Annotated in this window: 99 protein-coding genes and 3 rRNA genes (2 of these 102 running past the window's edge); 35 read left to right on the plus strand and 67 right to left on the minus strand. The window is 71.6% G+C overall.

What is annotated here, in order from left to right; genetic code table 11:
* From BX283_RS11985 to BX283_RS12005, 5 genes are all read right to left on the minus strand, one after another.
* Positions 1-816 carry the 5' portion of an NtaA/DmoA family FMN-dependent monooxygenase gene (locus tag BX283_RS11985; protein WP_101387608.1) on the minus strand. The gene continues 477 nt to the left of window position 1, outside the view, so only the first 816 of its 1293 coding nucleotides appear in the window; its start codon is at positions 814-816; its stop codon lies off the left edge, out of view.
* A complete protein-coding gene (locus BX283_RS11990) occupies positions 813-1814 on the minus strand; it encodes an LLM class flavin-dependent oxidoreductase (RefSeq protein ID WP_101387609.1) in 1002 nt (333 codons plus the stop codon). Before BX283_RS11990 ends, BX283_RS11985 begins: the two co-directional genes overlap by 4 nt.
* A 77-nt stretch (positions 1815-1891) precedes the next feature.
* Positions 1892-2644, minus strand: coding sequence for an amino acid ABC transporter ATP-binding protein (locus tag BX283_RS11995; protein ID WP_101392289.1), 753 nt, complete (start codon positions 2642-2644; stop codon positions 1892-1894).
* 67 nt (positions 2645-2711) lie between these two features.
* Positions 2712-4484: an FAD/NAD(P)-binding domain-containing protein gene (locus BX283_RS12000; protein WP_101387610.1), complete on the minus strand. Its 1773-nt coding sequence runs from the start codon at positions 4482-4484 to the stop codon at positions 2712-2714.
* Entirely contained in the window at positions 4481-5335 is an 855-nt protein-coding gene (locus BX283_RS12005) for an amino acid ABC transporter permease (protein WP_101387611.1), read from the minus strand. Before BX283_RS12005 ends, BX283_RS12000 begins: the two co-directional genes overlap by 4 nt.
* A gap of 467 nt (positions 5336-5802) precedes the next feature.
* Here BX283_RS12005 and BX283_RS12010 point away from each other — a divergent pair, with 467 nt between their 5' ends.
* A complete protein-coding gene (locus tag BX283_RS12010; RefSeq protein WP_101387612.1) occupies positions 5803-6750 on the plus strand; it encodes an ABC transporter substrate-binding protein in 948 nt (315 codons plus the stop codon).
* A 28-nt stretch (positions 6751-6778) separates the two neighbouring features.
* On the opposite strand, the gene BX283_RS12015 is transcribed toward BX283_RS12010, so the two are convergent.
* Positions 6779-7990, minus strand: a complete 1212-nt coding sequence (locus BX283_RS12015; protein WP_180357439.1) for a DUF5685 family protein — start codon at positions 7988-7990, stop codon at positions 6779-6781.
* A 312-nt stretch (positions 7991-8302) separates the two neighbouring features.
* On the opposite strand from BX283_RS12015, the gene BX283_RS12020 reads away from it, so the two are divergent.
* Positions 8303-8737 carry a cell division protein SepF gene (locus BX283_RS12020; protein WP_101387613.1) on the plus strand — a complete coding sequence of 145 codons (435 nt, stop codon included), beginning with the start codon at positions 8303-8305 and terminating at the stop codon, positions 8735-8737.
* A 92-nt stretch (positions 8738-8829) separates the two neighbouring features.
* Here BX283_RS12020 and BX283_RS12025 read toward each other — a convergent pair whose 3' ends face one another.
* Together BX283_RS12025 and BX283_RS12030 are read right to left on the minus strand one after the other, a co-directional pair.
* Positions 8830-10017 (minus strand): acyl-CoA dehydrogenase family protein, encoded by a 1188-nt coding sequence (locus BX283_RS12025; RefSeq protein ID WP_101387614.1) that lies wholly within the window; start codon positions 10015-10017, stop codon positions 8830-8832.
* 134 nt (positions 10018-10151) lie between these two features.
* Entirely contained in the window at positions 10152-11810 is a 1659-nt protein-coding gene (locus tag BX283_RS12030; protein WP_101387615.1) for an MFS transporter, read from the minus strand.
* A 526-nt stretch (positions 11811-12336) separates the two neighbouring features.
* Between BX283_RS12030 and BX283_RS12035 the strand changes: the two genes are divergently transcribed.
* Positions 12337-13335 (plus strand): phosphatase PAP2 family protein, encoded by a 999-nt coding sequence (locus BX283_RS12035; protein ID WP_101387616.1) that lies wholly within the window; start codon positions 12337-12339, stop codon positions 13333-13335.
* A gap of 109 nt (positions 13336-13444) precedes the next feature.
* Here BX283_RS12035 and BX283_RS12040 read toward each other — a convergent pair whose 3' ends face one another.
* Entirely contained in the window at positions 13445-13660 is a 216-nt protein-coding gene (locus BX283_RS12040) for an I78 family peptidase inhibitor (protein ID WP_101387617.1), read from the minus strand.
* A 463-nt stretch (positions 13661-14123) separates the two neighbouring features.
* Between BX283_RS12040 and ctaD the strand changes: the two genes are divergently transcribed.
* On the plus strand, positions 14124-15830 hold the full coding sequence (gene ctaD, locus BX283_RS12045) for a cytochrome c oxidase subunit I (RefSeq protein WP_257582611.1): 1707 nt from the start codon (positions 14124-14126) through the stop codon (positions 15828-15830).
* On the opposite strand, the gene BX283_RS12050 is transcribed toward ctaD, so the two are convergent.
* Together BX283_RS12050 and BX283_RS12055 are read right to left on the minus strand one after the other, a co-directional pair.
* Complete coding sequence (locus tag BX283_RS12050) at positions 15818-17089, minus strand: ABC transporter substrate-binding protein (RefSeq protein WP_101387618.1); 1272 nt, start codon at positions 17087-17089, stop codon at positions 15818-15820. The two genes, ctaD and BX283_RS12050, sit on opposite strands and share 13 nt — an antisense overlap.
* On the minus strand, positions 17067-17585 hold the full coding sequence (locus BX283_RS12055) for a hypothetical protein (RefSeq protein ID WP_101392291.1): 519 nt from the start codon (positions 17583-17585) through the stop codon (positions 17067-17069). Before BX283_RS12055 ends, BX283_RS12050 begins: the two co-directional genes overlap by 23 nt.
* Before the next feature lie 107 nt (positions 17586-17692).
* On the opposite strand from BX283_RS12055, the gene BX283_RS12060 reads away from it, so the two are divergent.
* Genes BX283_RS12060 through BX283_RS12070 form a run of 3 tightly spaced genes read left to right on the plus strand, consistent with a single transcriptional unit; the run spans position 17693 to position 21238 of the window.
* Positions 17693-18085, plus strand: a complete 393-nt coding sequence (locus BX283_RS12060; protein ID WP_101387619.1) for a hypothetical protein — start codon at positions 17693-17695, stop codon at positions 18083-18085.
* Between the two features lie 2 nt (positions 18086-18087).
* On the plus strand, positions 18088-20556 hold the full coding sequence (locus tag BX283_RS12065; RefSeq protein ID WP_101392292.1) for an ATP-binding cassette domain-containing protein: 2469 nt from the start codon (positions 18088-18090) through the stop codon (positions 20554-20556).
* A 22-nt stretch (positions 20557-20578) separates the two neighbouring features.
* Positions 20579-21238 carry an ABC transporter ATP-binding protein gene (locus BX283_RS12070; protein ID WP_101387620.1) on the plus strand — a complete coding sequence of 220 codons (660 nt, stop codon included), beginning with the start codon at positions 20579-20581 and terminating at the stop codon, positions 21236-21238.
* Between the two features lie 70 nt (positions 21239-21308).
* Here BX283_RS12070 and BX283_RS12075 read toward each other — a convergent pair whose 3' ends face one another.
* The gene (locus BX283_RS12075) at positions 21309-22034 is read right to left on the minus strand and encodes a transglycosylase family protein (RefSeq protein ID WP_101387621.1); all 726 of its coding nucleotides are present in this window, start codon (positions 22032-22034) and stop codon (positions 21309-21311) included.
* A 529-nt stretch (positions 22035-22563) separates the two neighbouring features.
* Here BX283_RS12075 and BX283_RS12080 point away from each other — a divergent pair.
* Together BX283_RS12080 and BX283_RS12085 are read left to right on the plus strand one after the other, a co-directional pair.
* On the plus strand, positions 22564-23337 hold the full coding sequence (locus BX283_RS12080; RefSeq protein WP_101387622.1) for a hypothetical protein: 774 nt from the start codon (positions 22564-22566) through the stop codon (positions 23335-23337).
* A gap of 552 nt (positions 23338-23889) precedes the next feature.
* A complete protein-coding gene (locus tag BX283_RS12085) occupies positions 23890-24273 on the plus strand; it encodes a hypothetical protein (RefSeq protein ID WP_306822799.1) in 384 nt (127 codons plus the stop codon).
* A 42-nt stretch (positions 24274-24315) separates the two neighbouring features.
* Here BX283_RS12085 and der read toward each other — a convergent pair whose 3' ends face one another.
* The 4 genes from der to BX283_RS12105 all read right to left on the minus strand — a co-directional run bounded on the left by der (position 24316) and on the right by BX283_RS12105 (position 28432).
* Positions 24316-25767, minus strand: a complete 1452-nt coding sequence (gene der / locus BX283_RS12090; RefSeq protein ID WP_101387624.1) for a ribosome biogenesis GTPase Der — start codon at positions 25765-25767, stop codon at positions 24316-24318.
* A gap of 71 nt (positions 25768-25838) precedes the next feature.
* Complete coding sequence (locus tag BX283_RS12095) at positions 25839-26576, minus strand: lysophospholipid acyltransferase family protein (protein ID WP_373979163.1); 738 nt, start codon at positions 26574-26576, stop codon at positions 25839-25841.
* Positions 26534-27241 carry a (d)CMP kinase gene (gene cmk / locus BX283_RS12100; RefSeq protein ID WP_101387625.1) on the minus strand — a complete coding sequence of 236 codons (708 nt, stop codon included), beginning with the start codon at positions 27239-27241 and terminating at the stop codon, positions 26534-26536. The genes BX283_RS12095 and cmk overlap by 43 nt, the downstream gene beginning before the upstream one ends.
* Positions 27242-27346: 105 nt before the next feature.
* Positions 27347-28432, minus strand: coding sequence for a prephenate dehydrogenase (locus BX283_RS12105; RefSeq protein WP_101387626.1), 1086 nt, complete (start codon positions 28430-28432; stop codon positions 27347-27349).
* Positions 28433-28546: 114 nt separating this feature from the next.
* Here BX283_RS12105 and BX283_RS12110 point away from each other — a divergent pair, with 114 nt between their 5' ends.
* Genes BX283_RS12110 through BX283_RS12120 form a run of 3 tightly spaced genes read left to right on the plus strand, consistent with a single transcriptional unit; the run spans position 28547 to position 30124 of the window.
* Positions 28547-28864 (plus strand): DUF952 domain-containing protein, encoded by a 318-nt coding sequence (locus BX283_RS12110; protein ID WP_101387627.1) that lies wholly within the window; start codon positions 28547-28549, stop codon positions 28862-28864.
* Positions 28865-28922: 58 nt separating this feature from the next.
* Entirely contained in the window at positions 28923-29414 is a 492-nt protein-coding gene (locus BX283_RS12115; RefSeq protein WP_101387628.1) for a Rieske (2Fe-2S) protein, read from the plus strand.
* A gap of 17 nt (positions 29415-29431) precedes the next feature.
* Positions 29432-30124, plus strand: a complete 693-nt coding sequence (locus BX283_RS12120; protein ID WP_101387629.1) for a DNA polymerase beta superfamily protein — start codon at positions 29432-29434, stop codon at positions 30122-30124.
* 4 nt (positions 30125-30128) lie between these two features.
* Here the strand turns inward: BX283_RS12120 and BX283_RS12125 are convergent, their stop codons facing one another.
* From BX283_RS12125 to BX283_RS12180, 12 genes are all read right to left on the minus strand, one after another.
* On the minus strand, positions 30129-31154 hold the full coding sequence (locus BX283_RS12125) for an ADP-ribosylglycohydrolase family protein (protein WP_101387630.1): 1026 nt from the start codon (positions 31152-31154) through the stop codon (positions 30129-30131).
* On the minus strand, positions 31151-31894 hold the full coding sequence (locus BX283_RS12130) for an NUDIX domain-containing protein (RefSeq protein WP_101387631.1): 744 nt from the start codon (positions 31892-31894) through the stop codon (positions 31151-31153). Before BX283_RS12130 ends, BX283_RS12125 begins: the two co-directional genes overlap by 4 nt.
* On the minus strand, positions 31891-32664 hold the full coding sequence (locus tag BX283_RS12135) for an adenylyltransferase/cytidyltransferase family protein (protein ID WP_101387632.1): 774 nt from the start codon (positions 32662-32664) through the stop codon (positions 31891-31893). Before BX283_RS12135 ends, BX283_RS12130 begins: the two co-directional genes overlap by 4 nt.
* A 175-nt stretch (positions 32665-32839) precedes the next feature.
* Positions 32840-34090: a pseudouridine synthase gene (locus tag BX283_RS12140; protein ID WP_101387633.1), complete on the minus strand. Its 1251-nt coding sequence runs from the start codon at positions 34088-34090 to the stop codon at positions 32840-32842.
* Complete coding sequence (scpB, locus tag BX283_RS12145; RefSeq protein ID WP_101387634.1) at positions 34003-34632, minus strand: SMC-Scp complex subunit ScpB; 630 nt, start codon at positions 34630-34632, stop codon at positions 34003-34005. Before scpB ends, BX283_RS12140 begins: the two co-directional genes overlap by 88 nt.
* Positions 34629-35927, minus strand: coding sequence for a segregation/condensation protein A (locus BX283_RS12150; protein WP_257582624.1), 1299 nt, complete (start codon positions 35925-35927; stop codon positions 34629-34631). The genes scpB and BX283_RS12150 overlap by 4 nt, the downstream gene beginning before the upstream one ends.
* A 74-nt stretch (positions 35928-36001) precedes the next feature.
* Entirely contained in the window at positions 36002-36529 is a 528-nt protein-coding gene (locus tag BX283_RS12155; protein WP_101387636.1) for a hypothetical protein, read from the minus strand.
* A complete protein-coding gene (locus tag BX283_RS12160; protein ID WP_067157312.1) occupies positions 36514-37635 on the minus strand; it encodes a ParA family protein in 1122 nt (373 codons plus the stop codon). Before BX283_RS12160 ends, BX283_RS12155 begins: the two co-directional genes overlap by 16 nt.
* A gap of 415 nt (positions 37636-38050) precedes the next feature.
* Positions 38051-39166: an alanine dehydrogenase gene (gene ald, locus BX283_RS12165; protein WP_101392294.1), complete on the minus strand. Its 1116-nt coding sequence runs from the start codon at positions 39164-39166 to the stop codon at positions 38051-38053.
* A 145-nt stretch (positions 39167-39311) separates the two neighbouring features.
* Positions 39312-41414 (minus strand): tetratricopeptide repeat protein, encoded by a 2103-nt coding sequence (locus BX283_RS12170; RefSeq protein ID WP_101387637.1) that lies wholly within the window; start codon positions 41412-41414, stop codon positions 39312-39314.
* Between the two features lie 217 nt (positions 41415-41631).
* Positions 41632-42258, minus strand: a complete 627-nt coding sequence (locus tag BX283_RS12175; protein WP_101387638.1) for an NUDIX hydrolase — start codon at positions 42256-42258, stop codon at positions 41632-41634.
* A gap of 75 nt (positions 42259-42333) precedes the next feature.
* Positions 42334-44010 (minus strand): CTP synthase, encoded by a 1677-nt coding sequence (locus tag BX283_RS12180; protein ID WP_101387639.1) that lies wholly within the window; start codon positions 44008-44010, stop codon positions 42334-42336.
* 429 nt (positions 44011-44439) lie between these two features.
* On the opposite strand from BX283_RS12180, the gene BX283_RS12185 reads away from it, so the two are divergent.
* From BX283_RS12185 to BX283_RS12195, 3 genes are all read left to right on the plus strand, one after another.
* On the plus strand, positions 44440-46242 hold the full coding sequence (locus tag BX283_RS12185; protein WP_180357137.1) for a glycoside hydrolase family 15 protein: 1803 nt from the start codon (positions 44440-44442) through the stop codon (positions 46240-46242).
* Positions 46243-46313: 71 nt separating this feature from the next.
* On the plus strand, positions 46314-47696 hold the full coding sequence (locus BX283_RS12190) for an FAD-binding oxidoreductase (RefSeq protein ID WP_101387641.1): 1383 nt from the start codon (positions 46314-46316) through the stop codon (positions 47694-47696).
* A 72-nt stretch (positions 47697-47768) separates the two neighbouring features.
* Positions 47769-49391 carry a PucR family transcriptional regulator gene (locus BX283_RS12195; protein WP_101387642.1) on the plus strand — a complete coding sequence of 541 codons (1623 nt, stop codon included), beginning with the start codon at positions 47769-47771 and terminating at the stop codon, positions 49389-49391.
* A gap of 4 nt (positions 49392-49395) precedes the next feature.
* On the opposite strand, the gene BX283_RS12200 is transcribed toward BX283_RS12195, so the two are convergent.
* From BX283_RS12200 to BX283_RS12220, 5 genes are all read right to left on the minus strand, one after another.
* Entirely contained in the window at positions 49396-50514 is a 1119-nt protein-coding gene (locus BX283_RS12200; protein ID WP_101387643.1) for a glycosyltransferase family 4 protein, read from the minus strand.
* 155 nt (positions 50515-50669) lie between these two features.
* Positions 50670-52388 (minus strand): DNA repair protein RecN, encoded by a 1719-nt coding sequence (recN, locus tag BX283_RS12205; RefSeq protein ID WP_101387644.1) that lies wholly within the window; start codon positions 52386-52388, stop codon positions 50670-50672.
* Positions 52389-52684: 296 nt separating this feature from the next.
* On the minus strand, positions 52685-53584 hold the full coding sequence (locus BX283_RS12210) for an NAD kinase (protein WP_101387645.1): 900 nt from the start codon (positions 53582-53584) through the stop codon (positions 52685-52687).
* Between the two features lie 55 nt (positions 53585-53639).
* Positions 53640-54455, minus strand: coding sequence for a TlyA family RNA methyltransferase (locus tag BX283_RS12215; protein ID WP_101387646.1), 816 nt, complete (start codon positions 54453-54455; stop codon positions 53640-53642).
* 7 nt (positions 54456-54462) lie between these two features.
* Positions 54463-54741 (minus strand): hypothetical protein, encoded by a 279-nt coding sequence (locus BX283_RS12220; protein ID WP_101387647.1) that lies wholly within the window; start codon positions 54739-54741, stop codon positions 54463-54465.
* Positions 54742-54783: 42 nt separating this feature from the next.
* Between BX283_RS12220 and BX283_RS12225 the strand changes: the two genes are divergently transcribed.
* The gene (locus BX283_RS12225) at positions 54784-55131 is read left to right on the plus strand and encodes an SCP2 sterol-binding domain-containing protein (RefSeq protein WP_101387648.1); all 348 of its coding nucleotides are present in this window, start codon (positions 54784-54786) and stop codon (positions 55129-55131) included.
* Between the two features lie 13 nt (positions 55132-55144).
* On the opposite strand, the gene BX283_RS12230 is transcribed toward BX283_RS12225, so the two are convergent.
* The 4 genes from BX283_RS12230 to BX283_RS12245 all read right to left on the minus strand — a co-directional run bounded on the left by BX283_RS12230 (position 55145) and on the right by BX283_RS12245 (position 59203).
* Entirely contained in the window at positions 55145-55948 is an 804-nt protein-coding gene (locus BX283_RS12230) for an ABC transporter ATP-binding protein (protein ID WP_101387649.1), read from the minus strand.
* 59 nt (positions 55949-56007) lie between these two features.
* Positions 56008-57036, minus strand: a complete 1029-nt coding sequence (locus tag BX283_RS12235) for an iron chelate uptake ABC transporter family permease subunit (RefSeq protein ID WP_101387650.1) — start codon at positions 57034-57036, stop codon at positions 56008-56010.
* Complete coding sequence (locus tag BX283_RS12240) at positions 57033-58031, minus strand: iron ABC transporter permease (protein ID WP_257584283.1); 999 nt, start codon at positions 58029-58031, stop codon at positions 57033-57035. Before BX283_RS12240 ends, BX283_RS12235 begins: the two co-directional genes overlap by 4 nt.
* Positions 58032-58174: 143 nt before the next feature.
* Positions 58175-59203 carry an HAD hydrolase-like protein gene (locus tag BX283_RS12245; RefSeq protein WP_101387651.1) on the minus strand — a complete coding sequence of 343 codons (1029 nt, stop codon included), beginning with the start codon at positions 59201-59203 and terminating at the stop codon, positions 58175-58177.
* A 71-nt stretch (positions 59204-59274) separates the two neighbouring features.
* Between BX283_RS12245 and BX283_RS12250 the strand changes: the two genes are divergently transcribed.
* Positions 59275-60585 carry a DUF1015 family protein gene (locus tag BX283_RS12250; RefSeq protein WP_101387652.1) on the plus strand — a complete coding sequence of 437 codons (1311 nt, stop codon included), beginning with the start codon at positions 59275-59277 and terminating at the stop codon, positions 60583-60585.
* A gap of 93 nt (positions 60586-60678) precedes the next feature.
* On the opposite strand, the gene BX283_RS12255 is transcribed toward BX283_RS12250, so the two are convergent.
* The 6 genes from BX283_RS12255 to BX283_RS12280 form a co-directional block, all read right to left on the minus strand.
* Entirely contained in the window at positions 60679-61497 is an 819-nt protein-coding gene (locus BX283_RS12255) for a tetratricopeptide repeat protein (protein ID WP_180357139.1), read from the minus strand.
* On the minus strand, positions 61482-62939 hold the full coding sequence (locus BX283_RS42430; protein WP_143676420.1) for a hypothetical protein: 1458 nt from the start codon (positions 62937-62939) through the stop codon (positions 61482-61484). Before BX283_RS42430 ends, BX283_RS12255 begins: the two co-directional genes overlap by 16 nt.
* 224 nt (positions 62940-63163) lie before the next feature.
* Positions 63164-63280: ribosomal RNA gene (gene rrf, locus BX283_RS12265) — 5S ribosomal RNA — on the minus strand.
* A 104-nt stretch (positions 63281-63384) separates the two neighbouring features.
* A 23S ribosomal RNA gene (locus BX283_RS12270) occupies positions 63385-66507 on the minus strand.
* A gap of 281 nt (positions 66508-66788) precedes the next feature.
* Positions 66789-68314 (minus strand): 16S ribosomal RNA (locus tag BX283_RS12275).
* The 16S, 23S and 5S rRNA genes sit together here, the layout of an rRNA operon.
* Before the next feature lie 535 nt (positions 68315-68849).
* Positions 68850-69491: a DNA-3-methyladenine glycosylase gene (locus tag BX283_RS12280; RefSeq protein ID WP_101387654.1), complete on the minus strand. Its 642-nt coding sequence runs from the start codon at positions 69489-69491 to the stop codon at positions 68850-68852.
* Between the two features lie 85 nt (positions 69492-69576).
* Here BX283_RS12280 and BX283_RS12285 point away from each other — a divergent pair, with 85 nt between their 5' ends.
* The 3 genes from BX283_RS12285 (at position 69577) to BX283_RS12295 (ending at position 71600) form a co-directional block, all read left to right on the plus strand.
* Positions 69577-70359: a sporulation protein gene (locus tag BX283_RS12285; RefSeq protein ID WP_101387655.1), complete on the plus strand. Its 783-nt coding sequence runs from the start codon at positions 69577-69579 to the stop codon at positions 70357-70359.
* Between the two features lie 40 nt (positions 70360-70399).
* The gene (locus BX283_RS12290; RefSeq protein WP_101387656.1) at positions 70400-70936 is read left to right on the plus strand and encodes a YbhB/YbcL family Raf kinase inhibitor-like protein; all 537 of its coding nucleotides are present in this window, start codon (positions 70400-70402) and stop codon (positions 70934-70936) included.
* A gap of 157 nt (positions 70937-71093) precedes the next feature.
* On the plus strand, positions 71094-71600 hold the full coding sequence (locus BX283_RS12295; protein ID WP_101392297.1) for an HNH endonuclease: 507 nt from the start codon (positions 71094-71096) through the stop codon (positions 71598-71600).
* Positions 71601-71737: 137 nt separating this feature from the next.
* Here the strand turns inward: BX283_RS12295 and BX283_RS12300 are convergent, their stop codons facing one another.
* The 4 genes from BX283_RS12300 to BX283_RS12315 all read right to left on the minus strand — a co-directional run bounded on the left by BX283_RS12300 (position 71738) and on the right by BX283_RS12315 (position 74887).
* On the minus strand, positions 71738-72511 hold the full coding sequence (locus BX283_RS12300; RefSeq protein WP_180357140.1) for a sulfite exporter TauE/SafE family protein: 774 nt from the start codon (positions 72509-72511) through the stop codon (positions 71738-71740).
* A 93-nt stretch (positions 72512-72604) separates the two neighbouring features.
* Positions 72605-73534, minus strand: a complete 930-nt coding sequence (locus BX283_RS12305) for an SPFH domain-containing protein (protein WP_101387658.1) — start codon at positions 73532-73534, stop codon at positions 72605-72607.
* A 79-nt stretch (positions 73535-73613) separates the two neighbouring features.
* Positions 73614-74036, minus strand: coding sequence for an NfeD family protein (locus BX283_RS12310; RefSeq protein WP_101387659.1), 423 nt, complete (start codon positions 74034-74036; stop codon positions 73614-73616).
* A gap of 59 nt (positions 74037-74095) precedes the next feature.
* Positions 74096-74887 (minus strand): ABC transporter ATP-binding protein, encoded by a 792-nt coding sequence (locus tag BX283_RS12315; RefSeq protein ID WP_101387660.1) that lies wholly within the window; start codon positions 74885-74887, stop codon positions 74096-74098.
* Positions 74888-75025: 138 nt separating this feature from the next.
* On the opposite strand from BX283_RS12315, the gene BX283_RS12320 reads away from it, so the two are divergent.
* Positions 75026-75823: a hypothetical protein gene (locus BX283_RS12320; protein ID WP_101387661.1), complete on the plus strand. Its 798-nt coding sequence runs from the start codon at positions 75026-75028 to the stop codon at positions 75821-75823.
* Positions 75824-76169: 346 nt separating this feature from the next.
* On the opposite strand, the gene BX283_RS12325 is transcribed toward BX283_RS12320, so the two are convergent.
* The 3 genes from BX283_RS12325 to BX283_RS12335 form a co-directional block, all read right to left on the minus strand.
* Positions 76170-76415, minus strand: coding sequence for a chaplin (locus BX283_RS12325; RefSeq protein WP_101387662.1), 246 nt, complete (start codon positions 76413-76415; stop codon positions 76170-76172).
* A 156-nt stretch (positions 76416-76571) separates the two neighbouring features.
* Entirely contained in the window at positions 76572-77213 is a 642-nt protein-coding gene (locus tag BX283_RS12330) for a response regulator transcription factor (RefSeq protein WP_101387663.1), read from the minus strand.
* Positions 77206-78351: a GAF domain-containing sensor histidine kinase gene (locus BX283_RS12335; protein WP_101387664.1), complete on the minus strand. Its 1146-nt coding sequence runs from the start codon at positions 78349-78351 to the stop codon at positions 77206-77208. Before BX283_RS12335 ends, BX283_RS12330 begins: the two co-directional genes overlap by 8 nt.
* 229 nt (positions 78352-78580) lie before the next feature.
* Here BX283_RS12335 and BX283_RS12340 point away from each other — a divergent pair, with 229 nt between their 5' ends.
* The 3 genes from BX283_RS12340 to BX283_RS12350 all read left to right on the plus strand — a co-directional run bounded on the left by BX283_RS12340 (position 78581) and on the right by BX283_RS12350 (position 81505).
* Entirely contained in the window at positions 78581-79279 is a 699-nt protein-coding gene (locus BX283_RS12340) for an SDR family oxidoreductase (protein ID WP_101387665.1), read from the plus strand.
* Between the two features lie 206 nt (positions 79280-79485).
* Positions 79486-80571: an S-adenosylmethionine:tRNA ribosyltransferase-isomerase gene (locus tag BX283_RS12345; protein ID WP_101387666.1), complete on the plus strand. Its 1086-nt coding sequence runs from the start codon at positions 79486-79488 to the stop codon at positions 80569-80571.
* A gap of 268 nt (positions 80572-80839) precedes the next feature.
* Positions 80840-81505, plus strand: coding sequence for a transglycosylase SLT domain-containing protein (locus BX283_RS12350; protein WP_101387667.1), 666 nt, complete (start codon positions 80840-80842; stop codon positions 81503-81505).
* A 76-nt stretch (positions 81506-81581) separates the two neighbouring features.
* On the opposite strand, the gene BX283_RS12355 is transcribed toward BX283_RS12350, so the two are convergent.
* Positions 81582-84164 carry an FHA domain-containing protein gene (locus BX283_RS12355; protein ID WP_101387668.1) on the minus strand — a complete coding sequence of 861 codons (2583 nt, stop codon included), beginning with the start codon at positions 84162-84164 and terminating at the stop codon, positions 81582-81584.
* Positions 84165-84504: 340 nt separating this feature from the next.
* On the opposite strand from BX283_RS12355, the gene BX283_RS12360 reads away from it, so the two are divergent.
* Together BX283_RS12360 and serB are read left to right on the plus strand one after the other, a co-directional pair.
* A complete protein-coding gene (locus BX283_RS12360; protein WP_373979164.1) occupies positions 84505-86016 on the plus strand; it encodes a streptophobe family protein in 1512 nt (503 codons plus the stop codon).
* Between the two features lie 466 nt (positions 86017-86482).
* Entirely contained in the window at positions 86483-87739 is a 1257-nt protein-coding gene (serB, locus tag BX283_RS12365; RefSeq protein ID WP_101387669.1) for a phosphoserine phosphatase SerB, read from the plus strand.
* A gap of 84 nt (positions 87740-87823) precedes the next feature.
* On the opposite strand, the gene BX283_RS12370 is transcribed toward serB, so the two are convergent.
* The 4 genes from BX283_RS12370 to BX283_RS12380 all read right to left on the minus strand — a co-directional run bounded on the left by BX283_RS12370 (position 87824) and on the right by BX283_RS12380 (position 90214).
* Complete coding sequence (locus tag BX283_RS12370) at positions 87824-88342, minus strand: histidine phosphatase family protein (protein ID WP_101387670.1); 519 nt, start codon at positions 88340-88342, stop codon at positions 87824-87826.
* A gap of 77 nt (positions 88343-88419) precedes the next feature.
* The gene (locus BX283_RS12375; protein ID WP_101387671.1) at positions 88420-88626 is read right to left on the minus strand and encodes a hypothetical protein; all 207 of its coding nucleotides are present in this window, start codon (positions 88624-88626) and stop codon (positions 88420-88422) included.
* Positions 88627-88794: 168 nt separating this feature from the next.
* Positions 88795-88911, minus strand: coding sequence for an SGM_5486 family transporter-associated protein (locus BX283_RS41550; protein WP_257582640.1), 117 nt, complete (start codon positions 88909-88911; stop codon positions 88795-88797).
* A 4-nt stretch (positions 88912-88915) separates the two neighbouring features.
* A complete protein-coding gene (locus BX283_RS12380) occupies positions 88916-90214 on the minus strand; it encodes an MFS transporter (RefSeq protein ID WP_101392298.1) in 1299 nt (432 codons plus the stop codon).
* A gap of 99 nt (positions 90215-90313) precedes the next feature.
* Here BX283_RS12380 and BX283_RS12385 point away from each other — a divergent pair, with 99 nt between their 5' ends.
* Positions 90314-90988, plus strand: a complete 675-nt coding sequence (locus BX283_RS12385; RefSeq protein WP_101387672.1) for a FadR/GntR family transcriptional regulator — start codon at positions 90314-90316, stop codon at positions 90986-90988.
* Positions 90989-91057: 69 nt separating this feature from the next.
* Here the strand turns inward: BX283_RS12385 and BX283_RS12390 are convergent, their stop codons facing one another.
* From BX283_RS12390 to fabG, 3 genes are all read right to left on the minus strand, one after another.
* Entirely contained in the window at positions 91058-91468 is a 411-nt protein-coding gene (locus tag BX283_RS12390; protein ID WP_306822863.1) for a hypothetical protein, read from the minus strand.
* 165 nt (positions 91469-91633) lie between these two features.
* On the minus strand, positions 91634-92401 hold the full coding sequence (fabI, locus tag BX283_RS12395) for an enoyl-ACP reductase FabI (protein WP_101387673.1): 768 nt from the start codon (positions 92399-92401) through the stop codon (positions 91634-91636).
* 4 nt (positions 92402-92405) lie between these two features.
* A complete protein-coding gene (fabG, locus tag BX283_RS12400) occupies positions 92406-93122 on the minus strand; it encodes a 3-oxoacyl-[acyl-carrier-protein] reductase (RefSeq protein ID WP_101387674.1) in 717 nt (238 codons plus the stop codon).
* 146 nt (positions 93123-93268) lie between these two features.
* Between fabG and BX283_RS12405 the strand changes: the two genes are divergently transcribed.
* From BX283_RS12405 to tyrS, 3 genes are read left to right on the plus strand one after another with little or no spacing between them, the layout of a single operon-like run.
* Complete coding sequence (locus tag BX283_RS12405; protein ID WP_373979165.1) at positions 93269-94831, plus strand: TldD/PmbA family protein; 1563 nt, start codon at positions 93269-93271, stop codon at positions 94829-94831.
* On the plus strand, positions 94828-96225 hold the full coding sequence (locus BX283_RS12410; protein ID WP_101387676.1) for a metallopeptidase TldD-related protein: 1398 nt from the start codon (positions 94828-94830) through the stop codon (positions 96223-96225). The genes BX283_RS12405 and BX283_RS12410 overlap by 4 nt, the downstream gene beginning before the upstream one ends.
* Positions 96226-96279: 54 nt before the next feature.
* Positions 96280-97548 carry a tyrosine--tRNA ligase gene (tyrS, locus tag BX283_RS12415; RefSeq protein WP_101387677.1) on the plus strand — a complete coding sequence of 423 codons (1269 nt, stop codon included), beginning with the start codon at positions 96280-96282 and terminating at the stop codon, positions 97546-97548.
* 63 nt (positions 97549-97611) lie between these two features.
* Here the strand turns inward: tyrS and BX283_RS12420 are convergent, their stop codons facing one another.
* Positions 97612-97887, minus strand: a complete 276-nt coding sequence (locus tag BX283_RS12420) for a GlsB/YeaQ/YmgE family stress response membrane protein (RefSeq protein WP_101387678.1) — start codon at positions 97885-97887, stop codon at positions 97612-97614.
* A gap of 242 nt (positions 97888-98129) precedes the next feature.
* Here BX283_RS12420 and BX283_RS12425 point away from each other — a divergent pair, with 242 nt between their 5' ends.
* Both BX283_RS12425 and BX283_RS12430 read left to right on the plus strand, forming a co-directional pair.
* Positions 98130-98516 carry a DUF3099 domain-containing protein gene (locus tag BX283_RS12425; RefSeq protein ID WP_101387679.1) on the plus strand — a complete coding sequence of 129 codons (387 nt, stop codon included), beginning with the start codon at positions 98130-98132 and terminating at the stop codon, positions 98514-98516.
* A 177-nt stretch (positions 98517-98693) separates the two neighbouring features.
* Positions 98694-98942 (plus strand): hypothetical protein, encoded by a 249-nt coding sequence (locus tag BX283_RS12430; protein ID WP_101387680.1) that lies wholly within the window; start codon positions 98694-98696, stop codon positions 98940-98942.
* Here the strand turns inward: BX283_RS12430 and moaA are convergent.
* The 3 genes from moaA to BX283_RS12445 form a co-directional block, all read right to left on the minus strand.
* Positions 98925-99914 carry a GTP 3',8-cyclase MoaA gene (gene moaA / locus BX283_RS12435; protein WP_101387681.1) on the minus strand — a complete coding sequence of 330 codons (990 nt, stop codon included), beginning with the start codon at positions 99912-99914 and terminating at the stop codon, positions 98925-98927. The two genes, BX283_RS12430 and moaA, sit on opposite strands and share 18 nt — an antisense overlap.
* Before the next feature lie 151 nt (positions 99915-100065).
* Positions 100066-101700, minus strand: a complete 1635-nt coding sequence (locus tag BX283_RS12440; RefSeq protein WP_101387682.1) for a cation acetate symporter — start codon at positions 101698-101700, stop codon at positions 100066-100068.
* Positions 101697-102062, minus strand: a complete 366-nt coding sequence (locus BX283_RS12445) for a DUF485 domain-containing protein (RefSeq protein ID WP_101387683.1) — start codon at positions 102060-102062, stop codon at positions 101697-101699. Before BX283_RS12445 ends, BX283_RS12440 begins: the two co-directional genes overlap by 4 nt.
* 286 nt (positions 102063-102348) lie before the next feature.
* On the opposite strand from BX283_RS12445, the gene BX283_RS12450 reads away from it, so the two are divergent.
* Positions 102349-103869, plus strand: coding sequence for a S8 family serine peptidase (locus BX283_RS12450; RefSeq protein ID WP_101387684.1), 1521 nt, complete (start codon positions 102349-102351; stop codon positions 103867-103869).
* 137 nt (positions 103870-104006) lie between these two features.
* Positions 104007-105545 (plus strand): S8 family serine peptidase, encoded by a 1539-nt coding sequence (locus tag BX283_RS12455; protein WP_101387685.1) that lies wholly within the window; start codon positions 104007-104009, stop codon positions 105543-105545.
* A gap of 45 nt (positions 105546-105590) precedes the next feature.
* Here BX283_RS12455 and BX283_RS12460 read toward each other — a convergent pair whose 3' ends face one another.
* Positions 105591-106634: a zinc-dependent alcohol dehydrogenase family protein gene (locus tag BX283_RS12460; protein WP_101387686.1), complete on the minus strand. Its 1044-nt coding sequence runs from the start codon at positions 106632-106634 to the stop codon at positions 105591-105593.
* Positions 106635-106825: 191 nt separating this feature from the next.
* Between BX283_RS12460 and BX283_RS12465 the strand changes: the two genes are divergently transcribed.
* Positions 106826-109906, plus strand: a complete 3081-nt coding sequence (locus tag BX283_RS12465) for an NACHT domain-containing NTPase (RefSeq protein WP_180357441.1) — start codon at positions 106826-106828, stop codon at positions 109904-109906.
* A gap of 3 nt (positions 109907-109909) precedes the next feature.
* Here BX283_RS12465 and BX283_RS12470 read toward each other — a convergent pair whose 3' ends face one another.
* The 4 genes in view from BX283_RS12470 to BX283_RS12485 are tightly spaced (at most 25 nt apart) and all read right to left on the minus strand, a layout consistent with a single transcriptional unit that may run on beyond the window.
* Positions 109910-110632, minus strand: a complete 723-nt coding sequence (locus tag BX283_RS12470; protein ID WP_101387687.1) for a VIT family protein — start codon at positions 110630-110632, stop codon at positions 109910-109912.
* 25 nt (positions 110633-110657) lie between these two features.
* Positions 110658-111887, minus strand: coding sequence for an amidohydrolase family protein (locus BX283_RS12475; RefSeq protein ID WP_101387688.1), 1230 nt, complete (start codon positions 111885-111887; stop codon positions 110658-110660).
* Positions 111884-113197 carry an amidohydrolase family protein gene (locus BX283_RS12480; protein WP_101387689.1) on the minus strand — a complete coding sequence of 438 codons (1314 nt, stop codon included), beginning with the start codon at positions 113195-113197 and terminating at the stop codon, positions 111884-111886. Before BX283_RS12480 ends, BX283_RS12475 begins: the two co-directional genes overlap by 4 nt.
* 10 nt (positions 113198-113207) lie before the next feature.
* Positions 113208-113876 carry the 3' portion of an SDR family NAD(P)-dependent oxidoreductase gene (locus tag BX283_RS12485; protein WP_101387690.1) on the minus strand. It continues 216 nt past the right edge of the window, so the window shows 669 of its 885 coding nt (coding positions 217-885); its start codon lies beyond the right edge, outside the window — the gene reads right to left on this strand; the stop codon is at positions 113208-113210.

Genomic DNA, 113876 nt, shown 5'->3' on the forward strand with positions numbered 1-113876 from the left:
GGCGGCCTTCTCCTGCGCCTCGGCGTCGGTGTCGCCGAGGACGACGGTCACCCCGGGCATGATCTTCAGGTCCTCGGGGCGCCTGCCGTACCGGGCGAGCCGGGACTTCACGTCGGCGTAGAACTCCTGCCCGGCCTCCAGGGTGCCGTGCCGGGTGAAGACGATGTCGGCGGTGGAGGCGGCGAACTCGCGGCCCTCGCCGGAGTCCCCGGCCTGGATGACGACCGGGTGGCCCTGCGGGGAGCGGGGGACGGTGAACTCCCCGGATATGGAGAAGTGCTGCCCGTGGTGGGCGAACGGGCGCGGGGTGCCGTCGGGCGTCCAGGAGTCCCACAGCTCGCGGGCGGTCGCGACGAACTCGGCGGCCCTCGTATAGCGGTCGGCGCGGTCCAGATAGCCGCCGCGCCGGAAGTTCTCGCCGGTGAACGCGTCGAACGAGGTGACCACGTTCCAGGCGGCGCGGCCGCCGGAGAGGTGGTCGAGGGAGGCGAGGCGCCGGGCGAGCTCGTAGGGCTCGTTGAAGGTGGCGTTGACGGTGGCGGCCAGGCCCAGGTGCTCGGTGACGGCCGCGAGCGCGCTGAGCACGGTGAGGGATTCGGGGCGGCCGACCACGTCGAGGTCGTGGATGCGCCCCTTGTGCTCGCGCAGCCGCAGCCCCTCGGCGAGGAAGAAGAAGTCGAACAGGCCGCGCTCGGCGGTGCGGGCCAGATGCACGAAGGAGGAGAAGTCGATCTGACTCTTGGAGCGCGGGTCGGCCCATACAGTCGTGTTGTTGACGCCCGGGAAGTGGGCGGCGAGGTGCAGTTGCTTGGTCATGACGGGCTCCCGGCGTGCGCGTACTGGTTGACGGGTCGGGCCAGGCCCAGGTGTTCGCGGAGGGTGGCGCCGGGATAGAACCGGCGCAGTAAGCCCCGGTGCTGGAGCACCGGTACGGTCCCGTCGACGAGCAGCGCCAGATCGCGCTCGGGCTCGGCCGGGCGGAGCTGGAAGCCCTCGGCGGCGCCCTGTTCGTACCAGTCGCCGATGAGCCCGGCGAGGGCGACCGCGTCGGCGGTGGTGTGCAGTTCGACCGGGAGCGAGACGAGCACCCGCAGCCGCTCGGGGTCGCGGCCGTGGGCCCGGGCCCGGTCGCGCAGCTCCTCGCGCAGGGCGCGGGCGGCGGCCGGGTCCTCGGCACGCACCAGGGCGACGTCGGCGTGCCGGACGGCGGCCGCGCGCGGCTCGGGGGCGCTCGCGTCGATCACCGTGACGGGGTGGCCCTGCGGCGGCCGGGGCACGATGGCCGGGCCGCGCACCGAGAACGTACGGCCTTCGAAGTCGACGTAGTGCAGTTTGTCGCGGTCGATGAAGCGGCCGGTCGGCTCGTCGCGGATCTCGGCGCCGTCCTCCCAGCTGTCCCACAACTTGGCCGCCACGTCGGCGACTTCGCGGGCCTCGTGCCACAGGTCGGCGAGGGGCGCCGCGGGGCGGCGGCCGAAGAGCGCGGCCTCCGCCTCGGTGGTGGACACCTCGGGGCTCCAGCCGGCCCGGCCCCGGCTCACCCAGTCGAGGGTGGCGACGGCCGAGGAGACGTGGAAGGGCTCGGTGTGGGTGGTGGTCACGGTGGGCACGAGCCCGATCCGCTCGGTGGCGGGCGCGACCCGGGCGAGGACGGCGAGCGCGTCGAGGCCGGGCCGGGCGAAGGAGTCCCCGAGCGTGACGAAGTCCAGGGTGCCCCGCTCGGCGAGCCGGGCGAGGGCGGTGTAGTGGCGGGCCTCGTAGTGCGGCGGGCCGCCGATGTCGGCGGCGAGGTGGAGTGGACGGGTGGCGGGCATGGCGGTGACTTCTTTCTTCGGGGGCTGGGCCTTCGGGGGCTGGGCTTTCGGAGGGGCTGGGCCTTCGGCGTCGGCTGTCAGAGGACCTTGGCGAGGAAGGCGCGGATGCGTTCGTGGCGCGGGTGGTCGAGCACCTCGGCGGGCGGGCCCTGCTCGACGATCAGGCCGCCGTCCATGAAGACGACCGTGTCGGCGACCTCGCGTGCGAAGCCGATCTCATGGGTGACGACGATCATCGTGGTGCCCTGGAGCGCCAAGTCCCTGATGACGTCGAGGACTTCGCCGACCAGCTCGGGGTCGAGCGCGGAGGTCGGCTCGTCGAACAGGAGCAGCTTCGGCTCCAGGGCGAGCGCGCGGGCGATCGCGACCCGCTGCTGCTGCCCGCCGGAGAGCCGTCCCGGATAGGCGCCCGCCTTGTCGGCGAGGCCGACCCGGGCGAGCAGCTTCTGCGCCGCGGCCACCGCCTCCTCGCGGGGGCGGCCGAGCGCGGCGACGGGCGCCTCGGTGATGTTCTCCAGGACGGTGAGGTGCGGGAAGAGGTTGAAGTTCTGGAAGACGAAGCCGATCCCGGTGCGCTGCTTCAGGACCTCCCGCTCGCGCAGCTCGTACAGCTTGTCGCCGGAGCGGCGGTAGCCGATCAGATTGCCGTCGACGCGGATCGAGCCGCGGTCCACCTTCTCCAGGTGGTTGATGGTCCGCAGCAGGGTGGACTTGCCCGAGCCGGAGGGGCCGAGGACGACGGTGACCTCGCCCGCGCGGACGTCGAGGTCGATGCCACGCAGCACTTCGAGGCCGCCGAAGCTCTTGTGTACGGAACGGACTTCGACCATGGCGGTGGCGGTCATGGGGGTTCCTTCATGAGGGAGGGGGGTACGGAACGGAGGCCGCGGCGCCGGATCAGGCGCTGAGCGGGCGACACGCGAGGTCGCGCAGGAAGCTCAGCGCGGCGCGCGCACAGGCGTCGTTCTGGGCGAACGCGGGCCCGCCGGTACGGGGCCGGGTGAAGGCGCCGGACGCCCGCGCGGTGGTGTGTGGGCCGAGCGCGAAGCGGCGCGGGTGCGGGCGCCCCGCGCGGTCCAGGACCCGCCCGTCGGCGGGGTCCACGCTCAGCAGCCCGCTCGCGGAGACGTCCGCGCCGTCCCGGTGGAGCGCGCGCAGCAGCGGGCTGCGGGTGCGCTCCAGGGACGGCTCGGGCAGCCGCGCCTCGACCAGGGCGCGCGCCTCGGTCCACTCCCCCGGCACGCTGGCGCCGCCCGCCCGGAAGACACCCTTGGCCTCGTCGCGCTCCACGGTGATGCCCGCCCCGAGGAAGCGGACGACCCCCGCGTCGGAGAGCGCGAGCAGCTGGCGCAGCCGGGGGCCGGGCGGCCCGGAGGCGAGGTAGCTGAAGAACCCGTGCCACCAGCCGCCCACGTCACCGAGTCGCAGAAGCTGCCCGTAGACGGAGAGCAGCCCCAGGAAAACCGCCAGATCGGGGCTGTACGAACGGTCATGACGGCGTATCAGGTCCTGGGTGATGTAGGCGCGCAGCCCGTCCTGGAGGGCGTCCGAGGACGCGAAGCGCACGCCGTCCAGCGGGTGGTCGAGCGCCTGAAGGTCGAGGCGGTCGGCCGGATCGGGGACGGCGGCCGCGACCAGGGCGGCCAGCTCGGGGCTGCCCGCCGCGGCCGCCGCGTACTTCTCCTCGAAGCCGGGCCAGTCGACGGCCGTGCGCCCGGGGTGGGCGGTAAAGAGCCGGTGGTAGTGCGCGAAGCCGAGCTCCTTGTCGATGAGCGGCCACACGTCCCGCCGGAAGTCGGGGCGGCCCGGCCGCTTCAGCAGCGCGTCGACGGTGTCCGGCCCGAAGAAGCGGGGCAGCGGCGGCCGTTCGCCCTGCCAGGTGTAGCCGATCTTGGAGTGGTACGGGACACCGCGCCGCGAGCCGACGTGGAGGACGGGTTCGCGCCCGGAGGGGTGGTAGGTCCCGCTCTCGTCGTAGCGCCCGCCGCGCCCCTCGGTGAGCAGCACCATCAGGTCGACGAAGGCGAGCCCGAAGCCGCGCACGATCACCGGTTCGCCGGGCGGCAGGGCGGACAGGTCCGCGTCGGCGGTGAAGTCGGGCGGCAGGTGGACGAGCCCGTGGCGGAGGGCGAAGTCCGCCAACTGCCGTTGTTCGTCGTCGGGTTCGGCGTCCAGATGGCCGAGCGTGAGCACCACCAGATCGGCGGCCAGCGGCTCGGCGCGCCCTTCGAGCCACACCCGCTGGCGGCCCTCGCGCGGTCCGCCGACCCGCAGCGCCCGGGTGCGGTGTTCGTGGACGGTGACGGCGGGGCCGAGCGCGGCCACCGCCTCCTCGTACACCCAGCGCAGATACGCGCCCTGCGCCCGCCGGCCGGGGAAGGTCTGGCCGTCGATCCCGGCCCACTCGGCGAGGGTGGGGCCGGGGCGCACCGGGCCCTCCTGGGCGACCGTCTCGTCGGTGAACATGGTGACGTCCTCGGCCATGGAGTTCATCCACAGCAGCGGCGACTGCTCCTCGCGCCAGATCCGGCCGCCGCCCGGCGGATGGGGGTCCACCAGATGGACGTCCAGCGGCTGGTCCCCGTACAGGGCTGGGAGGTTGGCGGCGAGCCGCTCCAGGAAACCGGTCCCCCGCGGACCCGCTCCCACGACGACCACGGACGCGGTCACCGGGCGTCCGCCGAGCCGCGCGCGTAGTGACGCTCCACGTAGTACTGCCCGATCGAGAGCAGCGAGGTCACCACGATGTACCAGAGGGTCGCGACCAGGAGCAGCGGCACCACCTGGTAGGTGCGGTGGTAGACGAGCTGGACCGAGTAGAGCAGGTCCTGCACGGCGATGATGGAGACGATCGAGGTGCCCTTGAGGGTGCCGATCAGCATGTTCCCGGCGGGCGGCACGATGGAGCGCATCGCCTGCGGCAGCACGATGCGGCGCAGTCTGCGCCGGCGGCCGAGACCGAGGGACTGGGCGGCCTCGATCTGGCCGCGCTCGACGGAGAGGATGCCGCCGCGCACCACCTCGGCGGCGTACGCGGCCTCGTGCAGGGTGAGGCCGACGACGGCGACGGTGACCGGCCCCATCAGGTCGACCGTGCGCACGCCCAGGACCTCCGGGTAGAGCGCCCCGATGTTGAACCAGAAGAGCAGCTGCACCAGGATCGGCGTCGAGCGGAACAGCCACACGTATCCCCAACTGACCGCTCTCAGCACAGGGTTGTCGGACAGGCGCATCACCGCGAGCACGGTGCCGAGGGCGAAGCCGAGTGCCATGACGGCGGCGGTCAGCCAGAGGGTGAGCCACAGTCCGCGCAGCACGGCGGCCGTGGCGAAGTAGTCGCCGACTACGCCCCACTGGAAGGCGTCGTTGCGGACGACCGAGACGAACGCCAGGGCGAGCAGCACGAGGACGGCAACTGCCGCCGCCCACTGGCCCGTTCGGCGGACGGGGACGATGCGGAGCTGGGGGCCGGGGCCGTCGTCGGGCCGGACGGGCGGCTGTTTCGAGAGGGTCAGGGACATGCGAAGGCTCCGTGGATGCCGGGATCGAACACGGTGATGCCTTCACGAACACTGCGCGGACCAGCCCCTCAGCACGGTCCGTTCCCGAGGCTATGCGGTGCGTACGGCCGGTTGTCAAGGCTGTCCGCACTGTGGGCGGTACGTCTCACGGCAGTTGACGCGGATACGGATGCCTGTTCCACTTGGGCCATGCATCCGCAGCAGTGGCTGGTCACGCGCTCCCACATCGACTTCGGTCGAGTGTGGTCCTCCTCCTGTTGAGCCGACCTCCCGCACGGATTTCCCACGGCGCCCGCGCGCGCCGTTCTCCCGCGCCTTCACACAGCTGACACCGCGCACCCCTCCCCTCGTACCACCGCACTCCTTCTGACGCTTCGGCGTGCCCCCGCCCACCCCCGACACGTCCGCGTGCCGCCGCGCAGCCCCGGCACTTCCGCCTGCCCGAAATCCCTGGAGCGCACCGCATCATGAGCAGGTATCGCCATCTCACCGCTTTCGCCCTGATCACCGTCGCCGCCCTCGGCCTCACCGCGTGCGGCTCCGGCGACCCGGCCGACGCGGGGCCCGCCGCACAGGCCGAGCCCGCCGGGGCCAAGGGGAGGATCCCCACCACCGACGTGGTGTCCGCCGTCAAGAAGGACGAGGCCGCGGCCGCGCTGCTGCCCAAGGGCGTACGCGAGTCGGGCACCCTCACCCTCGCCAGCAGCGTGGGCAACCCGCCCGGCGCCGTCTACCTGGCGGACGGCCGGACAGTCGCCGGGCAGGACATCGACTTCGCGGACGCGGTCGCCAAGGTGCTCGGGCTGAGGCTGAAGCGCCAGGTCGCGGCCTTCGAGGTGATCCTGCCCGCGCTCGACAGCGGCAAGTACGACGTCGGCACCGGCAACTTCGGGGTGACCGACGAGCGACGCAAGACCATCGACTTCGTCACCTACATCAACGACGGCCAGGGCTTCGCCGTGCGCGAGGACAGCAAGCTCCGCAAGGTCACCGAGCTGACCCAGCTGTGCGGCCTCAAGGTGGCCACCGGCGCGGGCACCACCTTCGAGGCGACCCTGGAGAAGAACAAGGGCCGCTGCGCCGAGGACGGCAAGAAGCCGTACTCGGTGCAGACCTACAGCGAGCAGGGCGCGCTGTGGATCTCGCTCCAGCAGGGCCGCAGCGATGTCGTGATGTCGACGATCAATGGCCTTCGCTACGCCGTGGCGCAGCAGCCGGGGCTGCGCTTCCTCAACGAGTTCCACCGGCTCGACGTGGGCTTCGCCTTCAAGAAGGGCACCCCGCTCGCCCCGGCTTTCCAGGCCGCGGTGAACGACCTCAAGAAGGACGGGACGTACGACAGGATCCTGGCGAAGTGGGGCACGGGCGAGTCCGCGATCGCGTCGTCACAGATCTCACCCCCCGAACACAAGTGACCCTGCGAATACGGTTGGTGACTGTACGTCAGCAGTCGCAGCCGCAGTCACAGCAGTCGCACCCGTCACAGCACTGGCAGGCGTCGCAGCAATCGCAGCAGTCACAGTCGCAGTCGCGGCAGAAGCCTTCGTGCTTCTTCCGCGACCACGGGCCCTCGTACTCCTTGGCGCAGCACATCTGGCAGGTGCAGCAGAGCCCGGTGAAGACACCGCACCCCGCGAGGAATCCGCGCGGGGCGGGCGGCCTGGGGCCTTCGCCCTGCGGGGGCGAGCCGTACGGGTTGCCGGGCACGGGGGCGTACGGGCCGCCGGGCGGCGGCGACCCGTAGGGACCGGGCTGGTGGGAGCCGTGGGCAGCGGCATCGGCGTGGCCGTGGGCGCAGCCCGCCGTCCCGAAGGACCGGTCCACGGACTGCTTCAGCTCGTGGGCGAGCAGGACGTGCGCCAGCCTGCCGTCGACGAAGTCGGCCTCGCGCAGCGCGAGCCGGATGCCGTGCACCGCGTCGTCGGCCAGCCGCCGGGCCTCGGTCAGATCGGTGCCGGTCGCCGTGAGCGGGTTCCAGGCGCCCGAGGCGGCGTCGGACGCCTGGTCCTCCACGGCGTCCAGGAGGTGCGCGAGCCGCCCGAAGAGGCGGCCCGCCTCGGCCAGCGGCTCGGCGTTGTGCGGCCGCCCGGCGAGTACGGCCGTGTGCGCGAAGGCCGCCGCGGTGGCCGTCTCGGTCGGCTCGGTGACCGTGAGCAGGGAGGTGCCGGGTCCCGCGAGCGCCTCGATCGCGGTCTGCCGGTCGACCGCGTCGACCAGGACCGCCGTGTCGAACCCGAGGGAGGCGCCGGTGCGGGCGCCCGCCCGGTCCCAGCTCGCGGCGACCTTGCGGGCCGCGAGCGCCACCGGCCTGCGCTTCAACAGGCCGTCCCGGTCGGCCACGTGGTCGCGGACCTTCGCCGAGGCCAGGACCAGCGAGACGGCCGCGGCGAGCCGGGCGCCCTCGCCCTGTGCGACCGGAGCCGTCCGCATCGCGCGCAGCGGGCAGGGCCCGGCGGTGCGCCTGCGTCCCGTACGGCTCTCGACCTGAGCCTCCGTCAGAACCGAGACGATCAGCCCGTCGTAGTTGGTCACGACCCGGGCGAGCTGCCCGTGGTCGGAGCGAAGTGCCAGGCAGAGGCCGCAGAGATGGGCCATCCACTCGGTCCGCAGGCCCTCGGTGAGCCGATGCGAGCAGGGCCTGACGATTCCGAACACGACGCTCCCCCGGGTGCCGTGGGGCACTCCGCCCCACGCCTCGATCAACAGTGCGGCAGGCATCGTATCGATCGATCCGTTCACCCGTACGCCTGCTCCATCACCCGCCTGGACGGAAGTTCATATTTTGTATCCGTTACCCGTCATACAGCGGAAGAAAGCTGACGATTCGCCACATCTTCTGCACCAGTCCCGTCACGAATCCCCTGCACGGCGGCTATCCACTTGGCGCGGTATCCGCATCATGGACGACCATAGGGGTGCGGAACGCGAGAAGTAGCTAGAAGAAGTCCGCTGTGAGAGGAGGCGTCCATGGGATCGGTGCGCAAGGCGAGTGCCTGGCTGGGACTTGTCGAGGACAACGACGACCGCTACTACGACGACGAGTACACCGAGGAAGCCGCGTCCGGCGAAGCCTGGGTGACGGACCCGCGGGTGCGGGTGGCCTCCGACGCGGCCCAGGAGCAGGGCCGCCGGATCGCCACGGTCACGCCCGACGGCTTCCGTGACGCGCGCGGCATCGGCGAGCTCTTCCGCGAGGGCGTCCCGGTCATCGTGAACCTCACGTCCATGGAGCCCGGTGACGCCAAGCGCGTCGTGGACTTCGCGGCCGGTCTGACGTTCGGGCTGCGCGGCTCCATCGAGCGCGTGGCGACGAGGGTCTTCCTACTGACCCCCGCCGACACCCAGATCCTCAGCGGCGAGGCCGCGGGCCGCTCCACCGGCGGCTTCTTCAACCAGAGCTGAGCCACCGGTGGTGCCCGGCCGGGGGTCCGGGGGTTGTCCCCCGGGAGATACCGCAACCAGAGCCGAGCAGGGTGCTCACCGGATCCCCGTTCCTAGCGGAACGCGTCGAGTCCGGTGAGCGCCTTGCCCAGCACCAGCTGGTGCATCTCCACGGTGCCCTCATAGGTGAGCACCGACTCCAGATTGGTGGCGTGCCGCATCACGGGGTACTCCAGCGAGATCCCGTTGGCCCCGAGGATCGTGCGCGAGGTGCGGCAGATCTCGATGGCCTCCCGTACGTTGTTGAGCTTTCCGAAGCTGACCTGCTCCGGACGGAGCCTGCCCGCGTCCATGCGCAGGCCCAGGTGATGGGCGAGCAGGACGCCCTTGTGGAGCTCCACCGCCATGTCGGCCAGCTTGGCCTGGGTGAGCTGGAAGCCGCCGATGGGCCTGCCGAACTGCTCGCGGGTCTTCGCGTACTCCACCGCCGCCTCGAACGAGGCCCGGGCCGCGCCCATCGCTCCCCAGACGATGCCGTACCGCGCGTGCGAGAGGCAGCTCAGCGGGCCCTTGAGCCCGGTGACCCCCGGCAGCACCGCGTCGGCGGGCAGCCGCACCTCGTCCATGACCAGCTCGCTGGTGACCGACGCCCGCAGCGACCACTTGTGCTTGATCTCGGGCGCCGAGAAGCCGGGGCTGTCGGTCGGTACGGCGAAGCCGCGAATCCCGTCGTCGGTCTGCGCCCAGACCACCGCGACCCCGGCGACCGAGCCGTTGGTGATCCACATCTTGCGCCCGTTGAGCACCCAGTCGGTGCCGTCCCGCTTCGCGTACGTACGCATCCCGGCCGGGTCGGAGCCGTGGTCGGGTTCGGTGAGGCCGAAGCAGCCGATGGTCTCGCCCGCCGCCATCGACGGCAGCCAGCGCTGCTTCTGCTCCTCGGAGCCGTACTTCCAGATCGCGTACATCGCGAGCGAGCCCTGGACCGAGACGAGCGAGCGGATGCCGGAGTCGGCGGCCTCCAGCTCCAGACAGGCCAGGCCGTACTGGACGGCGGTGGCGCCCGCGCAGCCGTGGCCGGTGAGCGACATCCCGAGCGCGCCCAGGCCGCCGAGCTCCCGCGCGAGCTCGCGGACGGGCACCTGTCCGTCCTCGTACCACTGGGCGATGTGCGGCAGGACCCGGTCGGCGGCCCAGGAGCGGACGGTGTCGCGGATGGCGAGGTCGTCGTCGCTCAGCAGGTCGTCGATCCCGAGGGGGTCGGCCGGGTCGAAGGGGGGCAGCTTGGCGGGTGCGGACATGAGGATGCCTCCGGCGTCCCTGAGAACCTGTGCGGCTCAGCTAAAACTAGCAGTGGTAGTTATTGCTGACCGCTGACGTTACGGCTCAGTGTGCCGCGCGTCCAGACCCGCCCGTCCGTGCGGGTCCCGCCCGTTCAGTGGCCGCCGGGCCCGGATCCCGCCGCCTCCGCGGCCGGAACACCCGCCGCCGCGGGGACCCTGACATGCGGCTCGGTCCGCTGCTCGGGCAGCCCGGGCGCGAGGCCGTCGTGCTGCGCCCCGCACTCCATCACCCGGGGCAGCCGCAGCGCGGCCAGCGCGCCGAGCACCAGCAGACCCGCGCTGACCAGCAGCGTCACATGCAGGCCGTGGACGAAGGAGTGCTGCGCGGCGCCGCGAAGGGCCGCGCCCGCCGGGCCGCCGAGGCGGTCCGCGAGGTCATAGGCCTCGCCCAGGGAGTTGGCCGCACCGGCCGAGGCCTCGTCCGGGACGCCGGGGACCGAGGCGACCCCGGGGGCGTAGGCCGCGTTCATCACGCTGCCGAGCAGGGCGATGCCCATGCCGGCGCCGAGCTGGTAGGAGGTCTCGCCGATGGCGGCGGCCCCGCCCGCGCAGTCGGCGGGCGCCTCGCTCAGCATCGATTCGTACGCCCCGAAGAGCGTCGTCTGAAGGCCGAAGCCCAGGACTATGAAGGCGCTGGTGAGCAGCAGCGGCCGGTCGTGCTGGCCCATCAGGACGAGCAGCAGCACGGCGGCGGCGGTCAGCGCGAAGCCGCAGCCGACCATGGTGCGCGGGCCGAGGCGGCGCAGGGTGTACGAGCCGGTGGCGCCCGCGGCCATCGCGGCGAAGGTGAGCGGGAGCAGCCGCAGACCGGTCTCCAGCGGGCTGAGCCCCAGGATCAGCTGGAGGTACTGCACGGCTATGAGCTCCAGGCCGACCAGCGCCAGCATGGCGAGGACGATGCACCCCACCGAGGTGGAGAAGGTGGGCCGGGCGAACATCCGCATGTCGACCAGCGGATGGCGGCGCCGCTTCTGCCGCCGTACGAACAGGACGATCAGGGCGGTGCCGACGCACAGCGGCGCCAGGGTGAACAGGTCGAGGAGCCCGTGGCCGGCGCCCAGCCGCTTCACCCCGAGGACCAGCGTGATCACTCCGGCGGCGGCGGTCAGCGCACCGAGCACGTCCCACGGCCCGTCGGCACCGCCCTTCGACTCGGGCAGCAGTTTGCGGCCCAGCGGAAGTATCAGCGCCATCAGCGGGATGTTGATCAGGAAGACCGAGCCCCACCAGAAGTGCTGGACGAGGAAGCCGCCGAGCACCGGTCCGGTGGCGGCGCCTATCGCCGCGGTGGCGGTCCACACGCCGATGGCGGTGGCGCGTTCCCGGCGGTCCGGGAAGACCGCGCGCAGGATGGAGAGCGTGGCGGGCATGATCATTGCGCCGCCGACGCCGAGCAGCGCGCGGGCCACGATCAGCAGCTCGGCCGACCCGGCCAGGGCGGCCACGGCGGACGCGAGGCCGAAGATCCCGTAACCGAGCAGCAGCACCCGGCGGCGGCCGACACGGTCGCCGAGGGTGCCGAAGAGGATGAGGAGGGCGGCGCAGACCAGCGGGTAGGCGTCGACGATCCACAGCAGCGCGGTGGCGCTGGGGCGCAGGTCCTCGGTGACCGAGGGGACGGCGACGTGCAGGACGGTCGCGTCCAGCGCGACGAGCAGCAGACTCACACAGAGGACGACGAGGACGACCCAGCGGTTGGCACCGCCGGCGGTCGCACGCGCGCGTGCGGCGTCCGTCATCGTTCCTGCCATGTGTGTACCTCCTGTACGGCGGCCCCTGCCGGGGTCCCGGGACGCGCCGGCCTCGCGGTGACGCGTCGTCCCCCGCTCTCGGCGGACCCTGGACCTGCGGTGGTCTGGGCGGGCCCGGCATCGACGAGCGAGTGATTCGTCAGCGTACGCGAGTTCCAGCCAGCGACACGTGGTGCACCTCTCACCCCTTTGGGCGCACCCTGTGGCGTGCGCCACATCGGGCGAAGTGTGCGCACCGGCACCCCGGGGCATTAATGATCTTGGCACGCCGTGTCGGTGAATCCTGGCACCCGGTGCCAGGCCCGGTGACTGAACGGTGAATTCCGACCCGCTTCCCGGAGAATCCGTTCAGCGGATTCAAAGAGCCGTTCCCGGCCGCCCCGCGGCGGAATAGATTCCAAGGTCATCCACGCATTTCCCAGGGCCGGGAATAAACCGTGACGTGAGACATACTCCACATCACATCGTCATCACAAACCCGCCGGATCGGCCTGGGCCCTCACTCACTCGCTGTAACGTCGATTGAGTGCGTACCGACCGAATCTTCGCCCGTCTGGACCGGGAGCCCGAGCCGCCGAAGATAGCGATCCCGCGGATGAGCCGTCATCGCGTGATCCTCTTCAGCGCGACGATGGCGTTCTACGTCGCCATCGTCGTCGCCGTGCTCGCCTCGTCCTGGCTCGTCGAGCTGGACTGGAAGGTCATGCTGTTCCGGCCCTACGAGCAGTGGCCGCAGATGCACGCCTTCCTCGACTACTTCGTGGTCCTGGGCCAGCGCGGCCCCACGGCGGTGATGGTCGCGGCCTGGCTGGGCTGGAGATCCTGGCGGCAGCACACCCTGCGCCCGCTGCTCGCGCTGGGCGCCTCGCTGCTGCTCCTGAACATCACGGTCGGCGCGGTCAAGCTGGGCCTGGGCCGCCTCGGCCCGCACTACGCGACGGAGATCGGCTCGGCCGAACTGTTCGCGGGCGGCGACATATTCCCCTCCGGCCACACCGCCAACGCGGTCGTGACCTGGGGCATCCTCGCCTATCTGGCCACCACTCCGCGGGCCCGGCGCTGGCTGTCGGTCATCTCGGCCGTGGTCGCCCTGGGCGTCGGCGCCACCACCGTCTACCTCGGCACCCACTGGGTGAGCGACGTGCTCCTCGGCTGGGCGGCCGGGCTGCTGATCCTGCTGGCGCTGCCCTGGTGCGAGCCGCTGATCGCCCGCGCCGAGGCGCTGGTCTTCGCCCTGCGGGCCAAGTGGCGCGCACGCGGAACAGCCGCCCCCGCACTGCCCGTTCCGGCCGGTGCGCTGCCCGGCGTGTTCGCCCAGCGCACCGCGAGCGAGGACGACGCCCCCGTGCGCGAGCCGGTGGGAGCCGGCAGCGGCGGGCGCGCGACCGGGTCCCGGGGCGCCGCCCGCCCGCCGGGCGCCGGTCCCCGCCCCGAGCGCCCGCCGGTGCCCCCGGCGGCCAGCAGGCGCCCGCAGCACCCCGAGCGCGCCCCGCGCCCGGCGCCGGCCCGCCCCCTCGGCGGCTGAACGCCCCTTCCAGGCAGCGGGGAACGGTACGCACAACCACCCCCGCAAGGCGAAGGCCCCGCCCACTCCACTCGGAGCGGCCGGGGCCTTCGCCGTACAGGAACGCGGTTCAGCCGCGCCAGCAGCGGATCACCGTGCCGTCGGCCACCTCGAAGTTCAGCCGCCCTTCCAGGTACTCCATGGTGATGATCGAGCCAGGGGCGAGCGACCTCACGGTGGTCCAGCCACGCGCGCGTGCCAGCCGCTCGGCGGCCTCACCGGCCAGTCCCACATAGGCGTCGGGAGCGTCGTCGGGCTGTGCGGAGGGGGTCGGTATGGGTGCCATACCGGCCACCGTAGGCGCCCCGGGGCGGTGACGGAAGCCGGGGCCCCTGCCCTGCCGCTGTCCGCACCACGTCCCCCGCCGGTCACACTTGTGTCACAGGATCATGAGCGGTGTTTACCTCGAACTTGGTCACTCGTACGGGGAGTTCCGGACCGGCCGCCCGGAAATCGCACAGCCGCCGACAGGCCGTTCGGAGCCCTTTAAGAATTCCCCGGGGAGCGCGCCCGAAACACCCGTCAGAATTTCCCGGCAGGCCCTCCGCGTGGGGAATTGACGGGCCATAGGGAATTCACGGCATCCTTACACGATCCGCACCGACGACGGTTCCGCTTCGCCGTCGGCTGCGTCCGGCGCGTTGGCTCGTATGCGCCTATCCCGGTCGGGTACGCACCCTGTCGGACCGGGTACCTGCGCGAGCATCATGGCTACCGGCCTGATGCCTGACACCTGAGTGGGGGCGGCGATGGGTACGGAGACGGCGACCGCGGAAGCGGGACCACACGAGGCCCGGCAGTCGGGCCGGGTGATCGTGGACTGGCTGACCACCACGGACCACAAGAAGATCGGGCATCTCTACCTGGTCACGTCGTTCGCGTTCTTCCTGATCGCCGGGCTGATGGCCATGTTCATGCGGGCCGAGCTGGCCCGCCCCGGCCTGCAGATCATGTCGAACAACGACTTCAACCAGATGTTCACCATGCACGGCACGATCATGCTGCTGCTCTTCGCCACCCCCACCTTCGCGGGCTTCGCCAACGAGATCATGCCGCTCCAGATCGGCGCCCCCGACGTGGCGTTCCCCCGGCTCAACATGCTGGCGTACTGGCTGTTCCTGTTCGGCGGCCTCATCGTCCTCGGCTCGCTGCTGGTGCCCGGGGGCCCCGCCGCCTTCGGCTGGTTCGCCTACGCGCCGCTCAACTCCGCGACCCGCTCCCCCGGCATCGGCGCCGACCTGTGGATCATGGGGCTCGCGCTCTCCGGGTTCGGGACGATCCTGGGCGCGGTGAACTTCCTGACCACCATCATCGGGATGCGCGCGCCCGGCATGACGATGTTCCGGATGCCGATCTTCACCTGGAACGTGCTGTTCACCTCGATCCTGGTGCTGCTCGCCTTCCCGGTGCTCGCGGCGGCGCTGCTGGTCCTGGAGGCGGACCGCAGGTTCGGATCGGTGGTCTTCGAACCGCAGTGGGGAGGCGCGCTGCTGTGGCAGCACCTCTTCTGGTTCTTCGGCCATCCCGAGGTCTACATCATCGCGCTGCCGTTCTTCGGCATCATCACGGAGATCATCCCGGTCTTCGCGCGCAAGCCGATCTTCGGCTATCTCACCCTGGTCGGCGCCACCATGTGCATCACCGGACTGTCGATCGTGGTGTGGGCGCACCACATGTTCGCCACGGGAGCGGTGCTGCTGCCGTTCTTCTCCTTCATGTCGTTCCTGATCGCGGTGCCGACCGGGGTGAAGTTCTTCAACTGGACGGGCACGATGCTGCGCGGCTCGCTCAGCTTCGAGACACCGATGCTCTGGGCCGTGGGCTTCCTGATCAGCTTCCTCTTCGGCGGCCTCACCGGCGTCATCCTCGCCTCGCCGCCGCTCGACTTCCACGTCACCGACTCGTACTTCGTGGTGGCCCACTTCCACTACGTCGTCTTCGGCACGGTCGTCTTCGCCACCTTCGGCGGCTTCTACTTCTGGTGGCCCAAGTTCACCGGGAAGATGCTCGACGAACGGCTAGGGAAGATCCACTTCTGGACGCTCTTCGTGGGCTTCCACACCACGTTCCTGGTCCAGCACTGGCTGGGCGCCGAGGGCATGCCCCGCCGGTACGCGGACTATCTGGCCGCCGACGGCTTCACCGCCCTCAACACCATCTCCTCCATCGGCGCCTTCCTGCTCGGCATGTCCACGCTCCCGTTCCTCTACAACGTCTGGAAGACGTCGAAGTACGGGACGAAGGTGGAGGTCGACGACCCCTGGGGGTTCGGGCGCTCGCTGGAGTGGGCGACCTCCTGCCCGCCGCCGCGCCACAACTTCGTGACCATCCCCCGCATCCGCACCGAGTCGCCCGCCTTCGACCTGCACCACCCGGAGTTCGCGCCGTTCCGCGACGACCTGGTGCCGGCCGAGCCGAGGGAGAAGGAGCCGCAGAGCGACGCTCAGGGCCGGTAGGCGAGCTGGGGCACGGTGAAGCAGTTGGCGTTCATCTCGCCCTGGGTCACCCACCCCTTGCCGTCCTGCCAGCGGGCCACCGACAGACAGGTGCGGCGCTCCTTCGGCGGCCGGTCCAGGTGCTCGTACGAGACCGGGAGCAGCAGCCCGTGCGCGGTGTAGCGCTCGGGCCGGTCCAGGAATGCCTCCACGCACGCGCGCGTGAGGGCGTTCGCCGGGCAGGACCGGGCGGCGTCGGTGAACCACATCGCGGCCGCCCACCCCTCCAGCTGCCACTGCGAGAGCGGCTTGTCCTTCATGGCCGCGCGGAACGCCCGTACCTCCGGCTGGTCCTTCTCCTCGTAGTTGCGCGAAGAGCCGGTCACCCACAGGGCGTTGCGGCAGCGCGGGGCGTCCCGATAGTCGTCGGGCACCGCCGCGTTCCAGTTCTGCACATTGGTGACCTTGGCGGTGACCTTCGCCCCGAGCGCGTCCATCGCCTCGCACAGCTGCACGTTGCCGTGCGTGTCCAGCGCGTCGAAGACCAGGTCGGCGCCGCGGGCCTTCAGATCGGCGGCGACCGCGCGGAAGTTCGGCAGCACGAAGTCGACCTGCTCGCCGACCACGTCGTACCCCTCGGCCTTCAGCCCGGCGGTCACCAGCCGGGCGTACGCGGCGGACGCGGCCTGGTTGTACGAGACGACGGCGGCGGTGCGGGCGCCCCGCTCGCGCTTGAAGTAGCGGTAGACCTCGGTGCCTCCGTACAGGCTGCCGCCCCAGCCGGGGGTGCCGTCGCGCGGGGCGTCGCTGCCGTAGATCCCGTACAGGTGCGGATAGGTGTCGTAGGCCGCGCCGATGGGCTGGCCGCCGATGTCGGGGACGCCCTGGGCGGAGACCTCGGGGGCGCCCGCGTAGTCGAGCGCGGTGGTCGCGACCAGCGCGAACACCTTCTTCTCGGTCACCAGCCGGTGCACGCACTCGGTGTTGCCGACCCCGCTGCCTCCGTCGTCGCAGGTGAGCACCTCCACCTTGCGCCCAGCCAGCCCGCCGCGGGCGTTGAGCGCGTCGAAGTAGGCGCGGGCGCCGTCGCGCGGCCCGGTGAACGCGGCGCCGCCGACCGGGCTGGTCTCGCTCGCGATGATCCCGATCCGGACGGGTCCGGCGCCCGAGGCGGTCGGCCCGCTCTCGAAGTCCCGCTCGGGCACCCGGCTGCCGCAGCCGGCGCCCAGCAGGAGCAGCGCCGCCAGCAGCAGGCCTTCAGCAGCCCGGCGCGGCCGCATTGCCGCTCAGCCGGACCAGGGCGCAGAGCGTCTTCACCGAGACCTTCCACGTCTGGTCCTGGAGCACCGCGGTGCCCTTGGCGCCGGGCAGCGCCGGGTTGCCGCCGACCAGCAGGTCGTACGTCACGGCGGCTTGGGTGGGCGAACCGAACGTGACGGCGGTGACCTTGGCGGAGGACTGCGCCGCGTTCTTGTCGTTGCCGAACGCGGCGAGCAGCGGCCGCAGCGCGTCGCCGTTCTCCAGCACCTTCACCTTGGCGTCGGTGGACGCCTTGGGGTCGAAGAACGTCGTCCAGTTCTTCTCGATCTGCGCCCTGGCCGCGGCCGGGTCGGCGGGCTGATCGGCGGCCGGGGACTCGGCGGGCGCGGTGGCGGTGGGCGAGGGGGACTTCTCGGAGCCGCCGCCGCTGTCCGAGCACGCCGCGGCGGCCGGGAACAGCACGAGCACCGCCGCGGCCGCCCAGGCCGCGGACCGAACACGTGTGCCGGGACTCATCTGGCTCACCACCAAGACTGGATGCTTCCAGGGTCTGCCGCTTCAGGGCATAGTGCAAGGAATCGCCTCGCACCACCAGACGGGCGGACACCGGACATGGGGACCTGATGCGGACTTCCCGGCTGCTGTGGGCGGGCCTGGCTGCCGCCGCCTGCGGCGCGGTCCTCTGCGTCGCGGGCTGGTACGGCGTCTCCGGCGAGCGCTTCGCCGCCCGCCAGATCCCCTACCTCGCCTCCTGTACGGTCCCGGGCGCGGCCCTGATCGTGGCGGGCGCGGTGCTGCTCGCACGGACCGCCGGTGCGGAACCGGCCGTCCGGGTGACCGGGCCCGGGGAACCACCGCCCGAGGATCCCGGACCGCCGTCCTCCGACGGCCCCTTGCTCCGGGTCCCCGGCGGCACCCTCGCCCACCGCCCCGACTGCCCGCTGGTGGCCGGGCGGCCGGACGCGCGACCGGCGGGCGAGGCGCCGCTGGACCCCTGCCCCGTGTGCGAGCCCTGACCGTGGCGTCCCTGACGTACGACCTGACCCTCGCGGGACTCACGGTCGGCAGCGCCGCGGCCCTCACCGGCATGGGCCTGGTCGTCACCTACCGGGCCACCGGCGTGCTCAACCTGGCGCACGGCGCGATCGCCATGGTCTGCGCCTATCTGCTGCGCCAGCTCGTGGTCGAGTGGCACTGGCCGCTCGCCCCGGCCGCCGCCCTCACCCTGCTGGTGGCCGCCCCGGGCCTGGGCGTGCTGCTCGACGTGCTGGTCTTCCGCCCGCTGTCCGTCCAGGGCAACGACCCGGCCCGCACCCTGGTCGCCTCGATCGGTGTGTTCGTGCTGCTCGTCGGCGGCGCCGCGCTGATCTGGGGCCCGGGCGCGCGGGCCGACGCCCCGGCCCTGGTGACCGGCGAGCCCTGGGGCCAACTGGCCGTGGTGGCCGCCCTCGCCGCGCTGGTGGTCACGGTGACCCGGTGGACGAGGTTCGGCGGCGAGGTGCGGGCGGTCGTCGACAACCGCGAACTGGCCGCGCTCGGCGGCATCGACACCGACCGGGTGGCGTCGGTCGGCTGGGCGTTCGGCGCCTTCACGGCCGGTCTGACGGGTGTGCTGCTCGCGCCCTATGTGCGCCTCGACCCGTACGGCCTGCCGCTGCTCGTCGTCGAGGTCATCGCGGTCGCGGTGGTCGCCAGGATGCGCAGTGTGGTGGTCGCGGTCGTCGCCGCGCTGCTGATCGGGGTGGCGCAGGCGCAGTTGACCCGGCTCCATCCGTCCGGGCGCGCCGAACCGCTGGTCCAGGCCGTGGGGGCGAACCTGTTCGTGGTGGCGCTGCTGGTGGCGGCGCTGGTGCTGCCGGGGGCGGGGACGCGGGACACACTGTCGCGGACGACGGTCGCCGCGGTGCGGATACCGCCCGCCGCCTGGCTGGTGGCGGGCGTCCTGTTCCTGCTGCCGCTGGGCTTCGCGGGCTCCGATCTGCACACCTCGGTGCAGATCCCGGCGCTGGCGATCGTGCTGCTCTCGCTGGTCGTGGTGAGCGGCCGGGGCGGCCAGATCTCCCTGGGCCAGACCGCGTACGCGGGCCTTGGCGCCCTGTTCACCGGCTGGCTCTCGCAGTCGGTGCCGGAGCTGCTCGCCCTGCTCCTCGCGGTGCTCCTGGTCGCCCCGCTGGGCCTGCTGACGGGCCGGCCCGCGATCCGCCGCCACGGCCTGGCGCTCGCCCTGGCCACCCTCGCGGTCTCCGTCGCCACCAGCCGTTTCGTCTTCGCCCAGCCGTACGCGACCTCGGGCCTGACCCTGACCCGCCCGGCGGGCCTGGGCGACGACCGCGCGTACTACGCCGTCGAACTCGCCCTGCTGGCCTGCGCGTTGCTCACCGTGGCGGCCCTGCGCCGGGGCCGGACCGGACGCGCCCTGGCGGCGATGCGCGACCACGAGGAGGGCGCCCAGGCCGCGGGCGTGCCCGTCCCCGCGCTCAAGGTCGTCGCGTTCGTCGTCGGCGCAGCCCTCGCCGCGCTCGGCGGCGGGCTGCTCTCGATGGGGCTGCGCACCTTCGACCCGGGCGCGTACGACCCGGTGCGCGGGCTGCTCTGGTTCGCCGCGGTGGTGGTGCTCGGCGCGGACAACCTGCTGGGCGCCCCGGCCGCGGCCGCCCTCCTGGTCGGCCTGGACGCGGGCACCCGGGGCGGCGTCGCGGCCGCCGCCATCGGTCTGCTCGCCCTGCTCGTCGGCCGCTTCCCGCAGGCCCACGAGCTGCTCTCCCGGTGGCGCAGACCCCCGAAGCCGCCCCCGGCCACGGCACGGAAGGTGTACGCGCTCCCGGCGGGCCCGGCCCCGGCGGCGGCCCCCGAACTCGCCGCGCGCGGGGTGCGGCTCGCGTACGGCTCGTACACCGTCCTCGCGGGCGTCGACCTGGCCGTGCCGCCGGGCCGGGTCACCGCGCTGATCGGGGGCAACGGCGCCGGGAAGACCACGCTGTTCCACTGCCTGTGCGGCACCCTGCGCCCCGACGCCGGGCGGGTCGCCTTCGGCGGGGCAGACATCACCCGCCGCCCGGCCCACGCCCGTACCCGGCTCGGCATCGCGCGGACCTTCCAGCGGATCGCGGTGTTCGACTCGCTGACGGTGGAGGAGAACGTACGGATCGGGGCCGAGCAGGGCCGGGTGCGCGACCCGGCGGCGGTCGAGCAGGCGCTGCGGCTGATGGGGCTCGCGGGCGGGGTGCGGCGGCTGCCCGCCGCCGGACTGCCCACCGGCACCCTGCGCCGCGTCGAGCTCGGCCGGGCGCTGGCGGGCCGCCCGCACACGCTCCTGCTCGACGAGCCGGCCGCCGGACTCGACACCGCCGAGGCCGGGGAACTGGCCCGGGTGCTGCGGGCGCTGGCCGCCGACGGCATGGCCGTACTCGTCGTCGAGCACGACCTCGACCTGGTCGCGGACATCGCGGACACGGTCCATGTGATGCGGGCGGGACGGATCGGATGAGGCCGGAAGGGGGGCGTGCGTGATGGCCGTCGAGATCGAACTGCGGCGCGCCCGGGTGCGGTACGGCCCGCTGGAGGCGCTGCACGGGGTCGACCTGGCCGTACCCGCCCGCGCCCTCACCGTCCTGCTCGGCCGCAACGGCTCCGGCCGCACGAGCGTGCTGCGCGCGCTGGCCGGGACAGTGGCGCTGACGGCCGGGCGGGTGGTGTGGCGCGGCGCCGACGTCACCGGGCTGCCCGTGCACCAGCGTGCGCGGCGCGGCCTGTGCCTGGTCCCGGACGTACGAGCCGTGCACGCCGGGCTGACCGTCGCCGAGAACCTCGAACTCGCCGCGCCGGGCGGTGACTTCACGGTCGCGCTCGACGGCTACCCGGCGCTGCGCCCGCTCCTGCCCCGGCGGGCGGGCACCCTGTCGGGCGGCGAGCAGCGGATGCTCGCGGTGTCGCGCGCGCTGGTCGGCGGCGCCCGCCTCGTCCTGCTCGACGAGCCGACCCAGGGCATGGCCCCGGAAGTGGCCGAGCGCACCTACGACCTGCTGGCCGGTCTCGCGCGGGAGCGGGCCGTGGTGGTCGCGGAGCAGCGGCTGCCGCCCGGCCGACCGGCGATCGTGCACCGGCTGCGGCGGGGGAACGTGGTCTTCAGCGGCGAGAGCGCGGAGCTCGAAGGCCTGCCCCCTCAGTGAGCGGTCGCTCCCGGAAGAGCGGCGAGGCCCCGCCCGGTCGGCCGACCGGGCGGGGCTGTGACCGTGCGTCCTAGAGGGCGAGCCGCTCGCCGGGCATGATCAGATCCGGATCGCCGCCGATGACGGCCTTGTTGGCCGCGTACAGCGCCTCCCAGGTCGTGCCGTGCGCCTGGGCGATGGCGGACAGCGTGTCCCCCTCGCGCACGGTGTAGTCGCCGCCGCGCGAGTCCCGGTCGCTCCGGAGGGAGGGCCGCTCGGGCGCCTTCGCCGGTGCGGCCTTCGCCTCGACCCGGCCGGACCCCGCCTGGCCTGTTCCGGCCTTGTGCGTACCGGCGTCGCGGGCCTCGCGCTTGGGCTCCGACTTGTGCGCGGTCTTGGGCTTGGCCTTGTGCGTCGACGGCTTCGGTGCCGACGGCGCCTCCCCGTACGCCCCCGCCCTGGCGGCGCAGACGGGCCACGCGCCCCAGCCCTGCGCCCGCTGGAGCCGGGTGGCGACGGCTATCTGCTGGGCCCGGCTGGCCCGGTCGGCCGTGGACGCGTACGCCCCGCCGCCGTGCGCCCGCCAGGACCCGGCGGAGAACTGGAGCCCGCCGTAATAGCCGTTGCCGGTGTTGATGTGCCAGTTTCCTCCGCTCTCGCACTGCGCGATGCGGTCCCACACCGCACCGTCCGCCGCGCCCGCCGGGCCGGCGGAGACGGCGAGCAGCGCCAGCGGCGCCGCGACCACGGCGGCGCCGATCGCCGCCAGCGTGCCGCGCCCGCGCTTGGAGCTGGAACGACTGGTACAACCAGACATGAAGTCCCTCTTCCGAAGGACCCGGTACTCCCAGACGGCACGGCCCGTCGACGCGTCCGGCGTCCCGTTCCGTGCCGCCCCGCCCGCCGGGGTCGTGCGTTTGCCTGTGGTGCGGTCGTACGAGTCGTAGCTGTCGTACGGCCGTACGGGGCGGGCTGCCCGGGCGGTGCTAGGTGCACACGGCGTTGGAATCTAGGGAGCGGATCGGCCTGGTATCAACCAATGCCTTGTCATTCCAGGCCAGTTGACTGTTACCTTTGGTAACGGCAATTTCAGGACACCCATTTGTTTGATGGATATCAGGATTTGTCGACCTGCCACTCACCCGATCTGTGACCCACCTCACCGGGTCAACTTCCGTGCCGCCGCCACCTGTTGACATGGAGTGAGGGATTCCGGAGGCGTACTCACCCTCCGCGTCCGGTGGTTCGATTCCGTTCGTCCTGGGGCGTGACCCCTGCCACAGATCCACCGTTGTCCTTTCAGGAGCCGGGAACCACCCGGCGCACGCATCCAGTAGGAGCCACCCGTGCCGCGCATGCTCGACGTCAGCGAGGACGTCCGCGCCGAGATCGGCGACGAAGAAGCCGACCGGCTGCTCGCCGGCGAGAACGCCCCGGGCAGCTACGACTGCACCTCCTGCCGCACTCCGGGCGACTCCGAGCACGAGGCCACCAGCACCGTGCTCTTCGTCGGCGAGGAGACCGCGGTCCTCGCCTTCGCCCACGCCTCCTGCATCCCCTCCCAGGTCGTCCAGGTCTCCGAGGAACAGCTCCAGGGGGCCGTCCGTTCCATCACCGGCGACGAGTTCGGGGGCGCCGCGCCCCAGCAGGCCGTCCTGGGGATCACCAGCGGCCTCATCCTGATCGAGGGCGCGCTGCACCCGGCGCTCGTCGTGGAGCCGACCGCCCCGATCGCCCGCCCCGGCTCGGGCGGCACCACGGACGAGTTCCTGCCGCTCCTGATCGAGCAGGGCTTCGTCCCGGTCACCGACGTCGGCCGGATGCCCTCGGTGCTCTCCGGCTGGTCGGTGCTGCTCGCCATGGGCCAGCTGCACGCGATCCTCCAGCCCGGCACCGGCGGCAGCGGCAGCCCGGTCTCCTGGTGGCAGGCGCACCAGCCGCTCCAGGTGACCGAGGGCTGGCGCGCGGCGGCCAACCGCACCCAGCGCGTCCTGGTCTTCGCGGCCCCGGTCGGCTCCATCGGCCAGCAGCCCCGCGAGGACCTGCTGCGCGACGCCCTGGAGAAGGCGGCGTCGGACGGCACGCTGGTGTCGGCCGCGATGCCGCTGGCGGGCACCTGACCTGACGGCCCCCGCGGCCGGTCAGGGCCCCGCCGAGCCGACGGCCCGGCGGGCCTCCGGTCAGCCAGGCAGCCCCGGCCCCGCAGCCCGGACCCCGTTTTCGTCTGCGGCCCGGTGGGGGCTGGTCGCGCAGTTCCCCGCGCCCCTTTTCGGCCCGGCCTTCGTCTGCAGGCCGTCCCCAACTGGTCGCGCAGTTCCCCGCGCCCCTAAAAGCGCCCCTCCGGGCCGCCCAGGGGATTGCCGCGCAGCGGCATCTAAGGGGCGCGGGGAACTGCGCGAGCAACCCACCACGATCCGCAGACGAACGAGGGTTTAGGGGCGTAGCCCCAGCCCCCCGGCCGAGCGGCCGCCCGGCTGGCTCACACCCCCCCGGAAGACCCGCCCTCGCGTCCGGCCTCGCGTGAGCGCCCCGCGTACGCCCCGATCACCTCGTGCATCCGGTGACCCGTGATATCTGCCGCCAGCCCGCATCCGAGAGCCCTCGGGGTCGTTGGCACATACGTGCACGCATACGAGCCCTCCCGCCAGCCGTACCAGTCGCAGATCCCCTCCATGCGACCCGCGCAGGACCTCTCGGGCGGCCACTCGGCCACGCCGATCTACGACGCGCTGTACTCGGAGTACCGCCGGTCCTTCCGGGCCCTGCCGGGCGACCGGAGCAACGAGGACGACCTCGGCTTCCGGGGCTTCGCGGCCCTGGGGCACGCCGGATCCCTCGGCTTCCGCGGCGCCCACCAGCACCACTCCCAGCCGGCACACGCGCAGGCGCCGCACCCGCAGACCGTGCCGAGCTTCCAGCCGTACCCCGCGCACAGCGGTGCGCCCTGGCAGCTCAGCGGGACGGCCGGCGGCACCGGGCACACGACAGGGCGGCAGCACACCGGGCTCCAGCAGATCCCGGCAGCACTGCCGCCCGCCCCCCGCAGGGGCCTGTGAGGCCGTAGGGCCCCGACCCCCGAGGGGTTACCTCACAAGGGGTTACTTCTTCTTGCTGCGCTTCTCGCGCACCCGCACCGAGATGTGGATCGGGGTGCCCTCGAAGCCGAACTCCTCGCGCAGCCGGCGCTCGACGAAGCGCCGGTAGCCGTGCTCCAGGAAGCCCGAGGCGAACAGCACGAACCGCGGCGGCTTGGTGCCCGCCTGCGTACCGAACAGGATGCGCGGCTGCTTGCCGCCGCGGATCGGGTGCGGGTGGGCGGCGACGATCTCACCGAGGAAGGCGTTGAGCCGACCGGTCGGGACGCGCGTCTCCCAGCCCGCCAGCGCGTTCTCGATGGCCGGGACCAGCTTCTCCATGTGGCGGCCGGTCAGCGCCGAGACGTTGACGCGCGGGGCCCAGGCCACCTGCTGCATCTCGGTCTCGATCTCGCGCTCCAGGTAGTAGCGGCGCTCCTCGTCGAGGTCGTCCCACTTGTTGTACGCGATGACGATGGCACGGCCCGACTCGACGGCCATGGTGATGATGCGCTGGTCCTGGACGCTGATGTTCTCGGTCGCGTCGATCAGGATCACCGCCACCTCGGCCTTCTCCACGGCGGCGGCCGTGCGCAGCGAGGCGTAGTAGTCGGCGCCCTGCTGGAGGTGGACCCGCTTGCGGATGCCCGCGGTGTCGATGAACTTCCAGGTCACACCGCCGAGCTCGATCAGCTCGTCGACCGGGTCGCGGGTGGTGCCGGCCAGCTCGTTGACGACGACGCGGTCCTCCTTCGCCACCTTGTTCAGGAGCGAGGACTTGCCGACGTTCGGGCGGCCGATGAGCGCGATACGGCGGGGGCCGCCGGGGGCCGCGCCGCCGAAGGTCTGCGCGGGCGCCTCGGGCAGCGCCTCCAGAACGGCGTCCAGCATGTCGCCGGTGCCGCGGCCGTGCAGCGAGGAGACGGGGTGCGGCATACCGAGGCCGAGGGACCACAGCGCGGCGGCGTCCGCCTCGCCCGACTGGCCGTCCACCTTGTTGGCGCACAGCACGACGGGCTTGCCGGCCCGGCGCAGCAGCTTGACGACGGCCTCGTCGGTGTCGGTGGCGCCGACCTTGGCGTCCACGACGAAGACACAGGCGTCGGCGGCCTCGATCGCGTACTCCGCCTGGGCGGCGACGGACGCGTCGATGCCGAGCACGTCCTGCTCCCAGCCGCCGGTGTCGACGACCTTGAACCGACGGCCGGCCCACTCCGCCTCGTAGGTGACGCGGTCGCGGGTGACGCCCGGCTTGTCCTCGACGACCGCCTCGCGGCGGCCGATGATGCGGTTCACCAGGGTCGACTTGCCGACGTTCGGGCGGCCGACGACGGCGAGGACGGGCAGCGGGCCGTGGCCCGCCTCCTCGATCGCGCCCTCGACGTCCTCGATGTCGAAGCCCTCTTCCGCGGCGAGCTCCATGAACTCCGCGTACTCGGCGTCGCCAAGCGCTCCGTGGTCGTGCTGGTCGTTCATGAAGTCCGTTCCTCGTTCTACGTCATCGATGGACCGGGCGTCCGGTCCACTACTCAAGTCTCAAGTCTCGCTCAGCGCCCGGTGAGGCGCCTGGCGTTTTCCAGGTGGCCGGTGAGCCGCTCCTGGATCCGTACGGTCGCCTCGTCCAGCGCCGTACGGGTCCGCCTGCCGCTGCCGTCCCCGGCCTGGAAGGCGTCGCCGAAGACGACGTCGACCCGGCTGCGCAGGGGCGGCAGCGCCTTTATCAACCGTCCCCTGCGCTCGGTGCTTCCCAGCACCGCCACGGGGACGATCGGCGCCCCCGACCGCAGGGCGAAGTAGGCGAGCCCGGCGCGCAGCGACGCGAAGTCGCCGTCGCCCCGGGTGCCCTCGGGGAAGATCCCCAGCACACCGCCGTCGTCCAGCACCCCGATCGCCTGGTCGATCGCGGTCCGGTCGACGGTCGACCGGTCCACCTTCACCTGGCCGATCCCGCGCAGGAACGGGTCGAGCGGCCCGATGAAGGCCTCCTTCTTGATGAGGAAGTGCACCGGCCTCGGCGCGGTCCCCATCAGCATCGGCCCGTCGATGTTGTGCGCGTGGTTGACGGCCAGGATGGCCGGGCCGCTGGCCGGTACCCGCCAGGCCCCGAGCACTCTGGGCTTCCACAGCCCGTACATCAGCCCGACGCCGATCCGGCGCCCGACCTCGGCGCCGCGCTCCGTGACAGGCAGATGCGGCGCGAAGCGCCTCGATGAGGGGCGGTGGCCGGGTGACGGGAGGGCTGTCACTTGGCGGCCCGCTTCTCCTCGATGAGCGTGACCACGCACTCGATGACCTGGTCGAGGGTGAGCTCGGTGGTGTCCACCTCGACGGCGTCGTCCGCCTTGGCCAGCGGGGACGTCTTGCGGCCGGAGTCGGCCGCGTCCCGCTTCAGCAGGGCCTCCCGCGTGGTGGCGACGTCCACGCCCTTGAGCTCGCCGCTGCGGCGCGCGGCCCGCGCCTCCGGGGAGGCGGTGAGGAACACCTTCAGGTCGGCATCGGGCAGCACGGTCGTGCCGATGTCCCGGCCCTCGACCACGATCCCGGCCGGGGCGGCGGCCGCCGTGTCGCGCTGGAGCTGGGTGATGAGCGCCCGCACCTCCGGGACGGCGCTGACCGCGCTGACCTTGGCGGTGACCTCCTGCGTACGGATCGGTCCGGACGCGTCGAGGCCGTCCACCGTGATGGTCGGCGCACTCGGGTCGGTGCCCGAGACGATGACCGGCTTGGCGGCCGCGGTGGCGATCGCCGCCGGGTCGTCGATGTCGATCTCGTTGGTGATCATCCACCAGGTGATCGCCCGGTACTGGGCGCCGGTGTCCAGATAGCTCAGCCCCAGCTTGGCGGCGACCGCCTTGGAGGTGCTGGACTTGCCGGTGCCGGAAGGACCGTCGATGGCGACGATCACAGCTGCCGGGGCGGTCCGGGCGGCGCTTTCCACGGTGACGGACACCTTCCTGGTACGGGGACGGGGTGGGCGGGCAGGCATCCGCCCCCGTACAAGGTTACTGGCTCATACGTGCGCCCAGATCCCCGCCCGGCGCCGCCGGGCCCGGGCTCACTGCCGGATCGCCCAGCCGCGCTCGCGCAGGGACGCGGTCAGGCCCGGGGCCGCGGCCGGCTCGACCATCAGCTGGACCAGACCCGCCTGCTGGCCGGTCGCGTGCTCGATGCGCACGTCCTCGACGTTGACCCCGGCGCGGCCCGCGTCCGCGAAGATCCGGGCCAGCTCGCCGGGCTGGTCGCTGATGAGCACCGCGACGACCTCGTACGCCGTGGGGGCGGCGCCGTGCTTGCCGGGGACGCGCTCGCGGCCCGCGTTGCCGCGCCGCAGCACGTCCTCGACGCCGGCCGCGCCGCCGCGCCGCTTCTGCTCGTCCGAGGACTCCAGGGAGCGCAGCGCCCGTACGGTCTCGTCCAGGTCGGAGGCGACCGCGGCCAGCACGTCCGCGACCGGGCCGGGGTTGGCGGAGAGGATCTCGATCCACATCCGGGGGTCGGAGGCGGCGATCCGGGTGACGTCCCGGATGCCCTGCCCGCACAGCCGTACCGCCGTCTCGTCGGCCTCTTCGAGCCGGGCGGCGACCATGGACGACACCAGCTGCGGGGTGTGCGAGACGAGGGCCACCGCGCGGTCGTGGGCGTCCGCGTCCATCACCACGGGCACCGCGCGGCAGAGCGCGACCAGCTCCAGGGCGAGGTTGAGCACCTCGGTGTCGGTGTCCCGGGTCGGGGTGAGCACCCAGGGGCGGCCCTCGAAGAGGTCGGCGGTGGCGGCGAGCGGGCCCGAGCGCTCCTTGCCGGACATCGGGTGCGTGCCGATGTACGCGGTGAGGTCGCAGCCCAGCGCCTCCAGCTCGCGGCGCGGACCGCCCTTGACGCTGGCCACGTCGATGTAGGCGCGGGCCGCGTCCGAGCGGATCGCGTCGGCCAGGGTGGCGGCGACATGGGCGGGCGGCACGGCGACGATCACCAGGTCCACCCGGCCCTCGGGCGCCTCGTCGGTCCCGGCGCCGAGCGCGGCCGCGGTGCGGGCCTGGCCCGGGTCGTGGTCCACGAGGTGGACGGCGACGCCGCGGGCGGCGAGGGCCAGCGCGGCGGACGTACCGATCAGGCCGGTACCGATGACGAGTGCGGTCCTCACGGGGTGATCCTTGCGAAGTGCGGCGGCTGCGCCGGGGCGGACGTACGGGCTTGCCCGTTCAGCCTAGTCAGCCCGGTGCGCGCACGGGCACGGAGCTACCGGTAGAACGGAGGAATGATCTTCCATGTGGTGCCAGGACCGGAGTGGACGGCGGCCGGCTCCGGCCCGTACGCCCCGGCGTCGCTCGCCTCCGAGGGCTTCGTCCACTGCTCGGCCGACCGCGCGTCCGCCCTGGCGGTCGCGAACGTCCACTACGCCGACGCTCCGGCCCCGCTCCTGCTGCTGGGCATCGACGAGGCCGGGCTGTCTGCCGAGGTCCGCCGGGAGGGGAAGGGGCAGGCGTTCCCGCACGTCTACGGGCCGATCGAGCGGGAGGCCGTGGTGGAGGTGGCGGAGCTGCGCCGGGAGGACGGGGGGTGGGTTGGGCCATAAGGCGTACGGCACGCGCGCGTCACGGGATTCGCCGCGGGGGTGCACCAGGATGCTGCCCATGACGACTCCCACCTCCCGCCGCGCGGTCCTCGCGGTCGCCGCGGGCACGGCCGCGCTGGCGGGCTGCGGCAGCAGCGACGACAAGAAGAGCAGCGGTACGAGCGGCACGCCTGGCCCCGGCGAGACCTCTCCCCCGGTCGCGTTCGCCCCGAACACCCCGACGAAGTCCGCCGCGCCGACGAAGTCCTCCGCGCCCGCGCCGGGCGACGTGCTGGCGAAGACGTCGGACATCCCGGTAGGCGGCGGCAAGGTCTTCGCGGCCAAGAAGGTCGTGGTCACCCAGCCCGAGAAGGGCACCTTCAAGGCGTTCTCGGCGATCTGCACCCACCAGGGCTGCACGGTCAAGGACGTCGCCGACGGGACGATCAACTGCCCCTGCCACGGCAGCAAGTACCGCGTGGCCGACGCCTCGGTCGCGGCGGGCCCGGCGCCCCGCCCGCTCCCGGCCGAGCGGATCACGGTCGAAAACGGCTCGATCCACCTGGCCTGACCAGCGACAATCGGCGGATGACGCCCGAGCAGCTCATCCGCGACCACACCGTCTACTCCTGTGTGATGGGCTCGCGCGCCTTCGGGCTCGCCACCGACGCCAGCGACACGGACCGCCGGGGCGTCTACGTGGCCCCGACGGCCCTCTTCTGGCGCTTCGAGAAGCCGCCGACGCACATCGAGGGCCCGGCCGAGGAGCAGTTCGGCTGGGAGCTGGAACGCTTCTGCGAACTGGCCCTGCGCGCCAACCCCAACATCCTGGAGTGCCTGCACTCCCCGCTCGTGGAGCGGGTGGACGACACCGGCCGGGAGCTCCTGGCCCTGCGCGACGCGTTCCTCTCCCGCCGCGCCCACGCCACCTTCACCGGTTACGCGCTGAGCCAGCGCAAGAAGCTGGAGGCGGACGTACGCCGGCACGGCGCCCCGCGCTGGAAGCACGCGATGCACCTGGTGCGCCTGATGACGAGCTGCCGCGATCTCGTACGCACCGGCGCCCTCACCATCGAGGTGGGATCCGCCCGCGAACGCCTCCTGGCGGTCAAGCGCGGCGAGGTCCCCTGGCCGGAGGTGGAGTCCTGGATGACCCGGCTTGCGGAGGAGTCCGCGGAAGCCCTCACCGGCAGCCCGCTCCCCGAGGAGCCGGACCACGCCCGCGTGGCGGACTTCCTGTTCCGGGTCCGCCGCGCCTCAGCGCTCCCCGCGCACCCGTAGGGGATCACGCATCCCAGAGCGCCCCGAGCGTCAGCAGTTCGCTGCGGTACTCGATGCGCTCCGCCCATTCCTTCGGCCAGGCCGCGACCCCGAGGTGGGCGCCCGCGAATGCGCCGGTGAGGCAGGCGATGGAGTCGGAGTCGCCCTTGGTGCAGGCTGCCCGGCGCAGGGCCGTCAGGGGCTCGTCCGGGAACAGCAGGAAGCAGACCAGGGCCGTGGCCAGGGCCTCCTCGGCAACCCAGCCGTCGCCCGTCTCCAGGCACGGGTCGGTCTCCGGGGACGGGCTGTGCAGGGCCTTGAGGACGCGGTCCAGGGCGTCCAGGCACTCGTCCCAGCCGCGCGCCATGAAGGCGGCGGGCGTCTCGTCGTGGGCGTAGGTCCACAGGTCGCCCAGCCAGCGGTCGTGGTAGCGGGTGCGGTTCTCGTACGCGTACGAGCGCAGCTGGCCGACCAGACCCACCGGGTCCGCGCCCTGGGCCAGCAGGAAGACCGCGCGGGCCGTCAGGTCGCTGGCCGTCAGGGCCGTGGGGTGGCCGTGGGTGAGGGCCGACTGGAGCTGGGCCGCGCCCGCCCGCTGCTCCTCGCTCAGACCGGGCGCGAGGCCCACCGGAGCCACCCGCATGTTGGCGCCGCAGCCCTTGGAGCCGAGCTGGCTCGCCTGCTGCCAGCGCAGGTCTGTGTCCAGCAGGCCGCAGGCGACCATGCAGGTGCGGCCGGGGGCGCGGTTGTTCTCGGGTGAGTGGTACCAGCGCACGAACCCCTCGCGGACCGGCCCCTCCAGGCGGCGCGGGCCGAGCAGGCCCCGGTCCATGGCGGCCCGTATGCCGTGGCCGACCGCCAGGGTCATCTGGGTGTCGTCGGTGACGATCGCGGGCGTCGGCAGCCGCATCTCGCGCCAGGGCCCGCACTTGGCCAGGATCGCGGGCACGCCGATGAACTCGGTCGGGAAGCCCAGCGCGTCCCCGAGCGCGAGTCCGATCAGCGAGCCGGTCGCCGCCTGCTTCGCCCGGCTGTTCACTCGTGTGGTCATGAGGGTCGTCCTTCCGGCCGCAGGAGCGGGGGGTGCAGCGCGGTCGCCACGCCCGCCCGGTACAGCGCGGCCGGCTTGCCCCGGCCGCCGGTCAGACGCGCGGCGCCCGCCACCGGCTCGACGAAGCCGGGCGTGGCGAGCACCTTGCGTCGGAAGTTGGGGCGGTCCAGCGCGGTCCCCCAGACCGTCTCGTAGACCTGCTGGAGCTCGCCGAGGGTGAACTCGGGCGGGCAGAACGCCGTGGCCAGACAGGTGTATTCGAGCTTGGCGCCGATCCGGTCGCGGGCGTCGGCCACGATCCGCTCGTGGTCGAAGGCGAGGCTCCCGTACGCGCCGAACGGCACCCACTGCGCGTGCGCCGCGTCGCCGCCGCCGTGCGGCTCCGGCAGATCCGGTACGAGCGCGGTGTACGCGACCGAGACCACCCGCATCCGGGGGTCGCGGTCGGGGTCGCTGTAGGTGCGCAGCTGCTCCAGGTGCAGGCCCGCGACCACGTCGTCCGCCAGTCCCGTCTCCTCGGCCAGCTCGCGCCGCGCCGCCTGCCCCGCGCTCTCCCGGGGCAGCACGAACCCGCCCGGCAGCGCCCACTCGCCCTTGTACGGCTCCTCGCCGCGCCGGATCAGCAGGACGTGCAGAGTGCCGTCGCGGACCGTGCAGACCGCGAGGTCGACGGTGACCGCGAACGGCTCGAAGGCGTACGGGTCGTAGCCCTCCGGCCGCCGGGCCGGGCTCGCGCTCACCAGCGCCCCGCGCCCAGACCGTCCAGGCCCCAGCTCTCGCCCAGGAACGTGTCGACCGCGTCGACGGCGGCGCCCAGCCGCGCGGCGGGCCCCGCGCCCCGCAGGACGACCTTGCGGCCGTGGCCGGGCAACCCGCCGTCCTGCGGGCCCGCGAGCAGCCACAGGTGCCGCTCGGCGCGGGCGGTCCCCGCGGCGCAGAACAGCACCGGCGCCCCCGTGCGCGCCGCCTGCTCCTCCCGCGCCGCATCGCACCGGGGCACCCACCGGGTGCCCGCCCAGACCCCGCCGCGCCGCTGGTAGCGCTCGGCCAGCGAGCGGGCCAGGGTCGTGGCGGCCGGGTCGGCGCCGAGCACCGCGACCCGGCGGGTGAGCCAGGCCCGTACGGGCTGCTCCAGGAAGTCCCAGCACCCGACCGGGTCCTTGCGGACGGCGGCCGCGGAGACCGGGAAGAGGGTGCGCTCGGGGTCGACGCAGACGTGCTCGGCGCCGAAGGGCCGGGCGAGCCGGTCCCCGTGCCGCTCGGACGTGAAGACCGCGTCCACCCGCCCGGTGGCGCGCGCCGAGCGGACCGACCGGACGACGCGGACGCGCGGATGGACCTCGGCCATCCAGCGCGCCCGCGTCCGGGCCGCCACGAGTTCCCCGGCCGCCGTGCACACCAGCACGGTCAGCGCCTCGCAGCGGTCCTCGGCGGTCCGTACGAGGTGGTGGTGGCCGGCGTGCGGCGGGCAGAACGTACCGATCACCAGACCGTGTCCGTACCGCTTCATCGCCCTCGCCCCCTCCCCGTCGCACCGTCGCTTTTTAATAGTCATGATGACTATAAAGGCGCGGAGGGGGCGCGCACAACGGGGGCGTACGGCATATACGCCGGACACGCGCGCACAGCACGAAGCCCGGCCCCCGTCGGTCGGGGGCCGGGCTTCGTACCGGAAGTCAGGGCGGCTACAGGCCGACCTCGCGCATCAGCATGCCCACCTCGGTGTTGGTGAGGCGGCGCAGCCAGCCGGACTTCTGGTCGCCGAGCGCGATCGGGCCGAAGGAGACCCGGACGAGCTTCTCGACCGGGAAGCCGGCCTCGGCCATCATGCGGCGCACGATGTGCTTGCGGCCCTCGTGGAGCTCGATCTCCACCAGGTAGTTCTTGCCGGTCTGCTGGACGACCCGGAAGGCGTCCGCGCGCGCGTAGCCGTCCTCCAGCTGGATGCCCTCCTTGAGCCGCTTGCCGATCTCGCGCGGCAGCGGGCCCGTGATGGCGGCCAGATAGGTCTTCTTCACGCCGTACTTGGGGTGGGTCAGACGGTGGGCCAGCTCGCCGTGGTTGGTGAGCAGGATGATGCCCTCGGTCTCGGTGTCGAGACGGCCGACGTGGAAGAGCCGCGTCTCGCGGTTGGTCACGTAGTCGCCGAGGCACTGGCGGCCGTCCGGGTCCTCCATGGTGGAGACGACGCCGGCGGGCTTGTTCAGCGCGAAGAACAGGTACGACTGGGTGGCGACGGTCAGACCGTCCACCTTGATCTCGTCCTTCTCCGGGTCGACGCGCTTGCCCTGCTCAAGGACGATCTCGCCGTTGACCTCGACCCGGGCCTGCTCGATCAGCTCCTCGCAGGCGCGGCGCGAGCCCATGCCGGCGCGGGCGAGCACCTTCTGCAGCCGCTCGCCCTCCTGCTCGGCGCCCGGGAAGGTCTTGGGGAGCTTGATGTCCGGCTTGTCCGCGTACCGGTCGCGGTTGCGCTGCTCGATCTTCGCGTCGAGCTCGCGCGGACGGGACTGGCCCAGGCGCTGCCCGTGCGGGCCGCGGCGGACCGGGGTGCCGCCCTGGGGCGCCTTGGGGCCGCCCTTGGCGCCACCGCGCGCGGAGGAGCCGCGTCCGCTGCGGGGGGCGTCGCCGCCCACGTCGTAGGTGCGCTCCTCGGGGCGCGGCGGGCGCTGCTTGCCGCTGCCGCTCTGGCGCGGGCCGCCGCCCTGGCGCTGGCCGTCCCGGCCGCCGCCGGCACCGCCGCGGCCGGCGCCGCCCCGGCCGCCACCGCCGCTGCTGCCGCGGCCGCCGCTGTTGCCACCACGGCTCCCGCCGTTGTTTCCGCTGCTGTTGTTGCCGCTGCTTCGCATCAAATTTCCGTCTTGTCGTCTGCGTGGGTTTCCGGGGCGTCCAGCGCGTCCGGATCGAACGACGGCAGACCTTCCAGCGTCTCGGATTCGATCGCGTCCGCCTCGGGGAGGAAGGGCGCGAGCTCCGGGAGCTCGTCCAGGCCGCGCAGGCCCATCCGCTCCAGAAAGTAGTTCGTCGTCCTGTACAGGATCGCACCTGTTTCGGGTTCCGTGCCCGCCTCGTCGACCAGACCCCTCTGGAGCAGGGTCCGCATGACCCCGTCGCAGTTCACTCCGCGCACCGCGGAGACCCGGGACCGGCTCACCGGCTGGCGGTACGCGACGACCGCCAGGGTCTCCAGGGCCGCCTGGGTGAGCCGGGCCTGCTGCCCGTCCAGGACGAAGCCCTCGACGGCCGGGGCGTACTCGGCCCGGCTGTAGAACCGCCAGCCGCCCGCCACGAGCCTCAGCTCGAATCCGCGGCCCTGGACGGTGTACTCGTCCGCCAGCTCGCGCAGGGCGTCCGCCACGGCCCTGCGGGGCCGCTCCAGCACCTTCGCCAGGTGCTCCTCGGTCGCGGGCTCGTCGACCACCATGAGAACGGCCTCAAGGGCGGGCTTGAGCGCGAGTCCCTCGGATTCCTCGGTCACGCCGTCTCCACCTCCACAACTTGGTCGAACTCGTCCGTGACGGCGGGCAGGTCCCCGTCGGCACCGCTCCAGCGCACCATGAGCTCCCCGAGCGCCTCGTCCTGGTCGAGGACGACGGCCTTCTCCCGGTAGAGCTCCAGGAGGGCGAGGAAGCGGGCGACGACGGTGAGGGTGTCGTCCACGCCGGAGGTGAGCTCCCGGAAACTCGCCTCCCCCCTCTCGCGCAGCATCGCCACGACCACGGCGGCCTGCTCCCGTACGGAGACGAGCGGGGCGTGGATGTGATCGACGTACACCTGGGGCTTGGCCCTCGGCTGCATGGCCTTCACGGCCAGCTTGGCGAACCCGTCGGCGCCGATGCTGATGACGACCTCGGGCAGCAGCTCGGCGTGGTGCGCCTCAAGTCCGACGGTACGGGGGTGGCGGCGCGCCTCGCTGTCGAGCCGCTCGCTGAAGATGTCCGCGATCTGCTTGTACGCGCGGTACTGGAGCAGCCGCGCGAACAGCAGGTCCCGCGCCTCCAGCAGCGCCAGATCGGCCTCGTCCTCGACCTCGGCGGCGGGCAGCAGCCGGGCCGCCTTGAGGTCGAGCAGGGTGGCGGCGACGACGAGGAACTCGGTGGTCTGGTCGAGGTCCCAGTCGGCCCCCATGGCCCGGATGTGCGCCATGAACTCATCGGTGACCTTGGACAGCGCGACCTCGGTCACGTCCATCTTGTGCTTGGAGATGAGCTGGAGGAGAAGGTCGAAGGGCCCTTCGAAGTTGGCGAGCCGAACGGTGAAGCGCCCGTCGCCGGGGGCGGGGGCATCGGCCTCGGGCCGCACCTCCTGCGCCACGGGCTCGGGCGCCGACACGTCCGCCTCGGGCCGCACCTCCAGGGGCGCGGGGAACTGCGCGACCGGCCCGGGACGGCCCGCGGCCGCCGGCGAGAGGTCACGGGCCTCCTCGGGGGCGGGCTCGGGCTCAGGAGGTTGCGCAGCCCGGCGGGGCGGGGGTGCCGCTGTGCCCACCCGTGCCGCCCCAGCGGCACGACTGCCCACAGCGGCGGGGGCGGGGGAATCCAGCCCCTCCGGCGTTTGAGGAGCGGAGCCCCGGGAGCGGGGCGCAGGGGCCGCAGGCCCCGCCTGGGGGGCCGGGGACGCGGCCTCCGGGAGAACCTCCTCCGCCACTCCCCCGGCCGCCCGCCCAGGGCTTTCGGGAAGGGGCGGGGTGGGGGAGACCACCCCCGGCCCCCGCCCGAGCGCACGGCGAGCCCCCCGCGCAGCGGGAACGTTCGGGTCGTCGGCGGTGGGCAAGAGGCGGTCCAGGGAGTACGGAGCGGGCGGTACAGGGGCGCGGCGGCACGCGGCCGCACGGCGCAGGCTAGCGGCTACCGCCCCCGCAGACGCCGTACGAGAATGCTCGCGTCGCCCCGCGACTCCAGGTCGGCGAGGACGACGGCGACCGCCTCGCGGACGATCCGCCCGCGGTCGACGGCCAGCCCGTGCTCCCCGCGCAGGACCAGGCGCGCGTGCTCCAGGTCCATGAGCTCCTCCGCGGAGACGTACACCGTGATCTTCTCGTCGTGGCGCTCACGGCCGCTGGGCCGCCGGTTGGCCGCCCGGGCCCGGCGCCGCTGCTGCGCGGTGCTGGAGGCGGCCGGAGCGCCCGGACGGGCCCCCTTGGCGGCCTCGCCCGACGCCGCGCGGCTGCGCGGCTCGCCCGACGCCGGGTCCTCCTCCGCGGCCGAGTGCTCGGCCCGCGCCGCGGACTCCTCCGCCGCCGGGTCGCTCTCGCCCGCCGGTCCGGGCACCTTCGCCTCGCCGTTGGTCCGCCTCGGGGTGGAGGACTGGAGTGCCATTCCTCCGGTCGTACGGAACAGTTCGTCGGCCCCGGGCAGACTCACTCGGCGTGACACCGGGCGAGCACCTCCCTGGCGAGCTGGCGGTAGGCGGCGGCGCCGACGGAGTTGGACGCGTACGTCGTGATCGGCTCACCGGCGACCGTGGTCTCCGGGAAGCGCACCGTACGGCCGATGACCGTGTGGTAGACGTGGTCGTCGAAGGCCTCGACCACACGGGCCAGGACCTCGCGGCTGTGCACCGTGCGCGAGTCGTACATGGTCGCGAGGATGCCGTCGAGCTCCAGGTCGGGGTTGAGCCGCTCCTGGACCTTCTCGATCGTCTCGGTCAGCAGGGCCACACCGCGCAGCGCGAAGAACTCGCACTCCAGCGGCACGATCACCTTGTGAGCCGCCGTCAGGGCGTTGACGGTGAGCAGGCCGAGCGAGGGCTGACAGTCGATCACGATGTAGTCGTAGTCGGCCATCAGCGGCTTCAGGGCGCGCTGGAGCGTGGACTCCCGGGCCACCTCGCTCACCAACTGCACCTCGGCGGCCGAGAGGTCGATGTTGCTCGGCAGCAGGTCCATGTTGGGAACCGCGGTCTTGAGCAGCACCTCGTCGGCCGACATGCCCCGCTCCATGAGCAGGTTGTAGACCGTCAGGTCGAGCTCCATCGGGTTCACACCCAGGCCCACCGAGAGGGCGCCCTGCGGGTCGAAGTCGACGAGCAGCACCCGGCGTCCGTACTCCGCGAGCGCGGCACCCAGGTTGATGGTCGACGTGGTCTTGCCGACGCCGCCCTTCTGGTTGCACATCGCGATGATCTTCGCGGGACCGTGGTCGGTCAGCGGACCCGGGATCGGGAAGTACGGCAGCGGCCGTCCGGTGGGGCCGATCCGCTCGCGGCGCTGGCGTGCGGCGTCGGGGGCGAGGGTGGCCGCGTACTCGGGGTCGGGCTCGTACTCGGCGTCGGGGTCGTAGAAGTGCCCCTGGGGCACTTCCTCAAAGTCGGCGAAAGCAGCGGTGTCCCGGCCACTCTCGTTGCCGGCCATGGCGTTCACGTGTAGGCCGTCCATCATCCGTGGGGCTGTCGTCATGTGCGGGGTGGTTGCGAAGGCTTGGACCGCGACGGAGCCGACAGCCTCAGCAGGCCCCGAAGGGCCATGGCCCCGTGCGGGCATCCCTGGTTGACCACCTCCGGGAGTAAATGTCGACTCATTCACAAGTCGTCTTACCTCCTTGGAAGTGACCAGGAAACTTTATCGATAGGTCAGCGTGGCACCATGCCGACGGTTGGCGACTCTATGGCGTGTCACCGGTCCGCAGCAACACAATCCGCCGGACCCGGCCGGATGTGTCGGCAACCGAACACCGCTCTGTCAAGGGCGTACGGGCATCAGAGCGCGAGTTTCAGGGGTGCGCGAAACGGTTAAAGAGTTACGTTCGAGGCGAGTTGAGCGAGCCTGCCGCACTCCGGCGGAAGTGTCGCGATACACATCCGGCCGGACCTTGGGCGACAAGGTCCGGCCGGGTGCGCGAGGTTGACGACGTACGTTGACGAACCGTTTCGTCAGAGGGTCGTCACGGCGTGTCGGATCAGCCGAGGAGCGTGCTCAGCTCGACGGTCTCCAGGCCGTGGGCCTCGGCGACCGGGCCGTAAACGACCTGGCCGTCATGGGTGTTGAGGCCCAGGGCGAGCGCCGGGTCGCGGCGCAGCGCCTCGGCCCAGCCGTTGTTCGCCAGCGACACGATGTAGGGCAGCGTGGCGTTGGTCAGGGCGTAGGTGGAGGTGTTGGGCACCGCGCCCGGCATGTTGGCGACGCAGTAGAAGACCGAGTCGTGGACCATGAAGGTCGGCTCGGCGTGGGTGGTGGGACGCGAGTCCTCGAAGCAGCCGCCCTGGTCGATCGCGATGTCGACAAGGACACTTCCGGGCTTCATCTTGGCGACGAGCTCGTTGGTGACCAGCTTCGGGGCCTTGGCGCCCGGGATCAGGACGGCGCCGATGACGAGGTCGGCCTCGACGACGGCCTTCTCCAGCTCGTAGGCGTTGGAGACGATCGTCTTGATCTTCGTGCCGAAGATCTTGTCGGCCTCGCGGAGCTTGTTGATGTCGCGGTCGAGCAGGGTCACGTGGAAGCCCATGCCGACGGCGATCTGCACGGCGTTCCAGCCGGAGACGCCGCCGCCGATGACGACGCACTCACCGGCGTGGGTGCCGGGGACGCCGCCGGGCAGCACGCCGCGGCCGCCGACCGAGCGCATCAGGTGGTACGCGCCGACCTGCGGGGCCAGCCGGCCCGCGACCTCGGACATCGGGGCGAGCAGCGGCAGCGCGCGGTTCGCGGTCTCCACCGTCTCGTACGCGATGGCGGTGGTGCCGGACTCCAGGAGGGCGTCCGTGCACTCGCGGGACGCGGCGAGGTGCAGGTAGGTGAAGAGCGTCTGGTCCTTGCGGAGGCGGTGGTACTCCTCGGCGATGGGCTCCTTGACCTTCAGCAGCAGGTCGGCGGAGGCCCACACCTCGTCGGCCGTGCCCAGGATCTCGGCGCCGGCGGCCACGTACTCGGCGTCCGTGATCGACGAGCCGACACCGGCGTTCTGCTCGATGACGACCTGGTGGCCGTTGCGCACCAGCTCGTGCACGCCGGCGGGGGTGATGGCCACCCGGAACTCGTTGTTCTTGACCTCGCGGGGGATGCCGACCTTCACGTCGATCACGGTCCTTGGCTCAGGGGATAAGGGGGGTGCAATCCATACATACCCGGATGCACCAAGGCGCACCGGGAGACACCGCAAGAAGGTGCGGCGGAGCCAGTCTAATGAAGGTTTTCCCGCTGTCTACCCTTACAAACAACTAATCTTTGGCCGAAGCACTACGGATTTCGTAGGCCGGAGCCCCTCCCTCCTCCCCTGTTCCTTCACCGGGCTCCAGGAGTCGCCCGGCCGCGCCCCGGTGCAGCCTGGCCCCGGCCGGGTCTCCCAGTCGGTCGAGGGTGTCCGCGAGGCGCAGCTGGAGCGCGGCCTGGAGACGCAGATCACCGGCCTGCCTCGCCCACTCCACCGCCTCGCGGCAGGTGCGCAGCGACTCCTCGGGCCGCCCGGCGTACTCCTGCACCCGGGCCGCCTCGCTCAGCGCCCGCGCCTGGCTCGGCAGATCGCCCAGACGGCGGTATCCGGCCACCGCGGCGCGCCAACTGCGGAGCGCCTCCCCGTAGCGGCCCGCGTAGGTGAGCACCGCGCCGATGCGCCCGTACAGCCGTGCCTCGTCCTCCAGCTCGCCGCGCGCCAGGCGCTGGGCCAGGGCCCGCCCGTACCAGTCGGCGGCCCGCGTCCAGTCGCCCAGCTCCTGGTGGGCGCCGCCTACGGATTCCATCGCGCGGCCCGTCGCGTACGGGTCGTTCGCGGCCCGGCCCGCGTCCAGGGCCGCCCGGTAGCGGACGAGCGCGTCGGCGGTGCGCCCGGCCTCCGCGTCCAGATCACCCAGATTGAGCAGGGCCGCGGCCTTCTCCCGGGGCAGCTCGCGCCGCTCGGCGACGTCGAGAACCAGCTGGTGCAGACCATAGAGATCGGGTGCGGCCGCTTCAGTGCCCCGGTGGGCGGCCAGCGCCCGCACCAGGGCCGCGACCAGCCGTCGGGCCAGCGTGTCCAGCTCGCCGTCCTCGACCGCGAGCCGGGCGGCCGCCAGCAGCGCGGGCCGCCGGGTGGCCAGCCAGGCGGCGGCCAGCCGCTCGTTGGGGAAGCGCAGGGCGCGCGGCAGCCCGGCGAGCTTCTTGCGGGCCGCGGAGCCGTCGGGCTCGGTGACCGCCCGGCAGGACTGGAGCAGCCGCACGGTCCGCTCCAGCATCCGGGCCCGGGCCAGCTGGAGCTCGCCGGGCCGGTCGGCGGCCTCCGCGAGCCTGTGCAACAGCGGAGCCAGCCAGCCGGGCACCGCGTACTGGGCGGGCCGCTCCTGAGGGTCGCCCTCGACCCTCAGCAGCCCGTACGCGACGAAGTCCTCCAGGGTGTTCTGGGCCGCCGACACCGAGCACCCGGCGAGCGCCGAGGCGGTCTGGGCGTCCACGAGCCCGGCCGGGGCGAGCGAGAGCAGCCGCAGGAGGCGGGCGTTGGGCCCCGGCAGCGACTCGTACACCAGCCGGAAGGCGCGCGCCAACGGGCGCTCGGCGACGGGCAGTTGGCCGCCCAGGACCCAGCCGTCCCCGGGCAGCGCGTGCAGCCGCTTGGCCACGTCGGAGACGGCCGCCTGGGGCCGGATGGCCAGCCAGCCGCCGACCAGGGCGATGGCCGCGGGCGCCCCCGCGCACTCCTCGACCAGGTTCTCGGCGGTGCGCGGGTCCACCGTGATCCGGACCGCGCCGGTGAAGCTCTCCAGGAACTCCACGGCCGCCTTGGGGTCGAGGCCGCCGAGGGTGCAGGGCCGGACGTCCGGGATGCCGGTGAGCGGTCCGCGGGCGGTCGCCACCACCAGGCAGTCGGCGTTCCGCGGCAGCAGCGGGTCGACCTGTTCGGCGCCGGCCGCGTCGTCGAGCAGCAGCAGGACCCGCCGCCCGTCGAGCGCCTCGCGCACCAGCTGGGTCAGCTCGTCCTCACCGCCGCCGGGCGGCACCGGGACCTCCAGCGCGTCCAGCAGATCGCGGGCCACCCGCTCGGCGGGGACGGTCGCGCCGCCGGGTTCGCGCAGCCGGGCACGGAGTACCCCGTCGGGGTAGTCGTCGGCGAGCTGCCGGACCAGCTCCTCGGCGAGGGCGGTCCGCCCGGAACCGGGGCGTCCGGCGATCAGCAGCACCCGGGCGCGCGGCGACTTGCGGCCGGACAGGGTGTCGAGCCCGGCCCGCTCGACGTCCTCGCGCAGCTCCTTCAACTCCCGCTGGCGGCCGAAGAACTGACGGCCGCTCGCATCCGGCGCGGCCGGCTCGCACTCCGCGGCAGAGCCGCCCACGTCCACCGCCTGATCCGTCACGGGCCACGCTCCGTCCGCTGCGCACGAGCCGAGCCCGGCGGGTCTCCGCACGGGCGTTCCGAGCGTAGTTCACGCGGGGTGAGCGGCCCGGCGGAGCGCGGCGGGCAGGTCGCCCGATCGGATCAGCGGATCGTCGGACGGACATACCGGTATGTACGCCGAACGGGTCGGCGCGCCCCGCGCACCGACCCGTTCGCGGCTCACCGCCGGGAGCGGTCTACTTCTCGAACGGGCGGGCCGGCCAGGGCGCCTCGGCCGGGCGCAGCGACTCCAGACCCGGCCCCGCCTGGGCGGCCGTGAGCGCGAGGACGCCCACCACCAGGCAGTTGTTGTGCAGCTCACCGGCGAGCGCGCCGCGGACGAGCTCGTCGAGCGGCACCCGGGCCAGCTCCATGTCGGCCTCCTCCTCGGAGACCTCGAAGCGCTCGCCCTCCGCCTCGGAGAGATCGCGGGCCAGGAAGATCCGTACGGCCTCGTCGCAGCCGCCGGGCGTGGTGTAGACGTCGGTGAGGACGCGCCAGTCCTCGGCCTTGACGTGTGCCTCCTCGTACAGCTCGCGCTGGGCGGCGTGCAGCGGGTTCTCGCCGGGCACGTCGAGGAGGCCGGCCGGGATCTCCCACAGCTTGTGGCGCACCGGATGGCGGTACTGGCGCAGCACCAGGACCCGGCCCGCGCCGTCGAGGGCGAGGACGGCCACGGAGCCCGGGTGGACCTGGTAGTCGCGGCGCGCGACCGAGCCGTCGGGCATGACCACGTCGTCGGTGCGGACGCTGGTCTTGTTGCCCTCGAACGGGGTCGTGGTGGCGACGACCCGCCACTCCTCGGGGGTGTCCTGGAGCTGCATCGATGTCCTCCCGTGAAACAGAAACCGGGGTACGCGTCCGGTGAAGGACCCGTACCCCGGCAACCGTATCGCCTGTTACTTCTTGCCGGTCTTCCGCGCTTCCTGCTGGCGCTCGACGGCCGCCTTCACCAGGCCGGCGAAGAGCGGGTGCGGGCGGGTCGGGCGGGAGCGCAGCTCCGGGTGCGCCTGGGTGGCGACCAGGTAGGGGTGCACCTCGCGCGGGTACTCGACGTACTCGACGAGCTTGTTGTCCGGGGACGTGCCCGAGAAGACGATGCCCGCCTTCTTCTCCAGCTCCGCACGGTAGGAGTTGTTGACCTCGTAGCGGTGGCGGTGGCGCTCCTCCACGTACGGCTGGTCGCCGTAGACCTCGCGGACGATCGAGCCCTCGGCGAGCTTCGCCGGGTACATGCCCAGGCGCATGGTGCCGCCCAGGTCGCCCGCGCCCTCGACGTACGCCAGCTGCTCCTCCATCGTCGAGATGACGGGGTGGGCGGTGGCGGCGTCGAACTCGGTGGAGTTGGCGTCCGGGATGCCGGCCAGGTTGCGGGCGGCCTCGATCACGATGCACTGCAGGCCCAGGCAGATGCCGAGCAGCGGCACCTTGTTCTCGCGGGCGTACTGGATCGCGCCGATCTTGCCGTTGACACCGCGGTCGCCGAAGCCGCCGGGCACCAGGATCGCGTCCACGTCGCCGAGGTTCTTCTTGGCGCCGGCCGGGGTCTTGCAGTCGTCCGAGGTGACCCACTTGACCTTGACGCGGGCCTTGTTGGCGAAGCCGCCGGCGCGCATGGCCTCGGTGATCGAGAGGTACGCGTCGGGCAGGTCGATGTACTTGCCGACCAGCGCGACGGTGACCTCGTGCTCCGGGTTGTGGACGCGGTCGAGCAGGTCGTCCCAGGTCGTCCAGTCCACGTCGCGGAACGGCAGGTCGAGCTTGCGCACGACGTACGCGTCCAGGCCCTCGGTGTGCAGCACCTTGGGGATGTCGTAGATCGACTTGGCGTCGATGGCGGCGACCACCGCGGCCTCGTCGACGTCGCACATCAGCGAGATCTTGCGCTTGATGGACAGCGGCACCTCGCGGTCGGCGCGCAGCACGATCGCGTCGGGCTGGATGCCGATGTTGCGCAGGGCCGCGACCGAGTGCTGGGTCGGCTTGGTCTTCAGCTCGCCGGAGGGGCCGATGTAGGGCAGCAGCGAGATGTGCACGACGAAGACGTTGTCGCGGCCGACCTCGTGGCGGACCTGGCGGACGGTCTCCAGGAACGGCAGCGACTCGATGTCGCCGACCGTGCCGCCGACCTCCGTGATGACGACGTCGACGTCGTCGGTCGCCATCCGGCGGATGCGGTGCTTGATCTCGTTGGTGATGTGCGGGATGACCTGCACGGTGTCGCCGAGGTACTCGCCGCGCCGCTCCTTGGCGATCACCTGCGAGTAGACCTGGCCGGTGGTGACGTTGGCCGAGCCGTCGAGGTCGACGTCGAGGAAGCGCTCGTAGTGGCCGATGTCCAGGTCGGTCTCGGCGCCGTCGTTGGTGACGAACACCTCGCCGTGCTGGAACGGGTTCATCGTGCCGGGGTCGACGTTCAGGTACGGGTCGAGCTTCTGCATCGTGACCCGCAGGCCCCGCGCCTTCAGGAGCGCACCCAGGCTGGAGGCAGTCAGACCCTTGCCGAGGGAAGAGGCGACACCCCCGGTGACGAAGATGTGCTTGGTCGTCGATGACGCAGAGGATCGTGTCTGCATGGCCAAGAGGGGGCTCCCGTGGTCGCGGTCTGAAGTGCGTGCCGGTCACCCTCTGTGGATCTCGTACGAGTTTCCGTACGAGTTTCCGGGGGCGCCGTCGCTGCGGTTCGGGGGTTTTTTCACCACCCGGCCACGGGCTACCAGGGTATCAGCGAGTGCGGCGGACCGCTTCCGGCCACGCTCCGCACACACCCGGCCAACCCAGCGTGCTCCACTCACCCGGACGGCCGAACGCCGTTGCCGGAAGGCATCGGCGGATCACCCACGTGCGTCGTATCCTGCTCGGACACTCGCCGCCGAGCCGCTGGTAACACGGCGCCACCCCGGCCGTCACCCACAACATGCGCTCGTTGGCGATCCCTTGACCGCAGTCGCAGTAGCAGTAAGCGCCCCGCGGGGCGGACGTGGCCGTTCGACTGGAGATTGCACGTGGCCGGGCGCATCGAGGATTACGCACTCATCGGAGACATGCAGACCGCCGCACTGGTCTGCCGGGACGGCACGGCCGACTGGCTGTGCCTGCCACGCTTCGACTCGCACGCCGTCTTCGCCGGACTGCTCGGCACCGATGAACACGGCTTCTGGCGGATCGGCCCGGCCCACGCGGCCGACGCGCCACCGCCCCGGGCGGACCGGCGCCGCTACCGGGGCGACTCGCTGATCCTGGAGTCGGAGTGGGACACCCCGCGCGGCACGGTCCGGGTGACGGACTTCATGCCGCCGCGCGACGGCGCGCCGCAGCTGATCCGGATCGTGGAGGGCGTCAGCGGCCGGGTGCCGATGCGCAGCGCCCTGCGGATGCGTTTCAGCTACGGGCGTGTCGTGCCCTGGGTGCACAAGGTCGACAACCGTACGGTCGCGGTCGCGGGCCCCGACTCGGTCTGGCTGGACACCCCGGTCGACACCTACGGCAAGAACCTCACCACGTACTCCGACTTCACCGTCTCGCCCGGCGAGCGGATCGCCTTCACGATCAGCTGGCAGCCGTCCCACAAGGAGCCGCCCGCGCTCTCGGAGCCGGAGGCGGCCCTGGAGGCGACCGAGGACTTCTGGCGCGAGTGGGTCGAGCACTGCACGTACCACGGGCCCTACCGCGAGGCCGTGGTCCGCTCGCTGATCACCCTCAAGGCGCTCACCTACGCCCCCACCGGCGGCATCGTCGCCGCGCCCACCACCTCGCTGCCCGAGGACATCGGCGGCTCGCGCAACTGGGACTACCGCTACACCTGGCTGCGCGACGCCGCCATCACCCTCTCCTCGCTGCTGCGCACCGGCTACCGCGAGGAGGCCCGAGCCTGGCGCGAGTGGCTGCTGCGGGCGGTCGCGGGCGACCCCGAGAACCTCCAGATCATGTACGGGATCGCGGGCGAGCGCGAGCTCGGCGAGGCCGAGCTGGACTGGCTGCCCGGCTACGAGGGCTCGGCGCCGGTGCGGGTCGGCAACGGCGCCGCCCACCAGCTCCAGCTGGATGTGTACGGCGAGGTCACCGAGGCCCTGCACCTGGCGCACATGACGGGCCTGGCCCGCAACGACTACGCCTCGCTGCTCCAGCTCAAGCTGATCCGCTACCTGGAGGACCACTGGGACCAGCCGGACGAGGGCATCTGGGAGGTGCGCGGCCCGCGCCGCCACTTCGTGCACTCCAAGGTGATGGCCTGGGTCGCGGTGGACCGCACCATCAAGCTGATCGAGTCGGGCGACGCGGACGGGCCGCTGGAGAAGTGGCGCGAGCTGCGCGACGACATCCACCGCGACGTCTGCGAGAAGGGGTACGACAAGGAGCGCAACACCTTCACGCAGTCGTACGGCTCCAAGGAGCTGGACGCCTCCCTGCTGCTGATCCCGCAGATGGGCTTCCTGCCGCCGGACGACAAGCGCGTGATCGGCACGATCGAGGCGATCCAGCGCGAGCTGTCCACCCCGGACGGGTTCATCCTGCGCTACCCGACGGCGGGCGAGGAGGCGGGCTGCGACGGCCTGGAGGGCGACGAGGGCGCGTTCCTGGCCTGCTCGTTCTGGATGGCCGACGACCTGGCCATGATCGGCCGGGTCGACGAGGCCCGGAAGCTCTTCGAGCGGCTGCTCTCGCTGCGCAACGACATCGGGCTGCTGGCGGAGGAGTGGGACCCGCGGGAGCAACGGCAGGTGGGGAACTTCCCGCAGGCCTTCAGCCACGTTCCGCTGATCGACACGGCACTGCGGCTGACGGCCTCGGGGGCGTATGGGGGGTAGTCGCCGCGACCAGGGGCTCGTACCCGCTTAGAGTGGAAATGTCCTGTCCCCTCCTGGAAGGGGGCTGCGCCATGACCACCCCCTCGAAAGCGGGCACGGCCCTTGCCGAGCTCCGTGAAGACCTCGCCGGTGACGTGTTCGTGCCGGGCGATCCGGGCTACGACGACGCCCGGACGGTCTTCAACGCCATGATCGACCGGCGCCCCGCCGTGATCGCCCAGTGCGAGTCCGACGCGGACGTGGTCACGGCCGTCCGCTTCGGGCGCGAGCTGGACCTCAAGATCGCCGTACGCGGCGGCGGCCACAGTGTCTCCGGCCAGGCCCTCAACGACAACGGCCTGGTCATCGACCTGCGCCGGATGCACGAGGTGACCGTCCACCCGGCCGCCCACGCCGTCCGCGTCCAGGGCGGCGCCGTCATGAGCCATCTGGACCGGGCCACCCAGCCGTACGGCCTGGCCACCACGGGCGGGCGCGTCTCCACCACCGGTGTCGGCGGCTTCGTCCTCGGCGGCGGATCGGGCTGGCTGGACCGCAGCTTCGGCCTCGCCGTCGACAACCTGCTCGGCGTCGAGCTGGTCACCGCCGACGGCAGCGTGGTCATGGCGAGCGCCGAGGAGAACCCCGAGCTGTTCTGGGCGCTGCACGGCGGCGGCGGCAACTTCGGCATCGCCACCTCGCTCACCCTGCGGCTGCACGAGCTGCCCGAGTACTCCATCGCCATGCTGCTCTACCTGCCCGAGCGCGCCCACGAAGTCGCGCGCACCTATCGCGAGCTCATCGAGAACGGGCCGGCCGAGGCGAGCGGCGGCGTCCTGTACATGACCGCACCGCCCGAGCCGTTCATCCCCGAGCACCTGGTCGGAAAGGTGCTGTGCGGCGCCCTCGTGGCGTACGCGGGCGGCGAGGAGGCCATGCGCAAGGTCGCCCAGCCGCTGATCGCCCTGCCGCACGAGGTCGAGATCGTCACGGCCATGCCGTACGCCGACATGCAGTGCATGATGGACGACCCGCCCGGGCTGCGGAACTACTGGTCGGCCGAGTACCTGACCGGTATGCCCGACGACTTCGTGGACGTCTTCTGCTCCCTGGGCGAGGCGCTGCCGACGCCCACCGGCACCCAGCACGTGGTCTTCCCGCAGGGCGGCGCCATCGCCGACGGCCCCGGCGAGTACCCGGTGCCCTACCGCGACTCGCCCTGGGCCGTGCACCCCTTCGGGATCTGGGAGGACCCGGCGGACGACGAGCGCTGCCGGCAGTGGGTCAAGGACGTCCGGGCCAGGGTCCAGCCCTGGTCGAGCGGCGCGGTCTACCTCAACTTCACCGGCGACGAGGGCGCCGAGCGGGTGGTCGCGGGCCTGGGCGCCGAGAACATGCGGCGGCTGCGCGAGGTGAAGCGCGCCTACGACCCGGACAACGTCTTCCGCTTCAACCACAACATCGTCCCGGCCTGACGGAAAGGGAGCCGGGTGTCGTACCGTGACCCGCATCACCGTCCGGTACGACAAAACACGAGGTGAACCCCATTGGACAGCCAGGGCGGGATCACCGTGCAGCGCGCTCTGGAGCTGCCCGGGCTGCGCGGCGGGCTCCCCGAGGTGGTCGCCGGGGCCGAGCGCCTGGGCCGCACGGTGCGCTGGGTGCACGCGGGCGAGGTCCCGAACATCGCCTCGCTGCTCAAGGGCGGCGAGCTGCTGCTGACCACGGGCCTGGGCCTGGGCACCCGCCCCGCCGAGCAGCGCGCCTTCGTACGGCGCCTGGCCGAGCGGGGCATCGCCGCACTGGTCGTCGAGCTCGGGCCGCGCTTCGGCCGCCTTCCCGCCACCCTCGTGGACACCGCGCGGGCGGCCGGGCTGCCCCTGGTCGCGCTGCACCGCGAGGTGCCGTTCGTGACAGTCACCGAGGAGATCCACACCGAGATCGTCAACGGCCACTACGCCCTGCTCCAGCGCGCCGAGGAGGTGCACCGGCGGTGCACCGAGGCGCTGCTCTCGGGCGGCGGTGTGCCCCAGGTCCTGTCGATCCTGGCCGACTTCACGGCCAACCCGGTGTTCCTGGAGACCCCGGACGGCCAGCTGCTCTACGCGGCCGCCGGCTCCGCCGAGGCGGGCGCCGACCCGCTCCAGGTGTGGGAGGGGCTGCGCGGCCAGCGCGAGTCCCGCGAGTCGGGGCCGCCGACGGGCGCGGCCCTGGTGGACGTGCCCGGCGGCGGCCACGGCACCGGAGCGGTACGGGCCCGGCTCGTCCTGCTGGCCGTCGCCGCGCCGCTGCTGCCGGTCCACCGGATGGCGGCGGAGCGGGCCGCGGGCATCCTCGCGGTGGTGCTGATGCAGGCGCGCCAGGAGGAGGAGCTGGCGGCGCGCGGGCGCGGCGACTTCCTGACCGACCTCGCCGAGGGCCGCATCACCGCCGAGGACGCGCCCGCGCAGGCGAAGGTGCTGGGCTTCAAACCGGGCGAGGGCCCGCTGCTGCCGGTGGTGATGCGGCTGGCCTCCGAACTGTCCCCCACCGGCAACTGGGCGGTGCTTGCCCGCGCCGTCCTGGAGGAGTTGTCCTCGGTGGGCGTACCGGTCCTGCTCGGCGTACGGCCGGTGGAGGGCCGGGTGCCGCTGCTGCTCGGGCTGCGCTCGGAGACGGAGCGCACGGCGGTCGCCGACCGCGTGGCGGCGGCGCTGCGGGCCGGTGTGGAGCGCGCCGGGCTCGCCCGGGCCGGGGCGCGGCCGGTGGTGGTCGTCGGGGTGGCGGGCGGCTGGGCGGCGGCCTCGGCGGGGCTGCGCCACGCGGGCGAGACCGCCGCGGCCGCGCAGGGCCTGTCCGAGCGCCCCTGGTACGACGCCCGGCGCCTGGACATCGACCTGCTGCTGTGGCGGCTGCGCGAACACCCGGACCTGGCGGCGTTCGTGGAGCGCGCCATCGGCCCGCTGCGCACCCACGACGCGGCCTCGCGCCCGCCGCTGCTGCCCACCCTGGAGACGTATCTGGCGCACGCCGGCCGCAAGGCGGAGACGGCCCGCGAGCTGCACCTCAACCGGCAGACGCTCTACAACCGCCTGGCCCGGATCGCGGAGCTGCTCGGCACGGACCTGGACGACCCGCAGACGGTACTGGCGCTGTCCCTGGCCCTGCGGGCCCGCCGCCACGTCCCGTAGCGCCTCACCATCCGTTGCGCTGCGTCAACTCGTCGTAGACGCTGAGCACTTGGGCGACCGTCTCGTCCTCGGTCGGCCAGTCCGCCGCCTGTACGAGCCCGGCCTCGGCGAGCTCGCGGCGCCGCCCGGGGTCGGCGAGGAGCCGCGCCACGGCGTCCCCGAGCGCCGCCGCGTCCCCGTACGGCACCAGCTCGGCCGCGTCCCCGACGAGCTCCGGCACCCCGCCCACGGCGGTGGCGACCAGCGGCACCCCGAGCCGCAGCGCCTCCTGGGCCAGCAGCGAGCGCCCCTCCCAGCGGCTGGCGAGCACGGCCGCGTCGGCGGCGGCCAGGAGCTCGGTGACGTCGTCGCGCCGCCCGAGCAGCTTCACGGGCAGCGCCTCGGCCTCGATGCGCCGCTGGAGTGCGGCCCGCTGCCCGCCCTCCCCCGCGATCGCCAGCAGCGGTACGGGGTCGAGCGCCTTCCAGCGGTGGGCGGCGTCCAGGAGCACGTCGTACCCCCGGTGCTCGACCAGACTCCCGACCGCCATCAGCAACGGCCGGTCCACGGCGCCCAGTTCGGCCCGCGCCTTGCCGTCCGGGACGGGCGTACGGGGCGCGGGCACCGCGATGGCGGCGAGCCGGGCGTCCCGGGCGCCGCGCCGCCGGGCCCGGTCGACCAGGTCGGAGGAGGTGCCGAGCACCACGGCGGCCGCCCGGGCCGCCCGCCGCTCCAGCACCCGCAGCATCCCGCCCCGGGCGCCCTCGGCATGGAGGGGGGTCCCCCCTGCTCGACCGGAGCGGAGAGCTTGAGGGAGGGTGTGCCAGGTGACGACCAGCGGGATCGGGCGCCGGCCCAGGGCGAAGGCCGTCCGTACGGCCGCGTGCAGCCCGTGGGCGTGCACCACGTCCGCGCCCGCGCAGACCGCCCGCAGGGCGCCGACCGCCACCGGATCGCCGCGCCGGGGCACCGGGACGAAGTGGGCACCCGCGCCCTGGAAGTCGAACTCCCGCTCAAGCGCGGCGGGGGCGCAGACGGTGACCCGCACGCCCCGCGCGGCGAGGCCCGCCGCCAGCGAGCGCACGTGCGCGCTGCTGCCCGCGCTGCCGCCGTCCAGCACTTGGACCGTACGCAGCTGTGACACGTGAACAGGCTCCCGGGTCGGCGGTGGGCCGGTGTGGACCCGGCCAAGGATGCCAGCCCGCACGGACGTTCCGCCCCCGTCCGGACGTTTCCCCGTGCGACAGGCGGCGGACCGGGCCGGGGGACCACCCACACGGGTGAACTCCCGGACCCGGTTCACCCCTCCGCGCGTGCCGTCGCCAGCAGCTCCTCCGCGTGCGCCCGGGCCGTCTCGGAGTCCTCCTGGCCCGCCAGCATCCGGGAGAGCTCGCGGACGCGGTCCTCGCCCTCCAGGACGGTGACGCCGGACCGGGTGACCGTGCCGTCGTTGGTCTTCTCCACGAGGAGCTGGCGGTCCGCGAAGGCCGCCACCTGGGGCAGATGGGTCACCACGACGACCTGCGCCGACTTGGCGAGCTTCGCCAGGCGCCGGCCGATCTCGACCGCCGCCCGGCCGCCGACGCCCGCGTCGACCTCGTCGAAGAGGTACGTGGGCACCGGGTCCGTGCCCGCGAAGACCACCTCGACCGCGAGCATCACCCGGGAGAGCTCACCGCCCGACGCGCCCTTGGCGATCGGCCGGGCCGGGGCGCCCGGGTGCGGGGCGAGCAGCAGCTCCACCTCGTCCGCGCCGGTCGGCCCGTACGCCACGGTCCGCCCGTCCACCTCGACGCCCTCGGGATCCGCCACCTGCCGTACCGCGAACGACACCCGCGCGTGCGGCATCGCCAGCGACGCCAGCTCGGCCGTCACCGCGTCGGCGAAGCGCGCCGCGGCCTCGGTGCGGGCGTCGGTCAGCTCCTGGGCGAGGACGGACAGTTCGCCGCGCAGCCCGTCCCGCTCGGCCGTCAGCTCGCCGATCCGGTCGTCGTCGCCGTCCAGCTCGGTCAGCCGCGCGGCACTCTGCTGCGCCCAGGCGAGAACGGCCTCGATGTCCTCGCCGTACTTACGCGTCAGCGCCGTCAGCGCCGCCCGCCGCTCCTCCACGGCCGCGAGCCGCAGCGGGTCGGCGTCGAGGTCGTCCGCGTACCCGGCGAGCTCGCCCGCCACGTCGCCGAGCAGGATCCCGACCTCGCCGATGCGCTCGGCGAGCGCGGCCAGGGCGGGGTCGTGCGACCGTACGGCGTCCAGGGCCCGGTGCGCGCCCGCGACCAGGGTGGTCGCGTCGACGCTCTCCGGGTCCTCGGGATTGCCCGCGAGGGCGGCGTGCGCGAGGGCGGCCGCGGACGCCAGCGCCTCGGCGTGCCCGAGCCGTCCGGCCTCGGCGGCGAGTTCGGTGTCCTCGCCCGGCAGCGGCTCGACCGCGGCGATCTCGTCGAGCCCGAACCGCAGCAGATCGGCCTCCTGCGCCCGCTCGCGCGCCCGCGTGGTCAGCTCCTCCAGCTCCCCGGCGACGGCCCGCAGCCGCCGGTACGCCTCCGCGTACTTGGCCAGCGGCCCGGCCACCGCGTCCCCGGCGTACCGGTCGAGGGCCTCGCGCTGCCGGGCGGGGCGCAGCAGCCCCTGCTGATCGGTCTGCCCATGGACGGCGACGAGCTCGTCGGCCAGCTCCGCGAGCACGCCGACGGGCACGGACCGTCCGCCGAGGAACGCCCGTGAGCGGCCCTCCGCCGAGACGGTACGGCTCACCAGCAGCGCGCCCTCGTCCAGCTCGGCCCCGGCCTCCTCCGCGCGGATCGCCGCGGTGGCGCCCGCGCGCAGCGCGATCCGCCCCTCGACGACCGCCGACTTGGCGCCGATCCGCACCAGGGCGGGGTCGGCGCGCCCGCCGAGCAGCAGCCCCAGGCTGGTGACGACCATGGTCTTGCCCGCGCCGGTCTCGCCGGTCACCGCGGTGAACCCGGGCGACAGCTCGACGACAGCGTCGTCGATGACCCCGAGCGACCGTATCCGCATCTCCTCCAACACGCCCCCGACCTTACGAGGTCCAGCCCCCACTGTGCGACGCCCCCCACGCGCTCACCCTCACGGTTGACCCGGGTGCCGCTTTTGTCTGGGCCCGGGGTTTGTCTGCGGGTGGGTGGGGGGCTGGTCGCGCCCACGCGGCGGAGCCGCAGATGTCACAGCCCCGCGCCCCTGAAGAGGCGCCCCGCAGGGGTGCATTTAAGGGGCGCGGGGAACTGCGCGACCAGCCATCCACGGTCCGCAGACGAACGGGAAGCGGGGGCCGGGGACGCAGCCCCCGGGAAACCTCAGTGCGGCGCGCCCCTCCACCCGCTCACCGGCAGCGCGAACTTCGCCACCAGCCGGTCGGTGAAGGACGCGTGGTGCAGCCGCGCCAAGCGGACCGGCACCGCCCCCCGCCGCACCTCCACCCGAGCCCCCGGCGGCAGCTCCACCGTGCGACGCCCGTCACACCACAGCACCCCGTGCGGCGTATGCGGCTGCACCTCCACCGCCAGCACCGAACTCGGCGACGTCACCAGCGGCTTGGCGAACAGCGCGTGCGCGCTGATCGGCACCATCAGCAGCGCCTCGACCTCCGGCCACACCACCGGCCCGCCCGCCGAGAAGGCGTACGCCGTCGACCCGGTCGGCGTCGCGTACACGATCCCGTCGCAGCCGAACCCCGTCACCGGCCGCCCGTCGATCTCCAGGACGACCTCCAGCATCCGCTCGGGCGACACCTTCTGCACGGCGGCCTCGTTCAGCGCCCAGTCGGTGTGCACCACGTCGCCGTTGCTGTGCACCACGACGTCGAGGGTCATCCGCTCCTCGACCTCGTAGGAGCGCGTGACCACCCGGTCCACGACCTTGTCCAGGTCGTCGCGCTCCGCCTCGGCGAGGAACCCGACCCGCCCGAGGTTGACGCCGAGCATCGGCACCCCGGACGCCCGCGCGAACTCGGCGCCGCGCAGCAGCGTCCCGTCCCCGCCGAGCACGATCAGCAGCTCACATCCGTCGAGGCACTGCGGGGTGGCCTCCTTGACCGTCTTCACGGAGGCGGAGTCCGGCAGCGGGATATCGGCCGCCTCCGCCTCCAGGACCCGCACCCCGATGCCGGACCGCAGCAGCCCCCGTACCACCAGCTCCGCGCTGCGGATGGCGGCGGGCCGCCCGGTGTGCGCGAGCAGGAACACCGTGCGCTCCACGCCCCGCTCGCACGCGCCGTCCCCCCGCGCGTCTCCTCCGCGTTCCCCAACGAGCTCAACTAGGTCCCTCCGCCACTGCACGCTCGACATCAGCCGGATCCAGCGCGGGCGCCCCGGCCCGCAGCCACAGAAAGTATTCGACATTGCCGGAGGGTCCGGGCAGCGGGCTGGCCGTGACCCCCAGCACACCGAGCCCGAGCGCGGCGGCCTGCCCGGCCACCGTGCGTACCGTCTCGGCCCGCAGCTCCGGGCTGCGCACCACACCGCCGCTGCCGAGCCGGTCCTTGCCGATCTCGAACTGCGGCTTGACCATCAGCACCAGGTCCGCGTCCGGCGCGCAGCACCGCACCAGCGCGGGCAGCACGAGCCCGAGCGCGATGAAGGACAGGTCCCCCACCACCAGGTCGACCGGCTCGCCGTCGATGTCGTCGAGCGTCAACTCCCGTACGTTCGTGCGGTCCTTGACGGTGACCCGGTCGTCGCTCTGGAGGGACCAGGCGAGCTGTCCGTACCCGACGTCCACCGCCACCACGTGCCCCGCGCCGGAGCGCAGCAGCACGTCCGTGAAGCCGCCGGTGGAGGCGCCCGCGTCCAGCGCGCGGCGCCCCTCGACCTTCAGCCCCCGCGGGACGAAGGCGGCCAGCGCCCCGGCCAGCTTGTGGCCGCCGCGCGAGACGTAGTCCGGGTCGCTGTCGTCCTCGGCCACGACGATGGCGGCGGCCGTCTCGACCTGCGTGGCGGACTTGGTGGCGACGGTCCTGCCGACCGTCACCCGCCCGGCGGCGATCAGCTGCGCGGCGTGCTCACGGGACCGGGCGAGCTTCCGGCGGACCAGCTCGGCGTCGAGGCGGCGGCGTGCCACTCCTGCCACGTTCGGTTCAGCTCCTGTTGTCGTACGTATGTGATGCGGGGGACGGGGCCGGCGGCCCCGGGCGGGCGTCGAGCGCGCTCAGCGTCTCGCGCAGCCCCCCGTGTACATCCTCGTACACCTCGACGTGTCCGTCCGTACCGAGGTGGTCGACGTCCGCCAGCCGCTCGACCAGGGCGTCCACCCGGGGGTCGCCGGTGGGGTCGCGGGGCACGTCCAGGGGTGCCGGGCCGACGGGGTCGTCGTGCGCGCCGGCCTCCGCCTCGGGCTCCGGCATCAAGTCGCTCATGCCAAGACGCTACCGCGTGAGCCTGCGGTACGGTCGATCACGATGGCGACGATGGAGGAGTGCCGCGCGGCACTCGACGAACTTTCCGACAACCTGGCGGGCGCGAACGGCGACGTGCGCGCCGCCGCCGCGCTCGACCGCTCGCTGAGCTGCCACATCACGGACCTGGACCGTACGTTCACGGGGCGGCTGCGGGACGGCCGCATCGAGGTCGAGCACACGCTGGACGGCCCGCCGGCCGAGCGCGCCCAGATCCGTCTCGCCATGAAGGGCGACGACCTGGTGGCGATGGTCGCGGGCGAGCTGAACTTCGCGCGGGCGTGGACGTCGGGCCGGGTCCGCCTGGAGGCGGGCTTCCGCGACCTGCTCAGGCTGCGGACGCTGCTCTAGCCCGCTCGTCCGGTCACGACACCGCGGCCTTGTCCCGCTGCCGCGCCGCCGGCACCACCAGCGGCGTGCCCGTCTCCGGGTCGTCGATGACCTGGCAGCGGACCCCGAACACCTCCCGTACGAGCTCCGCCGTGACGATCCGCGACGGCGGGCCCTCGGCCACGATCTCGCCGTCGCGCATCGCGATCAGGTGCGAGGCGTAGCGGGCGGCCTGGTTGAGGTCGTGCAGCACCGCGACCAGCGTGCGCCCCTGGGACTCGTGCAGCTCGGCGCACAGGTCCAGGACCTCTATCTGGTGCTGGATGTCCAGGAACGTCGTCGGCTCGTCGAGCAGCAGCAGCGGCGTCTGCTGGGCCAGCGCCATCGCGATCCACACCCGCTGGCGCTGCCCGCCGGACAGCTCGTCGACGTACCGCTCCCCCAGCTCGCCCACGCCGGTGGCGTCCATCGACTCCTGGACGATCCGCTCGTCCTCGGGCGACCACTGCCGCAGTAGCCCCTGGTGCGGGTAGCGGCCGCGCGCGACCAGGTCGGCGACCGTGATCCCGTCCGGCGCGATCGACGACTGGGGCAGCAGCCCCAGCGTCCTGGCGACCTTCTTCGCGGGCATCGAGTGGATGGTCTGCCCGTCGAGCAGCACCCGCCCCTCGCTCGGCTTCAGCATCCGCGACAGGGCGCGCAGGAGCGTGGACTTGCCGCAGGCGTTGGGGCCGACGATGACCGTGAACGAGTGGTCCGGGATCTCCACCGAGAGGTCCTTGGCGATCACCCGCTGGTCGTAGCCGAGGGTCACCGAATCGGCGCTGAGGCGCTGCATGCTCGTACTCCTGGAGGAAGAACCGGAATCCGTACGGGGGTCGGGAAGGTGCGGGCCGCTCATATCCGGCCCGCCTTGCGCTCGGTGACGAGCAGCCACAGCAGATAGAGGCCGCCGACCACCCCGGTCACCACGCCCACCGGCAGCTTGCTCTCGCCGAACAGCCGCTGGGAGGCCCAGTCGGCGGTCACCAGCAGGGTCGCGCCCATACAGCCGGAGGCCAGGATGTTGGGGCCGGTGGCCTTGGTGAGGCGGCGGGCGAGCTGCGGCGCGGTCAGCGCGACGAAGGAGATGGGCCCGGCCGCCGCGGTCCCGGCGGCGTTGAGGAGCACGGCGGCGAGCATCAGCGCGGTCCGGGTCCGCTGGACGGGCACACCGAGCGCGTACGCCGCGTCGTCGCCCATCTCCAGCATCCGCAGCGGCCGTCCGTACGCGAGGATCACCGGCAGCAGCACCGCGAACAGCGCGAGCAGCGGCCACACCTGCGCCCAGTCGCGCCCGTCGAGCGAGCCGGTCAGCCACACCATGGCCCGGGTCGCGTCGACCAGCTGGGCCTTGGTGAGCAGGTACTGGATGCAGGCGGTGAGCATCGCGGCGGCGCCGATGCCGACGAGCACGAGGCGGTAGCCGTGCACGCCCTTCTTCCAGGCGAGCAGATAGACCGCGACCCCGGTCGCGAGCCCGCCGAGCAGGGCGCCGACCGCGACCTCGGTGGCGCTGCCGCCGAACCAGACGATGACGACGAGGGCGCCGACGGACGAGCCCTGGCCGAAGCCGATGATGTCCGGACTACCCAGCGGATTGCGGGAGATGGACTGGAAGACCGCGCCCGAGATGCCGAACGCGGCGCCCACCAGGAGCCCCACCAGGACCCGGGGCAGCCGCAGCTCGTTGACGATGAAGTCCTGCTGGGGGGTGCCGGAGCCGAAGAGCGTGCGGACGACGTCGAGCGGCGCGATGTCGAAGTCACCGCTGCCGACGAGGACCACGCCCGCGGTGAGCGCCGCGGCCAGCAGCGCCACGACGACGACCAGCGAGCGGGTGTCGGCCCGGAACGAGTAACCCCCGGGCGTGCGTACGGCCTTCACAGCTGAGCCATCCTCTTGCGGCGGACGAGAAAGATGAACACGGGCCCGCCGATGAGCGCCGTGACGATGCCGACCTGGAGCTCGGAGGGCCGGGTGATGACCCGGCCGACCACGTCGGAGCCGAGCAGCAGCACGGGCGAGAGGACGGCCGCGTACGGCAGGATCCAGCGCATGTCGGGCCCGGTGATGGCCCGGACGAGGTGCGGGACCATCAGGCCGATGAAGACGATCGGCCCGCAGGCGGCGGTCGCGGCCCCGCACAGCAGGGTGACGGTGACCATCGACAGGACGCGGGTACGGGTGAGGTGGGCGCCGAGCGCGCGGGCGGTGTCGTCGCCCAGGGCCATCGCGTTGAGCGGCCGGGCGATGAGCGCGGCGAGCACCAGGCCCGCCACCACGAAGGGCGCGATCTCGGTGACGGTGTCCGCGTTGGCGGAGGCCAGCGAGCCGACCCACCAGAACCGCACCCGGTCGAGCGCGGCCGAGTCCAGCAGCTGCACGGCGTTGACGTAGCCGTAGAGCGCGGCCGTGGCGGCCGTCCCCGCGAGCGCCAGCCGGGCCGGGGTGGCGGCCCGGCTGCCGCCCAGGACGTAGACGAGCGCCGAGACGACCGCGGCGCCGACGAAGGCGAACCACACGTACCCGGTCAGGCTGGTGACGCCGAAGAAGCTGATCGCCGAGACCACGGCGGCCGAGGCGCCCGCGCTCACCCCGAGGATGCCGGGCTCGGCCAGCGGGTTGCGGGTGAGCGCCTGCATCACCGCGCCGGAGACGCCGAGGGCGGCCCCGACGAGCAGCCCGAGCAGGGTGCGGGGCACCCGGGTGTCGTGGACGATGACGTCGTCGGCGGTGCCGGAGTAGTGGAACAGCCCGTGCCAGACGTCCGCGAGCGGGATCTGTTTGGCGCCGACCGCGATGCTCGCGAGGGCCACGAGGACCAGGACCCCGGTGGCCGCGAGCAGTCCGGCGGCGCGCAGGGCGTGCCGCCGGGCGATCGGGGTCGGGGGCGCGGGAGCGGTCTGCGCGCTCGGCTTGGAAGGGCTGTCTACCAACACGCAAGTTAGGTTAGCCTACCCTGCTAATCATGCGACAGGGCCCTTGATCCACAACGGGATCCACCACCGGGCCCGGGCCGGGGTCACAACCCCAGCCGTCCCAGCACCTTCCCCGCATCCAGCTCGCACACACCCTCGCCCGCGTACGTCCACGCCGCCGCGCACAGCGCCCGCAGACCGTCCAGCGGTTCGCCGTCGCCGTCCAGGGCGAACTCCTCGTCGCGTACGGCCGCGGTCCATCCGCCACACACGAACCGACCGTCGTTTTCGGCCACTTCCGGCTGGCCGGTCAGCATCCCCCGCAGATCCGCGTCCACGAACGTCGGCCGGTGCTCGGGCCGGGCGGCCAGCAGCTGGGCGCCGTCGGTCACCCCGGTGAGCACGAGCAGCGAGTCCACCTCGCCGTTGAACGCCCCCTCGATGTCCGTGTCCAGCCGGTCCCCCACCACCAGCGGCTTGCGCGCGCCCGTCCGCAGGATCGTCTCCCGGTGCATCGGGGGCAGCGGCTTCCCCGCCACCTGCGGCTCGGCGCCGGTCGCGATCCGCACCACCTCCACCGCCGCCCCGTTGCCCGGCGCGATACCGCGCCCGCTGGGGATCGTCAGATCGGTGTTGGACGCGAACCACGGCACCCCGGCCGCGATCGCGTAGCTCGCCTCGGCGAACCTGCCCCACGCCAGATCGGGCCCGCCGTACCCCTGCACCACCGCGGCCGGGGCGTCCTCGGCCGACTCCACCGGCACGAGCCCGCGCTCGCGCAGCGCCACCCGCAGCCCCTCACCGCCGATCACCAGCACCCGCGAACCCTCCGGCACCTGCTCGGAGATCAGCCGCGCCACCGCCTGCGCCGAGGTGATCACATCACCCGGCTCGGCCGGCACCCCGAGCTCGGTGAGGTGCGCCGCCACCGCGTCGGGCGTGCGCAGCGCGTTGTTGGTGACGTACGCGAGGTGCATCCCGCCCTCGCGGGCCGTGCCCAGCGAGGCGACGGCGTGCTCGATCGCCTCGCCGCCCGCGTACACCACCCCGTCGAGATCCAGCAGAGCCGTGTCGTACGCCTCGCTCAGCGCCCGTGCGCTGCCGCTCGGCCGGGTCCTGCTCGGCTGGCTCATCCTCATCCACTCCTCGCTCGATGGTCTCCCCCGATCATCGCGCATGCCCGCACCCCACTTACGATGCACTAATGACCACAACAGGGCGTACGGACGACGACGGGCTGCGCCTGATCCCCTTCCGGGGACTGCGTTATGTGCCCGCGCGCGTCGGCAGCCTCGCGGCCGTGACCTCCCCGCCGTACGACGTGGTGGTGCGGCCCGACGGGCTCCTCCACCTGGAGTCGGCGGACCCGTACAACATCGTCCGGCTGATCCTCCCGCAGGCGGCCACGCCCACGGCACGGCACCAGCAGGCCGCGCACACCCTCGACGACTGGCTCTCGGAGGGCGTCCTCGCCCCCGACCCGGAGCCCGCGCTCTACGTGTACGAGCAGCACGAGCAGCGCGGCGCCGGCCTGCTCCAGCGCGGGCTGATCGGCGCGCTGGCCCTCTCGGAGCCCTCCGAGGGCGTGGTGCTGCCGCACGAGGACGTGATGCCGCACGTCGTCGAGGACCGTGCCGACCTCATGCGCACGACGGCCGCGCACTTCGAGCCGCTGCTCCTGACGTACCACGGCGACGCGAGCGCCAACGGCAGCGCCCCGACCGGCGCGGGCGCGGTCATCGAGCGGACCGTACGGCGCGAGCCGCTGCTCGCGACGACCACCGAGGACGGCTACCACCACCGCCTGTGGGCGGTCACGGACCCCGCCGACCTCGCGGAGATCCAGGCGGACCTCGCGCACCACCAGGCGGTGATCGCGGACGGCCACCACCGCTGGGCCACCTATCTGCGGCTGCGCTCCGAGCAGTCGGCGCCCGGCCCCTGGGACTTCGGCCTGGTCCTGCTCGTGGACACGGCCCGCTATCCGCTGCGGGTGCGCGCCATCCACCGGCTGCTGCACCGGCTTCCGGTCAGCGACGCCCTGGCCGCGGTGGCCGAAACCGGTGCCTTCCGCATCCGTACGTTCGCGGTGCCGCTGCCCGACGCGCTCGACCTGCTCGCGGAGGCCACCGGCACGGGCAACGCGTTCCTGCTGGCGGGCGACGGACGCTTCCACCTCCTCGACCGCCCCGACACGGACCTGCTCGCCCGCACCGTCCGCACGGACCGCCCGCAGGCCTGGCGCGACCTGGACGCGACCGTGCTCCACTCCACGCTCTTGGACCACGTCTGGCGCATCCCGGACGCGCCCGAGGACATCATGTACATCCACGACACGGCGGCCGCCGTCGAGCAGGCGGAGCGGCGCGGCGGCACGGCTGTGCTCATGCATCCCGTACGCGAGGAAGTCGTCCGCGACCTGGCCCGCCAGGGCGTCACGATGCCCCGCAAGTCGACGTCCTTCGGCCCGAAGCCGGCGACGGGCCTGGTGCTGCGGAGCCTGACGGTGAACTGAGGCACGCGGATACGAGAAAGGGCGGCACCCCGGCCGGGGTGCCGCCCTTTCTCGTATACCTAACTGCCCGACTGCCTAACTGCCCACAGGAGCTCAGACCTTGTCGGCCGGGCCCTTGTCGTCCTCGACGTCGACGACGACGTCATCGGCGGCGTCGACATCCACATCCACGTCGACGTCCGCGCGGTCGTCGTCCTCGTCCGGCGCGCTGTCCGGCTCGTCGGCGGCGTACTCCGCTTCCCGCTCGTCGGCGATGTCGGCGTCCTCGTCACCGTCCTCGTCGAGGGCGTCCACGAAGTCCACGCCGTCCATCTCGGCCAGCCGGTCGGAGGCGTCGGTGGCGCCGTCCTTGTCGGACTCCACCGCCTTGGCGAACCACTCGCGCGCCTCGTCCTCACGCCCGGCGGCGAGCAGCGCGTCGGCGTACGCGTACCGCAGACGCGGGGTCCACGGCTGCACCGAGTTCGACGCCAGCTCCGGGCTCTGCAGGGTCACGATGGCGGCGTCCAGCTGCCCCAGGTCCCGCCGCGCACCGGCCGCGACCAGGCGCATCTCGACCTGGCCCGCCTTGTCGAGCTTCTGCACCTCCGGCGCACCGGCCATCTCGAGCGCACGCTCGGGCCGGCCCATGCCGCGCTCGCAGTCGGCCATGACGGGCCACAGCTCGACGTGCCCGGTCATCCGCCGCGCGGCGCGGAACTCGGCCAGCGCCTCGGAGTACTTCTGCGTCGCGTACGCCGCGAACCCGGCCGCCTCGCGGACCGCCGCCACACGGGACGCGAGCCGCAGCGCGATGCGCGAGTACGCGTACGCCTGCTCGGGCTCCTCGTCGATCAGCCGGGCCACCATGACCAGGTTCTGGGCGACGTCCTCGGCGAGGGTCTTCGGCAGGCTCATCAGCTCCTGGTGCACGTCCTCGTCGATCTCGTTGCCGGTGACGTCCTCGTCGATCGGTAGCCGCTTGATCGGCTCGCGGTCGCGCTCGCGCTCACGGCGGTCGTCGCCGCCACGGAACCCGCCGCGGTCGTCGCGGCCGCGGTAGCCACCGCGGTCGTCGTCGCGGCGCGGACCACGGTCGTCACGGCGGAAGCCACCGCCGCGGTTGTCGTCACGGCGGTCGTCGCGGCGCGGGCCGCGGTCGTCGTCCCGGCGCGGGCCACGGTCGTCACGACGGAAGCCACCGCCGGAGGGGCGGCCGCCTCGGTCGTCGCGGTCGTCACGACGGAAGGAGGGACGGTCGTCGTCGCGGCGGGGGCCACGGTCGTCGCGGCGGTCGTCGCGGAAGCTGGGGCGGTCGTTGTCACGGCGGAAGCCACCGCCGGTGCCGCCACGGCTGTCATCGCGGCGACCGTAGCCACCGCCACCGGTGGGGCGACCACCACGGTCGTCATCACGACGGGGACCACGGTCATCGCGACGATCGTCACGGAAGCTGGGGCGGTCGTTGTCACGGCGGAAGCCGCCGCCGGTGCCGCCACGGCTGTCATCGCGGCGGCCGTAGCCACCGCCACCGGTGGGGCGACCGCCACGATCGTCATCACGGCGCGGGCCACGGTCATCGCGGAAGCTGGGACGGTCGTTGTCACGGCGGAAGCCACCACCGGTGCCACCACGGCTGTCGTCACGGCGACCGTAGCCACCACCGCCGGTGGGACGGCCACCACGGTCGTCATCACGACGGGGACCACGGTCATCGCGGCGGTCGTCACGGAAGCTGGGACGGTCGTTGTCACGACGGAAGCCACCACCGGCGCCGCCACGGCTGTCGTCACGGCGGCCGTACCCGCCACCACCGGTGGGACGGCCACCACGGTCGTCATCGCGACGCGGGGCACGGTCATCGCGGCGGAAGCCGCCACCCGTACTGCCGCCCCGGTTGTCGTCACGACGGAAGCCACCACCCGTGCCACCACGGTTGTCGTCACGGCGGCCGTAGCCGCCACCGCCGGTGGGGCGGCCGCCTCGGTCGTCGCGGTCGTCACGACGGAAGGAGGGACGGTCGTCGTCGCGGCGCGGGCCACGGTCATCGCGGCGGTCGTCACGGCGGAAGCCACCACCGGTGCCACCACGGTTGTCATCGCGGCGGAAGCCGCCACCCGTGCCACCACCACGGTTGTCATCGCGACGGAAGCCGCCGCCGGTGCCGCCACGGCTGTCGTCACGGCGGCCGTAGCCACCACCGCCAGTGGGGCGACCGCCACGGTCGTCATCGCGACGCGGGGCACGGTCGTCGCGGCGGAAGCCGCCACCCGTACCGCCGCCACGGTTGTCATCACGGCGGCCGTAGCCACCGCCACCGCCGCCGGAGGGACGACCGCCACGGTCGTCGTCACGGCGCGGGCCGCGGTCGTCACGACCGCCCCGGTAGCCGCCCCTGTCACCGCCGTCACGGCTGCGCCCCTCGCGCTGCGGACGGTCCTCGGGAGAGTTGGTGGACATCGGTGCGACTCCTGTCTTCGGGTACTGCAGTCATTCTCGCGCAGTCGGCTGCCCGACGCGCTTCGGAAAATTGAAGCGAAAATAAAAAAGGACCCTTGGTCCCAGCGTGAACGCTGGGACCAAGGGTCCTTGAAAGATTGTTCGGCGGTGTCCTACTCTCCCACAGGGTCCCCCCTGCAGTACCATCGGCGCTGAAAGGCTTAGCTTCCGGGTTCGGAATGTAACCGGGCGTTTCCCTAACGCTATGACCACCGAAACCCTATCGGTTTCGAGCGAACAAGCACACTTTTTAATTAGTGGGTTCTGCTCAACCAGCAACTGTTCGTTGCTTCAGAACTAACACAGTGGACGCGAGCAACTGAGGACAAGCCCTCGGCCTATTAGTACCAGTCAGCTCCACCCCTTACGAGGCTTCCACATCTGGCCTATCAACCCAGTCGTCTACTGGGAGCCTTACCCTCTCAAGGAGGTGGGAATACTCATCTCGAAGCAGGCTTCCCGCTTAGATGCTTTCAGCGGTTATCCTTTCCGAACGTAGCCAACCAGCCATGCCCTTGGCAGGACAACTGGCACACCAGAGGTTCGTCCGTCCCGGTCCTCTCGTACTAGGGACAGCCCTTCTCAATATTCCTACGCGCACAGCGGATAGGGACCGAACTGTCTCACGACGTTCTAAACCCAGCTCGCGTACCGCTTTAATGGGCGAACAGCCCAACCCTTGGGACCGACTCCAGCCCCAGGATGCGACGAGCCGACATCGAGGTGCCAAACCATCCCGTCGATATGGACTCTTGGGGAAGATCAGCCTGTTATCCCCGGGGTACCTTTTATCCGTTGAGCGACGGCGCTTCCACAAGCCACCGCCGGATCACTAGTCCCGACTTTCGTCCCTGCTCGACCCGTCGGTCTCACAGTCAAGCTCCCTTGTGCACTTACACTCAACACCTGATTGCCAACCAGGCTGAGGGAACCTTTGGGCGCCTCCGTTACTCTTTAGGAGGCAACCGCCCCAGTTAAACTACCCATCAGACACTGTCCCTGATCCGGATCACGGACCCAGGTTAGACATCCAGCACGACCAGAGTGGTATTTCAACGGCGACTCCACAACCACTGGCGTGGCTGCTTCAAAGTCTCCCACCTATCCTACACAAGCCGAACCGAACACCAATATCAAACTGTAGTAAAGGTCCCGGGGTCTTTCCGTCCTGCTGCGCGAAACGAGCATCTTTACTCGTAGTGCAATTTCACCGGGCCTATGGTTGAGACAGTCGAGAAGTCGTTACGCCATTCGTGCAGGTCGGAACTTACCCGACAAGGAATTTCGCTACCTTAGGATGGTTATAGTTACCACCGCCGTTTACTGGCGCTTAAGTTCTCAGCTTCGCCCCACCGAAATGGAGCTAACCGGTCCCCTTAACGTTCCAGCACCGGGCAGGCGTCAGTCCGTATACATCGCCTTACGGCTTCGCACGGACCTGTGTTTTTAGTAAACAGTCGCTTCTCGCTGGTCTCTGCGGCCACCCCCAGCTCAGAGTGCAAGACTCATCACCAGTGATGGCCCCCCTTCTCCCGAAGTTACGGGGGCATTTTGCCGAGTTCCTTAACCATAGTTCACCCGAACGCCTCGGTATTCTCTACCTGACCACCTGAGTCGGTTTAGGGTACGGGCCGCCATGAAACTCGCTAGAGGCTTTTCTCGACAGCATAGGATCATCCACTTCACCACAATCGGCTCGGCATCAGGTCTCAGCCTTAACGTGTGACGGATTTGCCTACCACACGGCCTACACCCTTACCCCGGGACAACCACCGCCCGGGCTGGACTACCTTCCTGCGTCACCCCATCGCTTACCTACTACAAGTCTGGTTCGTCGGCTCCACCACTTTCCTTTCCCCGAAGGGTCCGGAACGGCTTCACGGACTTAGCATCGCCTGATTCGATATTGGGCGTTTCAAAGCGGGTACCGGAATATCAACCGGTTGTCCATCGACTACGCCTGTCGGCCTCGCCTTAGGTCCCGACTTACCCTGGGCAGATCAGCTTGACCCAGGAACCCTTAGTCAATCGGCGCACACGTTTCTCACGTGTGTATCGCTACTCATGCCTGCATTCTCACTCGTGAACCGTCCACCACTAGCTTCCGCTGCGGCTTCACCCGGCACACGACGCTCCCCTACCCATCACAGCGGGCGTTGGCCCTATTGCTGCAATGACACGACTTCGGCGGTACGCTTGAGCCCCGCTACATTGTCGGCGCGGAATCACTTGACCAGTGAGCTATTACGCACTCTTTCAAGGGTGGCTGCTTCTAAGCCAACCTCCTGGTTGTCTCTGCGACTCCACATCCTTTCCCACTTAGCGTACGCTTAGGGGCCTTAGTCGATGCTCTGGGCTGTTTCCCTCTCGACCATGGAGCTTATCCCCCACAGTCTCACTGCCGCGCTCTCACTTACCGGCATTCGGAGTTTGGCTAAGGTCAGTAACCCGGTAGGGCCCATCGCCTATCCAGTGCTCTACCTCCGGCAAGAAACACACGACGCTGCACCTAAATGCATTTCGGGGAGAACCAGCTATCACGGAGTTTGATTGGCCTTTCACCCCTAACCACAGGTCATCCCCCAGGTTTTCAACCCTGGTGGGTTCGGTCCTCCACGAAGTCTTACCTCCGCTTCAACCTGCCCATGGCTAGATCACTCCGCTTCGGGTCTAGAGCGTGCAACTCAATCGCCCTGTTCGGACTCGCTTTCGCTACGGCTTCCCCACACGGGTTAACCTCGCTACACACCGCTAACTCGCAGGCTCATTCTTCAAAAGGCACGCAGTCACGACTGCATGTGCAAGCACATACAGCGACGCTCCCACGGCTTGTAGGCACACGGTTTCAGGTACTATTTCACTCCGCTCCCGCGGTACTTTTCACCATTCCCTCACGGTACTATCCGCTATCGGTCACCAGGGAATATTTAGGCTTAACGGGTGGTCCCGCCAGATTCACACGGGATTTCTCGGGCCCCGTGCTACTTGGGTGTCTCTTAAACGAGCCGCATGAATTTCAGCTACGGGGGTCTTACCCTCTACGCCGGACCTTTCGCATGTCCTTCGCCTATTCATACGGTTTCTGACTCGTCTCACAGCCGGCAGACTGTGAAAAAGAGATCCCACAACCCCGTATGCGCAACCCCTGCCGGGTATCACACGCATACGGTTTGGCCTCATCCGGTTTCGCTCGCCACTACTCCCGGAATCACGGTTGTTTTCTCTTCCTGAGGGTACTGAGATGTTTCACTTCCCCTCGTTCCCTCCACATGCCCTATGTGTTCAGGCATGGGTGACAGCCCATGACGACTGCCGGGTTTCCCCATTCGGAAACCCCCGGATCAAAGCCTGGTTGACGGCTCCCCGGGGACTATCGTGGCCTCCCACGTCCTTCATCGGTTCCTGGTGCCAAGGCATCCACCGTGCGCCCTTAAAAACTTGGCCACAGATGCTCGCGTCCACTGTGCAGTTCTCAAACAACGACCAGCCACCCATCACCCCAAACCCGAAGGTCTGAGTGCACTGGGGCCGGCGACTGAAGGTGAAGCGGGCAAAGCCCGTGCCTTCAGACACCCAACAGCGTGCCCGGCCCTTCCCGCAGGTCCTCACGTTCCACGCCGAAGCAGTACTAGTGAAATCCTTACCGGAAGTGCCGAATAGTCAACGTTCCACCCATGAGCTGACCGTGCAGAACATTTGCCTGCAATCGGTACTGTGCTCCTTAGAAAGGAGGTGATCCAGCCGCACCTTCCGGTACGGCTACCTTGTTACGACTTCGTCCCAATCGCCAGTCCCACCTTCGACAGCTCCCTCCCACAAGGGGTTGGGCCACCGGCTTCGGGTGTTACCGACTTTCGTGACGTGACGGGCGGTGTGTACAAGGCCCGGGAACGTATTCACCGCAGCAATGCTGATCTGCGATTACTAGCAACTCCGACTTCATGGGGTCGAGTTGCAGACCCCAATCCGAACTGAGACCGGCTTTTTGAGATTCGCTCCGCCTCACGGCATCGCAGCTCATTGTACCGGCCATTGTAGCACGTGTGCAGCCCAAGACATAAGGGGCATGATGACTTGACGTCGTCCCCACCTTCCTCCGAGTTGACCCCGGCAGTCTCCTGTGAGTCCCCATCACCCCGAAGGGCATGCTGGCAACACAGAACAAGGGTTGCGCTCGTTGCGGGACTTAACCCAACATCTCACGACACGAGCTGACGACAGCCATGCACCACCTGTATACCGACCACAAGGGGGCGACCATCTCTGGCCGTTTCCGGTATATGTCAAGCCTTGGTAAGGTTCTTCGCGTTGCGTCGAATTAAGCCACATGCTCCGCTGCTTGTGCGGGCCCCCGTCAATTCCTTTGAGTTTTAGCCTTGCGGCCGTACTCCCCAGGCGGGGAACTTAATGCGTTAGCTGCGGCACCGACGACGTGGAATGTCGCCAACACCTAGTTCCCAACGTTTACGGCGTGGACTACCAGGGTATCTAATCCTGTTCGCTCCCCACGCTTTCGCTCCTCAGCGTCAGTAATGGCCCAGAGATCCGCCTTCGCCACCGGTGTTCCTCCTGATATCTGCGCATTTCACCGCTACACCAGGAATTCCGATCTCCCCTACCACACTCTAGCTAGCCCGTATCGAATGCAGACCCGGGGTTAAGCCCCGGGCTTTCACATCCGACGTGACAAGCCGCCTACGAGCTCTTTACGCCCAATAATTCCGGACAACGCTTGCGCCCTACGTATTACCGCGGCTGCTGGCACGTAGTTAGCCGGCGCTTCTTCTGCAGGTACCGTCACTTTCGCTTCTTCCCTGCTGAAAGAGGTTTACAACCCGAAGGCCGTCATCCCTCACGCGGCGTCGCTGCATCAGGCTTTCGCCCATTGTGCAATATTCCCCACTGCTGCCTCCCGTAGGAGTCTGGGCCGTGTCTCAGTCCCAGTGTGGCCGGTCGCCCTCTCAGGCCGGCTACCCGTCGTCGCCTTGGTAGGCCATTACCCCACCAACAAGCTGATAGGCCGCGGGCTCATCCTTCACCGCCGGAGCTTTCCACCCAGAAGCATGCGCTTCCGGGTCGTATCCGGTATTAGACCCCGTTTCCAGGGCTTGTCCCAGAGTGAAGGGCAGATTGCCCACGTGTTACTCACCCGTTCGCCACTAATCCACCCCGAAGGGCTTCATCGTTCGACTTGCATGTGTTAAGCACGCCGCCAGCGTTCGTCCTGAGCCAGGATCAAACTCTCCATGAATGTGTACCGGTAATCCGGTGCGCACACACGAAAGAGCGGGACGGTCATGTCGGAATAAGACCGACCGTCCTCAGCGTCCTCGCTGTGTAATTGCCTGCCGACCACGAGGGCCGCCAGGACTTTTCAAAGGAACCTCCAACCCAACCGACAAGCGGTGGGCCGGGGTTGTCAATCTGGCGTTGACTTTTGGCACGCTGTTGAGTTCTCAAGGTACGGACGCTTCCTTTGTTCCCGTTTCCGGGCCCTCCGGGCGCTTCCTTCGTTTCCGACTCTATCAGACTCTTTCGTGTCCGATTCCCGGTCGGCGGGATTCGCTTTCGGGGTTTTCGCTTTCGCGGTTTCCCTTTCGGCGTGGTCACTACTTTAGCTGATTTCCCGGGCGGCTCATAATCGAGCCACTGAATCCGAATTCCGGCATGCCGAAACAAGGACCCGTTGGGGTCAGTCGTAGGTAGTGGGTGGCCGCTTCGGGTTGCTGAACAGCAGGGCCCGTCTCAAGCGGCTCGGGCTACGTTAGGCGTCCGGCCGGGCCGAGTCAAGTTGCGCGGCGGCGTGGCTGATGCGCCCGGTACGGGCTGACTGTCGGGTCGTCAGAGATCCAGAACCGCCAGGGATGCGGGGCTCCGTCGCCGCCCACTCCGGTGCGCGGTCCGCTGCGTACCAGGTCGGCGGGTGGCGGGGCCCCCGTAAGTACGGAGAGCGGGGCATCCGTACCGGTGCAGAGGTCCGCGCCGTCGAGGGCCCGGTCGACGTCCAGGGCCGTGGCCAGCCGGGCCGGTCCTTTGGCCAGTTCCTTGTCATTTCGGGCCGAGATTCGACGTTTACGCGCGAGCTCCGCGCCCACCTGGATCTCGCCCGCCCGGAGCAGCACCCCGCTCGCCGCGCCCTCGGGCCCGCACACCACGTTCAGGCAGTGCCACATCCCGTACGTGAAGTAGACGTACGCGTGGCCGGGCGGACCGAACATCACGCTGTTGCGGGCCGTGCGGCCGCGGAAGGCGTGCGAGCCGGGGTCGTTCGCGCCGTCGTACGCCTCCACCTCCGTGAGCCGCAGCTCGACGGGGCCGTCGGCGGTGCGGCGCACGAGAGTGCGGCCCAGGAGGTCGGGGGCGACCTCCAGGACGGGGCGGTCGAAGAAACCGCGTGGGAGTGGCGTACGTTCGGGGCCCGCAATCATGGCGTCCGAGCGTACCCGGTGGGGGGTCGGAACCGGAGGCCGTGATTGTGCGTTTAGTGGGGGCAGGATCTATGGAGGGAACAGCATGGGGTTCAAGCGGCTGCTTGCGAGTCTGGGTGCCGGTGGCGCTTCGGTGGAGACCGAGCTGACCGAGGCGAACGTGGTGCCGGGCGGTGTCGTCCAGGGCGAGGTGCGGATCCAGGGCGGATCCGTGGACCAGCAGATCGAGGGGCTCTCGGTCGGTCTCCAGGCGCGGGTCGAGGTCGAGGGCGGCGAGCACGAGGCCAAGCAGGACATCGAGTTCACCAAGCTGCGCCTCGGCGGTGCCTTCGAGGTGAAGGCGGGCGCGGTGCACGTGGTGCCGTTCGGTCTGGAGATTCCTTGGGAGACCCCGGTCACCACGGTCGACGGCCAGCCGCTGCGCGGGATGCACATCGGTGTGACGACGGAGCTGGAGATCGCGCGCGCCGTGGACTCGGGCGACCTGGACCCGATCAACGTGCACCCGCTGCCGGCGCAGCAGGCGATCCTCAACGCCTTCATCCAGCTGGGCTTCCGCTTCAAGAGCGCGGACATGGAGCGCGGGCACATCCGCGGCACGCGGCAGCGGCTGCCGTTCTACCAGGAGATCGAGTTCTACGCGCCGTCGGAGTACCGGGGCCTCAACCAGGTGGAGCTGACCTTCGTCGCGGACGACCGCGCGATGGACGTCGTCCTGGAGATGGACAAGAAGCCGGGTCTGTTCAGCGAGGGCAGCGACTCGTACCGCTCGTTCCAGGTGGGTCTGCACGACTACCAGGGGACGGACTGGGCGGCATATCTGCACCAGTGGCTGGCGGAGGTCGGCGGCCGGCGCAACTGGTTCTAGGCTCGCCTTCGTCACTGGTTTCCGATCAGGAGGTGCCCGCGTGAGCGAGCTCAAGAGGCCGCCGCTCCCCCATGACTTCCACCCCGAGGTGCCCTCGTTCACCGTGGTGAGCGAGGACGTCCAGGAGGGTGCGCCGCTGCAGGACGCCCAGGTGTACGCGGCCGGGAACACGTCTCCCCACCTTCGGTGGGAGGGGTTCCCGGCGGAGACCGAGAGCTTCGCGGTGACGTGCTTCGACCCGGACGCCCCGACGGGCAGCGGGTTCTGGCACTGGGTGGTGTTCGACATCCCGGCGTCGGTGACCGAGCTCCCGGCCGGCGCGGGCAGCGGGAAGTTCGAGGGCCTGCCGGCCGGGGCGGTCCAGGTCCGCAACGACTACGGGTCGAAGGACTTCGGCGGGGCGGCTCCTCCGGCCGGGGAGTCGCACCGCTATGTGTTCACCGTTTACGCGGTGGATTCCGCGAAGCTGGGACCGGACGCGGACGCGTCGCCCGCCGTCGTCGGATTCAATCTGCGGTTCCACACGCTGGCACGCGCCCAGCTGATCGGTACGTACACGGGTCCCTCGAACAGCTGACTCCGGGTAGCTGATCGTTCCTTCATTGTTTGCCCTGCTCTGGTCTTGGAGAGATCAGAGCAGGGCATTTTTAATGCGTTGTCCGTCGTGGCGAGCCCGGCCAGAGTTGATCCAAGCCCGCCAGGGGGTGGGCCGGCACTACGCGGAGGTGGGCAGGATGCGGGACACGCTGGTACTGAATGCGAGCTTCGAGCCGCTGTCGACGGTCACTCTCAATCGTGCGGTCGTGCTGGTCCTCCAGGACAAGGCCGTCGTCGAGCAGGAGCATCCCGAGCTCCGGATGCGCGCGGCCGCGGTGGAGATACCGGTGCCGCGGGTGATCAGGCTCTGCCGGTACGTACGGGTGCCGTTCCGAAGACAGGCTCCGTGGTCGAGAAGGGGGGTGCTGGTCCGGGACCAGCACCGGTGCGCGTACTGCGGACGGCGCGCGACGACCGTGGACCATGTGGTGCCGCGGGCCCAGGGCGGGCGGGACAGCTGGCTCAATACGGTGGCGTCCTGCGCGGAGGACAACCACCGCAAGGCGGACCGGACGCCGGAGGAGGCGGGGATGCCGCTGTTGCGGGAGCCGTTCGTGCCGTCGCCTGCCGATGCGATGCTTCTCGGCATGGCGGCCGGGGATCGGTCCGCTCTGCCGGAGTGGTTGGCTCGTGGGGCGGCGTAGTACTGCTGTCTTTCGGGTGCGGGCCGTCTTGGGCTGGTCGCGCCCGCGCGGCGGAGCCGCAAATGGACACAGCCCCGCGCCCCTTGGGGTGACCCGGCGAAGGCCCGCCTCCTCTTGGAGGCGGGCCCCACTTTTTCTCAGCGCAGTACCAACTGCACGATCGCCACCACTCCCACCGCGATGATCACCCCTCGTAGGACCGTGGGCTTGAGGCGGCGGCCTACCTTGGCGCCGATCTGGCCTCCTATCGTCGAGCCGACCGCGATGAGCAGGACCGCCGTCCAGTCGAAGTCGGCGACGAAGAGGAAGAAGACCGCGGCGACGCCGTTGACCAGGGCCGCGAGGATGTTCTTGACGGCGTTGATGCGTTGCAGGCTCTCGGAGAGCAGCAGGCCCATCAGGGACAGATAGAGCACGCCCTGGGCCGCGCCGAAGTAGCCCCCGTACACGCTGGCGAAGAAGAGGCCGATGAGCAGGACGGGGCCGCCGTCGGGGTGGGCCTTGGTGCCGTTGGCCTCGCGGCGGCGCTTGACGGCGGCGGCGATGCGCGGCTGGAAGAGGACGAGCAGCAGCGCGATGCCGACGAGGACGGGGACGATCGCGTCGAACGCGTCGGACGGCAGGGCGAGCAGCAGGATCGCGCCGACGAGTCCGCCGATCAGGCCGGTGGACGCGAGGCGCAGGATGCGGCGGGACTGGCCGCGCAGTTCGCGGCGGTAGCCGACGGCTCCGCTGATGGAGCCGGAGACCAGGCCGAGGGTGTTGGACACGTTCGCCGTGATCGGCGGCAGACCGGTGGCCAGCAGCACGGGAAAGGTGATCAGGGTGCCTGAGCCGACGATCGTGTTGATGGTGCCCGCGCCGATACCGGCCGCGAAGACCGCGAGTGCTTCCCAGATGGACAACGCCATCTCCTTACACAATCAGTGAGACGCCTCCCCGCCATGGAGGTCGAGGGGCCGCACTGATCATGCACGGATGGTGTACCGCACAGTCAACTGGTCTCAGTCGACGGGCGGTTCTTCGCGGCGCTCGGAGCCCGTGTTGAAGCCGGGCATCCCGCCACCGAGGTTGCCGAAGGCGCCGGACAGGCCCTTGAGCGCGTCGCCGATCTCGCTGGGCACGATCCAGAGCTTGTTGGCGTCGCCCTCGGCGATCTTCGGGAGCATCTGGAGGTACTGGTACGAGAGGAGCTTCTGGTCGGGGTCGCCCGCGTGGATGGACTCGAAGACCGTACGGATCGCCTGGGCCTCGCCCTCGGCGCGCAGCGCGGCGGCCTTGGCCTCGCCCTCGGCGCGCAGGATCGCGGACTGCTTCTCGCCCTCGGCGCGCAGGATCTCGGACTGCCGGACACCTTCGGCCTGGAGGATCGCGGCGCGCTTGTCACGGTCGGCGCGCATCTGCTTCTCCATCGAGTCCTGGATGGAGGTCGGCGGCTCGATGGCCTTGAGCTCGACGCGGTTGACGCGGATGCCCCACTTGCCGGTGGCCTCGTCGAGGACGCCGCGCAGGGCCGCGTTGATCTCCTCGCGGGAGGTGAGGGTCCGCTCCAGGTCCATGCCGCCGATGATGTTGCGGAGCGTGGTGACGGTGAGCTGTTCGATCGCCTGGATGTAGCTGGCGACTTCGTACGTGGCGGCGCGGGCGTCGGTCACCTGGTAGTAGATGACGGTGTCGATGTTGACGACCAGGTTGTCCTGGGTGATCACCGGCTGCGGCGGGAACGGCACGACCTGCTCGCGCAGGTCGATGCGGTTGCGGATCGAGTCGATGAACGGGACGACGATGTTCAGACCGGCGTTCAGCGTCCTCGTATAGCGGCCGAAGCGCTCCACGATGGCCGCGCTGGCCTGCGGGATCACCTGAATGGTCTTGATCAGGGCGATGAAGACCAGCACCACCAGAATGATCAGGACGATGATGATCGCTGACATCGCGTTCCCCGTGCCTTTCTTGCCTCTAGGAAGTGCTCGGGAGCTGTGCGGCTCCCGGCCCGGATGATCCTGGCATGGTTCACATGACGATGGCAGTCGCTCCGTCGATCTCGACCACATCGACCTGCTGGCCGGGGTCGAAGGACCGGTCGGCGTCGAGGCTGCGGGCCGACCAGATCTCGCCCGCCAGTTTGATCCGGCCGCCGCTGCCGTCGACCCGTTCGAGGACGACGGCCTGACGGCCCTTCAGCGCGTCGATGCCGGAGGCGAACCGGGGCCGCTCGGCGCTGTGCCGGGCCGCGATGGGCCGGACGACGGCGATGAGGGCGACGGAGACCACCACGAACACCAGCACCTGCGCGACGGTGCCCAGGCCCAGGCCCGCGGCCACGGCCGCGGCGACCGCGCCGACGGCCAGCATGCCGAATTCCGGCATGGCGGTCAGTACCAGGGGAATACCGAGACCCGCCGCCGCGATCAGCCACCCAACCCATGCGTCCACGAGGTCATGGTAGGTCCGGGCACCCCGTCACGGACAGTGTGCCCGGGGAGCGCCCGGGGTCAGCCGAGGGGCAGACCGGTCGCGGAGTAGCGGTCGCCGCGGTGTTCGACGACGAGCGGGAGTCCGAAGCAGAGGGAGAGGTTGCGGGAGGTGAGCTCGGTCTCCATGGGGCCGGCGGCGAGCACCTTGCCCTGGCGGATCATGAGGACATGGGTGAAGCCGGGGGCGATCTCCTCGACGTGGTGCGTGACCATGACCATCGAGGGCGCGTACGGGTCGCGGGCGAGGCGGCCGAGGCGGCGGACCAGGTCCTCGCGGCCGCCGAGGTCGAGACCGGCGGCCGGCTCGTCCAGGAGCAGCAGCTCGGGGTCGGTCATCATCGCGCGGGCGATCAGGGTGCGCTTGCGCTCGCCCTCGGAGAGGGTGCCGAACTTGCGGTCGACGTAGTCGGTCATGCCCAGCCGGTCGAGGAAGGCGCGGGCGCGCTCCTCGTCGACGGCGTCGTACTCCTCCTGCCAGGTGGCGGTCATGCCGTACGCGGCGGTGAGCACCGTCTGGAGCACGGTCTGGCGCTTGGGGAGCTTGTCGGCCATGGCGACACCGGCCATGCCGATGCGCGGGCGCAGCTCGAACACGTCGACCTTGCCCAGGCTGTCGCCGAGGATCTTCGCCGTACCGGTGGTCGGGAAGAGGTAGCTGGAGGCGATGTTGAGGAGGGTGGTCTTGCCGGCGCCGTTGGGTCCCAGGATCACCCAGCGCTCGCCCTCCTTGACCGACCAGGAGACGTCGTCCACCAGAGCGCGTCCGTCGCGGACCACGGATACGTCCACCAGCTCCAGTACATCGCTCATGAGCGCGTTGTCTCCCCATGCAATCGTCTTGAGGTCCGGGCTGTGCCTGTGGGCAGGGTCCCGGGGAAATCTCCCAGGGAAAACCTACGCCACCGAGGGAGTGGACCTGGCGTGAGGGCCAGTACCTAGGCTGGGTCCATGTTCTCGGAACCACGTTCAGGTCGGCTGGCCGCATGGGGAAATGCCCTGTTGGCCGGGAAAGTTTCACCGGATGACGCCGCGTCGGCGATCGTCGGGGACGACACGGTGCACCGGGTGGCGGGGCTGCCGGGTGAGGCGGTGCCGGTGGGGCTCACGCTGGCGCTCGGGCGGCTGCGGGGGCTCGGGGTGACCGGCTTCCGGGTCGCGCTGCCCGCGCCGGGGCATCCGCTGGGGCTCAGCGGGCCGCCGGAGTTCAACGCGCGGGCGCTGGACGCGGCGGAGGCGGTCGTCGGGTACGGGGCGCCGCACGGGCTGGTGCCGGAGGTGACCGAGGTGGGGCCCGCGGGTGATGTGCGGGTGGAGGTGGTCTGGCAGTGCCTGGCGGTACGGGAGGCGCCGCCGGCCGATGTGCCCTCGCTCGGGGAGGCGGAGCGGGAACTGGCGGAGGCGTTGCGGGAGGCGACGGTCGCGCTGACCCGGCTCGACGTCGCCGGGTCGGGGCCGGCGGCGGAGGCGGCGATCGACGCGTACCGGGCGCGGGCGGAGGGGCCGGACTCGCCGGTCCTGGCTCCCGGGTATCCGCCGCGGGCGGTACGGGTGCTCGAACTGGCCCGGCGGGTGGGGCTGCTGGTGGAGGTGGCCCAGGCGGCGGAGGGGGTGGGCGGGGCCGTGAGTGCGTCCGAGCTTGCGGCTCGGGCGGAGGTGTTGCGGCCGGTGGAGCGGGTGGCTCGGCGGGCTCGGGTGGCGGCGTACAACTCTTATGTGGAGGGGGCCCCACCCCGCCCCTTCGCCTGAACCCTCCGGGGGCTGGGTGGGGGTGGAGGCGCGTTTCCCGGGGGCTTTGCCCCCGGCCCCGTTTGCGGGGCCTGCGGCCCCTGCACCCCTGCTTTCGGGGCTTCGCCCCGGACCCCCGTTCGTCTGCCGGCCCGCCGTGGCTGGTCGCGCAGTTCCCCGCGCCCTGAGGATGCGGCTGCGCGGCAATCCCCTGGGCGCCCCGAAGGGGCGCATTCAGGGGCGCGGGGAACTGCGCGAGCAACCCACCACCGGCCCGCAAGACGAACACCCCGCCCCCACCCGGCCGCCCGCCAGAGGGCTTTCGGGAAGGGGCGGGGTGGGGGAATGGCGCTCGGCAGATGCGGCGTCAGGAGTTGGAGGACTCGTTGCCGAAGGCCGGGTTGAGGAGGCCCACGATGTTCACCGAGTTGCCCGTGGCGTTGACCGGGACCTGGACCGGGACCTGGACCAGGTTGCCGGAGACGACGCCCGGGGAGTTCTCGGCCTTGCCGTGGGCGTCCGCACCGCCGTGCGCGGCGGCCGCACCGGCGCCCGCTGCGACGATTCCTCCGGCGACCATGGCGACGGCGGCGGCCTTCTTCAGGTTCTTCACTTCAGGTTCCTCCTGGTCTCGCTGCGACGGTCCGTCGCTAGCACGCACTGGAGAACGCCCACCGGTCGCCGGGGATACGCCGGACGGGTGACATCCACCCGACGGTATGAATCTTTCACTGGAGCATGACGATCCGTATTTACGCCTATACGGCGGTCAGGTCGTCAGGCCGTGCCGGACCGCCCACAGGGCCGCCTGGGTGCGGTCCGCCAGGTCCAGCTTCATCAGGATGTTGGAGACGTGTGTCTTCACCGTCTTCTCGGAGAGGACCAGGGCCCGGGCGATCTCCCTGTTGGAGCGGCCGTCCGCGATCAGGCCCAGGACCTCGCGCTCGCGCTCGGTGAGCGAGGTGCCCCGGCCCTGGCCGCCGCCCGCGTCGTCCTGGGAGAGCAGCGCGCCCGCGACCTCGGGCTGGAGCAGCACGTGGCCCGCGTGCACCGAGCGGATCGCACCGGCCAGCGCCTCCGGGTCCACGTCCTTGTATACGTAGCCCGCCGCGCCCGCCCGCAGCGCGGGCACCACCGTGCGCTGCTCGGTGAAGCTGGTGACGATCAGCACCTTCGCCGGGTTGGCGAGGGAGCGCAGCTTGCGCAGCGCCTCGATGCCGTCCATGCCGGGCATCTTCACGTCCATCAGGACGACGTCCGGCTTGAGCTCCTCGGCGCGGGCGACCCCCTCGGCCCCGTCGGCGGCCTCGCCGACGACCTCTATGTCGTCCTGGACCTCCAGGAACGTCCGCAGGCCGCGGCGGACCACCTGGTGGTCGTCGACCAGGAGGACTTTGATGCTGTCAGCCACCTGGCACCTCCATCTCGATCGTGGCGCCCTGTCCGGGCGCCGATTTCACGATGAGCCGGCCGCCGACGCCGCCGGCCCGGTGCCGCATCGACACCAGGCCGAGGTGGCGCCCGGCGCGGCGGACCGCACGGGGTTCGAATCCGCGGCCGTCGTCGACGACCCGCAGGGCGGCGCCCTGGCCGCGCCGGACGAGGACGACCGAGACGTGCTCGGCGTCGGCGTGGCGCAGGGCGTTGTGCAGGGCCTCCTGGGCGACGCGCAGCAGCGCCTCCTCCTGGGCGGGCGGCAGTGCCCGCACTCCGCAGTTCTCGAAGGTGACCTCGGCGCTGTGGGCGCGGTCGAGGACCTGGATCTGGGTGCGGAGGGTGTTGACCAGACCGTCTTCTTCCAGGGCGGCCGGGCGCAGCTCGACCACGGCCGCGCGCAGCTCGTCGGCGGCCTCGGCGGCGAGCGCGGCGACCTGCTGGAGCTCGCCCTTGGCGCGCGCGGGGTCGCGGTCCACCAGGGCGGCCGCGGCCTGGGCGGTCAGCCGGAGCGAGAAGAGCTTCTGGCTGACCGCGTCGTGCAGTTCGTGGGCGAGGCGGGTGCGCTCCTCGGTGATGGTGAGCTCGCGGCTGCGCTCGTAGAGCCGGGCGTTGGTCAGGGCGATCGCCGCGTGCTGGGCGAGGATGCCGAGCAGTTCGGCGTCGTCCTCGGTGAAGCCGCAGCCGCCCTCCGGCTTGGGGCAGCGCTTGTTGGCGAGGAAGAGCGTGCCCAGCGTCTCGTCGCCGTCGCGGATCGGCACGCCCAGGAAGTCGGACATCTCGGGGTGCGCGGCGGGCCAGCCGCCGAAGCGGGGGTCCTTGCGGACGTCGGCGATCCGCTCCGGCTTCTGGTCGTTGAGCATCGCCGCGAGGATGCCGTGCTGGCGCGGCAGCGGGCCGATCGCCTTCCACTGCTCGTCGCTGACTCCGTCGACGACGAACTGGGCGAAGCCGCCGTGGTCGTCGGGGACGCCGAGTGCCGCGTACTCCGCGTCGAGCAGGTCGCGGGCGGAGGCGACGATCGTCTTGAGGACGTCGCGGACCTCCAGATGCCTGCTCATGGCGAGGAGTGCGGTGCTCACGGCGGCGAGGCCGGAGCTCGGTCGGTGGCTCATGGGATCACCGTACCCGTGGGGTGTGACGGTGCGTATCCGCCTGTGGACGGCGGCCGGATGGGTCCCGGGGACTAGGTCGAAGTGCCTTGGGCGGCTGAGGCGTGCGGCTGAGGCGGCGGGGGCGGACGGGGAGTGACGCTGGGGCTGTCGGCGGACCGGGGCCCGTGCGGCCGACGCGCACCACCGACGAAGGACAGCGACGCAGCGCACTGCGAGGGGATGGAAGACCATGCCGGTAGCGATCATCACGGGTGCTTCGAAGGGGCTGGGGCGGGCGCTCGCGCGGGCGCTGGCCGCCCGCGGCTGGGACCTCGTCCTGGACGCCAGGACAGCGTCCGTACTGAAGGAGACGGCCGACGCGCTCGACGGGCACGGAACGAAGGTGGTGGCGCTCGCCGGGGACGTGACGGACGCCGCGCACCGCCGGGCGCTGGTGGCAGCGGCCGCGGAGCTGGGCGGGCTCGATCTGCTCGTGCACAACGCGAGCGCGCTCGGCGCCGAGCCGCTGGTGCCGCTGGAGTCGCAGAGCCTGGAGGGGTTCCGGGCGGCCCTGGAGACCAATGTGGTGGCGGCGCTGGGGCTCGTACAGGAGTCGCTCGCGCTGCTGCGGGGCTCCGGGGCGGGGGCGGTGCTTGCGGTCAGCTCCGACGCGGCGGCCGAGGCCTATGCGACCTGGGGCGGGTACGGGGCGTCCAAGGCGGCGCTCGACCAGCTGGTGGCCGTGCTCGCGGTGGAGGAGCCGGGGCTGCGGGTGTGGGCGGTGGACCCGGGCGACATGCGGACCGATCTGTACCGGGCGGCCGTGCCGGGTGACGAGGACGAGCGGCCGGAGCCCGAGAGCGTGGTGCCCGGCTTCCTGAGCCTGATCGAGCGCCGCCCCGCGAGCGGGCGGTACGCGGCCCCCGCGCTGGTGGAGGTGGCCCGGTGAGAGCCTGTTTTCGAACCCCCGTCGTCTGCCCGGAGGGCAGGCGCAGCGGCGGTCGGTGCGTGCGCTCGGCGTGCGGTGGTGCAGGTCATGTGGCGGAGCCACCTGTCCTGCAGCACCGTGCGGCGAGGGTGCGTGCCGGGCGTCGGGGCGCAGGCGGGGGTTCGAAAACAGGCTCTCAGGCGGGGCCCGGGCGGAGCGGGGGCGCGATGACGGCGGACATCGCCATCCGGGTCCCCGAGGAGCTGATGGCCTCGGTGCCCGCCGAGGTGCGCGGGTCTGGGCGGGACGACGTGCGGCTGATGGTGTCGCGCGGCACCGAGGTCTCCCATCACGCGTTCCGGGAGCTGGCCGGGCAGCTGCGGGCCGGGGACGTCCTGGTCGTGAACACGTCCGCGACCATGCCGTCGGCCGTGGACGCCGCGGTCGGCGGCGAGCGGGTGGTCGTGCACTTCTCGACGCTGGGCCCGGACGGGCGCTGGGCGGTCGAGCTGCGCACCCCGGATCCGTCGGGCAGCACCCGGCGGCGCACCGGCACGCGCGCGTGCACGACGGTGGCGCTGCCGGGCGGGCGGCGGCTGTGCCTGGAGGAGCCGCTGAGCGCGGACGGGGACCGGCTGTGGTGGGCGCGTGCGGACACGTCGGACGTGCCGGGGCTGCTCGCGCGGTACGGGCGGCCGATCCGGTACGCGTACACCTCGGGCGACCAGCCGCTCTCCGCGTACCAGACGGTCTTCGCGCTGTCCTCGCCCGACGGGGTGGGCTCGGCGGAGATGCCGAGCGCGGCGCGGCCCTTCACGGTGGAGCTGGTCGCGGAGCTGGTGCGGCGCGGGGTGCAGTTCGCTCCGATCACTCTGCATACGGGGGTGGCCTCGGCAGAGGCGCACGAGCCGCCGTATCCGGAGCGGTTCGAGGTGCCGGTGGCCACGGCGCGGCTGGTGAACGCGGCCCGGGCGGGCGGCGGGCGGATCGTGGCCGTGGGGACCACGGCGGTGCGGGCGCTCGAGTCGGCCACCGGGGTGGACGGGGTGGTGCGGCCCGCGTCCGGGTGGACGGATCTGGTGGTGACGCCCGAGCGCGGGGTACGCGTGGTGGACGGGCTGCTGACCGGGCTGCACGAGCCGGAGGCCTCGCACCTGCTGATGCTGGAGGCGATCGCGGGGCGGGCGGCGATAGGGGCCGCGTACGCCGAGGCGCTGGGCGCGCTCTACCTCTGGCACGAGTTCGGCGACGTCCACCTCATCCTTCCGGACGATAACCGTCACACACAGAATTGCTCCTGCAACTGTTGGTGAGACTGTTACGCGGCTGATGTGAGCCCGCGCATAGGACGCACATCACTTACGAAGCAGCGTAGTGGAGACATAAGGCCCCTGTGAGCGGGGCGAGCGGGGGCGGGAGGCGCTTTTTCCCCGCCCCTGATCCACTATCCCGCTTCGTACGTCACACCTTTGCCACAGGATTTTGCGGCCGCTAAGAATGGCTCCCGTCGCACAGCGCTGCGGCTCACCGCCGCGGCGCTTTCGTGTGCCGTCCCCGTCATTCGGAAGAGGTCCCACAACCATGCCCGAGTCCAGCAACCCTGGTCACAGTCGTCTGAACAAGACGCACAAGATCTCGATTGCCGGTGTCGCCGCTCTCGGCGCCGCCGCCCTCGCCTTCTCTGTCCTGCCGGGCAGTGGCGAGTCGGGTACCGCCGTGGCCGCCGAGCCCGTCGCCTTCTCCGTGACCGCCGCCGGCACCAACGCGAAGGCCGTCGAGGCGAGCATCGCCAAGCAGCACGTCACCGCCGCCAAGCAGGCCAAGGCGAAGGCCGAGGCCGACGCGAAGGCCAAGGCCGAGGCCGACGCGAAGAAGCGCGCGGCCGACGCCGCCGCGAGCCGCGCCGCCGCCCGCAAGCCGGTGTACGCCAACAACCTGGACGGCTGGATCAAGGAGTCCCTGGACATCATGAAGTCCAAGGGCATCCCGGGTTCGTACAACGGTCTGTACCGCAACATCATGCGCGAGTCGACCGGCAACCCGAACGCGATCAACGGCTGGGACATCAACGCCATCAACGGTGTCCCGTCGAAGGGCCTGCTCCAGGTCATCCAGCCGACCTTCAACGCGTACCACGTGGCCGGCACGTCGTGGAACATCTACGACCCGGTCGCCAACATCACCGCCGCCGCCAACTACGCGGCGGACAAGTACGGCTCGATGGACAACGTCAACGGCGCCTACTGACGGACGCCGACGGCACACGCCGAAGGGCGGCACCCCATGAGGGGTGCCGCCCTTCGGCGTGTGTGCGGGGCCCGCGCTACTTGCGCATGACCTCCGGCTCGTGGCGGCGCAGCAGACGCGCGACCGCGAAGCCGCAGATGACGCCGAGGGCGATCAGCACGGTGATGTTGATGCCCCACTGGCTCGCCGAGTGCTTCCACAGCGGGTCCAGGTCGGTGGGGTTGTTCTGGTCCCACGGCGGCATCAGGTGCGCGAGGTCCAGCGTCGTACCGGCGCCCGCGATGGCCCAGCGCGACGGCATCAGCCAGGCGAACTGCTCAAGGCCGATCGAGCCGAAGACCTTGAAGAGGATGCCGGTGAAGACGACCTGCACGATCGCGAACATGACCAGCAGCGGCATGGTCTTCTCGGCGGTCTTCACCAGCGAGGAGATGACCAGGCCGAACATCATCGAGGTGAAGCCGAGGGCGATGACCACCAGGCAGATCTCGACGGCCGGCGGCATGATCAGGCCCTCCTTGGGGAGCTCCCGGGTGGAGAAGCCGATGCCGCAGATGATGACGCCCTGGATCGCGGTGATCACGCCGAGCACGATGACCTTGGACATCAGATAGGCCGAGCGGGAGAGGCCGGTGGCCCGTTCCCGTTCGTAGATGACCCGTTCCTTGATCAGCTCTCGTACGGAGTTGGCCGCGCCCGAGAAGCACATGCCGACCGCGAGGATCAGCATGATCGTGCCCGCGTCGCCGTTGAACTTGCTGGCGCCGGTCGGCGGGGCCAGGCCGAACTTCGCCGGGATGACCACGCTGACCGCGCCGAGGACGGCGGGCAGTATCACCATCAGGCCCAGGAAGCCCTTGTCGGAGGCGATGACCGCCGAGTACCGCCGCATCAGCGTCCACAGCTGCGCGCCCCAGCTCTGCGGCTTGGGCGGGCGCATCTGGTTGGGGGACGGCATCTGCACCGACTGGGCGGCCACGGCGTCGATGTCCGCGGCGTACATCTGGTAGTGCTGCGAGCCCTTCCAGCGGCCCGCCCAGTCGTAGTCGCGGTAGTTCTCGAAGGCGGAGAAGACGTCGGCCCAGGTGCCGTAGCCGAAGAAGTTCAGCGCCTCCTCGGGCGGACCGAAGTACGCCACCGAGCCGCCCGGCGCCATCACCAGGAGCTTGTCGCAGATCGCCAGCTCGGCCACCGAGTGGGTGACGACGAGGACCGTACGGCCGTCGTCGGCGAGCCCGCGCAGCAGCTGCATGACGTCGCGGTCCATGCCCGGGTCGAGGCCGGAGGTCGGCTCGTCCAGGAAGATCAGGGACGGCTTGGTCAGCAGCTCCAGGGCGACCGAGACGCGCTTGCGCTGGCCACCGGAGAGGGAGGTGACCTTCTTCTCCTTGTGGATGTCCAGCTTGAGCTCGCCGAGGACCTCGTCGATCCGCTGGTTGCGCTCGGCCTCGCTGGTGTCGGCGGGGAAGCGCAGCTTGGCCGCGTACTTCAGCGCCTTCTTGACGGTCAGCTCCTTGTGCAGGATGTCGTCCTGCGGGACCAGACCGATGCGCTGGCGCAGCTCGGCGAACTGCTTGTACAGGTTCCGGTTGTCGTAGAGGACGTCGCCCTGGTTGGCGGGCCGGTAGCCGGTGAGCGCCTTGAGCAGGGTGGACTTGCCGGAGCCCGAGGGGCCGATGACGGCGATGAGCGACTTCTCCGGGACGCCGAAGGAGACGTCCTTGAGGATCTGCTTGCCGCCGTCGACCGTCACCGTGAGGTGGCGGGCCGAGAAGGAGACGTCACCGGTGTCGACGAACTCCTCAAGGCGGTCGCCGACGATGCGGAAGGTGGAGTGACCGACGCCGACGATGTCGTTCGGGCCGAGCAGCGCGGAGCCGCCCTTGGCGATCGGCATACCGTTGACGTACGTGCCGTTGTGCGAGCCGAGGTCGCGGATCTCCATGCGCCCGTCGGGCGTCGAGTGGAACTCGGCGTGGTGGCGCGAGACCTGGAGGTCGGAGACGACCAGCTCGTTCTCCAGCGCACGGCCGATGCGCATCACCCGGCCGAGGGCCACCTGGTGGAACGTGGTGGGGCTGCGGTCGCCGTAGGCCGCCGACGCGCCCGCCGGCTGGCCGGGGCCGTGCTGCGGCGGGACCTGCTGCGGGACGTGCGCCTGCGGGGGCTGCTGCTGCGGCGCCTGCTGCCAGGCCTGCTGCGGCGCCTGCTGGGGAACGTGCTGCTGCGGGGCCGCCTGCTGGGGCTGCTGCGGTGCCCAGCCCTGGCCGCCGTGCTGGGGCTGCTGCGGCGGGGCCTGCTGCGGCGCCTGCTGGGCGGCGGCCGGCGCGCTGTACGCGGCGGCTCCCGCCGGGGCAGCGGCGGCGGCACCGGCGGTGAGATTCAGCCGCGGGCCGTCCGTCGCGTTGCCCAGGTTCACCGAGGACCCGGGGCCGATTTCCATCTGGTGGATCCGCTGACCCTGCGCATAGGTGCCGTTGGTGCTGCCGTGGTCCTCGATGACCCAACTCCGGCCGCCCCAGCTGATCGTGGCGTGCCGCCACGAGACCCTGGCGTCGTCGATCACCATGTCGCCCTGCGGATCACGTCCGAGGGTGTACGACCGGGACGCGTCGAGCGTCCAGGTCCTGCCATTCAATTCCAGTACGAGTTCCGGCACTCCATGCCCCACTTGTTGTCCCCCGAGCAATCCCCCGATACAGGGAGTCTAGGGATGGCGAACATCGTGGGGAACTATTTCAGGCCCGGGCTCGTATCCGAAACCCGGCCCTTGTGAATAACGTGCACAGACCTGTTGCAGTCCAGCAACAGCCGTGTACGCGTGCGCCGTTGACTCAGGAGAAACGCGCCCGGAAAGTAGTAAGCACCCATGACTGCGTACGGATCATGCGCGAATGGGACAACTTGGACCAATCCCGGGGGGCCTGATGAGCAGGGGCGACAGGGGCGGGAAGAGGGCTTCCGGGGGGCTCGGGACACCGGGTGCGACCGGGGCCGCGGTGGCGCCCGAAGGCATTCCCTGGGCCGATGTCCTGCTGGCTTCCCTCGCCTCGGTCAGCTGGGCGCTGGTCGCGATGGCGGGCACGGCGGCCCTCGGGTTGCATCTGCTCGGCGCCGACGCGGCCGGGGCGCTGGGGCCGATGACGGCGGCCGTGGTGGTGCTCGGGGCGGGCGGCTCCGTCACCCCGTCGGGCGACGTCTCGGCGTTCGGTCTGACGGGTGCGCAGGCGAAGACGGCCGTCGAGATCACGCCACTGGGGGTGTCGCTCGCCGGGGCGGTGCTGCTCGCCTTCTTCTTCCTGCGCTCGCTGCGGGCGGCGGGCGCGGTGCTGCCGGGTACGGAGCTCGCGGCGCGGGCGGCCGGGGTCGTGGTGCTGTTCACCGGGGTGGTGGCGGGGCTGGCCTGGGCCGGCCACGACCTGGTCACCATCGACGGGGGGGCGCTCGGCCTCGACACGGGGAAGTCGCCGGGGGGCGGGGTGTCGATCCCCGGGCTCGGCGACCTGGGCGACCTCGGGGACATCGGCGGGCTGCTGCCGGACCGGCTCGGCAAGCTCGCCGACGCCAAGGCGCAGGTCGGCTTCACCGTGAACACCGCGGACTCGCTGGCGGGCGCGGTGCTGTGGGTGCTCGGGGTGCTGCTGGTCGCACTGCTCGCCTCGCGGCGCTCCCCGCTGCCGCGCGGCTGGGAGTGGCTGCACCGGATCGTGCGCCCCGCCGCGTCGGCGCTGGTCGCGGTGGTTCTGCTGGCGGTGGTGGCGGGCCTGGCGGCGGCCGCGTACGCGATGGTGGGCGACGGGCATCCCGGGCGTATCGCGGGCGCCGCGCTGCTCGGCGCACCGAACGGGGTGTGGCTGGCGCTGCCGCTCGGCCTGTTCGTCCCGTGGAGCGGCCATGCCACGGGGGCGCTGGTGCAGGTGCTGCCGGACCCGCTGGACAAGCTGCTCGGCTTCAAGGACGACCAGAGCGTGAGCCTGGGGCGGCTGGCCGAGCTGGACGGGCGCGTGTGGCTGCTGGCGGTCGCCACGGGCGTGATGATGCTGTACGCGGGGGTGCTCGCTGCGGCGCGTACGCCGGTGCGGGGGTTGTCGGGGGGCGCGTTCGCGGGGCGGTGCGCGGTGGGGCTCGGGGTGGCGACCGCGGTCGCGCTGCCGCTGCTGGTGTGGCTGACGGGGGTCTCCGCGGACGCGTCGCTGTCCGTGCTGGGGTTCAACGCGTTCGGGGCGGGGGTGGAGCTGCACGGGAACGCGGGGCTTGCGCTGGTGCTGGGGGCGGGGTGGGGGGCGGTCGCGGGGTGCCTGGGGGCGCTGCTGGCTCATGGGGTGGGGGCTGCGGGGCGGCGCGCCGCGCCGCTGGCCTCGGCCTCGGCCGGTTCCGGGCCGGTGGGGCCTTCCGCGGAGGAGGTGTACGGGCGGGCCGGGCCCTATGCGCCGTCGCCGGTGTATCGGCCGTTGGGGGATGAGACGAACCCGTATCTACGGGGGGATGGCCCCTCCCCGCCCCTTCCCTGAACCCTCCGGGGGTGGGGTGGGGTGGAGGTGGTTTCCCGGGGGCTACGCCCCCGGACCCCCTTCGCGGGGCCTGCGGCCCCTGCACCCCGCTTCGGGGCTCCGCCCCGGACCCCCTTCGTCTGCGGACCGTGCGTGGCTGGTCGCGCAGTTCCCCGCGCCCCTGAAGATGCCGCTCCGCGGCAATCCCCTGGGCGCCCCGCAGGGGCGCATCTCAGGGGCGCGGGGAACTGCGCGAGCAACCCACCACTCACCCGCAGACGAACCCCGGGCCAAAAAGGGGCGCGGGGAACTGCGCAACCAGCCCTCCACCCACCCGCAGACGAACCCCGGGCCGACTCCCCCGTCACCCCTGAGTGACCAGCAGGTTTCGCTCCGCTGTCATCTTGGGTTTCTGGGGGGACTCAGCTGTCCGGTGGGCGGGACAGGGCGTCGGGGGGCCGTGGTGGGCCTATACGGTGGAAGCACCATGAGCGCTTCTCAGCCCCCTCGCCCCGCTGGTCAGAACCCCGACGTGCCCCTGCTGGACGCGGACACGCCGACCCTGCTCGTCAAGATCTTCGGCAAGGACCGGCCGGGGATCACCGCCGGGCTCTTCGACACCCTCGCCGCCTACTCCGTCGACGTCGTCGACATCGAGCAGGTCGTCACCCGTGGCCGTATCGTCCTGTGCGCGCTCGTCACCGAGCCGACCGTGAGCACGGAGGGCGAGCTGCGGGCCACCGTGCACAGCTGGGCCGAGTCGCTGCGGCTCCAGGCCGAGATCATCTCCGGTACCGGCGACAACCGGCCGCGCGGCAGCGGGCGTTCGCACGTCACCGTGCTCGGACACCCGCTCACCGCCGAGTCCACGGCGGCCATAGCGGCCACGATCACCGCGACCGGCGGCAACATCGACCGTATCTTCCGCCTCGCCAAGTACCCCGTGACGGCCGTCGAGTTCGCCGTCTCCGGCACCGAGACCGAGCCCCTGCGCACCGCGCTCGCCACGGAGGCCGCGGCCCTCGGCGTGGACGTCGCCGTCGTCTCGGCGGGCCTGCACCGCCGCGCCCAGCGGCTGGTCGTCATGGACGTGGACTCCACGCTCATCCAGGACGAGGTCATCGAGCTGTTCGCCGCGCACGCCGGATGCGAGGACAAGGTCGCCGAGATCACGGCCCAGGCGATGCGGGGCGAGCTCGACTTCGAGCAGTCGCTGCACGCGCGCGTGGCGCTGCTCGCGGGGCTCGACGCGTCCGTGGTGGACAAGGTCCGCGCCGAGGTGCGGCTCACCCCCGGCGCCCGCACCCTGATCCGTACGCTCAAGCGGCTCGGTTACCAAGTGGGCGTCGTCTCCGGCGGGTTCACCCAGGTCACCGACGACCTGATGGAGCGGCTCGGGCTCGACTTCGCCTCCGCCAACACCCTGGAGATCGTCGACGGCAAGCTCACCGGGCGCGTCACCGGGGCCGTGGTGGACCGGGCCGGCAAGGCGCGGCTGCTGCGCGAGTTCGCGGCCGAGGCGGGCGTCCCGCTCGACCAGACCGTGGCGATCGGCGACGGGGCCAACGACCTCGACATGCTCAACGCGGCCGGTCTGGGCGTCGCGTTCAACGCCAAGCCGGTGGTCCGCCGGGCCGCCGACACCGCCGTGAACGTGCCGTTCCTGGACACCGTGCTCTACCTGCTGGGCATCACCCGGGAAGAGGTCGAGGCCGCCGACGGCTCCGTCGACCTGCCCCACTAGTCCCCCGCTCCCCCGGCCCCGGACAGCGGCAAGGCCCCGGCAGCGGTTCTCCGCTCCGGGGCCCACTCGTCACCTACGTACGCCTTACTCGTGCGGCGCCCAGAAGTCCGTCAGCCTGCCCACGCCGTGCTCCACCGTCTTCCACGAGCCGGTGAACGCCACCACCGCGAACGCCGCCGTCGGGAAGCCGCTGCGGTTCATCCTCGGCAGCACGTCTGACTCGGACTCGCCCGCCAGCGCGTCGGCGAGGGCGTGCATCCCGGGGTTGTGGCCGACCAGGAGGACGTTGTCGACGTCGTCCGGCGTCTCGTTCAGCAGGGCGAGCAGCTCGCCGAGCGAGGCCTCGTACAGCCGCTCCTCGTACACGGTCCTGGGGCGGTGCGGCAGTTCCTGCACGGCCAGCTTCCAGGTCTCGCGGGTACGGGCCGCGGTCGAGCAGAGAGTCAGGTCGAGGGCGATTCCGGTCTCGGCGAGCCTGCGCCCGGCCACCGGGGCGTCCGTGCGGCCGCGGTCGGCGAGCGGCCGGTCGTGGTCGGACACCTGGGGCCAGTCGGCTTTCGCGTGCCGGAGGAGGACGATCCTGCGGGGTGTGTCGACGCTCATGCCCACCAGCTTCGCACGAATCACGCCATCGGGCGCAGGGTCCCGATGAGCTCTCGCGCCAGGGTTGACAAGGGTGTTCACCGGGACAGCGAGTGCTGAATGCGGTCCATGAGGTGGCTGATAGAGGAGTCCCCCGATGCGGCCTCGGCGTCGTGCGAGCCCGTGATGAGCACCAGCAGCACGACGAAGGCGACGGTGGGGAGCGCGACGCCCCACCAGGGGAGCCGGAAGTCGGCGCGGCCGGTGGCCGGCTGGGTGGACCGGGTGTGCGTACGGGCCGACATGGCCGCCTCCGTAAATCCGTAAAGGTGAAGTACGTGGTCTCGCTGACGTACTTCGAACCTACGGAAGGGGGAGCCCGGAGCCCATCGGGTGACCCACCCACTTACCCCGGGGCTTTTCCCCCTAGGGGATAGGGGGGCCAGCACCACCATGGGGTGCGTCGGCGCAGGTCAGGGGGAGGCGATCGTCGCGATCACGGCGATGACCACCGTGATCGCCAGCATCGCGCCGAGCACGATGAGGAGCTTCTTCTGACCGTTCTGGGGGTTCGGGTCGAGCACAGGCATGCGCTCAGTCTCGCATCCCGGCTTCGTCCTCCACCGTCCGGTCCCGGCCCGCCAGCGAACCGACGACGATCTGCGGCACCATCAGGCCCGCCATCAGCGCGATCGGCAGGCCCCAGCCGCCGCTGCTGTCGTAGAGGGCGCCGACCAGGGTGGGGCCGGGGATGGAGATGAGGTACCCGGTGGACTGCGCGAAGGCGGAGAGCCGCACCACGCCGGTGCCGGTGCGGGTGCGCATCCCGATCATCGTGAGGGCGAGCGGGAAGGCGCAGTTGGAGATGCCGAGGAGCAGCGCCCAGGCCCAGGCGCCGGCGGCCGGGGCGAAGTAGAGGCCCGCGTAGCCGGCGAGGCCGCAGGCGCCGAGGACGGCGACGATCGGGCCCTGGTTGCGCATCCGGGTGGCGACGCGCGGGATGACGAACGCGAGCGGCACGCCCATCACCATGGTCACCGCGAGCAGGACGCCGGCGGTCCCGGCGGACACCCCGGCGTCCCGGAAGATCTGCGGCATCCAGCCCATCGTGATGTACGCGGCGGTGGCCTGGAGGCCGAAGAAGCAGGCGAGCGCCCAGGCCGTACGGCTGCGGGTGATCTTGAAGGCGGGCGCCTCCGCGTCCTCCCGCACGGCCGAGGGCTTTCCGGCCGTACGGGAGGTGCGGTCGCGGACGAGCAGCAGCCACGGCAGTACGGCGACGGCGGCGAGCAGCGCCCACACGCTCAGGCCGGTGCGCCAGCTGCCGCCGAGTACATCGGTGACCGGGACGGTGGCGGCGGCGGCCAGGGCGGTGCCGGCCGCCAGCGCCATCGAGTACAGGCCGGTCATGGAGCCGACGCGGTCCGGGAAGTAGCGCTTGACGATCACCGGCATCAGCACGTTGCTGACGGCTATCCCCATAAGGGCGAGCGCGCTGGCCGCGAGGAAGCCGGGGGTGCCGCCGGCGAACGGGCGCAGCAGCAGGCCCGCGGCGATCGCGGCCATGCCCGCGCAGACGACGACGGCGGGGCCGAAGCGGCGGGCGAGGCGGGGGGCGAAGACGCCGAAGACGGCGAAGCAGAGCGGCGGTACGGAGGTGAGGACACCGGCGACGCTGCCGCTCATGTGCAGCCCGTCGCGTACCTCTTCGAAGAGCGCCCCGAGGCTGGTGATGGCGGGGCGCAGGTTGAGCGCGGCGAGGACGAGGCCGACGAGCACCAGACGGGTGCTCCACGCGCGGCCGTCCGTGCGCGGGGCCGCGGGGGCTTCGATGGAGGCGGGGGGTGTGGTGCCCGGCGCTGGGCTCAGGGTGCGGGTCTCGTCGTCGGCCATGCGCACCATCATAGAATCATGGGATGATTGGTTGTCCAATCGCCTGGGCGGTCACGAGATGATGGCCGCGAGACGACGGCCACGAACACAAGGAGCGCCATGGCGCTGAGCTCTCCCCGGCGGTCCGCCCTCGCCGACCAGGTGATCGCGCAGCTGCGCAACCAGATCACCTCGGGCGAGTGGCCGGTGGGATCGCGCATCCCCACCGAACCCGAGCTGGTCGAGCAGCTGGGGGTGGCGCGCAACACGGTCCGCGAGGCGGTCCGGGCGCTCGCGCACAACGGGCTGCTCGACATCCGCCAGGGCTCGGGCACGTACGTGGTCGCGACGAGCGAGCTGGCGGGCGTGATGCACCGGCGCTTCGCCGACGCCGATCCCCGCCATGTGGCCGAGCTGCGCTCCACCCTGGAGTCGTCGGCGGCCCGCCTGGCGGCCGAACGGCGCACCGAACGCGATCTGGCCCAGCTGGACGCGCTGCTCGCGCGGCGCGAGGAGGCCTGGGAGTCGGGCGACGCGGAGGCGTTCGTCGCCGCCGACGCCACGCTGCACCTGGCGATGGTCGCGGCCTCGCACAACGACGTCCTGACCGAGCTCTACGCCGACCTCGGCGACCTGCTGCGCGACTGGCTCCGCGACGACGTGGGCCGTGAGCTGCGACCGGAGAACCATATGGACCACGCCCGGCTCGTCGAGGCGATCCGGGCGGGCGACGCGGAATCCGCTGCCGCGGAGGCCGCGGGCCATGCGTTCGTCTGCCTCAGCGATCGCATGTGAACGCTTCGCTGTGCCGGAGCGCTTTCGGCTGCGGGTCGTCTGTGGCCGGCCGCGCGGTTCACCGCGCCCCTAGGACGTGCTCGGCACCGCACCACGCCGGTGCTCCGGCGCCGGCGGTGCACCGGGCTTCTCATGGGTGACCCACACCGCCCGCACCTCTTTCCAGCAGCGGTCGGTGAGCCGTACGGTCTGCGCCGGCGCGACCTCCACCGGGGCCGCGTCGGCGTCGATGTCCCACCAGCGGGCGCACTCGGTGTGCAGCCGCACCCGGTCGGTGTCGGGGTACGGGTTGTGGCAGTACGCGATGACGTGCGAGCCCCGCACCGAGGTCCGGCAGTCGGCCCCGAAGGGCGCGGGCGGGGCGACCGGGGCCGGGTCGTCGGCGGTGGCGGCCCGCACGACCGAGGGAAGGGCGAGTGCGGCGAGGGCCGTGACGAGCAGCGCCGCCAGGGCGACGGCTCGGCGCTGGGCCGTACGCAAGGGCCGCACCGCCCCACCTCCTCCCCGGCCGACTGCCCGGCTTGTCCGCTTCGATCAGTCTGCGGGGAGTTGGCCCGACACGCACGACGGCCGCCCTCCGTCCGCGCGAGCGGACGGAGGGCGGCCGTGTGGAGCGAGAGGCTCAGGGCCTCCGAAAGAGAAGGCTCAGGCACCCATCATGTGCACGCCGCCGTCGACGTGGACGATCTCGCCCGTGGTCTTCGGGAACCAGTCCGAGAGCAGGGCCACAATGGCGCGGCCGGTGGGCTCGGGGTCGGCCATGTTCCACTCCAGCGGAGAGCGGGTGTTCCACACGTCCGCCAGGTCGGTGAAGCCCGGGATGGACTTGGCGGCCATCGAGCCGATCGGGCCCGCCGAGACCAGGTTGCAGCGGATGCCCTCCTTGCCCAGGTCGCGGGCGAGGTAGCGGGAGGTGGCCTCCAGGGCGGCCTTCGCCGGGCCCATCCAGTCGTACTGCGGCCAGGCGAACTGCGCGTCGAAGGTCAGACCGACGACCGCGCCGCCGGAGCTCATCAGCGGGCGGCAGGCCATGGTCAGCGACTTCAGCGAGAACGCCGAGACGTGCATGGCCGTCGCGACCGACTCGAACGGGGTGTTCAGGAAGTTGCCGCCGAGGGCGTCCTGCGGGGCGAAGCCGATGGAGTGGACGACGCCGTCGAGGCTGCCGAGCTCGTCCTTGACCAGGCCCGCGAGCCGGTCCAGGTGCTCCTGGTTGGTCACGTCGAGCTCGATGACCTTGGCGGGCCTGGGGAGCTTCTTGGCGATGCGCTCGGTGAGCGTGGGCCGCGGGAAGGCGGTGAGGATGACCTCGGCGCCCTGCTCCTGAGCCAGCTTCGCGGCGTGGAAGGCGATGGACGACTCCATCAGCACACCCGTGATCAGAATGCGCTTGCCGTCGAGAATTCCGCTCATGTGATCAGTGACCCATGCCCAATCCGCCGTCAACCGGGATGACGGCACCAGTGATGTACGAGGCGTCGTCCGAGGCGAGGAAGCGGACCGCGGCCGCGATCTCCTCGGGCTGCGCGTAGCGGCCCAGCGGCACCCCGGAGAGGATCGAGGTGCGCTGCTCGTCGGTGAGCACCTTGGTCATGTCGGTGTCGACAAAGCCGGGTGCGACGACGTTGAAAGTGATGTTGCGGGAGCCCAGCTCGCGCGCGAGGGAGCGGGCGAACCCGACGAGACCGGCCTTGGAGGCCGCGTAGTTGGCCTGGCCGGGCGAGCCCATCAGGCCGACCACGGACGAGATCAGGACGACGCGGCCCTTCTTGGCGCGCAGCATGCCGCGGTTGGCGCGCTTCACGACCCGGAAGGTGCCGGTGAGGTTGGTGTCCAGGACCGAGGTGAAGTCCTCCTCGGACATCCGCATCAGCAGCTGGTCCTTGGTGACCCCGGCGTTGGCGACGAGCACCTCGACGGGCCCGTGGGCCTCCTCGATCTGCTTGTAGGCCTGCTCCACCTGCTCGGCGTCGGTGATGTCGCACTTGACGGCGAGGAACCCCTCCTCCTGGAGGGCGTCCGGCTCCCCGGAGCGGTAGGTGATCGCGACCTTGTCGCCCATGGAGGCGAAAGCGCGGGCGATGGCGAGGCCGATGCCCCGGTTTCCTCCGGTGACGAGAACCGAGCGGCTCAACGGATCACCCTTTCGATAGCGGTTTCGTACTTCCGCAAACTATCGGTACCGGCCGTTGTACGGGGAATCGACCTGTGACAGTGGCGTACGGAAAGCGCTGTGGGGTCCCTACAGAAAGGGATAGGCAGGCGGCCCCGAACCGCGACATGATCGGGGCGACCGGTCTCACACGACAGGAGACATCCGTGCCTCATTCCATCGACGCGGCCTTCACCGCGCTGCCGCTGCGGGCGCTCGCCGACGCCGCGCTCGCGCGGGCCCGCGCGCTCGGCGCCGACCACGCCGACTTCCGCCTGGAGCGGGTCCGCAGCGCGGCCTGGCGGCTGCGCGACGCCCGGCCCGCGGGCTCGTCCGACACCACGGACCTCGGTTACGCGGTCCGGGTGGTGCACGGCGGCGCCTGGGGCTTCGCCTCCGGCGTCGACCTCACCATGGACGCCGCCGCCAAGGTCGCCTCGCAGGCCGTGGCGATGGCGAAGCTGTCGGCGCAGGTGATCGCGGCGGCCGGCTCGGACGAGCGCGTCGAACTGGCCCCGGAGCCGGTGCACGCCGACCGGACCTGGATCTCCTCGTACGAGATCGACCCCTTCTCCGTGCCGGACGAGGAGAAGAGCGCGCTGCTGGCCGACTGGAGCGAGCGGCTGCTGCGGGCGGACGGGGTCGCCCATGTGGACGCCTCGCTGCTCACCGTCCACGAGAACAAGTTCTACGCGGACACCGCGGGCACCGTCACCACCCAGCAGCGGGTGCGGCTGCATCCGCAGCTCACCGCGGTCGCCGTGGACGGCGAGACCGGCGAGTTCGACTCGATGCGCACGCTCGCGCCGCCGGTGGGGCGCGGCTGGGAGTATCTGACGGGCACCGGCTGGGACTGGGACTCCGAGCTGGAGCAGATCCCGGCGCTGCTCGCCGAGAAGATGCGGGCGCCGAGTGTCGAGGCCGGGTCGTACGACCTGGTGGTGGACCCGTCGAACCTGTGGCTGACCATCCACGAGTCGATCGGCCACGCCACCGAGCTGGACCGGGCGCTCGGCTACGAGGCGGCGTACGCGGGCACCTCGTTCGCCACCTTCGACCAGCTGGGCAAGCTGGCGTACGGTTCCTCGATCATGAACGTGACGGGCGACCGCACCGCGGAGCACGGGCTCGCGACGATCGGGTACGACGACGAGGGCGTCGAGGGGCAGTCCTGGGACCTGGTGAAGGACGGCACGCTGGTCGGCTACCAACTGGACCGCCGCATCGCCAAGTTGACGGGCCTGGGCCGCTCCAACGGCTGCGCCTTCGCGGACTCCCCCGGGCACGTCCCGGTCCAGCGCATGGCCAACGTCTCGCTCCAGCCGGACCCGGGCGGGCTCTCCACGGAGGACCTGATCGGGGGCGTGGAGCGGGGCATCTACGTGGTCGGCGACCGCTCGTGGTCGATCGACATGCAGCGCTACAACTTCCAGTTCACCGGGCAGCGGTTCTTCCGCATCGAGAACGGCAGGCTGGCGGGCCAGCTCCGTGACGTCGCCTACCAGGCGACCACCACGGACTTCTGGGGCTCGATGGAGAAGGTCGGCGGCCCGCAGACGTATGTGCTCGGCGGCGCCTTCAACTGCGGCAAGGCCCAGCCGGGCCAGGTGGCGGCGGTCTCCCACGGCTGCCCCTCCGCCCTGTTCCGGGGCGTGAACATTCTGAACACGACGCAGGAGGCCGGGCGATGAGCTCCCGTAGGACCGTCAAGCCGCACGAGATCGTCGAGCGGGCGCTCGCGCTGTCCACCGCCGACGGGTGCGTCGTCATCGCGGACGAGCAGTCCTCCGCCAATCTGCGCTGGGCCGGCAACGCGCTGACCACCAACGGCGTGACCCGCGGCCGCACCCTCACCGTCATCGCGACCGTCGACGGGGCACAGGGCACGGCCTCCGGCGTGGTGTCCCGGTCCGCCGTGACCGCCGACGACCTGGAGCCGCTGGTCCGGGCGGCGGAGGCGGCGGCGCGCGGCGCCGGGCCCGCCGAGGACGCCCAGCCGCTGGTCGAGGGCGTGCCGGTGGCGGCCGACTTCACCGACGCGCCCGCCGAGACCTCCTCCGCCGTCTTCGCGGAGTTCGCCCCCGCCCTCGGCGAGGCCTTCGCCCGGGCCCGCTCGGGCGGCCGCGAGCTGTACGGCTTCGCCAACCACGAGATGACGTCCTCGTACCTGGGTACGTCGACGGGCCTGCGGCTGCGCCACGACCAGCCGACCGGCACCCTTGAGCTCAACGCCAAGTCCCCGGACCGGGCCCGCTCCGCCTGGGCCGGACGCTCCACTCGGGACTTCAAGGACGTCGACCCGGGCGCCCTGGACGAGGAGCTCGCCGTCCGGCTCGGCTGGGCCGAGCGCCGTATCGACCTGCCCGCGGGCCGGTACGAGACGCTGCTGCCGCCCACCGCCGTGGCCGACCTGCTGATCTACCAGCTGTGGTCGTCGAACGCGCGAGACGCCACCGAGGGCCGGACCGTGTTCTCCAAGCCCGGCGGCGGCACCCGGCTCGGCGAGAAGCTGGCCCGGCTGCCGCTGACGCTGCGCAGCGACCCGAACGAGCCGGGTCTGGAGTGCGCGCCGTTCCAGCTCGCGCACTCCTCCGGCGACGACGCCTCCGTCTTCGACAACGGTCTGCCGCTGGCCCCCACCGACTGGATGCGGGACGGCAGGCTGGAGCGGCTGATCACCACCCGGCACAGCGCTGGGCTCACTCAGTTGCCCGTCACCCCGTCGATCGGCAACCTGGTCCTGGACGGCGGTGGCGAGCGCTCCCTGGAGGAGATGGTCGCGGCCACTGAGCGGGGCCTGCTGCTGACGTGCCTCTGGTACATCCGCGAGGTGGACCCGGCGACGCTGCTGCTCACCGGGCTCACCCGGGACGGCGTCTACCTCGTCGAGAACGGCGAGGTGGTCGGGGAGGTCAACAACTTCCGGTTCAACGAGTCGCCGGTGGACCTGCTGTCGCGGGCCACCGAGGCCGGGCGGACCGAGAAGACCCTGCCGAGGGAGTGGAGCGACTGGTTCACCCGGGCCGCGATGCCGGCCCTGCGGGTGCCGGACTTCAACATGAGCTCGGTCAGCCAGGGCGTCTGACCCCCATACACTGGCTGCTGCACCTTCATACCCAGACCTAGGAGACGTACGACCGTGACGGACATCGTCGATGAGCTGCAGTGGCGCGGGCTGATCGCCCTCTCCACTGACGAGGACGCACTGCGCAAGGCGTTCGCGGACGGTCCCGTCACGTTCTATTGCGGCTTCGACCCGACCGCGCCCAGCCTGCACCTCGGCAACCTGGTGCAGATCCTGACCATGCGCCGGATCCAGCAGGCGGGCAACCGCCCGCTGGGCCTGGTCGGCGGGGCCACCGGTCTGATCGGCGACCCCAAGCCGAACTCGGAGCGCACGCTGAACGCGCCGGAGACCGTCGCGGGCTGGGTCGACCGGCTGCGCGGCCAGATCGAGCGGTTCCTCGACTTCGAGGGCCCGTACGCCGCGACCATGGTCAACAACCTGGACTGGACGTCGGGCCTGTCGGCCATCGAGTTCCTGCGCGATGTCGGCCAGCACTTCCGGGTCAACAAGATGATCGCGAAGGAGGCGGTCGCGCGGCGGCTCAACTCCGACGTGGGCATCAGCTACACCGAGTTCAGCTACCAGATCCTGCAGGGCATGGACTTCCTGGAGCTCTACCGGCGGCACGGCTGTGTGCTCCAGACCGGCGGCAGCGACCAGTGGGGCAACCTCACCGCGGGCACCGACCTGATCCACCGGGTCGCCCCGGAGGCCGAGGTGCACGCGCTGGCCACCCCGCTGATCACCAAGGCCGACGGCACCAAGTTCGGCAAGACGGAGTCCGGCACGGTCTGGCTGGACCCCGAGCGCACCACGCCGTACGCGTTCTACCAGTTCTGGCTGAACGCGGACGACCGCGATGTCTCCAAGTTCCTGCGGATCTTCAGCTTCAAGTCCCGCACGGAGATCGAGGAGCTGGAGCAGCTCACCGAGGAGCGCCCGCAGGCGCGTGCCGCGCAGCGCGCGCTCGCCGAGGAGCTGACGACCCTGGTGCACGGCGCCGACCAGTGCGCGGCGGTCATCGCCGCGTCGAAGGCGCTGTTCGGGCAGGGCGAGCTGGCTGAGCTCGACGAGCCGACGCTGGCCGCCGCGCTCTCCGAGCTGCCGCACGCCGAGGTCGCCGAACTCGGCCTGGTGGTGGACCTGTTCGCCGAGGTGGAGCTGGTGGCGAGCAAGTCGGCGGCGCGGCGCACGGTGAAGGAGGGCGGCGCCTACGTGAACAACGCGAAGGTGGCGTCCGAGGACGCGGTGGTCACGGCCGAGGACCTGCTGCACGGCCGCTGGCTGGTGCTGCGCCGGGGCAAGAAGAACCTGGCCGCGATCGAGGTCAAGAGCGTCTGACCTGCGCGTACGGCAGTGATCGAGGGGGCGGCTCCCAGGTGGGGCCGCCCCTTCGGCGTACCGCTAGGCCCTCTGCTTGTTGCCCCGCAGCGCCATGTAGAGCATGTCGCCGAGGAAGACGATGACGACCGCCGCCGCGATCTGGAGGCCGTGCCGGCCCCAGTCGATGCCCTTGGTCTCGGCGATGCCGATCGCCCGGGCGATCGAGTTGCCGACCACCGCGCCGATGATGCCGAAGACGGTCGTCAGCCAGAGCGGACTGTGCTGCTTCCCGGGAAGGATCGCCTTCGCGATGAGACCCAGCACGAATCCCACGATGATCGCCCACAACCAGCCCATGGCTGCCTCCTCGTTCCGCTCGGGGGAGCACTCCGCCGAGCACTCCGCCCTACCTGAGCAGTCGCAGCCAGTGTTGACCCATCCGCCATACGGCGCATGTCGGACTCGTCCGTACGCGGTACGCATCGGGTCGATCGCACAGACCGGACCTGCCCCGGTCTCGAACCCGGCGGATACCGGGCGTACCGTGTGAACAGTCCGGGCCGGGGAGAGTCCGGCGCGGAGTCGGGTGGTGGAGCTTGATGCGGAAGCGGAGCGGAGCCGAGGTCTTCCGGATCACCGGGGCCCGGCAGGGTCTCGCCGAGGACGTTCGGGGGCGGCAGCGCCGCTATGTGATCTCGATGTCGATCCGTACGGTGTCGGTCGTCCTCACGGCCGTCCTGTGGAACATCGAACGCCCTGTCGCAATCGTGACCCTGGTGTTGGGAGCCCTGCTCCCTTATGTGGCTGTGGTGATCGCCAACGCGGGGCGGGAGAACGTGCCTTCACTGCCGTCGACGTACATCCCGGCGCCTGCGCGGCCGATGCTCGGGGCGGCTCCGGTGGGGGGCCCGGCAGGGGGTCCAGCGGAATCTCCGGAGGCCTCCGGGGGCCCTGACCACGAACCGTGGTCACGCGAGCAGACCTGATCCGTCACCGTCTGCAAAGCTCAAGAAAAGCTCAGATCAATCATGAAGTTACGGTGCACCACACCGGGTCCCCCGTGACATACTGCGTAGGCGCTCCGCATCCCCCGTCGGAGCGACGGACCGACGCCGGGCAGCTCCCCCCGTGGCTGCTCGGCGTCGCCATGTCACCCCCGGTTCATGGCGCAGAATGTATCCGTGAGTGACGAGATCGCCGACGAGGCGCCCACCTGTTCCGCCAAGGGCTGCCGCACCGCGGCCATATGGGTCCTGGCCTGGAACAACCCGAAGATCCACACGCCGGAGCGGCGCAAGACCTGGCTCGCGTGCGACGAACACCGCGAGCACCTCTCCCAGTTCCTGGGCGTACGCGGGTTCCTCAAGGACGTGGTGCCGCTCGCCGAGTGGGAGTCAGCCGCCGATCGCTGACATCGGGCGGTCGGGCTGAAGGAAAGCCGGGTCGTCCAGACCGGATCCGGCCTTCTTTCCCCACATCGCCAGCCGCCACAGCCGGGCGATCTCCTCGTCCGGGGCGCCCGAGCGCAGGGCGGCGCGCAGATCGGACTCCTCGCGCGCGAACAGGCAGGTGCGCACCTGGCCGTCGGCGGTCAGCCGGGTCCGGTCGCAGGCGGCGCAGAACGGGCGGGTCACCGAGGCGATGACGCCGACCCGGTGCGGTCCGCCGTCCACCACCCAGCGCTCGGCGGGCGCGGAGCCCCGCTCGTCGTCGCCCTCGGGGGTGAGCGTGAACCTCGTACGCAGCGAGGCCAGGATGTCACCGGCCGTGATCATGCCGTCGCGCTTCCAGCCGTGCTGGGCGTCGAGCGGCATCTGCTCGATGAACCGCAGCTCGTAGTCGTGCGCCACCGCCCAGGACAGCAGGTCGGGGGCCTCGTCGTCGTTGAGCCCCGGCATCAGGACCGCGTTGACCTTGACCGGGGTGAGCCCAGCGGCGCGGGCGGCCTCCATCCCCTCGATGACGTCCTTGTGGCGGTCGCGGCGGGTGAGGGTCTTGAACACCTCGGGGCGCAGGGTGTCGAGGGAGACGTTGACCCGGTCAAGACCGGCCGATTTCAGCGCGGCCGCGGTGCGCTTCAGGCCGATGCCGTTGGTGGTGATCGACATCCGGGGGCGGGGCTCCAGGGCCGCGCAGCGCTCCACGATGCCGACCAGGCCCGGGCGCAGCAGCGGCTCGCCGCCGGTGAAGCGGACCTCGGTGATGCCGAGCTCGGTCACGGCGATACGGATCAGCCGGACGATCTCGTCGTCGGTGAGCAGATCCGGCTTGGCAAGCCACTGCAAACCCTCTTCCGGCATGCAGTACGTGCACCGCAGATTGCAGCGGTCCGTCAGTGAGACGCGCAGGTCAGTGGCCACACGGCCGTATGTGTCGATGAGCACTGTGGGCCCCCTCCCCCGATTGCCGGTTGGTCTGTACAGCCGAGCCTACGCGAGAGGTCCGACAACAGCGGGGGCCGTTTGACACGAGGTACGGCGCGGCCGCGTCGTAGGACCCTACGACGCGGCCGCGGCTCGTACCCGTACGGAGTGCCTAGTGGGCGCCGACTCCGGTGAGGGACTTGACCTCCAGCTCCGCGTACTTCCCGGCGTCCGGCTCCTCCTTGGACAGGAGCGATCCGATCAGGCCGAGCAGGAAGCCGACGGGGATCGAGATCAGGCCGGGGTTCTCCAGCGGGAACCAGTGGAAGTCGACGCCCTTGAACATCGACGTCTTCGGGTTGCCGGAGACGACCGGCGAGAACAGGACGAGCACGACCGCCGTGGTCAGACCGCCGTAGATCGACCACAGCGCGCCCTGGGTGGTGAAGCGCTTCCAGAAGAGGCTGTAGAGGATGGTCGGCAGGTTGGCGGAGGCGGCGACCGCGAAGGCGAGCGCCACCAGACCGGCGACGTTCAGATCGCGGGCGAAGGCGCCGAGCACGATGGCGACGGCCCCGATGAAGACGGTCGCCCAGCGCGCGGCCCGGACCTCCTCCTTCTCGGTCGCCTTCCCCTTGCGGATGACGTTGGCGTAGATGTCGTGCGCGAAGGAGGACGAGGAGGCGAGGGTGAGGCCCGCGACGACCGCGAGGATCGTGGCGAAGGCGACCGCCGAGATCACCGCGAGCAGGATCGCGCCCCCGTTGGAGCCGCTGCCGCCGCCGATCTCCAGGGCCGCCAGGGGCGCCGCCGTGTTGCCCGCCGGGTTGGAGGCGGTGATGTCGCCCGGTTTGAGCAGCGCGGCCGCGCCGAAGCCGAGCACGATCGTCATCAGGTAGAAGGCGCCGATGATGCCGATCGCCCAGTTCACCGACTTACGGGCGGCCTTGGCGGTGGGGACGGTGTAGAAGCGGATCAGGATGTGCGGCAGCCCGGCCGTGCCGAGCACCAGGGCGAGGCCGAGCGAGATGAAGTCCAGTTTGGAGGTGCCGGTCTTGCCGTACTTGAGGCCGGGCTCCAGGAAGGCGCTGCCCTTGCCGCTGTTCTCGGCGGCCGTGCCGAGCAGGTCCGACAGGTTGAAGTTGAACTTCAGCAGGATCAGGAAGGTGATCAGGATGGTGCCCGCGATGAGCAGGACCGCCTTGACCATCTGCACCCAGGTGGTGCCCTTCATGCCGCCGATCGTCACGTACACGATCATGAGCACGCCGACCAGAGCGACGATGAGGATCTTGCCCGCGTCGCTGGTGATGCCGAGCAGCAGCGAGACCAGGACGCCCGCTCCGGCCATCTGCGCCAGCAGGTAGAAGATCGAGACGACGATGGTGGAGGTGCCGGCCGCCGTCCGTACGGGCCGCTGGCGCATCCGGTACGCGAGCACGTCGCCCATGGTGTAGCGGCCGGAGTTGCGCAGCGGCTCGGCGACCAGGAGCAGCGCCACCAGCCAGGCGACCAGGAAGCCGATCGAGTACAGGAAGCCGTCGTAGCCGAAGAGCGCGATGGCCCCGGCGATGCCGAGGAAGGACGCGGCGGACATGTAGTCGCCGGAGACCGCCAGGCCGTTCTGGAAGGCGGTGAACTGGCGGCCGCCCGCGTAGAAGTCGGCCGCGCTCTTGGTCTGGCGGCCCGCCCAGACGGTGATGACCAGGGTCGCGACGACGAACACCGAGAAGAGCGCGATGATCAGCGGCCGGTGTTCGCTGGTGGGGGTCGCCGCGAGCTGGAGGTGGGCGTACGGGGCGCTCATGCGTCGGCCTCCATGCGGGACTTGATCGCCTCGGAGCGCGGGTCAAGCTTGGCGGACGCGTACCGCGAGTAGAACCAGGCGATGAGGAAGGTGGTGAGGAACTGGGCGAGACCGAGGACGAGCGCCACGTTGATGTTGCCGAACAGCTTGTGGCCCATGAAGCCGCCCGCGTAGTTCGACAGCAGGACGTACAGCAGGTACCAGGCGATGAAGGCGACCGTCAGCGGGAACGCGAACCGGCGGTGGGTGCGGCGCAGTTCGGCGAATTCCTCGCTCGCCTGCACCTCGACGAACTTCTCGGTGGGGGGCTGGGCGGGGCGCGTGTCGATACCGCCTTCGGGCGGTGGCACGTCGGTGGCCACGGAGTCTCCTCGCGATGCGGGTGCGGTGGGGATGGACGTCAAGGGGGACCTCACTGTCGGGGACGGGTGATGGCGGTCCCCCTGACAACGGCACGGAGGGCGTCACGTCTCGGTTCAGACCGGTCGTTTTTCTCGGCACCGCCTTCACGGCGTTCGCACAACTTCTCGGAACAAGACGCCCGAACTCGTTGATGGGCCCGCATGATCAGCGATAGCTTCGCTGGTCATGTACCCGTCCAGCCGTGACCCGCGGCCGGGCGGCTCTCACGGATGATGTGGAGAACCCATGGCTCATCTGGGATCCGGACGGCGACGGGCCCTCGTGCTCCCCGCCGGCCTGGCGCTCACGGCCTCGCTCGGCTTCCTCCCGGCGGGCACGGCCTCGGCCGCACCGGCCCCCGCCACCGACGGACCGAACCTCTCGTACGTCGTCAACACCACCGGCGGACACGGCACTTCGGCCCGGGTGCAGAAGGCGATAGCGAAGGCGGGCGGCACGGTCGTCGTCTCGTACGACCGGATAGGCGTGGTCGTGGTGCACTCCACGAACCCCGCGTTCGCCCAGGAGATACGCCGGGCCAAGGGCGTCACCTCCGCCGGTGCCACCCGTACGACGCCCCTGAAGGCGCAGGCGACCACCGAGGAGGGCACCACCCAGGCGCTCACCCCGGCCGAGGCCGCCAAGGCGAAGGCGGCGGCCGCGCCCGGCCAGGAGCCCCTTGAGGCCAACCAGTGGGACCTGCGGGCGATCGGCGCCGACAAGGCCGCCAAGATCTACCCGGGCAGCCGCCGGGTCACCGTCGGCGTGATCGACACCGGGGTCGACGACACCCACCCGGACCTCGCCCCGAACTTCTCCGCGTCCCAGTCGGCCAACTGCGTGGGCGGCGTCGCCGACACCTCGCCGGGCGCCTGGCGGCCGTACACGGGCGGCAGCGACCACGGCACGCACGTCGCGGGCGAGATAGCCGCGGCCCGCAACGGGGTCGGCGTCGCCGGGGTCGCGCCCGGCGTCAAGGTCGCCGGGATCAAGGTCGCCGAGCAGGGCAGCGGGCTGTTCTTCACCGAGGCGGTGGTCTGCGGGTTCGTCTTCGCCGCCGAGCACCACATCGACGTCACCAACAACAGCTACTACGTGGACCCCTGGTACTTCAACTGCAAGAGCGACCCGGACCAGAAGGCGCTGCTCGACGCGGTGACCCGGGCCAGCAGGTACGCCGAGCACAAGGGCGTCCTCAACGTGGCGGCGGCGGGCAACGAGAACTACGACCTGTCCAAGCACGCCCTCACCGACACCTCCAGCCCGGACGACCAGCCCGCGCCGCACCCCACGGTGACCGTGGACCCGGCCAAGTGCCCGGACATCCCGGCCCAGTTGCCAGGGGTCGTCACAGTCGCGGCGACGGGTGTGCAGAACGTCAAGTCGTACTACTCCAGCTACGGCCTGGGCCAGATCGACGTGGCCGCGCCGGGCGGTGACAAGTACCAGATCCCGGACACTCCGGACAAGAACGGCCGGATCCTGTCGACGATCCTGGGCGGCCAGTACGGCTACAAGCAGGGCACGTCCATGGCCACGCCGCACGTCGTCGGCGTCGCCGCGCTCCTGAAGTCCAAGAACCCGTGGGCATCGCCCCAGGAGCTGCGGGAGATGCTCAAGGAGCAGGCCGACAACCCCGGCTGCCCCACCGGCCTGTACGACCCGGACGGCAACGGCGTCCAGGACTCCACCTGTGAGGGCGGCAAGCGCGTCAACGGCTTCTACGGCCGGGGCGTCGTCAACGCGCTGAGCGCGGTGACGGAGTAGCGGCACCACTCGGGGGGCGGGGCGCGGCCGAGCGGCGCCCCGCCCCCTTCGCCCAGCACGTCTGCGTACCTCCCGCACAGCACCTCTCCGCTCCTTTCCGTACGTACCGAGACATTCGTCAACCACATGGAGCTCCCATGACGTTGCGCCTCTCCCGTACGCACCGCGCCCTCGCCGTCTCCGTCGGCATGGCGACCATCACCGCGCTCGCGGTCCTGCCGGGCACGGCGTCGGCCATGCCGACGGGCGGCGCGGCCACCAAGGCCGCCCCGGCCGCCGCCTCGCCCTCGCTCAGCTATGTCGTCAACCTCCGCAAGGGGTACGGGCACACGGACAAGGTCAGAAGGGCGATCGAGGCGGCCGGGGGCACGGTCGTCCAGTCCTACGACCGGATCGGCGTGATCGTCGTCCACTCCGCCGACCCCGGCTTCGCGCAGGCCATGCGGGCGGTACGGGGAGTCGAGTCGGCCGGGGCGACCCGGACCGCGCCGCTGCCCGCGCAGACGACGACCGACGTCGGCACGCCCAGGACGCTCACCGCCGAGGAGGTACGGGCCGCCACCGCCGGGGCCGCGGCGGGCGAGGACCCGCTGGAGCCGCTCCAGTGGGACCTGAAGGCCATCAAGGCGGACAAGGCGCACGAGAAGACCCTGGGCAGTTCCCGGGTGACCGTCGGCGTCATCGACACGGGCGTGGACGACACCCACCCGGACATCGCGCCCAACTTCGACCGCGCCAAGTCGGTGAGCTGCATCGGCGGCACGCCGGACACCAGCGACGGCGCCTGGCGGCCGTTCACCACCGGCGGCTCCCCGCACGGCACGCATGTGGCGGGCGAGATAGCCGCGGCCAAGAACGGCGTCGGGGTCACGGGTGTGGCCCCCGGGGTGAAGGTCGCCGCCATCAAGGTCTCCACCCAGGGCGGCAGCTTCTTCTACACGGAGGCCGTCGTCTGCGGCTTCATGTGGGCCGCCGACCACGGCATCGACGTGACCAACAACAGCTATTACACCGACCCCTGGTACTTCAACTGCAAGACCGACCCGGACCAGAAGGCGCTGGTCGAGGCGATCACCCGGGCCAGCCGGTACGCCGAGTCCAAGGGCACGGTGAACGTGGCGGCGGCGGGCAACGAGAGCTACGACCTCGCGGCCGACTCGATCACCGACCCGGCCAGCCCCAACGACTCCACGCCGGGCGACCGGACCGTCGACCCGAGCGAGTGCCTCGACATCCCGACCCAGCTGCCGGGGGTGGTCACGGTCGCCGCGACCGGGGCCAAGGGGCTGAAGTCCTCGTTCTCCAACTACGGCCTGGGCGTCGTCGACGTGGCGGCGCCGGGCGGCGACTCCACCGCGTACCAGCCGCCGCAGGCCCCGGCCACCAGCGGGCTGATCCTGGGCCCGGTGCCCGGCGGCAAGTGGGCCTACATGGCGGGTACGTCGATGGCGACCCCGCACGTGGTGGGCGTGGCCGCGCTGCTCAAGTCCGCGCACCCGCACGCGCCCGCCTGGAAGATCAAGGAGCTCCTGAAGGAGGGCGCGGACGCGACGGCCTGCCCCGACCCGTACGACATCGACGGGGACGGGAAGGCGGACGCCGTCTGCGAGGGCGGTCGGCATCACAGCGGGTTCTACGGGGCGGGGATCGTCAACGCCCTCGACGCGGTCCGCTAGCGGGTGGGGCGGGGCCGGGCGGAACCACTCGCCCGGCCCCGGCCCTCACGGCTTGATCAGGACCTTCAGGGCGGTGCGCTCGTCCATCGCCTTGTAGCCGCCGGGGACGCCGTCGATGCCGACCGTCAGGTCGAAGACCGGGGACGGGTCGACCGCGCCGGACAGGACGTCCGGGAGCAGTTCGGGGATGTAGGCGCGGACCGGGGCCACGCCGCCGCGCAGGGCGATGTTGCGGTCGAACATGACGCTCAGGTCGAGGCCGGTGCCGCTGCCGTGCGGGACGCCGACGTAGCCGATGGCGCCGCCGTCGCGGGTGATCTCGACGGCCGTGCGCATCGACTGCTCGGTGCCGACCGCCTCGATGACCGCGTGCGCGCCCTGGCCCCGGGTCAGCTCGCGCACCGCGTCCACGGCGGCCTCGCCGCGCTCGGCCACGACGTCCGTGGCGCCGAAGGTGCGCGCGATGTCGGTGCGGACCTGGTGGCGTCCGAGCGCGATGATCCGCTCGGCGCCGAGCCGCTTGGCCGCCAGGACGCCGCAGAGGCCGACGGCCCCGTCACCGACGACGGCGACCGTGGAGCCGCGCTTCACGCCCGCGCCGACGGCCGCGTGGTGGCCCGTGCCGAGCACGTCGGAGAGGGCCAGCAGGGCGGTGAGCAGGTGGTCGTCGGCGGCCGCGGCGGCGGGCAGCTTGACCAGCGTGCCGTCGGCGAACGGCACCCGGACCGCCTCGCCCTGGCCGCCGTCGGATCCCACCGAGCCCCAGAACCCGCCCTGCGGGCAGGACGTCTGGAGCCCTTCGGCGCAGTACTCGCAGCTGCCGTCGGACCAGACGAAGGGCGCGACCACGAGGTCCCCGGCCCGGAAGCCGTTCACCTCGGCGCCCGCCTCCTCGACCACGCCGAGGAACTCGTGCCCGATCCGCTGCCCGGGCTGCCGCTCGGACTCGCCCCGGTAGGCCCACAGGTCGCTGCCGCAGATACAGGCCCGCAGCACCCGCACGACCGCGTCGGTGGGGAACCGGACCACGGGGTCGGGCACGTCCTCCACCCGGATGTCGTGGGGGGCGTGGATGACGGTGGCGCGCATGGGGCAGATCCTTGCTGGTCAGTCGGGGTGCGTACGGGAACCGGCCGTACGGGGAGTCCGTCTCTCACCGTACGCCTGTGCCAGGAGTGCCTGCGCGCCGAGCGGAACGGCCCTCGCCCGGAATCCGGCACGGCTGCGGGCGTAGGATTCCCTCCTCCGGGGCCTTGGGGAGGTCAACTGCCGTGGCAGGCATGGAAGTCGCGCTCGTACGTCTCGCGGGCACGGTGCTCTCCACCGTCGCCAAGTCCCTCCTGAGCCCGAAACCCGGCGCGGGCCTGGTGTCCGCCCCCGTCCGCCCGCTGCCGGGGCCCGCGTCGCCGGAGCGGCTGGCGAAGGTGCTCGGGCGGCGTCTGACGGACGCGTACGGCTCGCTGCCGGAGCACGAGCGGACGGCGGCGGCCGAAGCGGTGGCGGACACGTTCGCGGCGGCGGGCGAGATCACGCCGGACCACCTGTTCTCGCTGGGCCTGGAGCCCGGGCGGCTGCGCGCGCGACTGCGCCGCCCGCACCCCGGGCCGGGTGAGGCCCTGTACGAGGAGCTCCTCGGGCTCTGCTGCGCCCATGTGGTGGAGCAGCTGACCGCGCACCCCGCGTTCGCCGCCCGGGCGGCGGTGGAGCAGGTGCGGGCGGCGGGGCGGACGCACGACCTGGTGGCGGACGTACGCGACCGGCTCGGCCCGCGCGCGGAGGCGACGGCCCTGAGCTTCGAGGAGCGGTACGCGGCCTATGTGACCGAGACGCACGGGCGGCTCGAACTGTTCGGGCTGACGCTGGGCCGCTCGCGCGGCGAGTGGGCGCTGGACACGGCCTACATCAGCCTCGCGGTGAGCGGGGAGCGCGGGGACTTCGGGCTTGCCCGGGGCGACCAGGTCGCGGTCAAGGCCGAGCAGGCGCTCGCCGGCGCCGACCGCCTGGTGCTGCGGGGCCCGGCCGGCTCGGGCAAGAGCACGCTGGTGCAGTGGCTGGCCCTCAACGCCGCCCGGCGCACCTTCACCGGGGAGCTGGCGGACTGGAACCGGTGCGTCCCCTTCGTTCTGCGGCTGCGCGCCTTCACCCAGGCCGACGCGCTGCCTCTGCCCGACGAGTTCCTGCGGGCGGCCGGGGTGCCGCTGCACGTGCCCGCCGGGTGGGTGGAGCAGCTGCTCCGGGGCGGCCGGGCGCTCGTCCTGGTGGACGGGGTGGACGAGGTCCCGACGCGGCTGCGCGCCCGTACCGAGGCCTGGCTGAAGTCGCTGATCGCCGCCTTCCCGAACGCGCGGTACGTCGTCACCACCCGCCCCTCCGCCGTGCCCGTGGACTGGCTCTCCCGGCAGGGCTTCGCGGCCCACTCGCTGCTGCCGATGGAGCGGGACGACATCCGCGCGTTCATCGGGCACTGGCACGACGCCGCGCGCGGCGAGTGCCTGAGCGACGCCGAACGGGCGCGGCTCGCCACGTACGAGACCTCACTGCGGCAGGCGGTCGGCAGCCGCCGCGACCTGGGGCGGCTCGCCACCAACCCGCTGATGTGCGCCCTGCTGTGCGCCCTCAACCGGGACCGCCGGATGCAACTGCCGCGTGCCCGCAAGGAGTTGTACGACGCGGCCCTGGACATGCTGCTCGTACGACGGGACACGGAACGCGAGATCGCGGGCGTGGAGGGCGTCGAGCTCACGCGTGAGGAGCAGACCGCGCTCCTCCAGCGGCTCGCGTACTGGCTGATCCGCAACGCCCAGGTCGAGGCCGAGCAGGACGAGGCCAGGGAGATGATCGCGGACTGGCTCACCGCGATGCCGCAGGTGCGCGGCACGGCGGAGCAGGCCTTCGCCCATCTGCTGATCCGCAGCGGCCTGCTGCGCGAACCGGCCCCCGGGACCGTGGGTTTCGTGCACCGCACGTTCCAGGACTACCTGGGCGCGAAGGCGGCGGTGGAGTCACGCGACTTCGGTGTGCTGGCGGCCAACGCGCACGACGACACGTGGGATGACGTCGTCCAGATGGCCGTCGGCCACGCGCGCGCGGACGAACGCACCCGTCTGCTCAAGCAGTTGCTCCGGCGGGCCGACCGGGCGCCGAAGCTGCGGCATCGGCTGGTGCTGCTGGCGGCGGCGTGCCTGGAGCACGCGCCCGAGCTGGATCCCGCGATCCGGGAGACGGTCCAGGCGCGGACGCGGGAGCTGTTGCCGCCTCGTTGTCTGGATGACGCGGAGAAGCTGGCGAAGGTGGGGGAGCTGGTGCTTGAGCTGCTGCCGGGGCCGGAGGGGCTTGATGAGTACGAGGCGGGGGCGGTGGTGCGGACGGCCGCGGCGATTCGGGGGGATGCGGCGTTCGAGGTGATCTCGCGGTTCCGGGGGGATGGGCGGGGGCCGGTGGCCACGCAGGTCTCGGCGGCCTGGGGGTCCTTCGACACCGAGGAGTACGCGCGCGAGGTGTTGGCGGCGGGGACCTGGGACGGAGCCGTGCTGACCGCCACGACTCCGGAGCAGTTGCTCGCCCTCCGTCTGGTCCCCGGCGCCCACCGTGTCCAGGTCACGGGCAATCACTCCGATCTCACCCCGGTGGCCGAAGTCCGAGAAGCGGAGTACGTCTTCCTCTACGGCAGCATGGACCTCACGGATCTCACTCCGCTGGCCTCGCTCCCCCGGCTCAAACAGCTGGGTCTGAGCCGGTGTTCGGCGCTGCGGGACCTGACCCCGATCGCCCGGCCCGACCTAGAGCACATCTCCCTCTACATGCTCGACCCGGACCTCTCGCTGGATCCCCTGCGGGAGGCGACCGGCCTCAAGAGCGCCTTCATCGGCCATCCCGCGCTGATCGAGAGTGTCGCCGAACTGCCCCTGGGGCCCCTGCTGACCAGGCTCGTACTGGAGCGCCAGATCCGGTACGCAAGCCTCGACGGTATCGAACGCTGGCCGCTCCTCACCGATCTGACGCTCGCCGGACAGGCGCAGCTACGGCAACTGCGCGCGATGCCCGACCTGCTCGGACGGCTGTCCTACTTGGGGCTGCACGAGCTCGAATCCCTCGATCTGCGCCTGCTCGGGGGCGCCACCGAGCTCCGGAGCCTGGCCTTGACCGAGTGCGAGCTCCCGGCCGGGCTGGGGGCTCTGCGCGAGCTTCCGCGGTTGACCCGGCTGTGGATCTCCAGATCGACGACGGCCGGACACCCCCTCGATCTGGCCCCGTTGGCCGATCTCCCCGCGCTCACCATCACGGTGCCGGACGACACCCCCTTCCTCGGCGCCGACCTCATCCCGCCGGAACGGCTGCAGACGTTCCGCACCCGCCCCTGACCCTCACACCCCCACCGCCCCCAGCACCGCCCCCGCCGCGTACGTCACCCCCATGGCCACCGCGCCCCCGGCCATGTTGCGCAGGACCGCCGCGGGGGCCGGCGCCGCCCCCAGCCGCGCGCTGCCCCAGCCCGTGAGGGCCAGGGCCGCCAGGACCGAGGTGACCGTCACGTACAGGCGGACCGAGGACGGGGGCAGGACGATGGCCAGGAGGGGGAGCAGGGCGCCGGCCGTGAAGGCCAGGAAGCTGGCGCCCGCCGCGTGCCAGGGGTTGGCCAGCTCGTCGGGGTCGATGCCGAGCTCCACGCGCGCGTGGGCGCGCAGCGCGTCGCGCTCGGTGAGCTGCTGCGCCGCCTCCCGCGCCACCCCGGCGCTGAGGCCGCGGTCCTCCAGCAGACCGCTCAGCTCCTCCAGTTCGGCCGCCGGGTCCTCGCGCAGCTCGCGCCGCTCCTGCGCGAGGGCCGCCTTCTCGGAGTCGCGCTGGGTGGACACGGAGACGTACTCGCCCGCCGCCATCGACATCGAGCCGGCGAGAAGACCGGCGAGGCCCGCCGTCAGCAGGGCGGAGCGGTCGTCCGTCGCGCCCGCCACGCCGACGACGAGGCCCGCCGTGGACACGATGCCGTCGTTGGCGCCGAGGACCGCCGCCCGCAGCCAGTTCAGGCGCGTGCCGAGGGCGCCCTGGTGGGCCTCGTCGTGGCCCTGGGCCGTCTCCGCTTCCGTCATGCGGCGAAGGGTCTCACCCGCCGCCTCACCACACGCGTACCGACCCACCCAGGGCGAACACCGGGCTCGTCGCGTCCGGCGGGATCTCCTTCAGCGGCTCGGCGATCTCCTCGACCGTCGGGCCCACCTTCGCCGCGACGGTGTCCAGGTACGGCAGGTCGAAGCCGTAGACATGGGCCGCGTTGCCGCCCACCATCCGCGCGACCTCGTCCCTCGGCAGGCCCGCGTACGCGATCCGCAGGCCCTCGCGGGAGTACGGGGTGGTGCCCTCGTCGTGCGGGTAGTCGCTGCCCCACATGATCTTGTCGAGGCCGATCCGGTCGCGCAGCGGCACCTCGTGGGGGCGCATGAAGCTGGCGCCCACATAGCAGTTGTCGCGCCACACCGCGCTCGGGCCCTTGCCCATCGACTCGGCCAGGCCCGCACCGAACTTGGACTCCGCCGTCGCCGCCCGGCTCGCCGCCGACACCAGCCGCTCGTGGTAGTAGTCGAGCATCTCGATCACGCCGGGGATCCAGCCCGAGCCCTGCTCGGTGAGGACCAGCTTCAGCGACGGGTGGCGGCGGAAGGCGCCGCCGAAGATCAGGTGCCACAGGGCCCGGTGCGAGAACCACGTCGTCTCCACCATGAAGACGGCCCGCGCGGCCGGTTCCTCGCCCAGCGGCGGCGAGGCGGAGCCGCCGTGGTGGTTGACGGGCACGTCGAGGTCGGCGCAGGCCGCCCAGACCGGGTCGTGGACGGCCGAGTACAGCTCGGGGACGCCCGAGCCGGGCGGTGCGCCCGGGAGCATGATGCCGCCGGTCAGGCCCGCCTCCTTGGTCCGGCGGATCTCCGCCACCGCCGCGTCGACGTCGCCGAGCAGGATCTGCGCCACGCCCGCCCTGCGGCCCGGCACCAGCCCGCAGAAGTCCGCCAGCCACCGGTTGTGGGCCCGCAGGCCCGCCCAGCGCTGGTCGAGCTCCTCGCGCGTGGGCGCGGGCGCCATCAGGGAGGCCGAGGGGAAGAACGGCGGGATGGTGTTGGGGAACACCACCTCCGCGACGATCCCGTCCGCCTCCAGCTCGGCCACCCGGCGTTCGGAGTTCCAGTTGCGGTCGGCGGTGTCGGCGAGCAGGTCCTCGTGCGGATTGACGTAGGTGGCGGCCCAGGCGTCGAAGTCGTCGTGGTACCGCTTCTCCAGATACGGCTTGTAGTCGAGGAGGTCGGCGCCCGCGTGGCAGTCCGCCGAGATCACGGTGTAGCGGTCGGTGCTCATGACACCCCCAGGACCGGGAAGTCGTGCTCGGTCAGCCAGTGCCGCCCCACCTCGCGCGAGCGCGCCCAGGACGCCTCGACCGCCGACTGGTCCTCGCTCTGGCCGAGTTCGGCCGGGGTCGGGCCGATGCGGCGGGCCAGCGGGGCCAGTTTCGCGGTGTCGAAGCCGAAGACCTCGGCCGCCGCGAGCCCCAGCATCCGGCGCGTCTCCGCCACCGGGATGTCGTGGAAGGTCCTGCGCAGCCACTCGCGGGTGTGCGGCCAGGTGCCCTCCGGGTGCGGGAAGTCGGAGCCCCACAGGATGTTGTCGACGCCGATCTCGTAGCGCTGGGCCAGCTCGCGGCGCTTGGTGTTGGTCGCGCAGACGAAGACCTGCCGGTCCAGGTACTCGCTCGGCGGCCGCTTCAGCTCGGCGAACGGCGAGAGCTTCTTGCCGCCGTGCGCGCCCAGGTACAGCCGGTCCATGAACCAGAGCAGGTTGGGCAGCCACCAGCAGCCCGACTCCGCGACCCCGAAGCGGAGTCCCGGATGGCGCTCGAAGACACCGGACCAGAGCAGGAACCACAGCGGCCGGGCGGGCCACCAGGTGACCTCGCTGACGTAGATGCCGAGGTGGTCGCCGTACTCGTGGCGGGGTGCCGCCCCCGAATGGGTGACGACCGGCATCCCGGTCTCGGCGGCGGCCGCCCAGACGGGGTCGTAACGGCGGTCGTGGTACGGGGCCTTGTCCACCCACATCGAGGGGATCATCAGCGCGCCGAGCCCGGACTCCTTGGCCCGGTGGATTTCCGCGACCACGCGCGCGACGTCGCCCGTCACCGGCAGCAGGGCGACCCCGCAGTGCCGTGCCGCGTTTTCGGCGTCCCCGCCCACGAACTCGGCCAGCCAGCGGTTGTGCGCCTGCGCGCCCGCCATCCCCAGCTCGGGGTCCTGGTCGCCGGAGAGGCCAAGGCCCACCCCGAAGGGCGCGGCGGTGCGGCTGTCGACGGCGTCCGCGTCGGGGAAGACGACCTCGGCGGCCACCCCGTCCCCGTCGAGCTCCTTGAGCCTGCGGGCGGCGTCCCAACCGCCCTTCAGGCCCTCCTCGTTGTCGGCGAACCACTTGTCCGCGAAGGCCTCGTTGCGCACGCCGAGGCGGGTCATCTCCTCGCGGCGGCGGTCGCGCCCGTCGAGGAAGTCGTCGAAGTCGCGGTGGAAACGGGAATCGAGATAGGGCCGGTACCGCTCGGTGGGGAGCCCGGCGTGGCAGTCGGAGGAGATGATCAGATACGGGTCGTGCTGTGCGCCTGGCGATGTGCTGCTCTTCGGCATGGCGGATCCCTCAGTCCAGTATGAAGCTCTCCAAGTACGACGGATTGGCCCGGCCCAGCATCGACTGCGACCTCGCCCTGATCTGGCGGTCGCTGTGCTCGCTCGGCGGGAGCATCCAGAAGCGGTCGGCCCGGATGCCGTCGACGACCGTCTCGGCGACCTCCTCGACCGGGGTGAACTCGATCTCCTGCCCGGCCGCCCTCATCGCCGCCTCCCACTGGCCCAGGCTGCGGTAGGGCGCCTTGCGCGGGCGCTCCTTGGCGTACCGGGCCGGGCGGTTGCGGTGCGACTCCCACAGTCCGGTGCGCAGCATGTGCGGCCCGGGGAAGAGCACGGACGCGCCCACGCGCGCGTGCTCCGCCTTCAGGTGCGCGTACAGCGACTCGGTCATGGTGACGACGGCCGCCTTGGTGACCGCGTACACGGAGGCGGTGGGCAGCGGCGCGATCCCGCCGTCGGCCGACGAGGTGTTGACCACGTGGCCCGGCTCGCCGGAGGCGATCATGCGGGGCACGAAGGCCTGGATGCCGTGGAAGACGCCCCACACGTTGACGGCGAAGGCCCACTTCCAGTCGTTGACCTCGTGCTCCCACATCCGGCCCTCGGCGCCCGAGCCGACGCCCGCGTTGTTGCACAGGACGTGGACGCCCCCGAACGTGTCGTACGCCGCGTCCGCCAG

It is taken from the genome of Streptomyces sp. TLI_146, assembly GCF_002846415.1.
In the GTDB taxonomy this organism is placed as follows: domain Bacteria; phylum Actinomycetota; class Actinomycetes; order Streptomycetales; family Streptomycetaceae; genus Streptomyces.

What these genes read in the sequence shown, in the direction of transcription:
- BX283_RS11990 (WP_101387609.1), bottom strand. Translation starts at nt 1,814, where the DNA reads ATGCCCGCCACCCGTCCACTCCACCTCGCCGCCGACATCGGCGGCCCG.
- BX283_RS11995 (WP_101392289.1), bottom strand. Translation starts at nt 2,644, where the DNA reads ATGGTCGAAGTCCGTTCCGTACACAAGAGCTTCGGCGGCCTCGAAGTG.
- BX283_RS12005 (WP_101387611.1), bottom strand. Translation starts at nt 5,335, where the DNA reads ATGTCCCTGACCCTCTCGAAACAGCCGCCCGTCCGGCCCGACGACGGC.
- BX283_RS12010 (WP_101387612.1), top strand. Translation starts at nt 5,803, where the DNA reads ATGAGCAGGTATCGCCATCTCACCGCTTTCGCCCTGATCACCGTCGCC.
- BX283_RS12020 (WP_101387613.1), top strand. Translation starts at nt 8,303, where the DNA reads ATGGGATCGGTGCGCAAGGCGAGTGCCTGGCTGGGACTTGTCGAGGAC.
- BX283_RS12025 (WP_101387614.1), bottom strand. Translation starts at nt 10,017, where the DNA reads ATGTCCGCACCCGCCAAGCTGCCCCCCTTCGACCCGGCCGACCCCCTC.
- BX283_RS12030 (WP_101387615.1), bottom strand. Translation starts at nt 11,810, where the DNA reads ATGGCAGGAACGATGACGGACGCCGCACGCGCGCGTGCGACCGCCGGC.
- BX283_RS12040 (WP_101387617.1), bottom strand. Translation starts at nt 13,660, where the DNA reads ATGGCACCCATACCGACCCCCTCCGCACAGCCCGACGACGCTCCCGAC.
- ctaD (WP_257582611.1), top strand. Translation starts at nt 14,124, where the DNA reads ATGGGTACGGAGACGGCGACCGCGGAAGCGGGACCACACGAGGCCCGG.
- BX283_RS12050 (WP_101387618.1), bottom strand. Translation starts at nt 17,089, where the DNA reads ATGCGGCCGCGCCGGGCTGCTGAAGGCCTGCTGCTGGCGGCGCTGCTC.
- BX283_RS12055 (WP_101392291.1), bottom strand. Translation starts at nt 17,585, where the DNA reads ATGAGTCCCGGCACACGTGTTCGGTCCGCGGCCTGGGCGGCCGCGGCG.
- BX283_RS12060 (WP_101387619.1), top strand. Translation starts at nt 17,693, where the DNA reads ATGCGGACTTCCCGGCTGCTGTGGGCGGGCCTGGCTGCCGCCGCCTGC.
- BX283_RS12070 (WP_101387620.1), top strand. Translation starts at nt 20,579, where the DNA reads ATGGCCGTCGAGATCGAACTGCGGCGCGCCCGGGTGCGGTACGGCCCG.
- BX283_RS12075 (WP_101387621.1), bottom strand. Translation starts at nt 22,034, where the DNA reads ATGTCTGGTTGTACCAGTCGTTCCAGCTCCAAGCGCGGGCGCGGCACG.
- BX283_RS12085 (WP_306822799.1), top strand. Translation starts at nt 23,890, where the DNA reads ATGCGACCCGCGCAGGACCTCTCGGGCGGCCACTCGGCCACGCCGATC.
- der (WP_101387624.1), bottom strand. Translation starts at nt 25,767, where the DNA reads ATGAACGACCAGCACGACCACGGAGCGCTTGGCGACGCCGAGTACGCG.
- BX283_RS12110 (WP_101387627.1), top strand. Translation starts at nt 28,547, where the DNA reads ATGATCTTCCATGTGGTGCCAGGACCGGAGTGGACGGCGGCCGGCTCC.
- BX283_RS12115 (WP_101387628.1), top strand. Translation starts at nt 28,923, where the DNA reads ATGACGACTCCCACCTCCCGCCGCGCGGTCCTCGCGGTCGCCGCGGGC.
- BX283_RS12120 (WP_101387629.1), top strand. Translation starts at nt 29,432, where the DNA reads ATGACGCCCGAGCAGCTCATCCGCGACCACACCGTCTACTCCTGTGTG.
- BX283_RS12125 (WP_101387630.1), bottom strand. Translation starts at nt 31,154, where the DNA reads ATGACCACACGAGTGAACAGCCGGGCGAAGCAGGCGGCGACCGGCTCG.
- BX283_RS12135 (WP_101387632.1), bottom strand. Translation starts at nt 32,664, where the DNA reads ATGAAGCGGTACGGACACGGTCTGGTGATCGGTACGTTCTGCCCGCCG.
- BX283_RS12160 (WP_067157312.1), bottom strand. Translation starts at nt 37,635, where the DNA reads ATGCCCGCACGGGGCCATGGCCCTTCGGGGCCTGCTGAGGCTGTCGGC.
- BX283_RS12175 (WP_101387638.1), bottom strand. Translation starts at nt 42,258, where the DNA reads ATGCAGCTCCAGGACACCCCCGAGGAGTGGCGGGTCGTCGCCACCACG.
- BX283_RS12180 (WP_101387639.1), bottom strand. Translation starts at nt 44,010, where the DNA reads ATGCAGACACGATCCTCTGCGTCATCGACGACCAAGCACATCTTCGTC.
- BX283_RS12190 (WP_101387641.1), top strand. Translation starts at nt 46,314, where the DNA reads ATGACCACCCCCTCGAAAGCGGGCACGGCCCTTGCCGAGCTCCGTGAA.
- recN (WP_101387644.1), bottom strand. Translation starts at nt 52,388, where the DNA reads ATGCGGATACGGTCGCTCGGGGTCATCGACGACGCTGTCGTCGAGCTG.
- BX283_RS12220 (WP_101387647.1), bottom strand. Translation starts at nt 54,741, where the DNA reads ATGAGCGACTTGATGCCGGAGCCCGAGGCGGAGGCCGGCGCGCACGAC.
- BX283_RS12225 (WP_101387648.1), top strand. Translation starts at nt 54,784, where the DNA reads ATGGCGACGATGGAGGAGTGCCGCGCGGCACTCGACGAACTTTCCGAC.
- BX283_RS12230 (WP_101387649.1), bottom strand. Translation starts at nt 55,948, where the DNA reads ATGCAGCGCCTCAGCGCCGATTCGGTGACCCTCGGCTACGACCAGCGG.
- BX283_RS12245 (WP_101387651.1), bottom strand. Translation starts at nt 59,203, where the DNA reads ATGAGCCAGCCGAGCAGGACCCGGCCGAGCGGCAGCGCACGGGCGCTG.
- BX283_RS12250 (WP_101387652.1), top strand. Translation starts at nt 59,275, where the DNA reads ATGACCACAACAGGGCGTACGGACGACGACGGGCTGCGCCTGATCCCC.
- BX283_RS12280 (WP_101387654.1), bottom strand. Translation starts at nt 69,491, where the DNA reads ATGATTGCGGGCCCCGAACGTACGCCACTCCCACGCGGTTTCTTCGAC.
- BX283_RS12285 (WP_101387655.1), top strand. Translation starts at nt 69,577, where the DNA reads ATGGGGTTCAAGCGGCTGCTTGCGAGTCTGGGTGCCGGTGGCGCTTCG.
- BX283_RS12295 (WP_101392297.1), top strand. Translation starts at nt 71,094, where the DNA reads ATGCGGGACACGCTGGTACTGAATGCGAGCTTCGAGCCGCTGTCGACG.
- BX283_RS12300 (WP_180357140.1), bottom strand. Translation starts at nt 72,511, where the DNA reads ATGGCGTTGTCCATCTGGGAAGCACTCGCGGTCTTCGCGGCCGGTATC.
- BX283_RS12305 (WP_101387658.1), bottom strand. Translation starts at nt 73,534, where the DNA reads ATGTCAGCGATCATCATCGTCCTGATCATTCTGGTGGTGCTGGTCTTC.
- BX283_RS12315 (WP_101387660.1), bottom strand. Translation starts at nt 74,887, where the DNA reads ATGAGCGATGTACTGGAGCTGGTGGACGTATCCGTGGTCCGCGACGGA.
- BX283_RS12320 (WP_101387661.1), top strand. Translation starts at nt 75,026, where the DNA reads ATGTTCTCGGAACCACGTTCAGGTCGGCTGGCCGCATGGGGAAATGCC.
- BX283_RS12335 (WP_101387664.1), bottom strand. Translation starts at nt 78,351, where the DNA reads ATGAGCCACCGACCGAGCTCCGGCCTCGCCGCCGTGAGCACCGCACTC.
- BX283_RS12340 (WP_101387665.1), top strand. Translation starts at nt 78,581, where the DNA reads ATGCCGGTAGCGATCATCACGGGTGCTTCGAAGGGGCTGGGGCGGGCG.
- BX283_RS12345 (WP_101387666.1), top strand. Translation starts at nt 79,486, where the DNA reads ATGACGGCGGACATCGCCATCCGGGTCCCCGAGGAGCTGATGGCCTCG.
- BX283_RS12350 (WP_101387667.1), top strand. Translation starts at nt 80,840, where the DNA reads ATGCCCGAGTCCAGCAACCCTGGTCACAGTCGTCTGAACAAGACGCAC.
- serB (WP_101387669.1), top strand. Translation starts at nt 86,483, where the DNA reads ATGAGCGCTTCTCAGCCCCCTCGCCCCGCTGGTCAGAACCCCGACGTG.
- BX283_RS12370 (WP_101387670.1), bottom strand. Translation starts at nt 88,342, where the DNA reads ATGAGCGTCGACACACCCCGCAGGATCGTCCTCCTCCGGCACGCGAAA.
- BX283_RS12375 (WP_101387671.1), bottom strand. Translation starts at nt 88,626, where the DNA reads ATGTCGGCCCGTACGCACACCCGGTCCACCCAGCCGGCCACCGGCCGC.
- BX283_RS41550 (WP_257582640.1), bottom strand. Translation starts at nt 88,911, where the DNA reads ATGCCTGTGCTCGACCCGAACCCCCAGAACGGTCAGAAGAAGCTCCTC.
- BX283_RS12380 (WP_101392298.1), bottom strand. Translation starts at nt 90,214, where the DNA reads ATGGCCGACGACGAGACCCGCACCCTGAGCCCAGCGCCGGGCACCACA.
- BX283_RS12385 (WP_101387672.1), top strand. Translation starts at nt 90,314, where the DNA reads ATGGCGCTGAGCTCTCCCCGGCGGTCCGCCCTCGCCGACCAGGTGATC.
- fabI (WP_101387673.1), bottom strand. Translation starts at nt 92,401, where the DNA reads ATGAGCGGAATTCTCGACGGCAAGCGCATTCTGATCACGGGTGTGCTG.
- BX283_RS12405 (WP_373979165.1), top strand. Translation starts at nt 93,269, where the DNA reads ATGATCGGGGCGACCGGTCTCACACGACAGGAGACATCCGTGCCTCAT.
- BX283_RS12410 (WP_101387676.1), top strand. Translation starts at nt 94,828, where the DNA reads ATGAGCTCCCGTAGGACCGTCAAGCCGCACGAGATCGTCGAGCGGGCG.
- BX283_RS12420 (WP_101387678.1), bottom strand. Translation starts at nt 97,887, where the DNA reads ATGGGCTGGTTGTGGGCGATCATCGTGGGATTCGTGCTGGGTCTCATC.
- BX283_RS12425 (WP_101387679.1), top strand. Translation starts at nt 98,130, where the DNA reads ATGCGGAAGCGGAGCGGAGCCGAGGTCTTCCGGATCACCGGGGCCCGG.
- BX283_RS12430 (WP_101387680.1), top strand. Translation starts at nt 98,694, where the DNA reads ATGGCGCAGAATGTATCCGTGAGTGACGAGATCGCCGACGAGGCGCCC.
- BX283_RS12440 (WP_101387682.1), bottom strand. Translation starts at nt 101,700, where the DNA reads ATGAGCGCCCCGTACGCCCACCTCCAGCTCGCGGCGACCCCCACCAGC.
- BX283_RS12450 (WP_101387684.1), top strand. Translation starts at nt 102,349, where the DNA reads ATGGCTCATCTGGGATCCGGACGGCGACGGGCCCTCGTGCTCCCCGCC.
- BX283_RS12455 (WP_101387685.1), top strand. Translation starts at nt 104,007, where the DNA reads ATGACGTTGCGCCTCTCCCGTACGCACCGCGCCCTCGCCGTCTCCGTC.
- BX283_RS12460 (WP_101387686.1), bottom strand. Translation starts at nt 106,634, where the DNA reads ATGCGCGCCACCGTCATCCACGCCCCCCACGACATCCGGGTGGAGGAC.
- BX283_RS12465 (WP_180357441.1), top strand. Translation starts at nt 106,826, where the DNA reads ATGGAAGTCGCGCTCGTACGTCTCGCGGGCACGGTGCTCTCCACCGTC.
- BX283_RS12470 (WP_101387687.1), bottom strand. Translation starts at nt 110,632, where the DNA reads ATGACGGAAGCGGAGACGGCCCAGGGCCACGACGAGGCCCACCAGGGC.
- BX283_RS12475 (WP_101387688.1), bottom strand. Translation starts at nt 111,887, where the DNA reads ATGAGCACCGACCGCTACACCGTGATCTCGGCGGACTGCCACGCGGGC.
- BX283_RS12480 (WP_101387689.1), bottom strand. Translation starts at nt 113,197, where the DNA reads ATGCCGAAGAGCAGCACATCGCCAGGCGCACAGCACGACCCGTATCTG.